Below are 111045 nucleotides of genomic sequence, written 5' to 3'. Positions count from 1 at the left end.
CCCCCGAAGTCGCAGCTCCTGCGGCGCAAAGTCCTCTAGAGATCCTTAATGCTGTTCCCGCGGTAGCAGTGGGCCCCGCTCCCCGGGTGTCGGTGGCGGCACATACGGTCTGTGCATGACTGATCAGTGGTGGGTGGGCGTACGCCAGCGGGGTGAGGCGGCTGGTGCAGGCCCTGCGGCCGGCAAGGTCTTCGGTGCGTTGGGGCACAAGTGGGTCGTGGAGGATCCGCTCACCCAGGGCGAACTTGCCGAACTCGAGGCTCAGATGGGCGTCCGGCTGCCGGAGGAGTACCGGGCCTTCCTGCTCCACGTCGGCGCGGGCGGCGCCGGCCCCGCGTACGGCCTGTTCCCGGTTCGGCGCGTGCAGGGTCGTTGGCGTTGGGAGGGCGACGGCGCGGACCTGGCTGACCTGTCGAGGCTTGCCGAGCCGTTTCCTGACCAGGGTCCGGACCCGGAGCTGCTCGAAGATGTTCTTGCCCGACGTCCCGAGGAAGAGGACTTCGACGACATCGAGGACTTCGACGACGCCATCGAAGCGTGGGATGAGCGGTGGGAGGCCGTCATGTTCGCCCCGGAGCGCACTGCCGGCGCGATCGTGATCTCCCACCTGGGCTGCGCCCAAAGAGAGTGGCTGATCATCAGCGGCTGCCACCGAGGCACGATCTGGTCCGATTGCCGGGTCGACGACGTCGACCTCGCCCCACTGCTTGACGACGACGGCAGGCCGGTGACGTTCGCCCGCTGGTACACCGACTGGTTGGAGAAAGCCGAGCTCACGGCCCTGTCGTAAGAGCTGGTCGAGGCTGTGTTCCGCGAGGTTGGCCAGCGACCTCTTCAGGAGCGACCACACACCAGGACGATCGGGCCGCCGAGTTGCTGGTACGCGGCGCCCTACAGGCGGATGAAGTCGGTCTCTCAACCGCGCGGGCCGGCGGCTCGGTCTCAGCATGGAGTTCACGCTCAGCGCTGAGGCGGAGCGGCTGGTGGAACCCGTCCGGGAAATCCTCAGCCTGGTCGAGCGGACCATCGAGCAGCGCCCCGAATTCGACCCGGGAACGAACACGTGCGCTCTCTCGATCAGCGCGTCCGACTACGCGACGCTGGTACTGCTGAGCCCGTTCGTCCGGGCGGTGGCGGCCGAGGCTCCGGGCGTGACGATCTACACCCTGCACATGGTGTCGCGCGCCCCGACGACCTCGCCGCCCACCTGGTACGAACCCTCGCCGACCGCGCCCCCGCTCGAACCGGGACGTGGCGCGAATGGCCATCGAGGCCTGCCGTGCCGTCGCGCTCGGTGACGCCGGTTCGCGTCCTTTTAATAGAAATTCCGGGTGGTCGATCGGTGTGAATCTCCACCGCGCGCTGTAGCCGTAACGCAAGGTATTGACCCTGAACCGCTCATGAAAAGGTAGGGTCACCGAGGGCGTGGTTCACTAATGTTATGAAGATCGGTGTCACGACGTTCATGACGGACGAGGGCATTCGGCCTGCCCCGCTGGCCAAGGCGTTGGAGGAGCGCGCTTTCGATTCGCTTTTCCTGCACGAACACAGCCATGTTGCAGTGAAGCAAGAGACGCCGTTTCCCGGGGGCGGGGCGCTGCCCAGGGTGTATTACCGCACGCTCGACCCATTCGTCGCGTTGACGGCGGCCGCGGCGGTGACCGACAACTTGATGCTGGGAACCGGAGTAGCTCTGCTGGTCCAGCGCGATGTGATTCATACCGCCAAGCAGGTAGCCAGCCTGGACGTGGTGTCCGGCGGCCGGGTGATCTTCGGCGTGGGCACGGGCTGGAGCCGTGAGGAGATGCGCAATCACGGCACGGATCCACGCACGCGGGGAAAGCTGCTGAACGAACAGTTGGCCGCGATCAAGGAGATCTGGAGCAAGGACAAGGCCGAGTTCCACGGCGAGCACATTGGCTTCGACCCGATTTTCTCTTGGCCCAAGCCGGTGCAACGCCCGCATCCGCCCATTTACATTGGTGGCGATGGCGAGGCGGCGTTGGCCAGGGTGGCGGCGCACGGCGATGGCTGGATGCCGCACTCGGTGGGCCACCCGGCCCGGGTCCCGTCCCAGTTGAACCGGTTGGCCGAGGTCGCCGGGGACAAGCCGGTGATAGTGGCGTCCGTGTCGGCCAGGTCCGAACTCATCGCCGCTTACGCGGAGGCGGGAGCTGACCACGTAGCACTTTCGCTGCCGACCCAGCCCGAGCCCGAGACTCTGCGCATGCTCGACATGTTCGCCGCACTTGTCAGCGACTACCGGTAGCCGGCGGGGCTTTCAGCTTCAGGTGGCATGTGGCACACACTCCGGTCCGAACGCCCGACCCGATCAGCACGCACTTGAAGCCATCGACGAGGTCCTGGACGACGTCGACGGACGGAACGGTCGCTGTCTCTTGCTGCACCGGCTCTCGCTGCCGCACCGGCCCGAGGCGGCTGCCGACCCCACCGCCCCCGCACGCTTCGGACACCGGCCGCTGCGGGTCCACGCCGGTCGCGCGAAAGCCCTCAGTAGCGACTCAGGTGAACCCAACCCCGTGCACCGCGCGACAACCGCCGTGGCCGTCCCCCGTCTCCAACCCGGTCGTCCCCCGGCGCACGGCGAGTGGCTCACCGACCCCGTCTTCTTGGCCGTCCGACAGCTAGTGCGTGCTCCCGGAGCGGCGGGCTTCCCGGGCCCACGCGCGGACGACGGGGACGCACTCCTCGGCGAAGTACTCGTAGTCGGCCGGGGTGTTGTAGACGTGCGCGGACAGCCGTAGGTAGCCGATCCCGTCGAAGCTGGTGAAGGCGGCCTCCAGGCCCAGTTCGACGGTGGCCCGGTCCCGCAGGGCGTCGGCCTCGATCCGGGTGGTGCCCAGCCCATCGGGGAGCCGAACCAGCCGCATGCCGGGTACGGGCATGCCGACGTCGACGGGGTCCGCGGGACCGCCGGCGAACGCGGCCCCGACGATCCGGGCACCGTGCTCGGCCAGCTCGTCCATGTACTGACGTGCCGTCTGCCATCCCCAGGTGTGCTCGATGAAGTCGAGTGCCGTGGGCGCGGCCAGCGAGCCGGTGGCGTCCAGCGTGCCCTGCTGGTCGAAGCGCTCCGGGAAGGGTTCGGCCGCGTTCCAGGAGTCGATCAGCGGATGGAGGTCCTCGCGCAGCGGGCCCCGGACGACGAGCGCCGCCGTGCCGCGGGGCGTGCACCCCCACTTGTGCAGGTTGCCGACCCAGGCGTCGCAGACCAGGCCCTCCAGCGGGACGGCGAGCAGCCCGGGGGCGTGCGCGCCGTCGACCAGCAGCGGGATACCGCGCCGCGCCGCTTCGGCGCCGACGCGTTCGACCGGCATCCGCCGGGCCGTCGCCGATGTGATCTGGTCGAGGACGATGAGCCCGGTCGAGTCGTCCACCTCGGCCATGACCGCCTCGTAGGCCCGCTCCGCGTCGGCCGCCAGCGGTACCCGGGCCGTGCGCACCCGCGTGCCCCAACCGCGTGCCAGTCGCTCCGCCCCCATGGTGACCGCCCCGTAGCCGTGGTCGGTGACCACGATATCGCCGCCCGGCCGCGCGGCCAGTGCCGCGTAGACGGTGCTGGCGCCTGCGCTCGCGTTGGGCACGAGGGCCAGGTCGCCGGCGTCGACCCGCAAGAACGTGGCGATCTCCGCACGCACCGCGGCCACCCGGTCCGGCAGTCCCGGGAACCATACGACCGGGGCCCGGTCCATCTCGGCCCGCAGCTCGTTCTGGCGCTGCTGGGCAATCAGCGGGACCGCGCCGAAGGAGCCGTGGTTGAGGTGGCGCATCTCAGGGTCGAGTGTCCAGGCGTGGATGGCGGGCCGGCCGTCGTCCAGCAGAAGGGGGCGGGGCACCGTGACGACCTCGGTCTTGCTCACTTGACTCCTTGTTCGTTGTGGCCTGTGCGGTGCGGCCCTTCGGGGTACCGCGGTGCGTCATGGCAGGGGCGTGGCGCGAAGACACTCTGGCAACGGCTGACCGGCCCATACGCCCGGACGACTGCGGACCCCGAACACCATACATATGACGAAAGCGCGCCCCTGATCCTCCCTGACATGCCGCTGAGTGGAGCACACCGCCCGACTCCCACGACGCACGATGCATGACGTCGACCATGCCTGTTGAGGAGGCGTTCGGTCAGCGGTCGGTCGGCCCGACGAGCCCCGCCACCAGCTGACGTGCGTACGCGGTGTCGAGCCCGTCCGGGCGGAAGAGGATGCGGTACATCATGGGGTGACAACGCGGTCGAGGACCGTCTCGACGTCGGGTGTGTTCTCCGAGCGGTCAGCCGCCCGGTCGAGGATGAGGTCGATCTGTTCGGCCGCGTAGGCAAGGCACTGGCCGGCGTTGCCGCCGTCCGGGTCGCCGAGCAGGGCGTCTCGGGCCGTAGGCGCTCGACCGCCACGTCGGACAGCAGTTCCCGCAGGTCGCCCCAGCGGCTCGCCCGCCCTGCCATCGGCGCGTGCGTCGACATCGACCCGGAGCAGTTCGAGGCCTCGCGACACAAACTGCTCGACTTCCTCGCCGACACGGACACCCTGGTCCACGGCACCCACTTCGCGCCGCTGCTCGCACTGACGCAGTGGCCGCTCCGGCCGAGGCCGGCCACCGGCGCGCAGGTGACCGTCCGTGTCGTATGAGGTGTCGGGCAGCCAAGGGTTCGGGGACCGTGATGCGGAGACCCGATCTGCCAGTCGGACCAATCACTAGATCATGCGATGCGTCTCAGCGTCTTGCCGATCTACTCTGCCAGACAGGAAATGCGCCGCATCCGGGACGGATGCCGGCCGTCGCCAGCGGGAAACAATTGAGTGGGTCTTCGCTTGCGAACTGCTCACGGAACGGTTGACAGGTACAGCAGTGTTGACCGTCCAACTGCCGGAAATCAAGTCATTCCCACAATGGAACGAGGCCGCGGTGTCACCGGGCAGCTTGGCCAGGCACAGTAGGAAAATCGAATTCGTCGGTTCGCGGGGCGTTCCTCTGGTGGCGCGCCTGGATCTACCGGAGGGGACGCCTTGGGCGTACGCCGTATTCGCTCCCTGCTTCACGTGTGGCAAGGACTGGCTGGCGGCCGCTCGGATCTCCCGGGAGCTGGCCAAACGCGGAATCGCGGTCTTCAGGGTGGCTTTCACCGGCCTCGGTGAGTCCGGGGGTGACTTCGCCGACAGTACGTTCAGCTCCGACGTGGACGATCTCGTGCGCGCCGCGGACCATCTGCGCAGACACTTCGCGGCACCGTCGATCCTCATCGGCCCACGATCGGTGCCCCGGTGGACCCGGGACATGTCGTGCACACCTTCGGCGGCAGGCGGGAGGAGATCGAGCGGCGCGGGGAGGCCGAGGTGGATCTGGGGGGCCGTGTGTTCCGCATCCGTCGGGAGTTCCTCGACGACATCGCCGCACAGCCTCAGGCGGAGCGTATTCACCGGCTGCGTCACGCGCTCCTGGTGCTGCACTCGCCGACCGACGAGACGGTGGGTGTGGAGAATGCTCAGCGGATCCTCGACGCGGCACGGCACCCCAAGTCCTTCATCGCGATCGACGGCGCCGACCATCTGCTCACCGATCGTGCCGACGCCCGCTATGTCGCGACCATGCTCGCCGCGTGGGCCGACCGATACGCCCGTGGTCCGATCGGATCAGGCCCCACGTGAGGGCGTCGACCGCGGCAGACGGCGAGGCGGTCCGGGAGCGGGCGGCCTCACGGCGCTCGGGCCACGGACCACCGGTCGGCCGACGCTTCCGCACCACACGATGGGGGTCGGCAGCCGGGCTTCCCGCGCGGGGTCGACCGGTGCGGACGTACGGTGCTGGTATGTGCGCCATATGGGAAGACGGCGCCGCACAGCCCGACGGGTCCCGCCCCCCTTCGTCCACCACCGATTCAGTACGCCGGGCCGAGCTGGACCGGCTGCTGGAACTCGCCGTGCGCGACACGGGCGTGCATGCGGGAGCGGTCTTCCTGCTGGCGCCCGACAGGCAGGCGCTGCGGCTGGAGGTGACCGCAGGCATACCGGCGGAGTATCTCGCGCCCTGGTTCGGGGTGGCGCTGTCCAGTCCCGTTCCGGTGGCCGAGGCGGTGCGCGAACGGCGGTTGGTCTGGCTCGGCGGCCCCCAGGAGCTCGCCCGTCGCTACCCGCGCACGGCGATCGCCCTGCCGTACCACCATGCGGTGGCCGCGGCGCCGATCCTCACCGGCACCACGGCCTGGGGCACGCTGTTGCTGTTCTGGTCCGGCTCCGACGCGGCCGGGACCGCCAGTCCGAGCCCCGAGCGGGTCCGTGTCGCCGGTCGACGTCTGGGGCGATTCCTACGTGACGCCGCCGACACCGGCCACGCCGTCAGTCCCGGACCGGCACCACGTAGCCTGCCGCAGTCGCCCGCCCGCAGGCCGGCGCCTGCCGAGGCGCTGGCCGCCGCGGACTTCGCCGAACGGCTGCCGGAGGGCAGCTGCTCGCTCGACCTCGAGGGCAGGTTCACATACATCAGCACCACCGCCGCCGCCCTCCTCGGCGGCAACATCCCCGATCTGATCGGCACACGACCCTGGCAGTCCTTGCCCTGGTGCACCGAACCGGCCGCCTTCGAGGACCGCTTCCGCGCCGCCGTGGTCAGTCGGCAGCCCAGCCGCTTCAGCACCATGCTCGCGCGGGAGCGGTGGCTCGCATTCGAGCTCTACCCCGACGGGTCCGGGGTGAGCGTGCGTATCTCGCCGACCGATCCGGGCGGGGCCTCGCAGGCCGCGCCCGCCAGAGCAGGGGCGCCCCAGGGTGAGCCGATCCGCCTGGGCGAGGCCTACCGGGTGCTGCACCTGGCCACCGCCCTCTCCGAAACCGTGAGCGTGGGCGACGTGGTCGATCTGATCACCGAAGAGATGCTGCCGGCCTTCGGAGCCCGGACCGTGGCCCTGCTCGCGGCCGAGGACGGAAGAATGCGCGTCATCGGCTATCGCGGGTACCACGCCCGGCTCTTGGAGCAATTCGACGGAGCGCCCCTGACCTACCCGGCACCCGCGGTCCAGGTCCTCGCCACCGGGGTGCCCAGCTTCTTCGCCACCATCGAGGAGCTGTCCCGGGCCTGTCCGTCCGCCCCCCGCCAGGACGGTCTGCATGCCTGGGCCTTTCTGCCATTGATCGCCTCCGGGCGCCCGGTGGGCTCGTGCGTGTTCGCCTTCGACCGCCCCCACCCTTTCCCCGACCAACAGCGGGTCGTCTTCACCGCACTCGCGGGACTGATCGCGCAGGCGCTGGAGCGGGCCCACCTGTACGACACCAGCAAGGAGCTCGCGCAGACCCTGCAAGCGGCCCTGCTCCCCGACTCGCTGCCCGACCTTCCTGGACTGAATGCGGCCGCCCGTTATCTGCCCAGCGTCCGCGGCATGGACATCGGCGGCGACTTCTACGACCTGGTCCGGGTGAGCGACACCATCGCGGCCGCAGTCATCGGTGACGTTCAAGGCCACAACCTCACCGCCGCCGCGCTCATGGGCCGGATCCGCCCCGCCATCCGCTCCCACGCCCTCGCCGGGGCCACACCGGCGCAGGCCCTCGCGCGGGCCAACCGCCAGCTGGTCGACATGGATCCGGGCCGCTTCGTCAGCTGCCTGTACGCCCATCTCGACCTCGCACGCCACCGGGCCGTCCTGGCCACTGCGGGGCATCCCCCGCCGGTACTGCGGTACCCGGACGGGCACGCCGAGGTCCTTGCCCTGCCGCCCGGGCTACTGCTCGGTATCGATCCCCACGCGGACTATCCCTCCACCGAGATCCCGCTGACGCCCGGCACCGTGCTCGCCCTGTACACCGACGGACTCATCGAGACTCCCGGAGTGGACCTGGGCGACGCCATGACCGGGCTGGCCGCCCAACTCGCCCAGGCCCGGCCCCAGCCCATGGACCGACTCGCCACTGTCCTGATCGACCATGCACGGCAAACCGCCACCCGGACGGACGACATCGCCTTGCTGCTCATCGGTCTCGCCACCGCCGGATAGGACACCCGTAGTTCCGACGGCCGACGGCCGACCTGGTCACCACTCATCGCGCATCCCTCCGTCAAGTGCCGGTAGGCACCGCGTACTTACAGGCCTGCCGGTAGGGCCTGCGTGCTCAAAAGAGGTGCCGACGAACAGGCAGCGGGGGTTACGGAAACCGCTCCACGCACACCTCGGTCCGGCGCGTCCGGCTGCACCGGGCCCGCGGCGTCCGGCAGCTGCGATGCCGCCGGTGCAAGGTGCCGGTTCGGCACCTGAATGAGTGCAGGCGAGGAGCCTTGACAGCACGGAGGCGGGCGACCACGATGGAAACTATGGAAACTAGATCAGTTCCTTAAGTTTCCGAGCGTGACGGGCAGCATGCTGACGCCATCGTGGAGGCGGCCGGCGGATCGGCTCAGCTCGCGACGGAGCAGGGCGATGCACTGCTCCGCCAGTACGTGGAACAGCGTGTGGACGCGGCGATCGGGACGGACACCAGCAGCGACTACTACCGGCGCCGCCCGAGCTGCTGAGTGAGATCACCCGCGGCGCGTTGGAGCGGCTGCTCACCTCGCAGTTGCCGCACGAACTCGACTCGACCGCGGCGGATCTGCTGCGGGCGACCGTCGACACCGTGCTCTACGGGGCGATCCGCTCGGCACACACCGGCATCGGCGATGAACAACCCCGGGCGGTCAATCCGACGGCCCGCAATGACGAGCAGGAGGTGGGCTCATGACCGGGACAACCGGCAGGGTGGCATTGGTGACAGGGGCCAGCAGTGGAATCGGTGCGGCCACCGCGCGCCTGCTGGCCGCGCGGGGAATGCGCGTGGTGGTGAACTACCTCAGCAGCAGCAAGGCGGCCGAGGAGGTCGTCGCCGACATCGAGGCCGCGGGCGGCCAGGCCATGGCCGTACAGGCCGATGTGCGCGAGGTGGCCGCGGTCGAGAACATGGTCGGGCAGGTACAGGCGGCCTGGGGTGGCGTTGGCGTGCTGGTGCACAACGCGTTGATCCCGTATGCGGTCAAGTCGTTCCAGGACATGACGTGGGAGGAACTGGGCGGCAAGCTCGACGCCGAGATGCATGCGGCGTTCGCCGTCACCAAGGCGGTCCTGCCCGCCATGACCCAACAGGGCTGGGGACGCATGATCTATATCAGTACCGGCCTCAGCCGTCGGCCGCGGGAGAACATGATCGCGCTGGGCACGTCCAAGGCGGCGCTGGAGCAGTTCGGCCGGTATCTCGCGCACGAACTGGGCCCGCAGGGCATCACCGTCAACATCGTCGCGGCCGGCCCGGTGGAGGACACCCGTATGGCCCGCATGACGGATGTGTTCGACGATGCACACAAGCAGCGGCAGGTGGCCGCCACCCCCGTGGGCCGCCTGGCATACCCTGCCGACGTCGCCCAAGCGGTCGCGTTCTACGCGGGCGAGGACAACGCCTTCATGACCGGCACCACGGCCGCGGTCAATGGCGGAATGTTCATGTACTGACACCCCACTGTTCACCGCGCAGGGGCCACACCATCCCGGCCCAGCACGCACCGGCACACCGCCCCCTCACCACCGTGGACCGCCGCGCCCGCGACACGCGCGGGCGCATGACGCTGACTGACACGATCAAGGGAAACGTTCATGCACACGATCGATCTCGCCTACGTCGGACGGGGCCTGCACGAGGAACTGGCCGCCTACATCGCCGACCAGGAGGACTACTACGCCGAGGAAGGCGTCCACGTCGCACTGCGCGACGGCTGCACCTGGGACGAGGAGCGGCTGCGCCGCGGCGCCACCATCGGACTCGGCCGGGCCCTGCTGTCCCGGCTGACCGACGCCACCCCCTGGGTCGCACTCAACGTCAACACCCACCGCCCGCTGTTCTGGTTCCTCGCCCGCCCCGGCCTGACCTCCCTGGCCGACCTGGCCGGCCGACGGCTGGCGGTACACGCCCCCCACACCGCACCCGGGTGCTTCACCCGGATCGTGCTGCGCAAGGCAGGCCTCGACCCGGACCGCGACATCGACACCATCGTCCGCATGCCCGGCGACTACGGCATGGACCTGCGCCGACTGCGCGACGGCAGCATCGACGCCGCCCTGGTCGGCAGCACCATGGCACCAGAGGCAGTAGCAGCCGAACACGGCTGGCACGTACTCGGCTGGGTCGGCGACCACTTCCAGATCCCCACCGTGGGCCTGGCCGTCGACCCCACCTACACCGACCCCAACGACCCCGCGGTCCAAGCCGTCCTACGCGCCCACCGGCGCGCCCTACAGGTGATCCACAACGACCCCGACACCACAGTGCGGCACATGCAGACATTCCTCGGCGGACACACCGCGGACGAAGCCCGAGCCCACTACAAGTCGTTCATCGCACCGTACTTCACCACTGACGGCCAAGCCGACCTCGCCGTCGGCGACACCGCCATCACCGCGGTCGCCGCCGAACTCGGCGTCCCCGCCACCTTCACCGCAGCCGACTTCTACCGCACCACAACCACCACACCGTAGGAGTATTGACCCGCAGCGTTGTTCACACGGCAGATCGGTGGGTGGCCGCCGAGTGCCGTGTGGCAGCGGTGGTTGCCGTAGGTGTGGAGGGCGTCTGCCAGTGCCACGGTGTGTTCGGTGTTGCAGGGCTTCGCCACCGAAGCCGGCCACGCGATGGCGCACACGCGTTCCAGAAGTTGATGAGTTGCAGCATGGCGTTCACTGACTCTCGTCGACGAACGCCGACGATGGTTTCCGAACAGAGGCCGTCGCCGACGCCGCCCGGCGCATTCGTCGAGAACGTCACTCCTTGTGATCTGTCGCCGACTTCCGGTCTCCGGACCCGAGGTCGTGCAGGTCAGGCTCCTCCGGTGCCGTGGATGCGTATGCGTCGGCGAGCTCGAGAAGCGCGCGAAGAGGTGCACTGGGGCGCCGCGTCGACGAGGTGGCGATCGACAGGGTCCAGCGCGGCGTTTCGTCGCCGACGGCCAGGACACTGAGGTCGGGGGTGTCCGGTACGGCGAACTCCGGCAGGAGCGTGATGCCCAGTCCGCATCGGACGTAGGCCGCGGCAGACGCTATGTCGGCCTCCACGGACACCCTGCGGCGCACCCCGGCTGTGGTGAATGCCTGATCCACCAGATCGCGGCTGCCGGATCCTGGAGGGAAGTCGACGAATTCCTCATCAGCGAGTTCATGCAGGGCCACGCGCCGCCGAGAGGCCAGCCGATGGCCGGTCGGCACCAGGAGAACCATGGGGTACGAGGTCAGCTGCCTGACGGTGAGACCGCCCGGCGTCCTGCCCGCCAGCGACAGGAACGCCGCATCCAGCTCCCCGGCAGCCAGTGCCTGGGCGAGGCCTGCGGACCCCGTCGGGGACACGCGGAGCCGTATCGCCACGCCGGGGTGGTTCGTGCGGAAGCGACGGAGCAGGGCGGGGAGGTCCATGACAGCCACAGCGGTCATGGCCCCGATGTCGATGGCGCCTCGAAGTGTGCCCTGGTTTCCGCGTACCGCGTCGCGGGCGGCCCGCACGGCGTCCAGCGCGGCATGGGCCTCGGGCAGCAGCGCCGCCCCGGCGTCGGTGAGGGACACCCGCTGCGAGGAGCGCTCGAACAAGGTCGCATCCAGCTCCTTCTCCAGTGCGCGGATCGTTGCGGAAACGCCTGACTGGACGACGTGGAGCCGCCTGGCGGCGCCCGTGAAGCTCAGTTCCTCGGCCACGGCGACGAAATACTCGAGATGACGCAACTCCATGAGACCATTATCGCCATCCGTGATGAAGCTCAGCAAGAAGAATCATTGGACGTGAATCTCCTCAAGGCCAATGCTGGAAGACACAACCACCTTGTAGGGAGCCGCTCCGATGGCCACGTCTTCATCCCTCCGCTCGCGGGACACGGACACCGTTCAACCGCCCGACTCACCGGCATCGGCGCGGCCACAGGTCTCGCGCCGGACCGGGTTCTGGTTCGCCGCGATCGCTTTCACGGTGCTCATGGCCTGCGGTATGGCTCCCACCCCACTGTGGCCGATGTACCGGGCACATGACGGATTCAGTGCGACCACCACCACGGTGGCCTTCGCGATGCTGGTGGTCGGGGCCGCCGCCGGATTCCTGGCGCTGGGACACCTGTCGGACCGGCTCGGCCGACGACGGATCGTGGTACCCGCCTGCTGGTCACGATCGTCGCGGCGCTCGTCCTCGCGCTGTGGCCCGAGCTGCCCGGCCTGCTGACAGGACGCCTGCTCAACGGCATCGGCGTGGGACTCATGAGCTCCACCGCGACCGCGTACCTGCACGACCTGCACCACCAGGAGTACCCCGACCGACCCTCCTCCCCGCTGCCTGGGCTCGTGTCGACTGCCGCGACTCTGGGCGGTCTGGCCCTCGGCTCGCTGGTTGCCGGCGTCTTTGCGCAGTGGGGACCCGACCCCTTGAGGACGACGCAGCTGGCCTTCGCCGCGGCATTGATCGTCTGCCTGGCCATGGCGCTCGCCACGCCGGAGACCGTGGACCGTCAGCCTGCCGCCGAGACGCGGCCAAGCCGCTTCGGCCTGCGGCCCGGTGGACGTGCGGGGTTCGCGTCGGGTGCTGCGCTGGGCGTCTTCTCCTTCGCCGTCCTGGGACTGGTCACCGCGATGGGCGCTGTCATCCTGCACACCGAGCTGGGAGTCTCCTCGCCGTTCGTGGCAGGTTGGCGCCTTTCCTGATGTTCGGCTGGTCGGCCGCGGGGCTGCTGATCCTCTGGCGACTCAGCCTGGCCAGGATGCTCGTCACCGGAGCCGTCGTCTTCCCCCTCGGCCTTGCGCTGGTGGCACTCTCGCTGGTCCACCCCTCTCTGGGGCTGTACCTCGTCGCCGTCTCGATCGCCGGAATAGGAGCGGGCGCGCTGTTCAAGGGCGGCGTCGGCACTGCCAGTTCGATCGCCCTGCCCGACTCCAGGGCCGGAGGCCTGGCGATGTTCTTCGTCTCCTGCTACGCCGGTATGGGAGTTCCGCCGGTCCTGTTCAGCATCGTGCTCGGCCATCTCACCATCGAAGCCGCGGTGATCGTCTTCGCGGCAGCGCTCTCCGTCGGGGCTGCCCTGGCGGTCGTCGCGGCGCTCCGCACGGGCGCCGTCGGCTCGACGCGGAGGTCACACCGGCACGCCCGGTGAACGGGTGGGGCCGATTCGCGATGGCACGCCGTCCGTATCCGGCTCCGGCGTGCGGGCCGACTGCCGACTGCCGACTGCCGACTGCCGACTGCCGACTGCCGACTGCCGACTGCAACGCCTCCGAATGGCGCAGGCGGCGCTTGCGGTGCGTGAGCTTCCGCTCGGGTTGGTACCCGTCACCCGCCACCTTGGTCGGCGGCTGATGAGTGGCCGGGACGGGCGGAAATGCCTACGTTTCGTCTCATGGATACCGAAGGCGCGACCGGGTCGCGGAACACGGCAGGAGTCGAGGACGTCGCGCACCTGTTGGTGCGGTGTCTGCGGGCCGAGGGCGTGGAGTACGTTTTCGGGATTCCCGGTGAGGAGAACATCCGCTTCGTCGACGCCCTGAACGATTCCGGGATCCGGTACGTCCTGGTCCGCCACGAACAGGCCGCCTCGTTCATGGCGGAGATCTACGGGCGGCTGACCGGCCGGGCCGGGGTGTGTTCGGCCACGCTGGGGCCCGGCGCGATCAATCTACTGCTCGGCACCGCGGACGCCACAACCAACAGCGCGCCGATGGTGGCCCTGGCCGCCCAGGGCTCCCTGCGCCGCGTCCACAAGGAGTCGCACCAGGTCATCGACCTGGTGTCGATGTTCGCTCCCGTCACCCAGTGGGCGGCCGGCATCACGTGTCCGGACGCGGTGCCGGAGATGACGCGCAAGGCGTTCAAGACCGCCCAGAGCGAGCGCCCCGGCGCCGTGTTCCTGGCCGTGCCGGAGGACATCGAGACGCAGCGTCCCGCCGAGTCGCTGGCACCCCTGCAGATCAACACGGTGTATGCCGGCGCGCCGTCCCCCTCCCAGATCGCGCGGGCGGTCGACGTGCTCACCACTGCACGGCGCCCCGTGGTGCTGGCGGGCCACGGCGCCGCCAGAGCCGGGGCCTCGGCCGCCCTCGTGCGGTTCGCCGAGCGACTGAACCTCCCGGTCGCGACCACGTTTCACGGCAAGGGCGTCTTCCCCGACGACCACCCCCACGCCCTGGGCGCGGTCGGCTTCATGCACCACGACTACGGCAACTTCGGCTTCGACACGGCCGACGTGCTGGTCTGCGTGGGGTACGAGATCCAGGAGTTCGACCCGGCCAGGATCAATCCGGGCGGCGACAAGCGGATCCTGCACGTGCATCGTTTCCCGGCCGAGGTGGACGCCCACTACCCGGTCGCAGTGGGCATCGTAGGTGACCTGTCGGAGGGGCTGGACGCACTCGGGGCCGCACTGCCCCAAGGGCTCACCTACGAGTCCGGAAGCAGCGCGAGGATCCGTGCACTGCTCGATGAAGAACTCCGGTACGGACGCGGCAACGACGCGTTCCCCCTGGTGCCACAGCGCGTGGTGTCCGATGTCCGCACCGCGCTGGACCGTCACGACATCGTGCTCGCCGACACCGGCGCCGGAAAAATGTGGATGTCCCGCCTCTACCCGACCTACGAACCGGACACCTGCCTGGTCTCCAACGGCCTGTCCACCATGGGGTTCGCGCTGCCGGGCGCCATCGCCGCCAAGCTGGCCCGGCCGGACCGACGAGTCCTGGCGATGATGGGCGACGGCTCGTTCCTGATGAACTCCCAGGAGTTGGAGACCGCCATCCGCGAGTCCGTCCCGCTGGTCGTCCTCGTTCTCGTGGACGAGGAATACGGCCTGATCACCTGGAAGATGGAAGTCGAACTCGGCCGCCACAGCCACACCCGGTTCACCAACCCGGACCTGGTCGCCTACGCCGAAAGCTTCGGCGCGCACGGCTACGCGATCGAGTCCGCCGACCAACTGCTGCCCGTGCTGCGCCGCGCCCTCGACGACGACGCGGTCTCCGTGATCGCCTGCCCCGTCGACTACTCCGAGAATCTGCGTCTGACCGACAGGCTCGGCAGCCTCCACGGCCCGTTTTGACCTGCCGCTGGGCTCGCGCGCCGGACAGTGCGGGCGAGTGACCGCCGTAGAGGGAAGATCCGGTCGTACGTGGGTTTCCGTGGTCGCCCGCGGGGTGGATACGGGAAGGGCTGTGGCGAGTGCCGTCTCAGGCGTGCCCGGGAGACATCTCCCATGGCGCCTGCGGGAGGACATCGCCGGTCTCGAGCAGCGACTTGAGGTTCGCCAGCACGGCCGGCCATCCGCGCGAGATGCCGTTGAGCATCTCCTGGTTGGGGAGATGCTCGTGGGTCACGGTGAGGCGGACGATGTCCTCGTGCGGCTCGACGAAAAAGGTGACAACCGACGGCTCTCTCGGCGATTCAGCGTCGGGGGCGTCCTCGAAGGTGATGACCAAGCGCGTCGGGGGCTCGGCCTTGATCACTTGACCGACGACATCGACGGCGCCTGAGCCGTCGACGCGTCGATGCTCCCAGGTCGAGCCCGGCTGCCAGTCGGAGACATTGGCGTGTCCCCAGTATCGCGCCGTCAGGTCCGCGTCTGTCAGGGCTTGCCACACCTGCTCCGCGCTTGCGCGGATGTAGGTGACATAGACGTAGGTCGGCACGGACGTGGGTCCGTTGGTCATGGCGTGCTCCTCTGCCTGGTTCTTGATGGCACTGATCGCTTGCAGGCGGGGTTTGTCGAACCCCGATATCCAGCGCTCCTCCATCTCGTGGATCGGTGTCGGGTTGAGGTAGTGGAGCCGCTCCCGTCCCCGTCGCACGACGGTCACGAGATTGGCCCGCTCCAGGATGTCGAGATGCTGCGTCGCCGACTGACGCGCCATGTCCAAGCGTTCACACAGCTCGCCGAGTGTCTGGCCGTTGTGCTCACGCAGACGGTCGAGCAGGAGTCGCCGGGTGGGGTCGGCCAGCGCTTTGAAAACCAAGTCCATCGCTCTAGCTTCGAGGCTCACACCTCATTATGCAGGTACTTGCCTGCATAATGTCAATGGCGGTCTTCGTTGGCCTGCCTTCACGGCTGGCCATGCGTTGGAAGGCCTTCGGTGGCGCCTCCAGCGCGTGGTCCAAGCGCTATGTGGTGGGCCAGTCCGCATCCGTCACACCGGGAACGATGAACTCGGCGCGCCGTCGGACGTCATCGCCAATATCATCAGTCGCACGACAACTATCGCGTCAGTCGGTCCTTGGGTGACCCTGAGTCGGTCCTCGGGTTCCCGCCGGTGCCGACTTGTGAGGGGTCACAGCCGAACCGGGCATCCGTCATGGGAGATCGCCATGAGCAGCCCGATCCAGAGGGCCGCAGCTACGTCTCGTTCAGCGATCCAGACGGCAATGGGTGGGTGCTGCAAGAGGTCCAGGCGCGACAACCGGGACGGTGACCAGTCCCGCACGACCGAGGAGGCTTCGCCATGGACATCTCCACGCTGACAGAACTCTTGCGTGAGACGGAGGAGCATCACGGCCCGTACGAGGCGACCGCCCCCAAGCACCACTGGTCGGATTGGTATGCCGCGTACATCGTCGCCCGTGAGAACGGCCGGACTCCCGACGAGGCTGCCGCCGACGCCGCGCTCCACATGGAGGCACTGCGGCGATGAAGGCCGACTACGACGTCATGGCGAAAGTCTGCGTGGCGGTCGGAAGTCGTGCAGGAAAGCCAGGAGTTCTACGGTCTGCTGGGCTTCGAGGAGGTCATGAACCACGGCTGGATCGTGACGCTTGCCTCCCCGTCCAACCTGGCAGCACAGATCAGCCTCATGAGCAGTGAGCAGGACTGCACCGGTCACTCCCGACATGAGTATGGAGATGGATGACGCGGACGTGGCCTATGAGGTCTTGCGTACGAGTGGGGCGGAGATCGTGTACCCCTTGCAGGACGAAGAGTGGGGAGTGCGCCGGTTCTTCGTCAGGGATCCCAACGGGCGGACGGTCAATGTGCTGAGCCATCGATGACCTGCCCTGACACCACACGTCCCGTGAAGTGCTGGTCTCAGCGCCCCATGACCGCACCGACGCCTTCACCGCAGCCGGCTGCCGGATCGCCGTCATCAGCAAACCATCCCCCGCATCGGGCGCCGGCAAATTGTTCTTCACCACGTAGTCAGGATCCTTACTGGCCTTCCAATTTTTCATCCGTTGACGCGATCGTGGGCACCTGAATGCCCTGTGCCGAGAGCAACACCATCTGGGCTCGACGCCAGGTCACCACCGACCCGAACCCGACCGGGCAAACGGGCCCGCGGCCCGGCAGCCCGCCCAGGGGCCGAACATACGTCCTGGTTAGGGTGCGGCCATGTACCGCAGCAACGTCGACGGCGTACCCGTCCTCCGGTTCTCCGAGCCCGGGCCGCTCCACGCCACCCTGCGCTTCGGCGTCGGAACCCGCGACGAGACGTACCGCACGCTCGGCATCAGCCGCCTGGTCGCCGCCCTCGCCGTGCACGCGACACGACAGCGGCTCCCGGACGGGGTCGAGCCCGTCGTGTCCACCGGCATCGAGGAGACGCGGTTCACGGTCTCGGGTACTCGCGAAGAAGTCTCCGACTGCCTGGGGGCACTCTGCCTGGCTCTGTCCGACTTGCCGGCCGACCGGCTCGACGAGATGGCGCACGCGCTCGACGGCGAGGTCGCACGGTCCGTCGACGACCCGCGGACCGTCGGTGCGCTGAACGCCCGGTACGGATCGCAGGCCGCCGGCCTGGAGGGTCACGAGCGCAGCCAGCACCACCTGCCGAGTGCGCACACGCTGCTCGGGCACGCCGCGGCCTGGTTCACCCGGACCAACGCCGTCCTGACCCTGACCGGATCGAACCCCGCCGGCCTGCGGCTCCCGCTGCCCCCGGGCGAGCGCCCGCGCCGTTTCGCACCTCAGGCTCGCTATCCGCGCGCCTCCTGGACCCACCGGAACATCGACGGCGTCGCGCTGTCCGTCGAGGCCCCCGTCGGGTCCGTGGCCATGGCGGTCGCCCACCGGATCCTCCGGGAACGGGTGACCGCCGCCCTCGTCGGCCGGCGGGTGTCCGCCGCCCCGGCTGAGGCGGCCACAGCGCTGCACGACTCCGTCACGGTCGTCGGACTGCTCCTCGCCTCAGCCCCTGCCGGCGATGCCGAGGACGTGGCTGCGACGATGTGGTCACAGGCGCTGAGCCTGGCCAGGGACGAACCAGCTCCGGCCGAGGTGGCCCGGCACCGTTCCCTGCCGGAGGACCCTCCGCCGCGACCGCGCACCCTCGATGACGCGGCCCGTAGCGAGCTGTTCGGGATCCCTTTCCTCGATGAGGGCAGCCGACGCCGCGCCCTGGAGGGCGTCACCCCTCAGGACGTGCGCGACTCCTGGCAACGAGCCATGGAGCGGGCCCAGTTGGTCGTCCCGGAGGGACTGCTCCTCCACCTCCCCGGCCCGGACGGCCGCCGGCTGTGGTGCACCTCCTGCTGGACCTGGGACGAAATCCCCCCGCGGGGGCAGGAGTTCCGCGAACACCTGGGGAAACGCGCGTTCAGGCGCGCCGCGGAACGGCACTGGGTGGTTCTTACGCCCAGGTCGGTGGTGTCGTGCACACCCGGCGTCTACCACGAACTCCGCTTCGACGACGTCATCGCGCTCGAACGGTGGGGTCCCGAGCGCAACCTGATCGGCCGGTGCGGCTGCAGCATCGGAGTCGACCCGGCCTGGTACCGCGGCGGGCACCGGCTGACCCGCGCCGTGGACGAGGCCGTCCCAGCGGATCTCGCCTTCGACGGCGTCGAACTCCCCCTGCCGGACCGGTCCTAGGTTCAGTACCTCTGGTCAGCGCCATGTCCGGATGAGGATGGCGGCGAGCTGGCGTAGCCGGACTCAGTCGGCCCGCGTGACGGATGGACATGCCTCGCTGGAGCCTTCGGTGTGCCAGCCTCCGGGGACCGTCACGGTTCAATCAGATCGTCCACCAGGCGGGTCGGCTTCAGGGTTTCCTCATGAGGACGCCGGGGCCGCTACCCGGCCGTTCAGCGGTCACGCTCGCGTACGTGCAGGTGACCGGTGAGGGGATATGCGGGCGGTGCCGCGGGCAGAAGCGTGATCAGCTCGTACCCGCTCTTCTGCGCGACGCCGCATGAGGCTGTGTTGTCCACTTGATGCAAGAGTTCAAGACGCATCAGTCCGTCACCGGGGAGGGCGGTGAAGGCCCAGTGCGTCAGCGCCCGCAGTGCTCGGGGCGCCACTCCCCGGCCGCGCGCATGCGCCGCGGTCCAGTAGCCGACCTCGGCGGACGAAGCGCCCGGGGTGACGTTCTTGAGGACCACGTGACCCGCCAACGGTCCCTCGACGCCCGCAGCTTGGGATTCCATGACGGCAAATCCGAAGCGGTCTTCCCTCTCCCAGGCTCGTTGCTGGTCCTCAATCCACTGTGCCGCGCTCGCCTCGTCGTTCACCGTTGAGCTCGTCCATCGGCGCAGGACGTCATCCTGATACAGCTCAACCAGGTCGGCAGCGTCCGTATGGCTCCAGGGACGCAGTATGAGAGCGGGAGCCGACGGTGTGGCGTCTGCCTCCAGCCGCGCGGTGATCTTGTCCATCGGGCGAGAGTACGTGGCCGCGGCGGCTTTCATGGCTACGTCCGGCTGTACGGCGGCGCTGTTGGGTCGTCGCGTCATCAAGCTGCCCGTATCCGCAGAGCTGTGACGGACCAGTCCATCGCCGGGGCGAGGCGTTCCGGTACTGGCCAGTCGTTGATCAGCGCGAGCAGCCGGAGGTACTCGTCCCTGTCCGGATCGCTCGCGGCTTCCAGACGACGCAGCAGCCACCGGTGCAGGTCGGCGTCATCAGGGCGGCCGTGGGCGAGCGCGCAGTGAGCGGTGAGCGCTGCGACGACAGGATCGGCCTGGGGCGAATCCGGGCTGATGCCGCACGTCATGGCCGGTCTCACGAGATCACGGGCGACGGCGACCATGTCCGGGCGCGGTGGGGTGGGGGTGCCGTCGGGCAGGTCGGCCGCATGGTCTGCGGCCAGGCGCCGCAGACTGGCGCGGAAATCCGGGTCCAGGGACAGTTCGGCCAGCTCCACCCATGCCCTGACCTGATCGTCTGTGGAGTTGTCGGGGAGCTCGGGTGTCATGGAGCGTCGAGCTGCGGCATGCTGGGGGCCACTGTGGAGGCCTTCGAAGACGGTGTCGAGGAGGTCGTCGATCAGTCTTCGGCGTTCGGCTTCGGACAGCGTGGCCAACTGGTACATGATTTCCATCTCCTTGGGGGTGGGTTCGCGTTCGGCGGCGGCCGTCAGCACCGCCCGTCGCAGACGCAGAATGCTGATCTGCACGTCCAGTGCGGCGGCGTGCTCCGCGGCGACTTCGCTGAGGGAGAGTTCCTGATCCACGACCCGCCGAATCGTGTCGAGGCCGACTCCCAGTTCGCGCAGTGCCCGCACGAGGGCAAGGCGAGCGACGGCATCCGGGGCGTAGCGCCGATAGCCGGCGTGGGTGCGGTCAGCAGGCGCCACGATGCCGCGGTCGGAGTAGAACCGGATCGTCTTGACTGTCAGCCCGGTGCGCTGGGCCAGTTCACCGATTGAGTAGAGGATGCCGCCGTCCATGAGCTCACCTTCCTGTCTCCCCCTGCAGGAGACTCAAGTCCGCGCCGGACGTCTCCACACCCCGTCCTGCTCGCTCCCTGCTTCTGCTTCTCACCCCTCCAGGTCCGCTGCCAACTCCGTCCTCCAGTGCGCGGACATCCGCAGAGACAGGATCGTCGCGGCGGCCGCCGGCACCCCCGCATCGACGAACTCCCGCAGTGCGCGTGCCGCCTGCACCCGCAGCGCCCACGCACTGAAATCGGACTGCGTCACGGGGTCGTTGTCGTCGTGCCAGGCGCGCTGCCCGCTCACCATCTGCCGGGCCGCCGACGCCTCCGCGGTGAGTGTGCGGATGCGCAGGTCCAGGGGGCTGTCCGGGGTGAGGTCGACCGTCTCGCCACGGGTGGTGCGGGCCAGCGCGTCGCTCACCTCGTCGTACACGTCGAACCGGGTCTCCGCCGCCAGTCGCCTCAGTTGTGCGCCCATCGCCGTGCGCAGACGGGCTGGCTGTGTCCGCTCGATCAGTGCGGCCAGGTCGAAATCCCGGACATTGGCGACGTACCGGTTCGCGGCCCGGTCGACGTCCTCCAGCACCGGCAGGAGCAGGGCGCTCGTCAGCTCCGTGTCGGCGTCGTCGTCCGGCAGGTACGTGATGCCGAAATCCCCCTGCAGTTCGGCCAGGAAGCGGGCGTACGTCGCCGTCGACCCGGGCCAGGAGTCGCCGCCGCCCTCGCGCGGCGACAGGACATGACGCACGCCCTCCGGCCCCGGTACGCCGTCCTCGGTGACCGCGACCTGGACCTCCGGGCCCCGCCTGGTCAGGGCGACCGCGCGCGTGTCCGCGGAGACCCTGCGCAGCACCTCCGGGCGGGTGAACTGGGCGGCGCCACCCTCCTGGGTCGCGTAGGCCCATCCGCCGACGCTGCCCGCGCGGACCATCGGACGGTACGCCGCCCACGGCGAGTTCGCCGCCGTCTGGGCCCGGGCGCGCGTGCGGGGGCGGACGGTGTCGGGTATCGCGCCCAGCCTGCGCAGCAGTTCGGCCGGGGTGAGGTGCTCCGCGAAGACGACGTCGGGCTGGGTCGGCGGGGGCGGGGTCGGGGTCCTGTGCCGGATCATGACGAGGTACGCGCCGCTCGACCGGCGCTCCGGAGCGAAGAGCGGCTCGGCGGGAGCCGGCGGCTCCGGCTCCGGTTCTGCGGACTCGGCGGCCAGCGCGAGCGGGGAGACCGGGTCGGGGATGGCGGTCGTCTCGTGGTCCCACAGCAGGACGCCCTCGTACGCCAGCGGGGTCTGGCCGTTGAACGGGCGGCCTCTTTCCAGGGCGTCCGCGAGGTCGGCCAGTGCGTGGCGCAGAGACGCCCACCCCGTGAACGAGGGAGTGTCCTCGTCGAAGTAGCGGCCGAGCCTGCCCCAGTTGTGGCCGGGGTGGCAGGAGAGGAACAGGCCGTCGGAGGACTGCCAGCCGACGCCGAGGGTGATGAGCAGCCAGTCGTGGTGCCAGTACGTGGCGAGTTCGTCGTAGTCCTCGTCGTCCTCGTCGAGGGCGTCGTCGTCCGGGACGCCCGCGCCGACGCCGCGCAGGAACTTGGTGCTCTTGACGATGTCCGCGACGCGGGACGGCGGACCGTAGTGCGCCAACACGAGTGCCCCTGGCTGGAGTTCCACGCCGTCGTGACAGCTCAGCGAGGCCACCAGGTCGGGGTGGAAGCGGACCCCGAGCGTGCGCTCGGCCGCCCTGATCTCCGACGGCGACGCCGGCGGACGCAGCAGAGCGTGGCTGACGGGCGCATGCCGCAGCAGCCAGGTATCGATACGGACCCACGAGTCCTCAACGGCGGGAACACTCATGATCGGACCATACGGGCCGCCACTGACAACGGGGTCGGGATGGCCCTCGCGCGGTGGGTCGAGCGGGAGTCGGCGCGGGCCTCGCGGCTACCTCCCCACCCCGCCGCGAGCGGTTCGACCGGGCTGAAGTCCAGGACCGTCACACCCCGCAGGAGCATCGGCTCGGCGCCGAGCTCGAGCAGCACACGGGTCATGAACGTGGAGTCGAGCCGCGCGTCTCCCTCTTTGCGGGGGCCGACGGCGCGCCGGTCCATCGGTGCAGGGCGTCTTCTAGGCCGGTGACGGCGGCGATGCCGGTGGTGTCGGAGGCCCAGGCGACCACCCCGTCCGGGCGTACCAACACCCCGGTGGGCGTCGCGTGGTCGTCGGTCACGCTGCTCACTCGCCCGGCCCAGGCCGCTGCGAGGCGGGCAAACGCACCGTCCGCAGTACGGTCGAGCAGCAGGAACCCGCCACCGTGACCGTGGTCGACCAGACGAGAGCCGTCCTTCAGCCACAGGTCGGGGGCGAACCGCCCGACCAGCGGATGGTCGCCGGGCAGGGCGATGCGCTGCGTGACACCGGAGATCTTCTTGACCGCGTAGGTCGCGCCCTCCCGAGTGCTCAGCAAGTCGCCGACGACCTCCCGGAGCGCGGCCGACTTGGCGTCCCCGCGCATCACCCCGATCTGGGCCCGCGTCCAGTCCAGCACCCAGGCACCAAGGGGACGACGCTCGGCGTCGTAGGTGTCGAGCAGCCCTTCGGGTGCCCACCCGGCGACCACGGCACCGAGCTTCCAACCGAGGTTCATCGCGTCGCCGACCCCGAGATTGAGCCCCTGACCGCCGAACGGTGAGTGCACGTGCGCGGCGTCGCCGGCCAGCAGCACCCGCCCCGACCGGTAGGTCGCGGCCTGGCGGGCGTTGTCGCTCCAGCGGGTCGCGACGCCGCGCAGCGCGGTCAGCGTGATGTCGGTGCCGGAGACCCGGCGCAGACTGGTCTGCAACTCCTCAAGGGTGACCGGCGCCACGGGGGTCCCCCCGCGCGAGCGGAGCCGAGCCTGGGGGAGGTCGGCGGGAGCGCCGTCGAACTCCACGGTGACCACCCGCCCGGGCTGTGGCCCGTAGCGGTACGCCCCCCGGGTCGACCACGCCCATCCGTTCGCGAGCTTCTCCGGGTCGGCGATGTCGGCGACCGCCAGATGTCCGGTGAGTTCGGGGTCGGTGCCGGGGAAGTCGATGCCCGCGAGGCGGCGCACGGTGCTGCGCCCGCCGTCGCACCCGATCAGCCACCCGGTGCGCACCGTGCCGTCGGTGGTGCCGACGAGCACGCCGTCGCCGGTGTCTTCGAGCGCGGTGACCTCCACCCCACGACGCACCGGTACGCCGAGTCGCGCGACATGGCCGGCCAACAGTTCCTCCAGCTCGCGCTGCGGCACCATCCTCGCTCCGGCGACGGCGGTGTGTGCGGCGAGGTCGGGGTCGGACCAGTCCGTGAGGTCGGCGTCGAGGACCATTCCGGCGAAATGCCCGGTGAACCGCGTGTCCGGTGCTCGTCGGCCGCCACCGGACGGTTGGTCGTCGTCGGCCGTGCGGGCGAACGACCCCACCCGCTCGAGCATCTCGCGCTGCACCTGTTCGGCGGCAGGAAGCAGGCCGCGGCGGTCGAGTGCCTCGGCCGTCGGCACGTTGATCGACCCCGCCTTCATCGCCTCGTTCGGCTCGGCCCGTCGCTCGAATATCTGCACCGTCGCCCCGGAGAGCGCCAGCTCGGCGGCGAGCACGAGGCCCACCGGCCCGGCGCCGACCACGGTCACGTCCACGTCCTGATTCGCATTCATCTTCATCGACACGAACAGTGTTCTATATACGAACGATGTTCGTGTCAAGCTATGATGACCGGGTGAACCCGAGAGAACGACGCGCGGCACGCCACCAGCCGCCGAACCCCGAGGCCAAAGCCGACACCAGGCCGCGGCGTCGCAAGGACCCGATCACCGTGGAACAGGTCATCGACACCGCGCTGGGCGTCATCGCCACAGAGGGCTATGAGGCACTGACCATGCGCCGGCTGGCCGGCGCACTCGACACCGGACCCGCCTCGCTCTACGCCCACGTGGTCAACAAGGCCGACCTCGACGAGCTGCTCATCGGGCGACTGCGCGCCGAGCTCGTACTCCCCGAGCCCGACCCCGCGGCATGGCGGGAGCAGATCCGCCGCGTGTGCATCCAGATTCGCGACCAGTACCTGAAATTCCCCGGAATCTCCCGCGCCGCGCTCGCCATGGCCCCCACCGACCTCGAGACCGTGCGCGTCAGCGAAGGAATGCTGGCGATCCTGCTCGCCGGCGGCGTCGCCCCGCAGGCCGCCGCCTGGGCCATCGACGCCCTCTTGTTGTACGTGGCCGCCTACTGCCTGGAAATCTCCATCGTGAACCAGCGCAAGGTCCACAACGAGGCGGAATGGGTCGTCGACACCGACGAGCTCCAGCGCCGTCTGACCACGCTGCCTGCCGAGACCTTCCCTCACACCACCCGCTACGCGGTCGAGCTCACCGCCGGCGAGGGCCACGACCGGTTCGACTTCACCCTCGCCCTGATGATCGACGGCGTCGCCCACCGCTAGGTCCTGTCCGGCGGATCAAGCCGGAGGGAAGCGACGGTGCCTCATCAGCACGGGTGAGCCACGACTGGAAGGCTTCGGAAGCGGCCGCCGCCGCGGGGACCGGGTCCACTCGTATCCGGCGTCCAGCATCTTCCGTAATCTCGGCAGCACGGCCACGGCGGGCGGGCAAATCCGGCCGAGGACATCGGCCGCCTCGTGGTGGCGGTAGCTGTCGAGCAGGTCCGCTCGGCACAGTACGCGAGTGACCAGGCAGGCGCCGAGGGACGCTGAGCGCGGGCTTGATCGCCGTTCGGCGGGTTGGCTCGCAGCCGTTCTTGAGCGGGATGTCGGCCCTTACTGCTCGACAGCTGCGGTGCGGAAGTGCTCCGCTGGTACGGTCCGATCATGCCGCGTCTGGTCGATGTTCCTGGGTACATACGCTTTTGGACCGCCTCCGCGGTCTCGGCCTTCGGTTCACAGGTAACAGGGCTCGCCCTACAGATCCTTACCGCCGTCACGTTGAGTGCATCTGCCACGCAGGTGGGCCTGGTGAACGCGGCTCGCTGGGCTCCCTACCTGCTCTTCGGCCTCGTGGCCGGGGTGCTGGTGGATCGTTGCCGGCGCAAGCCGATGATGGTGGCCATGGATCTGGGCAGGGCCGCCCTGCTCGGCGTGATTCCCCTGTTGTATGCGCTGGACCGGTTGAGCATCGCCGCACTGTGCGTATGCGTCTTCGCCTTCGGGGTGCTCTGTCTGTTCTTCGACGCGGCCAATCAGTCCTATGTGCCGCGGCTGGTACCCAAAGAACTTCTCAACGCGGGGTATGCCCGGATGGGTCAGGCCGACGCGGTGGCCGGATCGACCGGGCCGCTGATCGCCGGAGTGCTGATCAAGTTCGTCGGCGCGCCGCTCGCCGTGCTCGTGGACGCCGTCACCTATCTGCTGTCAGGCCTGCTGCTCACCTCGGTACAAGCCCACGATCCCGTTCCCGATCGAGGCGCGCGGCGCAGCCTGGGCAGGGAGCTGCGTGAAGGGGTGGCCTGGGTCTACCGTCATCGCACGCTTTCGTCCATCGCTCTGACCTCGCACGCGATGCTCCTCTTCAACACCATCGTGAGTACGGTCTTCGTGGTCTACGCGCTGCGTGAGCTGAAGATCGGGGACTTCGGTCTGGGAGTGACCTACGCCTGCGCGGGGCTCGGTGCGGTGCTCGGTGGTGCACTCTCTGAGCGGGTGTCGCGGAAGCTGGACGTCGGTGCCACCTTGATCGCGTTCCGCGTCCTCGCCGCCGTCGGCTGGCTGCCGCTGGTCCTGGCTGAGCGTGGGACGTGGGGGCTGTTCTCGGTATCGCTGGCCTTCTTCCTGGTGTCCTTGGCGATCTCGATCGAAAGCCCGGTCGAGTTGAGCTATCGCCAGTCAGTGACGCCCGACCGACTGCGCGGACGGATGAACGCCACCATCCGCTCCTTCAATTGGGGGATGGTGGCGGTCGGGGCGCCGGTGGGCGGATTGCTCGCCGACCAGGTCAGCTATCGGTTCGCTTTGTGGGTGGGCCTGTCTGGAGCGGTCATTCAGGCACTCGTACTCACGGTGTCCCGCACGCGGGAGGCCCGCGCCGCCGATGAACTCGAGCCTTTCGCGGCTGCTCAGGACTCCTGACGGATTGAGTTCCATGGGGAGTTGCCGAGGCGCCCTGGAGCTTGCCACGATCATTCGATGCTCCAAGATCCAGGTGGGGCCCTGGCCCGAGATGACGTTTTCGTACGGACGGCCGTGGCGGGCGACGACAGGGCGCTGGCAGCCGTCGTCCACAGCGCGTGGACCTGGGACGTGGGCCCGGTGCCACTCGCACCGCGGGAGCGACCATTCTCCTGTGGACATGTTCAGCAGGTCCACGACTTCGATCTCCCACGGCTTGCGTCTGACCGTCCCAGCAGTCGCCTCGCACCCCCAACTCGCGCCGTCGCAAGGGAACAAGAGATTGGTCCGGCCGGACGGCAGCCGATGGCGGTTCGGCGTCCGCCCGCGCCGGTTGATCGGGCAGGAAGACCCGCTCAGATTCGCCGCAGCGGCGGAGGCAGCCGTGGCATGCGGCCGGCGCCGCGCGGTGGTGGCAGGGTTGCGCCCGCATGTGTCGTGGGGCTGGATGCCCTGCCGACCCAGCACCGGCCGCACTGGGGGATCTACTCGAAGTGCAGGAGCCGCTGCCGCCGACCGCTGCCGAACAGCCCTTGCCCTTCAGTGAGTTGGTCGCAGCAATGGACTGGCCCGTCGTCGTCCGCGCGCATGTCTTGCATCTGCTCCGGCACCGACGTCCGGCCGTGCGTCTGGGCGAGCCTCCGGACGACCGCTCGTCGGTCTGAGTCGGCGGTGGCGGCCGGACGGGGGTGAGACGCAGAGGGAGTCGCTGGACGTGGCGGTAGGCAGCACGGTGTCCCCACGGCGTCGACTGAACGCTCGGCCACCCATCACGGGCCATGCCAGGTGAGCCCCTGCGGCAGCCGGCGGCTGATGGACTGTCGGCCCATCAGCTCGTACGGGATACCGTGAAGACGTCGGTGGTGTCATTGGTGTCGCCGCGGACGAGGTTGGTGGCCGCTGAGGAGAAGGCGATCCGGTGGTCGCTCAGCGACGTGGAGCCCACCGCGGGCCGGTCCGCCTCGGTGCCGTCGGCCGCCACGCTCACCCGCTCGACCGCGCCGGTCCTCAGGTCCTTGACGAAAACGTCGGCGAGGCCATTGGTGTCGCCAGGGACGAGGTTGGTGGCCGCCGAGACGAAAGCGACGCGGCGGCCGTCCCCGCTCAGGCTCGCGGCGGAGCTCACCCCGTTGGCCTGGGTGCCGTCGGCCGCGGTGCTGACTCGCACGGTCGTCTGGTTCTTCCGGTCGAAGGCGAACACATCGGTGGCCTTGTTGTTGTCGCCGGGCACCAAGGAGGCGACGTTGGACGAAAAGGCGAACATCCGGCCGTTCGCGCTGATCGACGAGCCGAACGAGCTCTCCTTGTAGACGAAGCGCGTGGGCCGGCTGATCTGCTCCGTCGTGCCCTTCAGCCGGTCGCGGACATAGACGTTCCTGGCGTGCGTCCAGTCGTGGTTCGGGTCCAGCTGGTCCGCCGTCTCGAAGGCGACCTGGCGGCCGTCGGCGCTGAGCGACGCCGAGAGGGAGTCGCCGTCGCCGAGAGCCCCGTCGGTACGGTACTGGACCAGTTGGTTCTTCCCCGTGCGCCGATCATGGACGATCACGTCGTCCCTGCCGTTGGTGTCGCCGGGCGCGGCGTCCGGGGTCGCGGTGGTGTACGCGACGACCCTGCCGTTCGCGCTGATGGCGGGCGAATAGTTCAGCCGGCTGCGGGGCGGGGCGTCCGGGTGACCGTGGCTGATGCGCTCGGTCCGGTGAGTGCGGCGGTCGTAGAGGTAGATGTCGTCGAGGCCGTTGTCGTCGTCCTTTGTGAGCGCGGCCGTGGTGGCCAGGACGACGTCACGGCCGTCGCCACTGAGCGCCACGCCCGTCGCCGGGCCCTCGGCGACACGCTGGGTGCGGCCGGTGCGCAGGTCGTGCACGAAGACGTCGGCGACTCCGTTCGTGTCCCCCCGGACCAGGTTGGCGGCGGACGAGACGAAGGCGATGTAGCGGCCGTTCGCACTGAGCGCGGGTGCGACGGAGGCGCCGTCGGCCTGCCGCCCGTCGGTGGCGACGGAGGCCCGGGTGGGGCCAGGTGAGGAGTGCTGTGCGGCGGCCGGTAACGCGGTGCCGGCGAGAGCGGCTGCCACGGCGGCGCTCAGTGTGGTGCGGCGTGCGAAATGCATGGAAGGTCCTCCTGTTGTTCCGTCCAAGTGCCATGTCGGTCCGTGCGAATACCTCTTTTGATCCGTGCGAGTCAGTTCCTTTCCTTGCTGGTCCCTCCAAGCCCCATACATGACGGGGCAGTTCAGTGGAGGCGACGCACGAAGCCGTCGTAGTGACCGTTGGTGTCGTCGGGGACGAGCTGCGCCGATTCGCTGCCGAGGCCGATGCGCCGGGCTCCTGCGCTCATCGAGGTGACTGCCACGGGGACGTCCAAGACGGGCCCACCGGAGACGGACTTGCTGACCAGACGGGTGGTGCCGGTGCGCAGGTCGCGGACGTAGACGGTGGAGGCGGTACTGGGGGTTTCACCTGACACCGGTTCCTCATCTCCCCAGTAGTCGAATGCGATGGTCCGGCCGTCCGCGCAGAACGAGGCGGGCATCGCGTACCGCTGTACCGGGGTGCCGTCCGGCTTGACGTTGACCTGTTCCTCCGTGCCGGTGCGGCGGTCGTGCACCCACGTGCGACCGTATGAGCTGCGCGGCACGAGCTGCGTGTACGCCACGTAGCGGCCGTCGGCGCTCAGACCCTGCAGGAGCGCGGGGTTGTCCGGGCGGTCCCGGTTGGTGATCCGCTCCACGACGCCGGTGTGGCGGTCGAGGACGTACACGGCTCCGAAGAGGTCGCCGGGGTCGGTCTCCATCCGGTCGGCCTTGGCGTTGAAGGCGATGTAGCGGGCGTCCGCCGACAAGGTGGCGCCGGCCGCGAAGGCGGAACCTCCGTCGAGGGCGACGCTGATCCGCTCCGTGGTGCCGGTTCGCCGGTCGTGCAGGTAGATGTCGTCGGCCGCGGTGTTCGTGGGCGGGTTGTCCCAGCGGACCAGGTTCCTGGCGTTGGAGCGGAACAGGATGCACCGCCCGTCGGCACTGATGGCCTGCGCGGACGACTCGCTGTCGGCCTGCGCGCCGTCCGAACTGACGCTGACCCGCTCGACGGTCCCCTTGCGCAGATCGCGCACGAACACGTCAAGGAAGCCGTTGGTGTCGCCGGGCACCAGGTTGGACGCGTACGCCGCGAAGACCGCGAAGCGGCCGGCGGCACTGAATCGCGGTCCGTACGAGTCCTCGTTGCCCTGCTCCCCCGTCGCCGACAGTGTGACCCGCTCGGTCTCCGGCTTCGGCGCCGAGGTGGCAGACGTGGCCGACAACGCGACCATCGCCCCCGTGAGCACCGCGACGGCCACCCCACGCATGGTTCTGAACACGATTCCCCCTGCGTTTCCCCGTTGACGCATCTCCCCCGGCCCCGCGCCGAGGGCTCTCTTCGAGGCAAGCGCACCATCATGCACAGGGTCAATCCGCAGAATTGAGTACAACTCGGGCGCAACATCAGACGTCCGCGAGGAGACCCTCATCCCGGGCGTCCCGTAGATGGCCGAAAACCCACGCCCGGTCCGCCCCCCGGATGCCAGAGCCGTCCCGCGTAGCCTGTCGGCCGCCTCCATCGAGATCCAGGGCACCCAGCACCCGCTCCCGAGCGTGACCCTCGCCAACGAACTCCTCGCCGTCGGCTTCTCCGCGGCCAACAGCCGCCGGGAGTGGGTGAGCGAGTGGAGGGTGCCGTGGCTCTCCGGTTACCGCGGACTGGTCCGTTGGCCGTTGAGAAAACCTCACTGCCGACTTGAACCCGACGGCCGCGAGATGTAGTCAATTCTTGAAGCAGAGGCGAGATTGGCGCCTTTGCGAAAGTCGGCCGACAGAAGGCCTCGCGTATCGCCCGGCCGACGGGGCGCGGCCCAGTAGCGGATGGGCTGATCCAATCCTAGTATTTATTTTGTTTCCTCACCTATCCTGCTGAGCGTAGCGCCATAGCCACGACAAGTAGGAGGCAGGCTCCGTGGTTGAGTCGCAGTTCGTGATCGCCCCGCCCGCCAAAGCCGCCCTGTTCCTCGTGTGCACCATGGCACCTGGCGGCGAGCCCGCTGTTCGCGACCTTCTGCAGGATGTGGCCGGGTTGCGGCGATCGGTCGGTTTCCGAGCTCCGGATGCGAAGCTGAGTTGCGTCGTCGGCATCGGCTCCGCCGCATGGGACCGGCTCTTCGAGGGACCCCGCCCGCGCGATCTGCATCCCTTCGTGGCGTTGGCGGGCTCCCGGCACCGAGCCCCGTCCACCCCCGGTGACCTGCTCTTCCATGTGCGAGCGCACCACATGGATCTCTGTTTCGAACTGGCCCAGTTGATCGGCGAACGCCTCTACGGAGCGGTCGCCGTGGTGGACGAGGTGCACGGTTTCAAGTACTTCGACGAGCGTGACCTCCTCGGCTTCGTCGACGGCACAGAGAACCCCGAGGGTGACGTCGCGGCCGACGCGGTGTTCATCGGTGACGAGGACCGCGATTTCGCGGGCGGCAGCTATGTGATCGTCCAGAAGTACCTGCACGCCCTCGCCGCCTGGAACACGCTGCCCACGCAGGAACAGGAGAAAGTCATCGGCCGCACGAAACTGGCGAACATCGAAATGCCGGACGACATCAAGCCACCGGACTCTCATGTCGCGCTGAACACCATCACCGACGCGGAGGGAAACGAACGGAAGATCGTCCGCGACAACATGCCGTTCGGCAGCATCGGGCAAAGGGAGTTCGGCACCTATTTCATCGGCTATGCGCGCACTCCGGAGGTCACCGAACAGATGCTGAGGAACATGTTCCTCGGTGACCACCCCCATACCCACGATCGCATCCTCGACTTTTCCACCGCGGTCACCGGCTGTCTGTTCTACGTACCCAGCGCCGATTTCCTCGACGACCCACCCGCCGCGCCCACCGGCGCGCCGACGACCGAGGGCTCCCTGGGGATCGGCAGTCTCAAAGGAGCCTGATCACGTGTCCACGCCCAACGGTATGAGCAACCTGCACCGCGAACTCGCGCCGATCACGCCCCAGGCATGGGCACAGATCGAGGAGGAAGCCCGCCGCACGTTCCAGCGCAACGTGGGGGGCCGCCGTGTCGTGGACGTCACCGGACCCGATGGTCCCGCGCTGGCCTCAGTCGGCACCGGCCATCTCGCCCGCATCGAAGCGCCCGGACCGGGCGTCACCGCGCTCCTGCGCCAAGCCCAGCCCTTGGTCGAACTGCGCGTCCCCTTCAAGGTCGGTCGCGACGCGGTGGACGACGTCGAGCGCGGCTCGAACGACTCCGACTGGCAACCGGTCAAGGACGCGGCACGCACCATGGCCTTCACCGAGGACCGGGCCGTCTTCGAGGGGTACGAGGCAGCGGGCATCGACGGGCTGCGCAGCCGTACCTCCCATCCGGTGCACGGCCTGCCGGCGGAAACACGTGACTACCCGGATGCTGTCAGCCGCGCGCTGACGACCCTGCGTCTGGCCGGAGTCGCCGGCCCGTATTCGCTGCTGCTGGGCGCCGACGCGTACACCTTGGTGAGCGAGACGTCCGATCACGGCTATCCGATCACGGAACACCTCAGTCGGATGCTGGACGCCCCGCCGATCTGGACGCCCGCGATCAACGGCGGTTTTCTGCTGTCCACACGCGGTGGGGACTTCGAACTGCGGCTCGGTGAGGACCTCGCGATCGGCTACACCGCGCATGACGCGAACGAGATCAAGTTGTACTTCCGCCAGAGCCTGACCTTCCTCGTGTACACCGACGAGGCCGTGGTGGCGCTCCGCTCATGACAGAACGGCAGCCGAGCAGCGCGCGGCCGGCACTCACCCGTGCGGCGGCACCGCGTGAACCGATGCGGCCAGGGTAGGAAACGGGGGCTCGGACGAGGCCGGTCGGCCGGTCGCGCGAAAGGGAGAGGGGCGGTTGGGCCATGACACTGGAGCAGGCTGACCGGGGCGTGGTGGACGCGGTCGTCGTGTACGACGGACGTCTCCTGATGGTGGCCGCGCTGGACGGTTGGGGGCTGCCGTCAGGCGCTCCGCAGCCCGCCGAATCGGCGGAGGCCGGCGCGGCGCGCCTCGTCTACGAGCTCACCGGGTATCTGGTTGACGGCTCATCGGTTCTACGGCCGCGGGGAGCGACTCGAGATGACGCCGTACGGCCTGCTGTGGTGTGCCAACTGTTGAGCCAGTCCCCCTCGGCGGAGGCGCGACTCACCCCGGAGCGGATCCGCTGGGCTCCGTTCGCCGAAGCCATCGACGCGGGGCTACCCGAAGCCGTGCGCGACTACCTCAAGGGCCATACACCCGTGTAGTGGGTGCGGGCGTCATGGCGTCTCTGTCCGGCGTGGGCACGCCTCGACGGACAGCGATCCGTATCGATCACCGCTCCGTATCGAGGGCCGATCAGCGGTGCGTATCGCGGCCGAGTGCCCGCGCGAGGAATCGCCGCCGATCGACGATCACCCGGTCGATCTCTCCCGCCGCCACAAGCTCTCCGGAGCTGTCGAGTACTCGCAGGAGGAAAGTGAGCCGTCCGCCTGCCGCGGCGGCAGGCGGTTCGGCGATGACCTCCACCCGACCGCCCACCGGCGTGGCACGGAAGTGCTCGATGCGCACCGCGGTCCCGACAGAGGTCTGACCCCTTCTGGTGAACGGCGCGGCGGCCTGCACGGTTGCCGCCTCCATCCACGCGATGAGCCTCGGAGTGGACAGCACAGGCACGTCACCGCTGCCCACCGTCACGGCGGTATCGGCATCGGTCACTTCATGACGCATATCGCTACGCTAACCCCCCAGTGCGACTACTCGCGCTTACGGGAACCGCCACCCGGTGGCTTTATCAAGATCGGTTGCTGTTTACAAGTCACGCTGTTGCGTGACATGCCGCGAAGCCCTCCGGTGAACTTTTCTGGATACAGAATTTCTCAGGTCAGTCCCCCTGTTCCCTTCGGGTGCGCCTTGCCGGCGTGAAAACATGGCTGCGGCGCCTGCCCGCCGACGCCGGTAGCTCGTTGGGACGTTGAGCCCGTAGGTCAGTCTGGTGCCGGGGCCGCAGAGGGGCCACGCACTGTTGCCATCGAGCACGCCGGTCAGATTTTCGCTCCCCCCGCGGCCCCCTGGGCAGGCGTCGGCCCGTACGGATCGATACCAGGGAGTTGTGCATGGCGGACACCGACGACGGTGGCGTCGAGGAGATCGAGCAGGCCGAGGAGCTCGTGGCCCGTGTCGCGGCGATCGATATCGCCAAGGCGTCGGGCATGGTCTGTGTGCGGGTGCCGCACGAGGACAAGCCCGGCAAGCGCGTGCAGCGGGTCTTCAACACCGTCGCGACCAGCGGCGCGATCCTGGACCTGGCCGACCACCTGGTCTGCCAGGGCGTCACCCGGGTGGTGATGGAGGCGACGTCGACCTACTGGAAGCCGTACTTCTTTCTGCTGGAATCGCGTGGTCTGGAGTGCTGGCTGGTCAACGCCCGTGACGTCAAGAACGTCCCGGGCCGGCCCAAAACCGACCGCCTGGACGCGGTCTGGCTGGCCAAGCTCACCGAACGCGGCATGCTCCGGCCCTCGTTCGTACCCCCGAAGCCGGTCCGTGAACTGCGCGATCTGACCCGGGCCCGGGCCGTCATGACCCACGAGCGCACCCGCCACAAGCAGCGCACCGAGAAACTCCTCGAGGACGCCCAGATCAAGCTGTCCACCGTGATCGCCGACATCTTCGGCGTCTCCGGCCGGGCCATGCTGGAGGCACTGATCGCGGGCGAACGCAGCCCCAAGGCGTTGGCGGACCTGGCCCACGGCACCATCAAGGCCAGCCACAGCACCCTGGCCGAGGCCCTGACCGGCCGGTTCGAAGAACACCACGCCTTCATGTGCCGGATGCTGCTGGACACCGTCGACTACCTCACCGTGCAGATCGACAAGCTCACCGCCCGGATCACCCTGCGTCTGGCCGAGCTGTCCACCACCGAGGACGACGAAGGCCCCGGACAGGGCACCCTCATACCGATCACCGACACCGAACGCCTCGACGAGATCCCCGGCGTCGGCCCCAGCACCGCGCAGGTCATCCTCGCCGAGACCGGCCTGGACATGACGGTCTTCCCCACCGCCGGCCATCTCGTGTCCTGGGCGAAACTCTCCCCACGCACCCTCCAGTCCGGAAACAAGAACACCTCCGGCCCCACCGGCAAAGGCAACCCCTGGCTCCGCGGCGCCCTCGGCGAAGCAGCAATCTCCGCCGCCCGCACCGACACCTTCCTCGGCGCCCGCTACCGCCGCATCGTCAAACGCCGCGGCCACATGAAAGCCCTGGTCGCCGTCGCCCGCTCCATCCTGGTCGCCGTCTGGCACCTCATGAACGACCCGACCGCCCGCTACCGAGACCTCGGCCCCGACTTCCACACCCGCAACCTCGACCCGGCCCGCAAGAGCCGCGACCTCGTCCGCCAGCTCAAGGCCCTCGGCCACGACGTCACCCTCACCCCGGCAGCCGCCTGACATCCCACGACCCCACCGCCCCACACCAGCCCCCGACCGTCACCATCGAGGGGCTATCTCGCCATCCCCATCTGACCGTTGAGTTTTCCGGTCAGGAGATTCTCATGCGGATCATCACCATCGCGGCCGCCGTCATCGTCGGTGCTTTCTCCAGCATCACCTATGTGCGCTACGTCTCGTCGCGCAGCCCAGGACGACCGCTCCCGCTGCTCTCCACCCGGCTCGCGAATTTCCCTCTATGGGCCGACGTGGCGTTCACCACGGGCTGGATCGTCAGCTCATTCGTGCTCGTTTTCACGCTGCCTATCTGGGTGGGACTGGCCACTTGTTGCGGGGCCACGCTACTCCCCTTCGAGGTGCTGCGCCGCCGTCACAACCGCCAGGTCAGAGACCGCATACTCACTCCGTGAACGTGCCGGAGCCGGCCCCCTTACGAACAGCTCGCTCTCACACGGCAGCTGTAGTTCGTGAGGCGTGAGGCATCGCCGCTGGCCAGCGTGGTGGGTGGGGTGCCTGCGGCAGGGGTACGGCCACCGGCATCGTGATCTTGTGTGACGAAGAATCAAGAAGCGGTGGCCGCGCAGGCCACGGTAGTACACGCCGGGTGGGACGGGTTGTTCGAGGGGTTGATGGGCCGGTTCGCGAGCTGCTTCCCGCGCCGGGAGACCCGGCTGACCTGCCGGAACATGGTCTCTGGGCTGCTGATGGTCAAGGAATCGGCGAACTGCTGGTCGTTGGCCGAGGCGATCGGCCACAGCGGTCCGCATGTCCTGCAGCACTTCTTGTCGAGGGCCCGCTTCGACACCGAGGCAGTCCGCCGGTCGGTCGCGGCCTGGACGGTGGAGCAACTCGGCGAGAGGAGGTGATGTTGGTGGTGGACGAGACGGGCGATGAGAAGTCGTCCCTCGACGCGGTCGGCGCGGCCCGGCAGTACTCCGGGGCGCTGGGCGGGATCGGGCTGTGCCAGGTCGCGGTACACCTCTCCTACGTGAGTGCCGAGGGGCACGCGCTGGTCGACCGTCGGCTGTACCTGGGCGAGGCATGGGCGGCGGACGACGAGCGCCGTGAGCTGGTCGGGGTGCCCGACGAGAGGGTGTTCGCCACCAAGCCGCAACTGGCCGGCGACATGCTGGAGGACGCCCACGCCTCGGGGGTGCACACCGCGTGGGTGGCCGCCGACGAGGTCTACGGTGGACGGGAGTTGCGTGCGCGGATCCGTGCGCTGGGCTACGGCTACGCGATCGCGGTACCCACCAGCCACCGGGTCACCACCCCGGGCGCCGGGAAGAAGAAGGTCACCGCGCTGCTGGAGCGGGTGCCGAAGCGGGCCTGGATGCGGCTGAGGACCGGCCATGGCACCAAGGCCGAGCGGCTCTACGACTGGGCGATGATCGACGTGAACCCCGACGATGCGCCGCCCGGACAGGCCGCCGGGCACAGCCAGGTCCTGGTCCGACGCCACCGCCGCACCGGCACCCTTTCCTTCTACCGGACCTGGCACCCCGACCCGCAGCCGATATCGGTGCTGGTCAGCGCGGTCTGCCGCAGGTGGCGGGTCGAGGAGGACTTCCAGGGAGCCAAGGGCCTGGCCCACCTCGACACCGGCCAGGTCACCTGCTGGACGTCCTGGCACCGCTGGAGCCTCATGTCAATGATCGCCTACGCACTTCTGGCCGTCGGCGCCCTCCACGAGCGGCAACGCGCCCACCCCGCCAACTCCGACGACGAGTTGGCCATGGTGCCCGTCAGCCCGCGCGAACTCCTCGCGCTATTGCGGGTCTTCGCCCTGCCAAGGCCCCGCCAGGACACCGATCCGGCACACGCCCTGCGCTGGTCGAACTGGCGTCGCCGACACCAGCATCGCGCGACGGCCTGCCACCGCCGCTGGAACAACGTCACAGCAGTGGCCATCGCATGACAGGAACCTCACGAGTCACGAACTACAGCTGCCGTGTCTCAGCGCGCTTCGACGATTCGATTCGGCAAGTAGGAAATCCCGAGGTTCTCGCGAAGGCATGGAACGAATACCAGGAGCAGCTCGGTTTTAGGCGCTACCAGGCACACCGAGATCCCCGTCCGCTCACGCGCGGGACCAGTCCATCGTGGGAGATCTGGGGCTTGCGGCAAGGCCCGGGTCGTGCCGCAGAATCGTCGGCCGAGGCCACAACTTACGGAAACGGAAGTCCGGATGCGTGTGTTGTTGACGACGTATGGGTCGCGCGGGGACGTCGAACCGCTGGCGGGACTCGCAGTGCGGTTGCGCGCACGCGGCGCGGAGGTGCGGGTGTGTGCCCCGCCGGACAAGGAGTTCGCGGAGCTGCTGGCCGGGGTCGGCGTGCCGCTGGTGCCGATCGGCGAGCCGGTGCGCCCGTTCATACACGGGGCGACGCCGCCGCCGGCGGCGGATCTGTCCTGGCGTCGCGTCGAGTTGGTCGCCGCGCAGTTCGACACGGTCGCCGCGGCGGCGGAGGGATGTGACGCGCTGGTGGCGGCTGGCTTGATGCAGGTCGCCGCGCGGTCGGTGGCCGAGAAGCTGGGTATCCGCTACGTGTACGCGAGCTACCAGCCGGTCGCCCTGCCGTCGCCGCACCACCCGCCTTCGCAGCGTCCGGGCTGGCCGTTACCGCCGGAGTTGGCCGACAACAGGGCGCTGTGGGACCTGGATGCCCAGGGCATTCAGGAACTGTTCGGCACGGCACTCAACGAGAACCGGGCGTCGATCGGCCTGCCACCGGTGGCCGACGTCCGCGACCACGTCTTCACCGACCGCCCGTGGCTGGCGGCGGACCCGGTCCTGGGGCCGTGGCAGGAATCGGCGGACCTCTACGTCGTGCAGACCGGCGCGTGGATCCTGCCCGACGAACGCCCGCTCCCCGCCGAGCTGATGGCGTTCCTGGACGCCGGCGCACCGCCGGTCTATGTGGGCTTCGGCAGCATGCGCGCTCCGAAGGACGTCGCCCGGGCGGCCATCGAGGCCATCCGCGCGCAGGGCCGCCGCTCGGTCGTCTCCCACGGCTGGGCCGACCTGGCCCTGATCGACGACCGGGACGACTGCTTCGCTGTCGGCGAGGTCAATCAGCAGGCACTGTTCGGCTGGGTGGCCGCCGTAGTGCACCACGGCGGCGCGGGCACCACGACGACGGCCGCCCGGGCCGGCGCGCCCCAGGTGGTCGTACCCCAGATGGTGGACCAGCCGTACTGGGCCGGCCGGGTGGCCGACCTGGGCATCGGCGCGGCACACGACGGCCCCGCTCCAACCACCGAGTCCCTGTCGGCCGCGCTCAGGACGGCCCTGACCCCCGAGACCCTCGCACGAGCGACCGCCGTGGCCGCCACGGTGCGCGCCGACGGTGCGACCGTGGCCGCGAAGCTGCTGCTCGACGCGGTCAGCGGGGAAGGGCCGCCCGCGTCCGCGTGAACCACGCGGACATGTCGAGCCAGGTACCGGCTTCCCGAACTCGGCGACAGTCTTCCGGAGGGTGACCGCGTCCGGCGCACCATCGAAAGCACCGAACGGGCGGAGAACCACGGTCCCCCGCCGCCTTCGTCATCCACAAGCCGTCATTCACAAGTCACGTCATCCACGATCCCAGGCCGAGCACTCGCACCCGGCCTGATGCCATAAGCCCCTGACCCCGCTCTTGCCGTGCCGAACAGCTACGACCCACTACCGTTGTGGCTTGTGAGCGTGAGCATCCGTTTGTCGCTTTCCGCAGTCCCACGGCTCGCCGCCGCAGTCGCCGTCGGAGCGGCGGTCGGCGTGGCCGTCGGCTTATCGAGCGACACACCGCTGGCCATTCTCTCGGGTATCGCCGCGACCCAGACATTCTTCGTCGTGGTCGGCTGGATGGTGCTGTGGCCAATGGACGCCGTCGCGACCCGCCGTAACGCCCGACGCGAGGATCTGCGCCCCATCGCCGAGGAAATCGTCGTCGTCACGGTCGCTCTGTGCGGCCTGGTCGGCATCGTGGTATTCCTGCTCGGCAACTCCGACAGCGGCCACGCCGCGATGGCGCTGCTCGGCGTGTTCATGGCCTGGGCGGCACTGCATCTGATGTACGCCACCCGCTACGCGTACCTCTACTACCTGCCTTCCGCGGGCGGAATCGATTTCAACTCCGACCAGCCGCCGGCGTACAGGGACTTCTTCTACTTCAGCTATAACCTCGGTATGACCTACCAGGTCTCCGACACCGACGTCTCAAGTGCGACGATCCGCTCGATCGTGCTACGGCACACACTGCTGTCGTACGTCTTCGGCACCAGTATTCTGGCCACCGCCATCAACCTTTTCGCAGGAATCCTCGTGCACTGATCTCAAGAAGTCCGCTGGGATACCGCACTTCCACCTGACGGACAACGATGCCCCACCGTCACCGCACCAATTCTCCCGCCTCAGCCGCCGCCGGCCGGGGATCTTCCGCCGCACGGTTGACGCGCGTGCTCTCGCCTCCTGGCGCGCTCACCCTGCACCAGGTGGACGGAGCGCTCCTCTTCGCGCGGCGCTGGCCATGGCACTGCCCGCATCGGCGTTGGTGTTCTCCGGACGTACCGCGCTCGCCGTCTATCCCATGCTGGGCGCCTTCACCACCACATTCGGGCGCAACCTGCCCTACCGCCGTAGCGCCCGCGTCCTCGCCGCGGCCGCGGTGGCCATGACGATGTGCGTCGTCTGCGGTGCGGCGCTCGCCGCGCTGACCGATCCACGAGCGGGAGGTTTCGGCACTGTCGTGGTGATCGCCGCGATGGCAGTGACGGCCGGCCTGGCGAAGTTCCTCTGCGATGCGACGCGGCTCAGTGGCCTCGGTGCCGTGCTGATGCTCTTCTCGTTCGCCGTGGCGGCCAACGGCCCAGCCGTCAGTCTCGGCGACGTGCTCGCCCAGACAGGGCTCGCCGCAACGGGGGCTGTCACGGCCTGGGGACTGGCTCTGGTGGGTTGGGCCGTACACCCGGACCGTCCGCAGCGCCTCGCGGTGGCGGTGGCCCTGAGAGAACTCGCCGGCCTGCTTGAACCGGGCGGAGGAGCCGATGGAACGCGGCACACACGGCACCGGGCAACCGCCGCTGTCCTCCAGGCGTACCAATCGCTCGGCCTGAGTCCCCTGACAACCGGCCGGCAACGCGGCGAGCGGAGCACGACCTGTGTCCTTCTCGCCGATCTGGCCTGGTCACTCCTGATCACCTCGGCACGCCGGCAGACGCCCGATGCCACGACAGCCCGGTATCTGCATGCGCAGGCCCGGCTCCTGACCCTCAGATACCGCCGCCTTCCTTCCCTTCTGCCACAGCTGACGTCCCTGTATCCCCTTTGCGGCGACGCGGCAACCGCCCGTCCGGCGGAGGCCCGCATCCGGGACACCATGGCCCAAGCCCTGGACGGCTTCGAGGACTTCAACCGCCGCGTCCGACTGCCATTGGGGTTCCGGATCAAGCAACCGGCCCGCGAACTCGTCTTCCTCACCCCGTCCGGCCGGGCCGAGTTCTCCGCCGCCGCGCTGCCGGACGTCGTGCCCCAGGACGACATGCTGGTTCTGCAGACGATGCGCTCCCACGACCAGTGGAACACGACCATCTACTCCGACGACGACCGCTATCGGGGCATCAAGAACCTGCGCACCCTCGTCCTCATGAACCGCGCCGACATGCGCTCCCGCGGCATCACTCCCGGCAGCCTGGTCGACATCACGGCCACCTCCAAGGACGGCAGCAAGCGCTCCCTCACCGGGTACCGGGCGTTGAGCTACGACATGCCCCGCGGCTGCGCGGCGGGGTACATGCCCGAAATGAACGCCCTCATCGGCGCGGCCGACTACAGCACACAAAGCGCTCAGCCACTGATGAAGAACGTCAAAGTCCGTGTCGCCCCGAGTGACTCAGGTACGAGCAGCGCCTGAGGACCCGTCTGAGCCCGGCGCGTCGCCGTCGAGGGCCGCGGCACGGAGGGCGGCTGCCACGCGGGTGACCGCATCGGTCGGCGGGTGGGGAAGACGGGCCAGGAACAGGCGCCGCTGCTCCTGGGGCCCACCACGCACGGGCAGGATGCGTACACCTGGCGGCGCGGCGGAGGCGAGTGCGGGCGGCACGGTGGTCAGCCCGCACCCGGCGGCGACGAGGTGAAGCTTGGCCAGCCAGTCACGGGCGGTGTGCGCGATCTCGGGCCGTTCGTCCAGACCTGGCCACACCCCCATCAGCCGGTCCTCGCCGGAGGAGGAGCCCGCGATCCAGCGCTGACCACGCAAGTCGGCCACGTCGACGAAGGCGCCGCGGGCGAGCGGGTGGGCGGCGGGCACCGCCAGACACAGCGCGCGTTCGGTGAGCGTGTTCAGCACCAGTGGGGGCGACTCGGCGTCCGGCGGGCGAAACGGTGGCGCCGACGCCAGGAGGGCGAGATCCAGGCTGCCGGCCCGCACGGCGCGCACGAGCGCCGGGGTGCTGCCTTCTCGGCTGACGATGTGAAGGCCGGGGTCCGTACGGCGCAGCGCGACCAGGGCCTGGGGCAGCAGTACGGCCCCGGCACTGGGGAACCACCCCAGCCGGACCGTACCGGTTTGCCTCGGCAGGCCGGACAGTTCGCGCGCGGTCGCGTCGATCTCGTCGAGCACGGTCGTCGCGCGGCGCATGACGACGAGGCCGGCCGCGGTCAGCCGTACTCCGTCGCGCCGCCGCTCCAGCAGCTCTGCCCCTGCCACGCGTTCGATCGCGGCGATCTGCCGGGACACCGCGGACTGGGTATAGCCCAGCGACGACGCGGCCGCGGTGAAAGTCCCCTGTTCGGCCACGGCGCGGAAGACGCGCAGCGCGGTCAGCGACACATCCGTGAAGTCCATGGCGATTCCAAATCCATGATGATTACGCATACTAGCTGTGCCTAAATCTCGTTGGACTCATGGCATCGGCGTTTCTAGCGTGGCATGCATGGACAGTTCACGAATCGCCCTCGTCACGGGCGCGAACCAGGGACTCGGACGCGCACTCGCCGAAGGGCTGGCGGCCCGCATGGGCCCGGACGACCTTGTGCTGCTCACCGGCCGCCACCACCGGCGCGTCTCGGACGCCGCCCGCGAAGTGGCGCAACTGCCCGGCACACGCAGCCACGTCCAGGGCCGGGTCCTGGACGTCACCGACACCGACGCCATCGCCAAGCTCGCCGACGAGCTCCGGACACGGCACAGCGGGGTCGACGTCGTGATCTCCAACGCCGTCGCCCGGATACTGCCCGACGAGTCCCAGGCCGAACGCGCCGACGAAGTCATCGATGTCTCGAACACCGCCACCCACGCTGTCCTGCGCTCGTACGGCCCCGTCCTGCGCCCGGGCGGTCGGCTGATCGTCGTGGCCAGCAGCCTGGGCACTCTCGGCCACCTCGATCCACGGCTGCACCACCTGTTCGACGGCGCGAGCCTCGACCAGGTCGAGTACGCCGTCGAATCCTGGCGCAGCGTCATCCACAACAAGACCGCCGAGGAGTCGGGCTGGCCACGCTGGCTGAACGTGCCCTCGAAGGTGGCCCAGGTCGCCGCTGTCCGCGCGGTCGCGGCCGAGCGCCGCGAGCACGACCTCGCCGACAACATCCTGATCGCCTCCGTGTGCCCCGGCATGGTCGACACGGCCACCTCCCGGCCCTGGTTCAGCGACTTCAGCCAGGCCCAGTCCCCTTCCGAGGCCGCCCGTGCGGTGCTCGACCTGGTCTTCGCCGAGCAAGTCGATCCCGCCCTCTACGGCGAGCTGATCCGCTTCGGCAAGGCCCTGCCCTGGCGCGGCGGGACTCCGCCGACGGAGCAGGACCAACTGGTCAGGCCTTGACCACAGAAGGCCGCGCGCACCGGCACAGCGACTCGTGCGCACGGCGACTTCAGCGCATGGCAACTTCAGCACACGGCAAGGAGTTCACCCTTGAGCATCATCACGACCCCGTTCGGTTTCTCCAGCACGGCCACCGAGCTCGCGCAGGGAATCGACCTCACCGGCCGCCGCGTGGTGGTGACCGGAGCCTCGTCCGGCCTCGGGGCGGCAACGGCCCGCGCCCTGGCCGGTACCGGTGCGGAAGTCACCCTCGCCGTCCAGGACATGGCGGCGGGTGAACGTGTCGCCAAGGACATCACCGGTTCGACCGGCAACCAGGAGGTGCGTGTCGCACATCTGAACCTGGCGGATCCCGCGTCCGTCGCCGCTTTCACCGCCGCCTGGGAGGGCCCCTGCACGTGCTGGTGAACAACGCGGGTGTCATGGCCTGTCCCGAGGAGTACACCGAACAGGGCTGGGAGCGGCAGTTCGCCACCAACCACCTCGGCCACTTCGCTCTCGCCACTGGCCTGCACGACGCGTTGGCCGCCGACGGCGCCGCCTGCATCGTCGTGGTCAGCTCCACGGGTCATCAGCAGTCCCCGGTGGTGTTCGACGACGTCAACTTCGCTTTCCGTCCCTACGATCCATGGCTCGCCTACGGTCAGTCCAAGACCGCGGGTGTCCTCTTCGCGCTGGAGGCGACCCGGCGCTGGGGCGGCGACGGCATCACCGCCAACGCGCTGACGCCGGGCGCCATTTACACCAACCTCCAGCGCCACACCGGCGGCCGCGGCAGCGGGAGGGTTCCGGCCCACTTCATCAAGACCGTCGAGCAGGGCGCCGCCACCTCGGTGCTTCTCGCCACGTCCCCGCTCCTCGAAGGCGTCGGCGGCCGCTACTTCGTCGACTGCGACGAAACCGAGGTCATCGAACGTCGCTCCGGCACGCTGCAGGGTGTCGCACGCTACGCCGTCGACCCGGACAACGCACGACGGCTCTGGACGCTGGCGGAGCAGTTGCTGGCCAACTCCCATTGAACCCTCCCGGCGGGCGGCACCGCACGCGGCCCGCCGCGCTGGGGCGACGCTCGCCTCCTTCGTGGCACCTCGAGGTCGGACACACCGGCGTCCTCACCCGAATGCTCAGCGAGCACATCGCTCTGGGGCAGGTGGCGTCGGATCATTCCGTCAGGCCGGCTTCACGGTCTTCATCGTGAAGTGCGAGGTGACGTTCTTGATCCGAGGAATGGTCATGACGTGCCGGCTGAGGAAGGTCTCGTAGGCGGGCAGGTCCGCGACTGCCACGCGTACGAAGTAGTCCGGGCTGCCGAACAGCCTGCGCAGTTCGATGACCTCCTCGGCCTGCGTCAGGGTCCGCTCGAAGCGCTCGACCGTCTCCGCGTCCTGGGCTTCGAGGCTGAGGTCGATGAGCACCTCGAAGGAGCGGCCCACGGCGGTGGGCTCGATGACAGCCCGGTACCCGCGGATGACCCCGTCGGCCTCCAGTCGCTGGACGCGCCGCAGGCACGGCCCGGTCGTGAGCCCGACCCGCTGCGCCAGCGCGACGTTGGTCAGCCGCCCGTCCCGCTCCAGCTCGGCAATGATTGCCAGATCGATCGCATCCATGGCAGAAGATTGCACTCCGGACCACCCGACGAGCAATCTTTGCAACCACATGTCATGCGATTTCCGGGACGATAAACACATGCACCACCACGTTCCGTCCCGCACAGCCACACCGGACGCCGCCCCGGTCGCGGCTCGGGCTCCAGCCGACCGGCGCCACCAGATCACCCTGGGAGTCCGCGACTCCTTCTCCGCGGGTCTCGGGATCTTCCCCCTGGGCATCGCCCTCGGCCTGCTGATCATCCAGGCCGGCCTCCCCTGGTGGCTCGCTCCCGCCCTGTCCCTGGCCGCGTTCGCCGGCTCGCTGGAACTGCTGCTGGTCGGCATGATGGCCACCGTCACTCCGCTGGCCGCCATGATCGACGAGGCGTACGCCGTGAACGCCTCCCTGCCCGAGGCGGAACGCTCGGCGGCCCGGCTGCTGGCGATGCAGATCGCCTGCGAGACCTACTGGGTCGGCGGCGGTCTGGTCGGGGTCGCGCTCGGCGCCGCGCTGCCCGCGCCGATCAAGGGTCTGGAGTTCGCTCTGTGCGCCCTGTTCACCGTGCTCACCCTGGACGCGCTCCGCTCCCGCGGCGAGATTCCCTCCGTCCTGTTCGCCGGTGCGAGTGCCACCGTCGCGCTCGTACTGACGCCCGGCCTCGCCATGTTCACCGCGTTGCTGATGTTCGTCGGCCTGCTGCTGGTGCGCCACACGCTCACTGCTCGCCGGCCCACCCAGGAGACCGCCGATGCCTAGCACCCCGTACCTCGTCGCCGTCCTGGCGATCGTCTTCAGCATCACCCTGGCCCTGCGTGCCCTGCCCTTCGCGGTGCTGCGCACCCTGCGCGGCTCGGCGATGGTGCGGCAGCTGTCGGTGTGGATGCCGGTCGGCATCCTCGCGATCCTCGCCGTGACGGCCCTGCACGGCGCGATCACGCACGACCCGCACGGAACGCGGTATGCGCTGCTCGCGGTCGCCGTCACCATCGGCGTCCATCTGGGCTTCGGCCGCCGCACGATCCTGAGCGTGGGCATAGGCACCGCCGTCTACGTCGTCCTGCTCAACACCCTTTGACTCTTTGCCCCTTTGACTCTTTGCCCCTTAGCCCCCTTGACGAGCCCTGCGAACAGCCCGAGGAGAAACGTCCGTTGAACACCGGCACCCCGGTCCCCGACAGCTACTACGAGCGCATCGACGAGCACCGCTACAAGCCGACGGCCCACGCGGGCGGCGCCTGGGACCCCGACGAACAGCACTTCAGCCCGCTCGGCGGCCTCGTCGTCCACGCCATCGATCGCCACCTGGCCGCGCGACCGGACACCGGCCTGGTACCGGCCCGGATCAGTTACGACATCCTGGGCCGTCTCGCCCTCGACGAGTGCGAGATCCGGGTGGACACCGTCCGTCCAGGCCGCACCATCGAGTTGATCGAAGCCGTCGTGCTCATCGCCGGCCGGCCCGTTGTCCGGGCTCGTGCCTGGCTCCTCGCCACCGTCGACACCTCGGCCGTCGCCGCCGGCCCCGACGACCGGCTCGTCCCTCCCGAGGCGCTCGCCCCGTGGCCGATGACCTCGGTGTGGCCCGGCGGGTACATCGCCTCCCTGGACGTCCGCCCGCTCGCACCACCCGCGCCGGGCCGCACGACCGCCTGGATCTCCACCCGCGTCGACCTCGTCGCCGGCGAGCCCAGCAGCACGCTCGCGTCCTACCTCGCCCTCGTCGACACCGCGAACGGCATCGCCGTACGACAGCCGCCCACCGCCTGGATGTACCCCAACGTCGACCTGACGGTCCACCTCCACCGCCAACCCGAGGGCCACTGGACCGGCTTGGACACCACGGTCACCTTCGGCCCCACCGGCCAGGGCCTCACGAGCACCGTCCTGCACGACCTCAACGGCCCCGTCGGACACGCCCAGCAGATCCTCACCGTCCGCCCCATGCCTCACCGGTGACGGGCCGCGGTACCAAGCGATGTCATCCAGGAGTGGCACACGCGCCGGGCGCGGTGTCGTGCCGGAAATTCGGTTGACCGTGGTGGTGCGGTGCGGGCTAGGTTCCACGCATGGCCGAGATTCAGGGTTCGTACGACGATCTGTTCTCCGCGGTACCCGACGCGCTGGCCGAGTTGCTGGACGCCGGGGACGTGGGTGCCTCGGTGGCGGTCTTCGTGGACGGCGAGCCGGTGGTGGACGTCTGGGGTGGATTCGCCGACGCGGACCGCACGAACCCGTGGCAACGCGACACGATCGCAGGCGTCTGGTCGGTCACCAAGACGATGACGGCACTGTGTGCCCTCGTCCTGGCCGACCGCGGCGAGCTCGACCTGACCGCGCCGGTCGCCCGGTACTGGCCGGAGTTCGCCGCGGCGGGCAAGGGCGGGGTGCTGGTGCGGCATCTGCTCGCGCACACCGCGGGCCTGCCCGACTGGGACGGGTCGACAACGGCCGACGATCTCTACGACTGGCCGTCCGCCACGGCGCGGCTCGCCGCGCAGGCTCCGCAGTGGGAGCCGGGCACCACGGCGGGATACCACTCCCTCACCCAGGGGTTCCTGGTCGGCGAGGTCGTGCGCCGGATCACCGGCCGCACCCTGGGTGAGTTCTTCGCCGACGAGGTGGCCGGGCCGCTGGTCGCGGACTTCCACATCGGGCTGTCCGCCGAACACGACCACCGGGTCGCGCTCTCGATCCCGCCGCTGTCGCGCGACGAGGACTACGTCGCGAGCGCGCCCGGCAAAACCTCAACTCCTGCCGTTGAAGGCGGGATACGGGTCCGTGACGGGAACAGCGTCGCCTGGCGCCGCGCGCAGATCCCCGCGGCGAGCGGGTTCGGCAATGCCCGCTCGGTCGCGCTCGTGCAGTCGGTGATGGCGTGCGGCGGAACGACGCGTGGCGTGCGGCTGCTGTCGCGGGCGGGCTGCGACCGTGCGTGGGAGGAACAGTTCCGCGGCGAGGACCACATCCTGGGCATGCCGATGCGGTACGGCATGGGGTACGGCCTGTTCGGCAACACCTACGGCTGGAGTGGCTGGGGCGGCTCGACGGTCATGATCGAGCCCGACGCGCGCATGGCGGTGTCGTACGTGACGAACCAGATGCGCGAGACCGGGGACGACTACCGGGGACTCGAGGTGGTGATGGCGGCCTACGACGGGCTCAAGGGCCTGGGCGCCGGGCGATGACTGGGTCCCGCTACCACGACTGAGCCTCAGTACGCCGCTCTCGCAACCAGTCATCGATGACCGCAAAGTCCGCAACCGTCAGGCCGATCGCGGAATCGACACGGTGGAGGAGGGCGTGCCCGCGATGGTGCGTTGACACCCATGCGTGATCGAGATCGGTGATCCCGTCGTCGACCCAGATGAACGGGCGTCCTGCGGCAGCTTGGACGAGGGCTTTGGTCTTCCAGTTCAGCACGCCGGCCTCGAACTCCTCCGGCACGTCCGGCAAGTCGTCCACCGGAAGCCGAGGCAGCCCGAGCAGCGGAGCTATCACCTCGTTGGCACTTTCCCTCCATGCGGTGGCCCACATCAGAACGCAGGGCAGCGCCAGCAGACGGGCACCGTGCCCAAGGTCGATCTCTGCCAGCTGAGGATTCGACATGTCCTGCCAGTCGTCCCATCCTTCAGGGGTCGATGGAAGCCTCGCTCCGCCATAGGGCAGGAGCGTTCCATCGACGTCCAGGAAGAGGAGCGGGCGCTCTCCGTCACCGGTCATGGCTGCACGGTATCGGCTCTTCGCGCCGACGAGCAGCCGCGTCTGCACCCAGCCCGTTCCGGTCCCGAGACCGTGAGCCCGTCTTCCTCGAGACGGTCACGATCTCCTCGCCCACGGAGCCGAGGCGGTCGACGAAGGAACTCATACGCCCGGCGGTCATCGCCTGGCCGATGGACTCACCGTCTCGCCCGACGGCTGCCGCGCTCGTTTCGGTCCTCGTCACGGACTGCGCGAGCACGCGGATCAGTGCGATCGGGGTTCAATAGCGGAGTGGTGGACTGGGCAGAAGCGCGTGATTGCTGGTTCGAGGTTGATCGTGTTCCGGAGCTCTTGGAACTGGTCCAGCGCCAGGACGACGCGGAGGCGTGGAAAGAGCTGGGATGGCGGCTTGTCCTTGAGCATGAGACTCGGATCTGCTCAAGTACGGCGATCATCTGAGGGGCGTCGCCCCGCTGAAGGGCGCGTGCAAGTGCACCACACACCACGAGGTGACCGTTAATGAGTGGCTGCCGTCGGCGATGGTCCCGATAATCGCCATGGCCGTGGACAGGTATCCGCCGGGCCAGGGGCTTGATGAATGGGGTGGACGCGCTGCTGGCAGCGTATGACGAGCAGGTGCGAGGGCATATCCCGGAGCGGGCGCCGGTAGGAGCCGTGGTCGAGCGGGACGGACCGGCGATTCGGACTCACTACGGCACGCACGGCGCCGTTCGACACTCTCCCTTGACCGACGAAACCGACCCAACGGAAGTCACCGGGCTGATCCGTCGGCAGCAAGAGGCGTTCGCCACCCGGTGCGAGCCCGCCGAGTGGCGGGCGTACAGTCACGACCCGATCCAGATGGACGAGCCGCTGCGCGCCGCCGGTTTCACGGCCGTCGGACCGACGCGGACGCTGCTCATCGCTGAACTCGACGAACTGGTCGGTGAGGTGACACCGGCGAGGGGCATGCGTGTGCGCAAACTGGGATACGGCTACCGCCGACTTCGCGAGCTGGACCGTCTGGTCGAGGCCTGCGGTCCCTACACGCGCGGCCTCGCGGACATCCGCGAGGACCACGGGAACTCGCTGAACTGGGGCCTGAACGTCCAGCTCCTGGAGGCAGAGACCAGCGTCGTCGGCGCAGGCTGGGCGGAGGCCGTGGGATCGACAGAGTTCGCGGCCGTTCGGGGTTTGACCGGCCCCCACGCAGATTTCCTCCCCCACTGGGTCCGCTGGGCCCGCAACAGCCGGAACCTCCACATGGGCACAGGGCCGGCGCCGGACCGCCGCTATCTCACAGCCGAGGCGCCGACCGGTCCGGTCCTGGATGCCCTTCTCGCAGCCGGCTTACGCGCTGTCTCGACCGTACGCGTCTACGCGTGGACGCCGAACGGCACGCCACCCGCCAGCTCCCGCCCGGTGTCCATGCTGCTCGACGATCGGGATCACGACGCGCTGTGCGACGAGTTCAAGTCCCTCTTCGCTTTCAATCCCAGCTACACCTACTACCCGGCCATTGACGAGCCGTCCGACTCCGTCACCTGGCATGTCGGGGACGTCACCGACACTCGTCACACCTACCGCCTGAGGCGAGACCTCCCCGACGACCATCAGGTGGCGCGTCTCCAGGACGTCATCGAACGCGGCCTGCGCGCCCACGTCCGCCCCGGCGAGCAGCTCTACTCGGTCAGTTGGTGGCACCAGGGTTACCGTTTCGACCCCGCGCGCGTTGGCGGGCCAGGGCAGCCGACCTGGCCGGGCGCCGCGTGCTGGGAAGGCGAGTACTACAAGCTCCTCACCCGCGACCTGCGTATGGGCACCTTCTGGCACCCATGGGAAGAGTCCTTGTGCGTCTTCGGCGCCGAGCTCCTGACCGAGGTCGAGGAGGATCTCACAGCCATCCTCGGCACCGTGATGCGCCGGGGCGGCCGCAACGTCGGCAACGTTTGGACTTACGAATCAGAAGGCAGGTCATGAGGATTCCCGACGGCCCCAAGCGAGACGCCACCACTACCGAATCATCGAAGCCGGGCCCGGCCTCACTCCCCCTGTCCCCTCGTTGAAGAGTCATCCCGTCGCGCGACCGAAGGCACGCTCTCACAGCTTCCATGAGAATCGGTCGGCCATGTCTCATGCCCGCTTGGGCGTTCTCGACCCCTATGCGGCCAAGCCGGAGAAGCGCCCCGGCACTCGTCCTTCCCGAACTGCCCTTCGTCGACTACGCCAACGGGCGCCCCTTGGCCTGGGGGCGATCAAGATGCCGGCCGCGAGCAGGACGTCGACCTCGCCGGCCGTCATCACCGACATCGAGGCCAGCAGGACCTTGCGCCGCCCTAGCCGGTCACCTACATGGCCGAACACCAGCGCGCCGGGCCGAAGAAGGCACGGGACAGCACGGTGGTCATGAACAGGTACAGCGTGAAGTCGTACCACTCGACCACCGTCGAGAACGCCGCCACCCACATGGACGCACGCGGCAGGCCGGCCGCGCTGCCTGGCCGTAGCATCGTTTCGATACGAATATCGATTCGATGTGATTGTGAGACAATCGGCCCCATGCTGGAACTCGCCATACTGGGCTTCCTCGCCGAAGGCGCCTTGCCGGGTCATGAGCTGCGCCGCCGTGTCTCCCACCTGACCGGCTACACCCGACCGGTCAGTGACGGCAGCCTCTACCCGGCCATCAACCGTCTCGCCAAGGCGGGTCTTCTCGAGCGGCGGGCGGACCCGCAGGCGGGCGGCGCCCGCTACGTGCTCAGCCTGACCGAGGCCGGCCGCACCGAGATGCTCGATCGCCTGCGCAAGCCGGCCGACCACGAGATCACCGACCACACCCGGTTCTACACGGTGCTGTCCTTCCTTTCCCTGCTCCCCGACGCAGCCGAACGACATGCGGTGCTGCGCAGGCGTCTGCAGTTCCTGGAGGAGCCGGCGAGCTTCTTCTACGACGGAGAGCGGCCCGTACGCGCCGAGGAGGTCGCCGATCCCTACCGGCGCGGCATGATGCTCACCGCCCGTGCCACCAGCCGCGCCGAACGCGCCTGGATCCGCGAGGAGTTGGGCGAGACACCACCCGAGAACCCCTGACAGACACCGGAGGTACTTCCATGCTCGCGTCCTGGTACGACCAACACGGCCCCGCCACCGACGTCCTGAACGTCGGCGAACTGCCCGACCCCCAGCCCGGTCCCGGTGAGGTGCGGGTCCGTGTGAGCGTGTCGGGCGTCAATCCCGGCGACACCAAGAAGCGGCGCGGCTGGCTCGGCTCCTCGATGCCGTACCCGAGAGTTGTCCCGCACAGCGACGCCGCCGGCGTCATCGATGAGATCGGCGAGGGAGTTGACCCTGTCCGCGCGGGAGAGCGGGTCTGGGTCTACGGCGCCCAGTCCTACCGGCCCTTCGGCACCGCCGCCCAGTACACCGTCGTACCCGATCATCAGGCCGTACGGCTCCCCGACCACCTCAGCGACGAACTCGGCGCAAGCCTGGGTATCCCCGGCATCACCGCCCACCGCGCTGTGTTCGCCGACGGCCCGGTCGACGGCCGGATCATCCTCGTGCACGGTGTTCTCGGCGGCGTCGGCTCCCTGGCCTCCCAGCTCGCCCGCTGGGGCGGCGCCACCGTCATCGGCACCGTCCGGCACGGCGGCGACCTGGACCGCGTCGACCCGGCCGTCGTCTCCCACGCCGTCGCCCTCGACTCCGCCCATCCGGCAACGGCGATCCGCTCGTACGCGCCCGAGGGCGTCCACCGTGTTGTCGAGGTGTCCCTGTCCGCCAACGCCGACCTCGACAACGCCGTCGTCGCACCCGACGCCGTCGTCGCCGCGTACGGCACCCACGCCGACCGCACCGAACTCCCCTTCTGGCCGCTGCTGTTCAACAACGTCACCCTTCGCCTGCTCGGCAGCGACGACTTCCCCACCGCGGCCAAACGCCAGGCCGCCCGGGACCTCACCGCCGCGGCCGCCGTCGGCGCCCTCACCGTCGACGTCGGCGACCGCTGCCCGCTCGAGGACATCGCCAAGGCCCATGACCGTGTCGACACCGGCGGACGCGGCCGGGTGCTGGTCGCAGTCCCTCACTGACCAGCGCCGGTCGCCGGCCACGTCGGACCCGAGCCCTGCCGGAAGGTCGAGGGGCATCACCTGGCTCATATAGCCATGCAGGATCTTCCAGTCGATCGGGTTGACACCCGCGGCCCGCACCGCGAGCCGCACCTGGCCGGGGCCGGGGTGGGCGGCGGCACATCCACAACACTCAGCACGTCGGTGCTGCCGTACTCGGAGAACTGCGCTGCGAGAGACATCTGCTTCGACTCCAAGCCGTCAGGGGCAACTACTGTTGGGGGCTGGGCACAAGGGCATCACTCACCGCAGGGCCCCGAGTGATCGCAGTACGGCTGACGGCCGCTCCGCCCGCAGGCGCACAGAATCGCCCTGGTCTCGGCGCGCGTACCTTCCGCGGTGTCCACGCTCATCTCACCGCGCACGGTCAGTTGCCCGATGACGTTACGGGTTATATGCGTGGGCCGGTTGGGGGACTCCGTCCCGCCGTCCGCGAGTTGATAACGCAGCGCGCCCGAGGGGCGGCGTCGTACCACTTCGGCCACGCGGTCGGCGGTCCGGCTGGATCCACGGGCGCCTGGCCGTGTCGAACACTTCCGGCAGGCCATGGACGCATTCGGCGGCGTGCAGGCAGCGCCCGGCCTCGAAGGTGACCGTGATCGACGGCCCCTCGTACGCCTTGATATCGACTTCCCCGCTCATACCGGCCTCCGTCACCGCCGTGTTCGGCTGTTCAGTCGTTCGTTCAGTCGCTGACCTTGCTGCGGGACTGGTACAGCAGGTCCTGGTACTCGGGATGGCGCGCGATCCAGCCCGCGAAGAAGTGACACGTGGCCAGCACGCGCAGCCCCGAGGCGCGTGCCTCGTCGAGGGCGGTGCGGACCAGTGCGGATCCGACGCCCCTGCCCTCATACTCCGGCGCGACCTCGGTGTGCACGAACGCGACGAGTTCCGTCGTACGGATGTACTCCGCGACGCCGGCGACCCTGGACTCTCCGTCGACACGGGCCTCGTAGCGCTTCGCTCCGGGCACGTCGCTCACTTCGACCGCCATGTGTCCTCCTCTTGGCCCTGATCCCGCTCGACCCCACGGCAGTCCCGTCGGTCCGCCCACCACACCAACCCCACTCAGTTGATGCATCAACTTATTCTCCCCATCGGGCCTGGGTGCAGACAGATAGGTGAGCTGTCAACAATCTCGTTACACTGCACTCATGAACGAGACACCGCGCTGGCTCGACCCCGAGCAGAAGACTGCCTGGGACAGTCTCATCCGCATGCAGGAGAAGCTCATCGGCCGACTGTCTCGCCGGGTGCAGGCCGACTCCAAGATGTCCGCCGCCGACTACATCGTGCTCGCCAAGCTCACCGAAGAAGGCGGCGGACGGCTGCGCTTCCTGGAATTGACCAAGCTGGTCGAGTGGGAGAAGAGCCGGATGTCCCACCAGGTCACGCGCATGGCCAAGCGCGGCCTGGTGACCAGGGAGGAGTGCCCCGACGACGGCCGCGGAGCGTTCGTCGTCGCCACCCCGGCCGGCTACGCGGCGATCGAAGCCGCCGCCCCCCTCCATGTCGAACACGTCCGCCGACTCTTCATCGAGGCCTTGACCCAGGAAGAGCTCAGCACGCTCGCCCAGATCTCGAACCGTGTCCTGGAGCACATGGAGAAGCAGCCGGACTGACCGAGCGACCGAGCGACCGGTGCGAAGTCGCCGATTCACGGGGCCGGAATCGACTCATCGACCACTCCCCTCGCGAGGCGAGACCGACACTCCTCCAGGGGCGGGAACTTCCGAGCGAACCGCTGGAATACCAGCGCTCGGCGTCACGTTCACAGATCGAGTTGATACATCAACCATACGGAGATGGGTGCGATGCAGTTCGGGATCTTCACCGTCGGTGACGTGACCACCGATCCGACCACCGGCCGGACACCGACCGAGCACGAGCGGATCAAGGCGATGGTGACCATCGCGCAGAAGGCCGAGGAGGTGGGCATGGACGTCTTCGCGACCGGTGAACACCACAACCGGCCGTTCGTACCCTCCTCGCCCACCACCATGCTGGGCTGGATCGCCGCGCGCACCGACCGCATCATCCTCTCCACGGCCACCACGCTGATCACCACCAACGACCCGGTGAAGATCGCCGAGGACTACGCGATGCTCCAGCACCTCGCCGACGGGCGCGTGGACCTCATGATGGGCCGCGGCAACACCGGCCCGGTCTACCCCTGGTTCGGCAAGGACATCCGCCAGGGCATCCCGCTCGCCATCGAGAACTACGCGCTGTTGCACCAACTGTGGCGCCAGGAAGTCGTCGACTGGGAGGGCAGGTTCCGCACGCCCCTGCAGTCCTTCACCTCCACCCCTCGCCCACTGGACGACGTACCCCCGTTCGTCTGGCACGGCTCCATCCGCTCCCCCGAGATCGCCGAACAGGCCGCCTACTACGGCGACGGCTTCTTCGCCAACAACATCTTCTGGCCCAAGGAGCACTTCCAGAAGCTGATCAACCTCTACCGCGAGCGCTACGCCCACTACGGCCACGGCACCCCCGAACAGGCCATCGTCGGCGTCGGCGGCCACATCTACATGCGCCACAACTCCCAGTCCGCCGTACGCGAGTTCCGCCCCTACTTCGACAACTCACCCCAGATGGGTGGCGGCCCCTCCCTGGAGCAGTACATGGACGAGACACCACTGACCGTCGGCAGCCCCCAGCAGGTCATCGAGAAGACGCTCACCTTCCGCGAGCACTTCGGCGACTACCAGCGCCAGTTGTTCAACGTCGACGGCGTCGGCATACCCCTGAAGACCGTGCTGGAACAGCTCGACATCCTCGGCGAAGAAGTCGTACCCGTCCTGCGCAAGGAATTCGCCAAGAACCGACCGGCCACCGTGCCCAACGCTCCCACACACTCATCGCTGATCGCCGCTCGCGACGCCGAACGCATGTCCGCGGGGTCGACCGGCTGAGTCTTCGCACTGCGCGAGAGCCCGCTCGTAAGGAACGCCAGACCGAAGTCCCGCAGGCCGTCGAGGACTTCGACAGCGGCCGTCCCGGCTCCGAGGACGCCGGACGGCTGCCGCACACAACTCCAGGAAGGGATACGTCATGATCGACAACCTCAACGACTACCAGCCGAACGGCGATGTCGCGGCCGACCGCTGGGCAACCGCCCGGCACCTCTTCGACAACGGCGTCGGTGTCCCCCACGAGGAGACCACCGTCGAGCGCTGGGAGCGGGCCCAAGCGCGCTTCGCAGCCAAGGACTACACCGGCGCCGCCAAGCTACTCGCCGCCGTCGTCGAGGAAGTCCCCGAGCAGACCGGCCCCCGGCTGCTGCTGGCCCGCGCGTACTACCACTCCGCGCAACTGGGGCGGGCCGAGGAGCAGTTGCGCCAGATCATCGACCGCGACCCGGTCGAGCACTACGCCCACCTGATGCTCGGACGCACCCTGGAACGCCAGGCGCGCCACGACGAGGCCGCGACTTGGCTCCGCATGGCCGCCGCGTTCACCGGCGAACTCCCGGCCGACAGCCTCTGAGCAACGTACTTCTCGCCTCCCGCGCGCAGAGACGCGACCGGGCGCACTGCGGGGGGGGATCCCGCCGGTCCTCCGCACTCTGCGCCGGCCCACGGCGACTGCGTCAAGGCCCTGAAACTCCTGAGGTGACGTGCCGACTCAGCAGGGCCAGGCCGCCTTGGGGGGAGCAGGGCAACAGCCGCCACCAGGAACCCGGCGACGGCGTGGGGATGGACCACGATGCCTCCGGATCGTGTCAGCGGGGGATCAGAGTACGACGCGGTAGTGGGTGGTCAGGCGCCGGTCGTCGTCAAGGATGTGGAACGCAAGGCCGGGCGGTTGATCGCGGTCTGCGACGTGATCGCTCTCCCAGGGCAGGCGCAAGGTCCAAGTGATGGCCGGTCCGACGATCAGCGGACGCGCGGCGAAGGTCGAGGCGGCGGCGGTGTGGGCGTGGCCGGTGAGGACGGCGGCGACCTGCGGGTGCGCGCCGAGCAGGTCGGCCAGTTGTCCGGGCTCTTCGAGCATGCCGGAGTCGGGCAGTGGGTGATGAAGTTCGACCGGCGGCTGATGGAAGGCGATCAGCGCCGTGGCGTCCTGCGGCAGTGCGGCGAGGGTGGTGTCGATCCAGGCGAGTGTTTGGGCGTCGAGACGTCCTTCGTCGCGGCCCGGGATGGTGGAGTCGCACATCAGGATGGTGGTGCCGGCGATGTGGTGGGCCTGGTTGATGGGGCCCTGGTCGGGTGCGTCTCCGAGCAGGGCCTTGCGGTAGGCCGGTCGCGCGTCGTGGTTTCCGGGGCAGGTGAGCACGGGGAAGGGCGCGGTCAGGATCTGAGCCGCTTCCTCGTACTCGGCCTCCGCGCCGTGATCGGCGATGTCCCCGGTGACGAGGAGCGCGTCGACCGGGTGGGACAGGGCTCGCAGGTGGTCCATGACACGGGTGGCGCGTCGGGTCGCCCTCTCGCTGCCGTCCAGGTGCAGGTCGCTGATTTGTGCAAGCAGCGTCATTCCGCCATCTCCTCCAGTGGCGGACCCTGCCGCCGGCCTGTGCCGGGGCAGGTGTCGCCGCCCACCCCAGTTCCTAACGGAAGTTTTTGATTTTCCGTTAGGAACCTTAGGGTGTGCGCAGGGATGTGATCAAGTGGTTGACGACCGGGCACCGAGAGGGAAGGGGATGCCTTGTGGAGCGCTGGCTGGCATTGGAACTGGCGAGCACGATTCGTCACGACGGAGACGGCGGCGTCGCCGATGACCTCGCCACGGTCCAGGGAACAACGCGCTGGATCCAAGAGCAGGGGGATCTGCTGGCCGGCCGCATTCCGGCTGGAGAACTCTCAGCGGATGAAACCCTCAGGCTCGGGATCATCGAGCTTCGGCAGGCAGTCCGGGCCCTGTTCGCCCGAGCGGTCAGTCCCGCTCCCCCCAGCCCGGCGGACGTCCATCGCCTGATGCCTGCCGACCAGGCGCTGGCCCACCTCAATACGGTTGCCGCGCGGGAACCGGTCGCTCCCCAGATGGACTGGCCCGCCGAGGGAGTCCCTACCGCCCGGCTGCTGTCGGCGGAGAACGATCCGTACGTTCGGCTTGTCGCGGCCCTGGCCCGAGCCGCCATCGACTTTCTCAGCGGCCCGCAGCGCATGCAGTTGCGATCCTGCACCGCGCCCCGTTGTGTGCGCTACTTCGTCAAGAGTCACGGGCGGCAGGAGTGGTGCAAGCCGTCGTGCGGAAACCGTGCCCGAGCGGCTCGCCACTACAGGCGTCAGCGCACGACAGTTGATGGCGGTTCCGCCCCGTCCTGATCGACGGGGGGACCCCCAGGCCGCGGAGTGCCGTGGGTTCATGCGAACGGAAGGGTTCTCGGTGGTATCTCAAGGGGCCGTCGTCGTGCTCCGCGGAGCTGGTTCAGTGAGTTCGACTCCACCTCGCGACCACGCCGCTTCCTGGTTCCCTGAACGGGCGGGACGGTGAGCGGGTCAGCCAAGAGGGCGGCGGTAGCGCAACTTGTTGAGAGAGGCCCCACCGGTGGTGTCTTCCACAGCTGCGCCGTCTGCGCGCCAGCCGGCGGCTTCGTAGAAGCGCCGGGCGCGTTCGTTGTCTTCCAGGACCCACAAGGTGGCTTGCGTGTAGTCGGCCTGTCCGAGAGTCGTCAATGTGGCCAGCATCAACTGTTTTCCGGTCCCGGTACTCCAGACCTCGGGCATCGCGTAAAGCGTGCCGATTTCCGCGATGTCGGGGGTCTCCTGAGATGGGCCGAAACTCGCGAATCCAACGATCCCCGCCTCGGTTTCGGCTACCAGCACTCCCGACGATGGCCACCGTGTCTCGGCGATGCGTGTCTTCCACTCGGACTCTTCGCGGCTTGGGTCCATGGCGTCGAGGTAGTGCTGACAGTGCCCGTGGGTCGCACGCCCTGTCGGTACGGTCGATCTCCCCGGCGGTCAGGGGCGGCGGACGGGTGTTTCGATTCCTGCCGTTCCTCCGTGCTGGGCGGGGAAGCCCAGCCGACGAAGCCTGTTTGCGCAGATCTGTCGTGCGCCTTTCCCGCGATGGGCGGGACAGGCGATTAAATACCGGAGCATGACTACAGAGCCGCAGCGCTTCAAGATCTTGTTGGTCCCTGAACACGTCGAGGACAGAGGCGACGCCTCCGTAGAGGACTCGGCCGTACGATCGGCAGTCGTCGAGGCGACAGGCGAGACTGGCGCCTCGGGCTACCCCCGCTACGCCGGGGACGGGATCGTGGCCGACATCGACCCCAGTACGCGCACGGTCGAGGCGGTGCTGGTCGATGGCGCAGAACTGGACTACGGCCTGAACGCTACGGTCGCTTCCTGATCCGCACTGTTCTCCCGATGGCGCCGCGCCATGAAGGCCAATGCCTGTTCGATGGCACCGACCGGCTTCCCAGCCCGCACGGGGTCTGACCGCAAGCCCGCTCCAGGCGCGACGTCACGACCGAGAACGGTCGGGTGCACGACCGTCAGACGTGCGGCCGGTCTCCCGTCTCCTGGTGCGGGAAGGACTGGTCGGCGCCCGGAAGGGTGGGTGCGGGCAGGGTCGCCACTTGCTCCTTCGCCTTCTCCAGTTGCCGCGCCGTGTCGTCGGGCAGGAGCGGCGGCAGCGATTGTGGCCGCGTGAAGCGGAAGGCCGAGGTGAAGTCGCCGAAGGCAGCGCGGCGCCAGGTGCTGATGTTCGGCTCCTGGACTCCGGTGAACTGTTCCAGGAACCGCAGGGCCGAGGTGTGGTCGAAGGCCTCCGAGGCCACCCAGCCGCCGACCGTCCACGGGGAGACAATGATCGCGGGGACGCGGAAGCCGCCTCCGATGGGCAGTCCCTGGACGAACTCGTCGGCGGTTCCGGCAGGAGGCGTTGGCGGCGGCACGTGGTCGAACAGGCCGTCGTTCTCGTCGTAGTTCAGGATGAACGCGGTCTTGCCCCAGACCTTCGGGTCGGAGGCGATCGCCTCGATCTTCGACGCGACGAAATCGGCGCCCGCGGCGGGTAGGTAGTCAGGGTGTTCGGACTGATGACTCGTCGGCATGATCCAGGACACGGCGGGCAGCCGGTCGTTGCGCGCGTCGTCCTCGAACGTGCCTTCGGGCTGGGGGCGTAGGCCGCGCTCGTACAGGTCGGACCCCGGCGCCGCCGCGCGGAAGTTCGCGAACTGCTCCAGCATGTTGCAGTCGTAGTCGTCGTCCTGCTGGTACACCTTCCAGCTGACCCCGGCCGCCTGGAGCCGCTCCGCGTACGTCGTCCACCGGTAGGGCGTCGGCGCCTTGTTGACGAGGACCGGCCCGCCCTGTGTGCCGCCCGGGTCGATCGTGCCGGTCATCCAGTACAGCCGGTTGGGCCAGGTCGGCCCGAACACGGAGCAGAAGTAGTTGTCGCAGATGGTGAAGGTCTCGGCGAGGGCGAACTGGAAGGGGATGTCCTCGCGGGTGTAGTAGCCCATCACGTACGGGCCGTTGATCCCGTCCGCCTTGCGGTGGGTCGGCAGCCAGCGGTCCATCTTCCCGCCGTTCCACGCTTCGTGCTGCACCGCCCACGCATGGCTGGTGGACGGGATCGCCTGGGCGCTGGACGTGTGGGTGTCGAGGTGGAAGGGGAGCAGATACCCCTTCGGATTCACCGCGTCGGGCTGGTAGAAGACCGACCGGCCGGTGTCGAGCTTCAGCGCGTGCGGGTCAGCGAAGCCGCGGACGCCGGACAGTGTGCCGAAGTAGTGGTCGAACGACCGGTTCTCCTGGCTCAGCATGACGACGTGTTCGATGTCGCGCAGCGAGCCGCGCTTCGGCGGCCCGGCCGCGACGGCCTTCTGGACGCTCGGCGGGAGGAGGGAGAGCGCCGCGGCACCACCCAGCACACCGGCAGCCGACCCCAGGAGTCTACGACGAGTCAACCCTGCCATGAACACCCCTTCTTGAGGCTGCGTCGGCTCTCCGGCATGCAGGTCGGTACACACACGCGCCGACCTGCTGGATCACTCTGCTCGGAGGAATCGGCGTGTGGGCGAAGGCGCACGGTGATCATGTGGACAAAGGTGCATGAGCTGACGGATCAGGTGATTTCCCGGCCGAGCGCACACCCATGGAGTGACCTGCCTCACAACCTGTCACAGCGATCGATGACTCGGTGTCTTGAGGCCGACCCCTTGGAAACGGAGGAGACACCATGAGTGAGAACACTGATGTGGTCGTGATCGGCGGCGGATACGCCGGCGTCATGGCGGCCAATCGCCTGACGCAGCGCGACGACGTGACCGTTACGTTGATCAACCCGCGCCGGACCTTCGTCGAGCGGATCCGTCTGCACCAACTGGTGGGTGGATCCCACGACGCGGTCGTCGACTACCGAAAGGTCCTGGGCGAGCGCGTCCGGCTGGTCGTCGACACCGTGACCCGGATCGACGCGGCCGAGCGGAGCGTGACGTTGGTGACCGGCGGCACGGTCGGCTACGACTATCTGGTCTACGCGGTGGGCAGTGGCAGCGCCGATCCGCAGGTGCCTGGTGCGGCCGAGTTCGCCTACCCGATCGCCGGCCTGGAGGAGGCGCAGCGGTTGCGGCCGGTCGTCGACGCCGCGCCCGCGACGGCCTCGGTGACCGTTGTCGGAGGCGGCGCGACCGGCATCGAGACCGCCGCCGAGCTGGCGGAGGCGGGCCGCACCGTGACCCTGGTCTGCGGCGGGGTGCTCGGCCCTTCCCTGCACCCTCGCGGTCGACGCTCGGTCGCCAAGCGGCTGGCCGGACTCGGTGTGACCGTACTCGAAGGCCCCGACGCGAAAGTGACGGCGGTGACTCGCGCTGCCGTACGGCTCAGTGGCGGCCGCGAACTGCCGAGCGAGGTGACCATCTGGACCGCCGGATTCGGCGTGCCGGACCTGGCCGCGCGCAGCGGGCTGAGCACAGACGCCTTGGGCCGCCTGCTCACGGACGAGACCTTGACGAGCGTGGACGACGTGCGCATCGTCGCGGCCGGGGACTCGGCGGCCCCCTCGGACCTGCCCTTCCGGATGAGCTGCCAGGCCGCGGTTCAACTGGGCCCGCAGGCCGCCGAAACAGTGCTCAGTCGGCTCGCGGGTGAGCAGCCCGCCCCCATCGACGTGGGGTTCGTCAGCCAGTGCATCAGCCTGGGGCGCCGCGCCGGTGTCTTTCAGCTCACCGGCAGGGATGACACCGCCAAGAGGTACTACCTCGGCGGCCGCCCGGGCGCGAAGCTCAAGGAGCTCATCTGCAAGGGCATTCCCTGGCAGCTGGCGTACGAGGCGCGCAAGCCCGGTTCGCGCACCTGGTGGACCAAGGATGCCAAGCGCCGACGGCTGCTGCAGGCCAAGCGTGGCGAAACGCCGACCACCGCCGAACGGGCAGCCTAGGACCTGTCCGGCCGATCACGACCGAGACGCGGGGGGTGGGATCTAACGGCCACCAGCGAAAGAGGACCTTGTTGTGGATGCACGCTTGAATGTCCGCGTCGACCAGCCCTGGCCGCGCAGGAGAGGGATCGAGATATGAGCGACCACGCCACCGACCGGGCGACCGAGACGTTCGTCGCCCACCGCAACCTGCTCTTCACCGTCGCCTACGAGATGCTCGGATCGGCGGCCGACGCCGAAGACGTCCTCCAGGAAACCTGGCTGCGGTGGGTCGAGGTCGACCTGGGGCAGGTGCATGACCAGCGCGCTTACCTCGTCCGGATCGCGACCCGGCAGTCGCTCAACCGGCTGCGCACCATGAAGCGCCGCAAGGAGGCGTACGTCGGCCCCTGGCTTCCCGAGCCGCTGCTCACCGCGCCCGACGTGGCCCAGGACGTCGAGCTCGCCGAGAGCGTGTCGATGGCGATGATGCTCGTCCTCGAAACGCTGTCGCCGACCGAACGCGCCGTCTTCGTACTGCGCGAGGTGTTCGATGTCAGCTACGAGGAGATCGCGGCCGCCGTCGACAAGAGCCCCGCGGCCGTCCGTCAGATCGCGCACCGCGCCCGTCGGCACGTCGATGCCCGCCGCCCCCGCGAAGTGGTCTCCCCGAGCAAGACCCGGGCCGCCCTGGAGTCGTTCCAGCACGCGCTCGAAACCGGGGACCTGCAAGACCTCATCGGTGTGCTCGCCCCGGAGGTGGTCTTTGTGGGCGACGGCGGCGGCGTCAAGCAGGCCGCGCTGCGGCCGGTCATCGGTGCCGCGAAAGTGGGCCGTTACATTCTCGGCGGCACAGGCAAGGCCAAGGGCACGCTCACCAGTGAGCCCACCATGGTCAACGGCAACCCGGCACTCGTCCTACGCCTGGATGGCGAGATCGACGGCGTCATGGCGACCCGCGTCGAGGACGCACGCATCACCGGTATCTACTACGTCCGCAACCCGGCCAAGCTGTCCCGCGTCGAATCCGAGACCCCACTCACCCTGCGATGAATACCGGTGGTGAAACAGCCGCGGCTGACAAGGTCCGACAAACCGGCCCCGGCACGTCCTCTCCCTGAGGGTCTCGGCCCTGCTGATCCCTCTGGTGTGACATCAGCGGCGGGCAGGCGGCCGGGATCGGGGCAGGGGCCGGGGCTGGGGCTGGGAACGTACGGCCGGCGCTCCTTGAGGAGGGTGAACTCGGTGTGCGTGCGGGCGAGCTCGCTGGTGAGCCGCTGGTTGAGTTGAGGCCCCGCGCCGCGCGATGCGGGCCTCGCGGGAATCGGCTGGTGCCCCGCGCCGCGCGACGCGGATCTCGCGGGGATCGGGCTGGTGCCCGGCACTGCCGCCCGGGCGGCGGCTCGACGTCACTCGAACTCGTCCTTGAGATGGCCCCAGGTCCGGTCGAGAGACGCGCGGGAGAAGCCCGCCTCGCGGGCGACGTCTTGACGCCGCATGCCCCGCCCGGAGGGATCTGCCCGGCCCCCAGCCGGTCCACGGCCGCGCGGATCCGGCGCTCGATCTGGTCGCGCCGGTCCTGACCGGGCGCCGTGCCATTCGGCCTTCCGGCTGCCTTGTCGATCTTTTCGAAGACGCTCATCGAGGACTCGTGCTCGGCCCGCAACCGGCCTTTCTCCCCGGCCGGGACGCGGGGGTTGGCCGGCAGGCCGACCCCGTTGTCTGCGGCGTGGTGACCGGGCGCCGAAGCTCCAGGATGACTGCGGTTCCGGCCACGGATCGGTCCTCGTACATCGTGACTACTTGGCCGGGCCGAAGGCGTCGCCACCGCGAAGCATCGAACGGAGCGAGTCGTATCGGGGCTCGCCCACCGGGCTCCAGGACGGGCGTGAACTCCACCCAGAGGCGCGCGATGTCGAGCACCGGTTCGCCGGTCGGGGTTCGGTTTCCGATGTCCCACATCGGTCGAAGGACGCCGACACCGGCGATGGGCGTCTGCCGCCGGGCTTCGGCAGCCGGACGGAGGGTGAGATCGGCCCGGATGAAGCCGTCTCCCTCGGGACCAGCAGGGAGGCCGCTTCGAGCAGTTGGGGACGTCCATGCCCCGATTCTGGACCGCCTCCCCCGCCCACACGGTTACTGGGGGGCTGCCAGGTGACGAGCATCAGCAGGTTGCGAGGGGCGCGGTGTTCGGGGCCGTATGACCGCTTCAGTCGGAAGTCGGGCGCAGGATCAGGCAGACGAAGCCGAAGACGTCCCGGTAGACACGCAGCCATTCGCCGCGGTGGGTGGTGGCTGCCGCCAGCGCCTGGGAACTGTCGGGTTCGTCGGGGTGGTCCAAAGCCCACGAGGCCAGCGACCCCGTCCAGGCCCATTCGTAGTCGTCGAGCTCCCGGCGCGTGCTGATGTGCCCGTCGACGGGTGTCCATCCGTCGGAGAGGACGCGGTCCATCGTGGTCGGCAGGTCGGCGAGGTCACCGAGCATCTCAACGGCCTCGGGAGAAGGCTCATGTGTCCAGATTCCGTCACCGATCAGAACACGTCCGCCGGGGGCCAAGTGCTTGCGTGCCGCCGCGAGGGTGGCGAGCAGGCCTCCGAAGGCATGCGTGGCCCCGACACTGACGACCAGGTCGAACGCGTGTGGGGCAGCGAAGTCCGTGGCATCCTCGTGGTGGAGGACGAGGCGCTCTTGAAGGCCCAGGACGCGCGCGGTCCTCCGAGCATGTGCCAGCGCGCTCTCGGAGGTGTCGACACCCTCCGCCCGCAGTTGCGGGTGCGCGGCCAGGGCACGCAGGAGCCACTCCCCACCACCGCAGCCGAGGTCGAGTACACGCGCGTCGCCTCGCGGGATGCCGCGTTCCAGCAGCTGGCGCACCGCGTCGTCGTCGAGCGGGGCCGCAATCGGATGATCCGCATGGGCAAGCCTGGAGATCTGTTCACGGTTCACCGGCGCAGCCTGGCATGAGCGGAGGCCGCACGCACCTGCTTTTCCTCCCGGGTCACGCCGAACAGATCGGACCGATGGGGCGGGTCCAACAGAGAGGACGGGTCCAAGACAGAGGGCGGATCGAACGGATGAGGCTGCGTCGGCTCGGGAAGAGGGCGCCCGCGACAACTGAGGTCGACCCGACTACCACCCCTTTAAAGGCTTTACAGGCTGGCTGCCGCCGCCAAGACCGGTGACCAGGTCCATCATTGATGTCACTCTGGAAAGGGCGCCGCTCGCCTCGGCGCCCGTCCCTCGCGACACCGATTCGCCAGCCTCACCACCCTGCTCCCGTAGAGGAACCTGATGCCGACCAACAGTAGACTTGTCAAGTACCTGACATCAGTGAGCGCGGTTCTCGCGCTGCTGACCACAGCGCCGACGGCAGTCGCCGCCGCCCCGAAACCCGTCGCCCCCAAACCCGTCGGCCCCAAGGCCCTCCCCCAGGCCACTGCCCAGGCGGCCGACACCTGGCAGCCGCCGCTGTCGACCCAGGGCCGGTACATCGTCGACGCCCAGGGAAATCGCTTCCGGCTGAAGTCGGCCAACTGGGATGGCGCACAGGGCTCGTGGACCGGAAGCGGCAGCAGCACCGACCCCGCCAACCACCACGCCGGACAGGACTCCTACGGCATCCCCCTCGGCCTAGACCGAGCCTCGCTGCCCGAACTGCTCGCCGACTTCCACGAACTCGGCATCAACAGCGTCCGGCTGCCGTTCTCCAACGAGATGATCCATGCGACAGCACCCGTGCCGGACGTGGCCGTCGCCGCCAATCCACAACTGCGCGGCAGGACGCCTCTGCAGATCTACGACGCCGTCGTGGCCGCCCTCACCCAGAGCGGGTTCGCGGTCATCCTCAACAACCATACGAACACCTCCCGTTGGTGCTGCGGCATCGACGGCAACGAACGGTGGAACAGCAGCCAGTCCACCCAACAGTGGGCGGACGACTGGGTCTTCATGGCCCGTCGCTACGCCGCCGACTCCCGTGTAGTGGGCGCCGACCTGTACAACGAGGTACGCCGCGACGTACTGGACGACCCCAACTGGGGCCTGGGCGACGGCCACGACTGGTACGCGGCCGCCCAGCAAGCCGCGGACCGCATCCTCACTGAGGCCAACCCCAACCTCCTCATCGTCATCGAGGGCATCAACTGGACCGGCGTGCCCGTCGACGGGCTGCCGCACGACCGGCCCACCCTCACCCCCGTGCGCACGCTCTCGCACACCCTCGTGGACACCCACAAGCTGGTCTACTCCGCCCACTTCTACGGCTACACCGGCCCCCGGCACAGCGGCGCCACCGGAATCGGCGAGACCCACGACGCCCGCTACCAGGACCTGACCCGCGACCAGCTGTACCAGGTCCTCGCCGACCAGGCCTTCTTCGTCACCACGGAAGGACAGCACTACACCGCGCCCGTGTGGATCAGCGAATTCGGCATAGGCGCCAATGAGACGGGCACGGCGGCCCGTACCTGGTTCGGCAACATCACCGACTACTTCGCCGACCATGACGCCGACTTCACCTACTGGCCCCTGGTCGGCTGGGAGGGCCACGACGACTGGGCCCTGCTGCGCTACGACACCGCGGGGCGACGGTACGGCATCCTCGACCAGGGCGACTGGCGCGGCACCGCCTGGAGTCACCTCATGACCTCTCCCACCCGCACCGGGTCCATCACGCCGGTCCCTGTCTGGCGCATGCTCGCCACCGACCACGGCGACCATGTGCAGTCTCTGCGGGTACGGGCCGGCGGCGACTGGGATTCGGGGGCCTACAAGGCCGCCTGCCCCGACGGCCTGCGGCTCATCGGCCTCAGCCACACCGCCGGCCGTGGTCTGTGCACCGACACCACCACCCGCGACCTGCGAGCCACGGGCAACGCCCAGACGGTCGTCACCGACGAACGCCACGTGCCCGCGGGCGGTGACTGGGCCGACGGTTACACCAAACTCCAGTGCCCCGCCGGGCAGTTCCTCATCGGCTACAGCCGCCGCGGTGACCGCTTGTCGGCGGCCCTGTGCGCACCCGCCCGCATCCCGCTGGAGGTCACCGGACGGACTGTCTGGTTCGACCGCTCCGACAACCGACCCGCCGACATGGCGGGCGGCGACTTCGCCTACGGCGCGTACAAGGGCCAGTGTTCCGCCAACGAGTACGCCGCCGGTATCGCCTTCACCACCCGTGTGGGCAGCACCGCGGGCCCCGCCGCCCTGTTGTGCACTCCGCTGGAGCCCTGAGCCCCTCACCGCCCCTCACCTCCGAATCGCCGCAGGTGGATGTTTCAGGCGCGCCGCGGCCGTGTGCGGGGTTACCGTCGGCGGCATGGACGGTGATCGCCGAGGGTGGCTCCAGTGTTCGCTCAGCGGGGCGGTCTTCGTCGTGTGCATGGCAGGCACCACGCTGCCGACCCCCCTATACGGCCTCTACCAGGAGAAGTTCGGATTCTCCGAGCTGACGGTCACCGTCGTGTACGCCCTGTACGCCTTCGGGGTCATCGGCGTGCTGCTGCTGGCGGGGAACGCCTCGGACGCCATGGGCAGGCGTCCGGTGCTGCTGTGGGGCCTGGGGTTCTCGGCGGCCAGCGCCGTCTGTTTCCTGGTCGCCACCGGGCTGGGCTGGCTGTATGCGGGGCGGCTGCTGTCGGGACTGTCCGCCGGCCTGTTCACGGGGGCTGCCACGGCGTACGTGATGGAGCTGGCACCGTACGGCGGCGCCTCCCGGGCCACGTTCGTGGCGACGGCCGCCAACATGGGCGGGCTGGGCTGCGGTCCGCTGCTCTCCGGAGTGCTCGCGCAGTACGCGGACTGGCCGCTGTACCTCCCGTTCGCCGTGCACCTCGCCCTGGTGGCCTGCTCGGCCGCCGTCCTGCTGTGGCTTCCGGAGACCGTGCGGGAGCGGCGGCCGCTGAGCGCCGTACGGCCGCAACGGCCCGGCCTGCCCCCGCAGGTGCGGACGGTGTTCGGGCCGGCGGCGATCGCCTCGTTCGTGGGCTTCGCGTTGTTCGGGGTGTTCACGTCGGTCAGCCCGGCGTTCCTCGCACAGTCCCTGAACGTGCGCAACCACGCCGTCAGCGGGCTGGTCGTCGCACTGGCCTTCTTCGCCTCGACGGCCGGACAACTCGCCGTCGGCCGGGTCGGGGTGGGGCGATCGCTGCCCCTGGGCTGCGCCGGGCTCCTCGCCGGGCTGGCGCTGCTCGCGGGCGCGCTGCGGTGGGACCTGCTGGCGCTGGTGGTGCTGAGCGCGATCGTCGGCGGGGGCGGGCAGGGGCTGGCGTTTCGCGGGGCGCTGTCGGCGGTGGCGGGGGCGTCTCCCGCGGATCAGCGCGCGGCGGTGATCTCGACGCTGTTCGTGGTGGCTTACGCGGGTATCTCGGTGCCGGTGATCGGTGTGGGGGTACTGGCGCGTCCGATCGGCCTGGAGGGCGCGGGGCTGGTGTTCATCGCCTGCATGGCCGTACTGGTCTCGACCGCGGGCGCGTACCTGCTGCGGCGACCGGTACCGGCCGGGACCGGGGACAGCACATAGCTGACCCAGTACTGCGAGAGGGGTACCGGGCGGAAGGCGAGAGCCGCGTGCTCGTGGCTCACTCAAGAGTTGTTGTTGGATTGAGCTCGTTCGGGCTGTGATGAGGTCGACTCAATCGGCCCGGCAACGAAGCTCGGCCATCAGCGTTCGGAGAGGCTCATCAATGCACTTCACAGCCGACTACATAGCACGGCCGCCGCCCGGTCGAGGTCCGTCACCGGTCAGGTCGACGTCTGCCCGTCGAGCGTCTCGCGCAGGATGTCTGCGTGCCCGGCGTGCTGGGCGGTCTCGGCGATGACGTGCATCAGCACCCGGCGCACGCTGCGTACCGCCCCCGGCTCGTTCCAGGGCGCCTCCGGCAGCGGATGCGTCGTCGACAGGTCGGGCACGGAGGCGATGACCTTCTCGCTCCGGGCGGCGACCTGCTCGTAGCGCTCGACGATCCCGGCCAGCGTCTCGCCGGGCAGCATCCGGAAGTCGTTCTGGTGGTCGATCGCCCACTGCGGGAACTCGCGTGCGGTACCGGCCGTGAGATCGGCCCAGGTGACACCGTCGGGCAGGTCGTAGCGCAACGCCGACGGGCCGTCGACCGCGAAGCGCATCCATCCTTCCTCGATGGACGCGACGTGCTTGATGAGGCCGCCCAGGCACAGCGCGCTGACGGTCGGGTGCTCGCCGGCCTGCTCGTCGCTGAGCCCGCGCGTCGTGTTGGTCAGGGCGGCTCGCGCGGTGGCGAGTTGGGCGAGCAGGTCGGCCCGCTCGTCGTCGAGTGGGGAGGGCGTGGTCGTGGCGGTCACGGTGATCGGGTCCTTCTGTTCGTCGTTGTCCGGTCGGCCGTCGCTGTTGTCCGGCACGGAGAACAGTCGCAGGAGAAGCGGACAGGTTGTGACCGCTTCTCGGGGCACCATGCGAGTCATGCAGAAGACCTCAGCGCGGCTGCTGTCGCTGCTCTCGCTGCTCCAAGCGCGCCGGGACTGGCCGGGGGCGCTGCTGGCCGACCGGTTGGACGTCAGCCCGCGCACCGTACGCCGCGATGTCGACCGCCTTCGTGAGCTCGGCTACCCCATCGTGGCCACCAAAGGACCCGACGGGGGGTACCGGCTCGACGCCGGCACCCAACTGCCGCCGTTGCTGTTCGACGACGACCAGGCCGTCGCCCTCGCCGTCGCGCTCCAGATCGCCACCACCACCGGTGCCGGCATCGAGGAAGCGGCGGCGCGCGCGTTGAACACCGTCCGACAGGTCATGCCCGCACGACTGCGTCGCCGTATCGAAACCCTCCGGGTCACCGCCGTCGAGCAGCCCGTGACCCGGCCGAACCGACAGGTCGACAGCGGCGTGCTCATGACGCTCGGCGCCGCCGTCCACGCCCGCGAAGTGCTGCGTTTCGACTACGCCCCCGCGTCCCCGGCGGGAACCGGCGACGGCGACCCCTCCGAGGTTCCGCCGCGCCGGGTGCAGCCCCACCACCTCGTCACCTGGAGCGGGCGCTGGTATCTCGTCGCCTGGGACCTCGATCGCGACGACTGGCGCACCTTCCGTGTCGACCGGATCACCCCGCGCACCCCCACGGGCCCCCGCTTCACCCCGCGTGAACTGCCCGGAGGGACCGTGGCCGCCTTCGTGACCAGCAGGTTCCAGGGCTCGGACGGCTCCGGCGGCTGGCCCTGCCGAGGCGAGGTGATCCTCGATCTCCCCGCTGCCGTCGTCCTGCGCCACACCCGAGAGGGAATCGTCGAGGAACTCGGCCCGGACCGGTGTCGCCTCGTCCTGGGCTCGTGGTCATGGCCCGGCCTGGCCGCCGCTCTCGGAAGGTTCGACGCTGATATGAAGGTCGTCGGGCCGACCGAACTCAAGGACGCCTTCGCGCACTTGGCCCGCCGCTACGCCAACGCCGCGAGCGACGGCTCGACAGACGGATCGACGGACGGATCGACGGACTGACGAACTGACGTGGCGCGGGAAATGCGGTGGAACAAAACCATCTATTTACTTCAATAAGGCATCCAAACGACACTCGGGGCCGTATCCGATACAAGGCACATCCCAGCGGGAGGAATGCCATGGCCATCTTCAGTGATCTCTTCCCTGCCAGACACGGTGACCACGACCACGACCACGGGAGGGACGACACCTCGGGTCATGACGAGCACTCGATGAACAGGCATCACCGCCGTCATTCCGACAACGAGGACCACCGGTCCGGTCACGACAAGTGAAAGCCGGAGCGGACCGGCGACCGGAGGACCGACCGGCGCCGGTCCGCCTCCTCGTCCGAGCGAGGGTCCACGGACGGACGAGGAACGGACGGATGACGGACGCATGCGATGAAGCGTGTCCCGAGCCATGTTCTGGGGCGGCTGCTGTCGGTGGGCGAGGAGTCCGCGCCCCTGGTGACGGCCGCGCCGCAGGTGCCGCCGCGCGAGGTGTTCCGGCGCTTTTGGCCCTACACCCGTGGCCGAAGGCGCTGGCTCGTGCCGCTCGTGCTGTTCAGTCTCGCCGGTCCCCTGGTCGACGCGGCCGAACTGTGGCTCTTCAAAATCGTGGTGGACGACGTGCTGGTCCCGCGGGACCTGCGACCGTTCCTCTGGATCGCACCGGTCTACCTGGGACTCGTCCTCGCCTCCGGCGTTCTGGGGTTCGCCGACGACATGACGGCCACGTGGGTCGGCGAAAGCTTCCTGCTGGCCCTGCGCGCCGACGTGTTCCGGCACGTCCAGCAGCTCTCGCTCGGGTTCTTCGAGCGGCGGCGGCTCGGCGACGTGCTGTCGCGCGTCACGGGTGACGTCGACGCCGTCGAGACGTTCCTGCTCTCCGGTGTGGCGGACGCCCTCTACGACATGATCCGGCTGGGCATCTTCCTCGGGCTGCTGTTCTACTTCCGCTGGGACCTGACCCTCCTCTCACTTGTCATCGTGCCGCTGTTCTGGCGCGCCGCCCGGCACTTCTCCCGGCTGGTCAGGGAGGCGTCCCGAGAGCGCAGGCGCCGCAGCGGCTCGCTCAGCGCCGTCACCGAGGAGTCACTGGGGAACGTAGCCCTGGTCCAGGCGTACAACCGGCAGAGCTGGGAGGAGCGCCGCTTCGAGCGTGAGAACGTCGGCAAGTTCCAGGCCTCGATGACCACGGCGCGCGTCCGTGCCGTCTACCGGCCCGTGGTCGAGCTCATCGAGGTGTCCGGTGGCCTCGCCGTCATGGGCCTCGGCACCTGGAAACTGGCTCAGGGCCAGCTCACACTGGGTGGACTGCTGGTCTTCCTGGCCCTGATCGGCAGGCTCTACAGCCCGATCCACGACCTGTCCCGCCTCGGCAACACCTTCTACGCCGCCTCGGCCTCCGCGGAACGGATCATCGAGTTGCTGGACCAGCGCCCCCAGGTCGTCGAGGCCGCTGACGCCCACCGGATCGGCCGGGCCCGGGGCGAGGTCGAGTTCGACGGCGTGTCCTTCCGCTACCCCGGCACGTCGGCCTTGGCGCTGTCGGAGGTGTCGTTCCACGTCTCCCCGGGCGAGACCCTGGCGCTGGTCGGGGCCAGCGGCGCGGGCAAGTCCACAGTCGCCAAGCTGCAGTTGCGGTTCTACGACCCCGACCGGGGCGCGGTCCGGCTCGACGGGACCGACCTGCGGGAGCTGGCCCTGTCCGACGTGCGGGAGAGCCTCGCGGTGGTCCTGCAGGAGACGCTGGTCTTCCACGGCACGGTGCGGGAGAACATCGCCTACGGCCGGCCCGGCGCGACGGATGCGGAGATCGTCGCGGCGGCCCGCGCCGCCGACGCCGACGACTTCATCCGGCTGCTTCCCGACGGCTACGACACGATGGTCGGCCAGCGCGGCCGGACGCTGTCCGGCGGACAGCGCCAACGCCTCGCGATCGCGCGCGCGATGATCAGGGACGCACCCGTGCTGCTGCTGGACGAACCGACCACCGGCCTCGACGCCCGGTCGGGCCTGCGCGTCATGGACCCGCTGCGCCGTCTGATGGCCGGGCGGACGACCGTGGTCATCTCGCACAACCTGCTCACCGTCCGCGACGCCACGCGGATCGTGGTGCTCGACCACGGGCGGGTCCTGGAGACCGGGACGCACGACGACCTGCTCGGGCGCGGCGGTACGTACGCCGGTCTGCACCGTCTGCACGCCGTACCCGGCCCCGCCCGGGCGGCCGGCCCGCTGCCGGGGACGGTGCCGTCGTGACCGGGGTGCGCACTCAGGTGCGGGCACCCGCGGCTGGGGAACCGGCTGCCCCGCCCCTTACCCCTGGCACCCGTCCGGCGCCGGGCTACGAGATCCTGCGGCACCTCATGCGCACGGGATGGCTGGACCTGTACGACGCCTGGAGCGACGAGCGGGCCTGCCGGTGTGTCGTCAAGGTCGTCCGTCCTGACCGCCGCGACGAGGCTCGACCGCGTGCCCGGCTGCTGCGGGAGGGCAGGTGGCTGTGCGCCTTCAGCCATCCGCACCTGGTGCGCGCGTACGAGACCCTGGAGTGGCCGGAGCCGCTCGTCGTCCTGGAGACGCTGACCGGGGAGACGCTCTCCCATCTCGTCCACCGGCTGCGACGGCGACCGGCGGCCGACGACGTGGCCCTCCTCGGCGTGCAACTGTGCTCCGCGGTCCACTACCTGCATGGCCGAGGCCTGCTGCACCTGGACCTCAAACCGTCCAACGTGGTGGTGGACTGCGGCCATGCGAAGGTACTCGACCTCAGCGTGGCGCGGCCGCCCGGGCGCGCACCGGCCGGATTGGGTACGTTCCGCTACCTCGCGCCGGAGCAGGCGCGCGGCGGCCCGCTGACAGCCGCTGCCGACGTGTGGGGCGTCGGCATCACGTTGTACGAGGTGGCGAGCGGCGACGTGCCCTTCGACCCCCGCGGGATCGCGGAGAGCACGGACGACGGAGATCACCACTGGTGTCCACAGCTGGAGGTGACCGCACCGCCGGTCGGCTCGCGGCGGCGGCTGCCCCGCGCACTCGCGTCGGCCGTCGACAGTTGCCTGGAGATGGACCCGTCGACCCGGCCGACGGTCACCGAACTGGCCGCGTCGCTCGGCGCGATCCTCCCGGGGTACGGCCCCCGCACGCCCTCGACAAGGGAACCGGGAACCGGAGACGTCGCTACGTTTCCCCGCCCGTCATGAGGTCGGCGGTGGCGAGCACGGTGCCGTCGGGCGACGTCAACCGGGCGCCGGACAGGGCCGCGGGGTCGACGGGTGTCGGGCCGCCCCAGAACCCGCTGCCCTCGTGCAGGGTGAAGGTGCCCACCCGGACCGTGCCGCCGTCGCGCCGCTCCAGCAGACAGGAGACCATGCCGCTGTACCGGGTGTGCGCACCGGTGAAGTCGACGGTCATGTACATCCAGCCCGGGGAGCCCACATGGGCGTACACCTCGCCGGCCGACTGCCTGGGGACCGCGGCCGAGGTCAGATCGCCATGCAGCATCTCGGCCTCCTCGCCGGTGGACCGGGAGGCGCCGGCGACCACGTTCTCGATCGCCGTTCCGACCGCCCAGCCGCCGAATCCGACGGCGAGGACGAGCGCGGCCACCGCGGAGGCGAGCCGGAGCCGAAGCCGCTTACCGAAACCCCTGCGCCGGGCGCCCGACCCGTGGACGCGCGCCCGGCCGTCCTGGGGCGGCGTCGCCTGGGTCAGCGCCTGCGCCACCCGGGTCTCGAAGCCGACCGGCGGCTCACAGCCCGGCAGCAGTCCGATCAGCCCGTCGCCGACGAGTGTCAGCTGCTCGACGTATTCACGGCAGTCCGCGCATCGGTCGAGGTGGGCGACCGCTGCGGCCCGCTCGCGTCCCGGCAGTATGCCGAGGGCGAGTTCGGCGCCGATCTCCCGCAGCTTCTCGCAGGTCGTGTCAGTGGACATGGTCGCCTCGCTTCGGGGACGCGAGCGTGGTGCGCAGCTTCCCCATCGCGGTCCTGATGCGCGTCTTCGCGGTGCCCAGGGGGATGTTCTCCCAGTCGGCAACCTGCTGGGCCGTCATGCCGTAGATGCTCGCCATCACCAGCGCGCGGCCCTGTTCGCGGGGCAGTTCCGCCACCGCCGCCCGCAGCTGGGAGGACGCCTCGTCGGCCAGGACGTGCTGTTCGGGGGTGTCACTGATGACTCCCAGGATCGCGTCGAGGTCCTCCGGCGCCACCGGTTCCGGCCGCCGCGCGCGCACGGCGTCGATGGCGAGGTTGTGCGCGATCGTCGTCAGCCAGGTCTTCACCGAACCGCGCCGCGCGTCGTAGATCTGCGCGTGCCGCCAGGCACGTTCGAAGGTCTGCTGGGCGATGTCCTCGGCGAGCTGTGTGTCCCCGGTGACGGCGACCGCGACGCCGAAGACCGTGTGCTGGAACCTCCGTACGAAGGTGACGGCCAGCTCCGGGTCGCCGGTGGCCAGCCCGGACAGCAGAGCCTCGTCCGGGAGACGGCCCACGGGGAACCGCAATCTCGACATACCCATATATACGGCCCGCCCTCGCCAGGAGATTGCCCGGCTGTCACGGAACCTCACCCTCCGATTCTCCCGCGCTTGCGCCTACGCGGCGCGGGCGACGGCGGGTGCGACGGGCGGAGGACATGGGCCGGCACTCAGGGTGACCGGGACGGTCACCGAAGAGTGCGGTCGGACCGTGACCGTGGTGGCGCTCTCGGTCAGCCAAGACCTGTCGGCCGTGCTCCCGCCGGGATGCTCAGTGGCCGTAGGGCGGCTCGAAGCATCCGGTCTCCAAGTACGGGCCGTTGGTCGTCACCCCGTAGTTGGACTTCTGCACAAACGCCGTGACACAGGCGTCGTCATGGACGCGAAGGCCGACCAACGCTCCCTCGGGCGTGACTTCGTGACCGTCCGTGTAGCGCGAGAACATCGCCCGGACGGTCAGGGTCCCGTCGAGCGGTTCCCCCTTCGCCCCGGTCCGCTCCTCCTCGTAGCCGAGCGGGAGCAGTGCCGCACGCACCGTCACGGGGTCCCACTTCTTCTGCTCCCACAGCCGCTTCAGAACCGGCCTGATGCGATCGGCTTCCTTCGCCGCGTCCAGTGCACTGGCGGGAGACATGTCTCCCGGGCGGCGGTAGCCGTTGTTCTCGTTGTAGTGAGGAGCACCGTCGCCGGCCCCCGGTTCCACGTACGGCGAGGCTCCCGACGCGCCCGAAGCGGCGCTCCGAGGTGAGCTCGTGGCGGCTCCGGCCGACGAGTCCGTGGCGTGCTGCTCGCCGCAGCCGTTGAGACACAGGACGGCGGCAAGGACCAGCCCCGTCATCGTTGCGCTACCGCGCCGACCAGACATCGAAAGAGGCATGACATGACTCTGCCATGCCGGGTGGGGCCGTGTGTCGACGGGCACCGAACCGGCACCCGACGCACTCGCCGATCACGGCGACCCCCTGAGCGCACCGAGCGTGACCGCGTCGCTCGTACCAGTAACTGCGGTCATACGCAGGGCAGTTGATATGGGAAGCTGTCGTCAGCCGCTCGTGGGCAAGGTCGTCGGGGCGGTCGTCGAAAGGAGCGCAGCGTGAGGCAGGACGACTTCCGCACCGCGGAGATAGACACCAGCAGGCCGCACCCTGCGCGGATCTACGACTACCTGCTGGGCGGCAAGGACAACTACGAGGTCGACCAACGGGCCGGCGACCAACTCGCTTCCGCGGCGCCCGAGGTGCGGATCGGTGTGCAGGCCAACCGCGCCTTCCTGCAACGCGCCATCCGTTACGTCGTCAGCAGCGGCGTCCGTCAGATCCTCGACGTCGGTACCGGGCTGCCCACCGCCCCGAACGTGCACGAGACCGCCCAGCAGGTGGCCCCGGACGTGCGCGTCGCGTATGTCGACAACGACCCGATCGTGAAGGCGCACGGCGACGCACTGCTCAGCCGCTCCGGCGCGACCAGCATCGTACTGGCCGACCTGCGCGACCCTCGGGCCATCATCGACCACCCGGACGTCCGCCGGGTCATCGACTTCGACGAACCGGTCGCCCTGCTCCTCGTCGCCATCCTCCACTTCATCACCGACGCGGAGAAGCCCGAGCAGGCCGTCGCCACCCTTCGCGACGCGCTGCCGGCCGGCAGCTTCCTTGTGCTCTCGCACGCCACGGGCGACTTCGCCGACCGCAGCGAAGCCCAAGCCGTCTACAACAACGCCACCGCGACGCTGAACCTGCGGACCCGCATCGAGGTCGAGCGGTTCTTCGACGGCTTCGAACTGGTCGAGCCCGGCCTGGCCCAGGTCCCGTTCTGGCGCCCGGACGCCACGCCCCCGGCAAGGTCCGACGAGATCGGCTTCTACGGGGGCGTGGCTCGCAAGACCGGCTGATGTCGACCGTGTCGCTTCGGGGCGGCCACCCGGTTCCTGTCCGGTATGGGGATGGGTCTCGGTTCTTCTCCTGACCCGGGTGGTCCCGGCCGGCGCCGGGACAACTCCTCCCCCGCCAGGCGACGCGGTGGATGCGCTCGGCCAAAGCGCTGGGATCACCCCTCGGCGTGCGCCTGTTCCAGCTCGTAGGTCCCCGGCAGGTCGCGTTCGCGGCGCATCGGGCTCATCACGAGGATGAGCCAGCAGGGCGCGACGAGACCCGTCATGATCCACATGGCCGGCCGGTACCCGACCGTGTCGCCGAGCACGCCGCCGAGCAGGGACCCGACAGGAATGGTGCTGTGGTTGATCATCATGGCCGTCGCCACGACCCGGCCGAGCATGTGCGGCGGGCAGTAGGTCTGCCGGAAGCTGCCGACCACGATATTGGCCACCGAGATCCCGATTCCGACGAGGAAGCCGCCCATCGCGAACAGCAGTAGTCCCGGCCCCGTCGTAGTCATCGGCATCAGCAGCGCGAAGGGCGCGGTGACGGCCTGGAGGAGAAGCAGCCCGCGCGCGCTGCCGAACCGCCGGCTGAACCTGCTGGCCATCAGGGCGCCCACGATGCCACCGACACTGCCGCTGGTCAGCAGCATCCCGACCAAGGCCGGGTTCAGCCCGACGGTGCGAACCAGGAACACGACCTGGACCGCCTGGTAACCCATCAGCGCCATGTTGATCGCGGCGCCCCAGGTGACCATGGGACGCAAGTACGGGTCCCGGCCCACGAACCGGAGCCCTTCGATGATCTGCCGTCGGAGTGGGGCGCGTTCCTCGTCGGGAGCACGGTCCGGCTCGACCACCTCGATCCGCTTCAGGCAGACCGCGGAGATCAGGAACGTCACCGCGTCGGCCAGGAGCCCGGTGACCGCGCCGAACGCCTGGGCGAGCAGCCCCGCCACCCCCGGCCCCGCGACCCGGACGGCGGACTCGCTGCCCTGCAGTTTGGCGTTGCCTTCCAAGAGGTCACGGCCGTCGAGCACGATCCGGATGTACGAGTGGTAGGCGGTGTCGAAGCACACCGCCGCGGCACCGCAGATCAGCGCGACGACGACCATGTGCTGAAGGGTGAGCGCGTCGAGCCACACCGCCGACGGAATGCTCAACAGCGCCGCGCCGGCCACCAGATCACAGGCCATCATCAGTGGCCGTTTGCGTATCCGGTCCACCCATGCGCCCACGGGCAGACCCACCAGCAGCCAGGGCAGCCACACCGCCGCCGCAAGAAGACCGACGGCGGTGGAGTCGGCGTCCAACACCTCGACCGCGATCAGCGGCAAGGCCACGGCGGTGACGCTGTTGCCCAACCCGCTCACGGATTCGCCTACCCAGAGCAGGCGGAAATCCCTTTGGGTGAGTACTCCCCACCCCGTTCGGGGCCGGTCCGGTGTTTCATTCATCGGGTCCACCCGAGGCATCATGCCGTGAGCTCCCACAACCCGCCCTGCCGGTTTTCCTCGTGTGTACGGCAGGCGTGCTGGAGATCCGGGTGAGACACCGTCACACCCCGGTCGATGACGGGCCGTTCACCTGCCGAAGCTCGGGCGGGGCGGCTGCGAGTCGGTTCTGACGTCCCACGCGTGCTCGGTGCACGCGTGGGCCGTGACACGAACCTCAGCCGACCTCGATGAGCAGGTCGCCGCCTTCCACCTGCTGAATCCGGTTGATGGCCAGCCTGGTCACCCGGCCGGCCTTCGGGGCGGTGATCGAGGCTTCCATCTTCATCGCCTCGATGGTGGCCACGGTCGCACCGGCCTCCACCTCGTCTCCCTCGGCGACCCCAAGCGTCACCACACCGGCGAACGGCGCCGCCACGTGCCCGGGGTTGGCGCGGTCGGCCTTCTCTGTCACCGGTACGTCGGAAGCGGCCGCGTTGTCACGGACCTGGATCGGCCGCAGTTGACCGTTCAGGGAGGACATCACGGTGCGCATACCGCGTTCGTCCGCCTCGCCGATGGCCTGGAGCTCGATGAGAAGCCGCACGCCGGGCTCGAGGTCGACGGCGTACTCCTTGGCGGGGCGCAGCCCGTAGAAGAAGTCCTTGCTGTCCAGCACGCTGGTGTCGCCGTAGGCCTGGCGGCGGGTCTCGAAGTCGCGCGTCGGCCCGGGGAACAGCAGCCGGTTGAGGGTCGAGCGCCGGGACTTCTCCAGGCCCGTACGGTCCTCGGCGGTCAGCTCCTGCACGGGCTTGGCCGCCGCGCGGCCCTGGAGCGCCTTGGTGCGGAACGGCTCCGGCCAGCCGCCGGGCGGGGTCCCCAGTTCGCCGCGCAGGAAGCCGATGACGGAGTCGGGGATGTCGAACCTGTCAGGTGTCTCCTCGAAGTCCTCGGGCCGCACCCCGGCACCGACCAGATGCAGGGCGAGGTCGCCGACCACCTTGGACGACGGGGTGACCTTGACCAGGCGGCCCAGGATTCGGTCGGCCGCCTCGTACATCGCCTCGATGTCCTCGAAGCGGTCGCCGAGGCCGAGGGCGACCGCCTGGGTGCGCAGGTTGGACAGCTGGCCGCCGGGGATCTCGTGGTGGTAGACGCGTCCGGTCGGCGAGGCCAGCCCCGCCTCGAAGGGCGCGTAGATCCTTCGGACGCTCTCCCAGTACGGCTCCAGGTCACCGACGGCTCCCAGGTCCAGGCCGGTGGGGCGGTCGGAGTGGTCGGTGGCGGCGACGATCGCCGACAGCGACGGCTGTGAGGTGGTGCCCGCCATGGAGGCGACCGCGCCATCCACCGCGTCGGCACCGGCCTGGATCGCGGCGAGGTAGGTGGCGAGCTGACCGCCCGCGGTGTCGTGGGTGTGCAGGTGCACCGGCAGGTCGAACTCGCGGCGCAGCGCCGACACGAGCGTGGCCGCCGCGGGTGCCCGCAGCAGACCGGCCATGTCCTTGACGGCCAGGACGTGCGCGCCCGCGTCCACGATCTGCTCGGCGAGACGGAGGTAGTAGTCCAGGGTGTAGAGCCGCTCCGACGGGTCGGACAGGTCGGAGGTGTAACACAGGGCGACCTCGGCGATCGCCGTCCCGGTCTCCCGTACGGCGTCGATGGCCGGCCGCATCTGGCCGACGTCGTTGAGCGCGTCGAAGATGCGGAAGATGTCGATGCCGGTGGCCGCGGCCTCCTGGACGAAGGCGTCGGTCACCTCGGTCGGGTACGGCGTGTAGCCCACGGTGTTGCGGCCGCGCAGCAGCATCTGGAGGCAGATGTTGGGCACGGCCTCCCGCAGGGCCGCCAGGCGTTCCCAAGGGTCCTCGGCGAGGAAGCGCAGGGCGACGTCGTAGGTGGCGCCGCCCCAGCATTCCAGGGACAGCAGCTCGGGCAGGGTCCGGGCCACGGTCGGGGCGACGGCGAGGAGGTCCTTGGTGCGCACCCGGGTGGCGAGCAGGGACTGGTGGGCGTCGCGGAAGGTGGTGTCGGTGACGCCGATGGTCGGGGACTCGCGCAGCCGGCGGGCGAAGCCTTCCGGGCCGAGTTCGACGAGGCGCTGCCGGGAACCCGCGGGTGGCTCGCCCGCGGGCAGCGGCGGCAGCTTGGTGACCGGGTCGATCAGCTCGGGGCGTTCGCCGTGGGGCTTGTTCACCGTGACGTCGGCGAGGTAGGTGAGCAGCTTGGTGCCACGGTCGGCGGAGTGGCGGGCGGTGAGCAGGTGCGGCCGCTGTTCGATGAACGACGTCGTGACCCGTCCGGCCTGGAAGTCGGGGTCATCCAGTACGGCTTGGAGGAACGGAATGTTCGTGGCGACGCCGCGGATGCGGAACTCGGCCACCGCACGCCGGGCCCGGCCGATCGCGGCTTTGAAGTCCCGGCCCCGGCAGGTGAGCTTGACAAGCATCGAGTCGAAGTGCGCGCTGATCTCCGTACCGGCGTGGGTGGTGCCGCCGTCCAGACGGATGCCGGAGCCGCCCGGCGAACGGTAGGCGCTGATCCGGCCGGTGTCCGGGCGGAAGCCGTTGGCGGGATCCTCGGTGGTGATACGGCACTGGAGAGCGGCACCGCGCAGGGTGACCGTCTCCTGGGAGAGCCCGAGATCCGCCAGCGACTCGCCGGCGGCGATGCGCAGCTGGGACTGCACCAGGTCGACGTCGGTGACCTCCTCCGTCACCGTGTGTTCCACCTGGATGCGCGGGTTCATCTCGATGAAGACGTGGTTGCCGTCCCGGTCGAGCAGGAACTCCACGGTACCCGCGTTGCGGTAGCCGATCTCGCGGGCGAAGCGCACCGCGTCGGCGCACATCCGGTCCCGCAGCGCCGGATCGAGGTTGGGCGCGGGCGCCAGCTCGATCACCTTCTGGTGGCGCCGCTGCACCGAGCAGTCCCGCTCGAACAGGTGCATGACGTTGCCCTGCCCGTCGGCGAGGATCTGCACCTCGATGTGGCGCGGATCGACGACGGCCTTCTCGAGGAAGACGGTGGGGTCGCCGAACGCCGACGCCGCCTCACGGGAGGCCGCCTCGATGGACTCACGCAGCGCGGCCGGGTCCTCGACCCGCCGCATGCCGCGCCCTCCGCCGCCCGCGACCGCCTTGACGAACACGGGAAAACCGACGTCGTCGGCGGCACGGACCAGTTCGTCGATGTCGTTGGAGGGCGCCGAGGAGCCGAGGACCGGCACTCCGGCCGCCCGGGCGGCCGCCACCGCGCGGGCCTTGTTCCCCGTCAGCTCCAAAGTCGCGGCGTCCGGGCCGACGAACGTGATGCCCGCCTCTTCGCAGGCGCGCGCCAGTTCCGGGTTCTCGGACAGGAACCCGTAGCCCGGGTAGACGGCGTCCGCGCCCGCCTTGCGTGCGGCACGGACGACCTCCTCCACGGAGAGATAGGCCCGCACCGGGTGCCCCGGCTCGCCGATCTCGTAGGCCTCGTCGGCCTTCAGCCGGTGCAACGAGTTGCGGTCCTCGTGGGGGAAGACGGCCACGGTTCGCGCGCCCAGTTCATATCCTGCGCGGAACGCGCGAATCGCAATCTCGCCGCGGTTGGCGACCAGCACCTTGCGGAACATCCTGGATCCCTTCGGCCTGCCGGTGACGAGGACCATGCTGTCGGTGACGCCCCCGTTATGCCATGTGAACCCGGCCACTCCCGCCCGGAGGGTTGGCCCGCTCACTCTCTGGTCACGATCTCCATGCGGAAGTCGAAGACCACGTGGTCGGGTCGACGGGCCGAAGCCACCGCGTGAAACGGGTGCGTCAAGGCGCACGTGACCACTGCCCGGGGACCCGGGCAGGTCTCCCGCACATACACGCGGATGGCATCGTCCTCCTCGTACAGGCGCGTGATCTCCACTTGATAGCCGCCCGTGTTGCGGGTGCCGACCCCCACGAACACCACCATCCGCGACGCCCAGTCCCCGGCGGGCGGCTCCGACGGAGAGGACCTGTCAGATGTGACGATCCGCCACAGGCCGTTCCAGGTTTCCTGGTCCCTGACGACCGTCGCGGTCTCGACCCGCACGCCGCAGGATAGACCCTTCACCAGATGGTGGAACGCGATCTCGCCAGTGCGTCGAGGTGTCATACGTACATCCTCACGCAAGCGCTGACGCCGTCCCATACGTGCTCAGTACTGGATTCTGTGGGCCATCGGTGGCAAAGCGCCCCACGCCCGCTTGTGCCTGCCGTCCGGTCCCGCCCTCGCACCACACAATCGCCCCTGGTCAAGACGTACTGAGACGTCACGGCGGACTGAAGGGTCAGGGCCGATGGACAGAGCGGGACAGCCGGATCGCAGAGTTCTTCTCATCGGCGGCCTCGCGTCCGCCACGGTCACACTTGCGGGATGCTCACCGACGAGCGCCGCCCCGGCGGTGACCAGCGCTTCGCCCGAAGAGCGGCCGACCACGCCCGCCGCGGCGTTCACCAGACTGATGGAGGGCAACGAACGCTGGGTGAGCGGCGACCTTCGACATCCCGACCGGGATCCGAACCGTCGCCAGTTCGTGGCCCAGAAGCAGGAACCTTTCGGGTCGATCCTGTCGTGCATCGACTCCCGGGTACCGCCCGAACTCCTCTTCGACACCGGGCTGGGTGACCTGTACGTGATGCGCACGGGCGGAGCGGCCGTCGGCCCGGTGGTCACGGGTTCCGTCGAGTACGGGCCCATGACGAGCGGCACTCCGCTCATCGTGGTCCTCGGGCATCAACGTTGCGGCGCCGTCGAGGCGGCGTACAAGTCCATCCGTGACGGCAAACCGCTGCCCGGCAATCTGGAGGCGATCGCCAAGGCCTTGCGTCCGGCGTACGAGCAGGCGGTCCACGCGGGTGGTGCCGACCCGGTGCAGTCCATGGCCCGCGCACAGGTCACGCTGACCGCTGCCGACCTGCGCTCCAATCAGGACCTGGCCCCCCTCGTGGGGAAGGGCGCCCTCGCCGTGGTCGGCGCCTACTACTCGCTCGACACCGGCAAGGTGGAAGTCCTGGCCGGCGCGCCTGCCTGACCGGTCCGGGCCGCTGGCGGAGGCACGGTCGGCATGGCAGGGTCAGCCTGATCGGAAACGGGCCGGCAGTGAGGGCGAGTTCATGGAAACGCAGACGTGGGACGCGCTGGTGGAGTCGATGAAGAGCGCGTACGCCGCGGAGCTCGGCGGGGGCACCGTGCCTCGGCCGGTCATCATGCCTCTGGTACGTGGCGAGTTGGTCGGCCTGATCTGGGTTCGGCCGACCGAGCCCGGCGAGGACGCGCTCACCGGCATCGCCGAACTCGCCAACATCGCCGCGGCGGCAGGCGCCGACGAAGTCGTTCTCGCCTGGGAGACCCGCGACGTCGCCACCGCCTGCCAGTTGCCGATCACCGGCCCGGTGCCGTGTCTGAACATGGTGCACGCCACCAAGGACGGCCATGTGCTCCATCAGTTCCCCTACACCGAGCGGCTCCCGGCCCACTCCCCCGACGGCAGGGACTCGGTCGAGCCGGAATGGCAGCCCGCCATCGAGCCGCGGCCGGGCGGCGAACTGCTCCTTCCCGTCCAGGCCGCGGTCAACTACTCCTTCATCCCGCTCGAGCTGGACCACCCCTCCCCCTTCGGCGTCACCGTCGTCCTGATGGAAGAAGACGGCTACAGCGTCCGCCTGAACGAGGCGTTCGCTCGCTGACCGCTCACTCCGGTCAAGCACGGAACCCGGCGCCTTGAGCGCCTCCTCGGTGCCGGTGGTCTCCGCGAGAGAAGGAGGAGCGCCGGTGGATTGCATGGGCACCGTGCGACGGCTTGCAGCGACGGCGGAGCAGGACGCCGCCGCGGGACCAGGGCCGCGAGCCCGGTGACGGTCAGCGCCGCCGCGCACACGGTGCGAATGCGGGCCGCGTTCAGATCACTGCGCAATTCCAAGGGAGCCACAGGGAAATAGCCTCGGGTTCCAAACCCAGGGGCCGACTGAAACGCATGAACATGGACTTCAATGTGCGCCTGGAGCGCGGCAAGGAGACCCGGCCCAGCCCGTCCGTGGTCGACTCGCTGGCCTACGCCCTCCTGCTGGAGGAGGCCGAGCACGAGCATCTGCGCAGCCTGCCCGCCCTCGCCCAAGCTCTCGGCACCGACGGAGGTCGCGTTCGGGTGACGTCACTTGGGGAGAGGCGTCAGACTCGGTGGGGCGGAGGCCCTGTCGAAGGAGGTGGGCGGGCACGTGCGGACATCCAGCCCAATCCGTCTCCGGTCGGCGGTCTCGTGGCTGCGCGACCACGATCCCGAGCTGGCGGCGACACGGCGTGCCGGGCGGACCGCGATCGTCATGCCCGCTCTGTTCGCCCTGTGTGGCCAGGTCATCGGCTCAGCGACGATGGCGACCTTTGCCGCGTTCGGTGCGTTCTCGATGCTGCTGCTCGTGGATTTCACCGGTCCGATGGTGCAGCGGCTCCGCGCCCACCTCGGCCTCGCGGTGGCGTGGGCCGTCCTGATCTGTCTCGGTACGCTCGTGGCCGACGAGACCTGGCTCGCGGTCGCCGCCATGGTGGTCATCGGTTTCCTGGTGCTGTTCTCCGGCGTGGTCAGCTCCGTCCTCGCGGGCGCCTCGACCGCGCTGCTGCTGGCCTTCATCCTCCCGGTGACCTCACCCGTCCCGTTCGCTGAGCTTCCCGAGCGGCTAGCGGGAGCGGGCCTCGCGGCAGCCGCCGCCATGCTCGCGATCACCCTGCTGTGGCCCCGTCCCACCACGGACCCCCTCAGCGCACCCGCCGCCCGGGTCTGTCGTGCGGCCGCCGAGCAGCTGCGCACCGACGCGTCAATCCTGGGGGGCGGGCCCGGCGCGCCGAGCACCGTCCAGTGCCGTACCAGAGCCGACGAGGCCGCCGCCGCGGCGGCCGAGCTGCGCACCGCCTTCGACGCCACCCCCTACCGCCCCACCGGCCTGTCCACCGGCTCGCGCGCCCTCGTCCGCCTGGTCGACGAACTGACCTGGCTCAGCAGCATCCTGGCCGACAGCGCGCCCCCTCTCGACGGTCACCCGGCCTGCGACATCGACGCCCAGTTCGTACGGCGGGCCGCCGCGGCCGTACTCGATGAGGTGGCCACGCTGCTCGACGCCCCGCGCGGCTCGCCGGACAACCTGCACGCCGCCTCGGAGCACCTGCGCAGGGCCATGGCGGACATGGAGCACAACGCCACCACCAGACTGCCCGTGGGCCGGGGCGGAGCCGGCACCCCCTCACAGGTGCACCCGGTCATCGGCGCACTGGACCTTTCGTTCCGCGCGCAGGAGCTCGGCTTCGCGACGCTGCAGATCGCGGACAACGTGGACCTGTCCGCGGCCGCCGAACGCCGCGGCTGGTCCGAACGCCTGCTGGGCCGGGAGCCCGGTGCCGTGACCCAACCGCTGGCGGCGGCGTGCGAGCGGGCCGCCGCCCACCTTCAGCCGCAGTCGGTCTGGCTGCACAACAGTCTGCGGGGAGCACTCGGCCTGGGTATCGCTGTCGGCCTCGCCAACGTGACCAGCGTCCAGCACTCGTTCTGGGTGCTCCTGGGAACCCTGTCGGTGCTGCGCTCGAACGCCCTCAACACCGGGCAGAACGCGGTCCGCGCGGTGGGCGGCACCCTCGCCGGTTCGGTCATCGGCACCGGGCTGCTGCAACTCATCGGACACCACGGCACGGCGCTCTGGTTCCTGCTGCCCCTAGCCGTGTTTCCTCGCCGGCATCGCCCCCGCCGCCATCTCCTTCGCCGCAGGTCAGGCGTCATTCACCGTCACCCTCGTCATCCTGTTCAACATCGGCCATGATCCCGACTGGCACATCGTGCTGCTGCGGATCCAGGACATCGCCATCGGCTGCGCGGTGAGCGTGCTGGTGGGCCTGTTCTTCTGGCCGCGCGGCGCCACGGCGGCCGTCGACCGGGCGCTCGCCGAGGCGTACACGGACAGCGCCCGGTACCTGGCGGGCGCGGTGCAGTACGCCATCGGTCAGTGCGGCACCGCGCCCGCGTCGGACGAAGTCGCGCTGCGGGAGGGCGTCGAGGCGGCCGCCGCCGCGCGCAGGCTCGACGACGCGTTCCGCAGCTATCTGGCCGAACGCGGCGCCAAACCGGTGCCCCTGGCCGATATGACCACCCTGGTCACCGGTATCGTGGGGCTGCGCCTCGCGGCGGACGCGGTCCTTGGCCTGTGGCGGCGTGCCGGCGAGCTGGACAGTGAGCCGAACCGGGCCGAGGCCGGACTCGTCCTGCTGAGCGCCGCGGGCCAGATCTCCGGCTGGTACCGGGATCTGGCCGCCGGCCTCGGCCGCGACACCACCGTCCGGGATCCGCTGCCGCGCAACCCCGCGGCCGAAGCGCAGCTGGTCGAATCCCTCCGCCGCGACCTCAGCGACGAGCGCGGGCAGGCCACGGACACGGCCGTCCGCATGATCTGGACCGCCGACCACCTGGACGCCGCCCGCCGGCTCCAGCCGGCCCTGGCCGCCGCGGCGACGCCCGAAGGGCAGTCCTGATCCGGGGTAGCGCACCGACCCCCCGAGGTGCGTGCGTGAGCGGAGGGGTGGTGGGTGGTCCGGGCCGCGCCGACGCGACGGAGCGCTGCCCCGTGTCAGACCGCGGCCTTCGAGGGGGCCGGCAGGCGGCCCGGGTCGAAGGCGGTGGCGCTGAGGGTGCCGTCCACGGTGATCAGGCCGAAGACCGGGTACCCGGTGATGTCGAAGGCCTCGCCGAGCGGCCCGTCACCGGGCTCGACCACGACGTGGGCGACCTCGGACAGCGCCGTCACCTGCTCGCGTGCCTCCTCCTCGGTGCCGTGCACGACGGCGAGGACGCTGCGACCGGTCTCGCGGGCGGTGGTGCGGGCCTGCTCCACGAAGAGCGGCAGCCGCTCCTTGCAGGCACGGCAGTCGGGCGAGAAGAAGCCGAGCATGGTCTCGCCGAGGCCTTCGCGGGTGATCCGCTCACCGGCGGTGGTGACGGCGGAGAAGCCGGGGACGGCGGAGCCGGCCGGGATGATCAGGCCGTCCACGACCCTGTCGGACTTCTCGTCGGCCTGGGCGCGGAGTTTGCGTATGACGCCGAAGGTGAGCAGCAGGTTCAGCAGACAGAGCAAGGCGATGAGGACGACGGCGGTGACCAGAAAGGGCATGGGTGACTCCGGGGTCTCGTGTCATCGTGGGGCGGGGTGTCCGCCCTTCGGAATCGCGGGGTGCGAAGGCGCGGCGGCTCGAACGTGTGCCGCGCGCCGTGGTGCGGCGGCTGCGGCTTGTGCGTCGCGCTGGCCGCCACGGTGGTGCGGGAACTTCGACCACGTGGGACATCAGGATGGTTGTCGCCTACGGGGCGGATCGGCGGACGCGTCCCGAGGGGCGTGGGGCGCCGTCGTCGAACAACGTGCCCAACTCGTCCGTGAAGATCACGAGCAGAGCGCCCACCAGCGCACCGAATGCCGCGATGAGCACGCCCGCCGCCTGGGTCGGCGCCGGTGTTCCCGCGAGCGCGGCGGCCAGGCCGAACGCGGCGAGGACGAGCAGCACGCCGTTGCGGATCACATGGCGGCGGCCGATCGGCGCGGTGGAAGCGCCGAAGCAGGCGCAGGACGCCTTGGTTCCGGTGCGGAGCGTACGGAGGATTCCGGCGGTGAACGCGGCGAGCAGCAGCAGTGTCAGGACGAACCCGGGCCCGCCGCCGGGCCCCAGGGTGAGCAGCACCACCGCGGCGCACTCCCCCGCTACCACGGCCACTGCCACGGGGCGGCTCAGGCGGGCCGGAACGCCCATGGAACGGGCGGAGTCCTCGAAGCCGCGGAAGGCCGCGGCGCCTCGTAGTTTTCCGGTCGCGGATGCCGCGAACACGATGCCGACGAGGAGTCTGACGGCAAGTAGGGCGTAGGCCACGAGCAGCTCTCACCTCCCGGGACGAGTGGATCAGAGGCAATGTAGCCCCAAGTCGACATGAGCAACAGTGGCCCCTTTCCACCCACATCTCCACAGGTGAAACTGGAAGCAATCCGTCAACTTCCGCACCCTTGCGCTCAATTGGCCTCGCAACATACCTTCTGCACCGGCCGGACCTTACCCCTGGTCCGGTCTTCACCCTACGAGGGAGGTCCGTGATGACCCGTGTGATCGGCACGATGGGCGACAAACTGCTGGGCATGCTGCTGAAGGAGGACCGGGCCGGCGCCTGTGTCCCGGAGCACGGCACTTTCTGCAAGTGCACGAACCATGTCCGGTACGTCTTCAGCTGCAACGGCCCCTGTGTGAAGGACGGCACCTGCTGACCCAGCCGCCATCCCATCCCGACACATCACGTCGCACGACCAGGAGGTAGTCATGGGGCGATTGATCGGCACGATGGGCGACCGGCTGCTGCGGCTCGTACTCGACGAGCAGCCTGCGGGGGCCTGCATCCCCGAGGTGGGTCAGCTCTGCTATTGCAAGGGCGGACACCAGTACCGATTCGCCTGTAACGGTGTGTGCACCAAGCGCAGCAACACGTGCTGATGACGCACTCCGACCCACCTGCCGGTTCCCCGGAGGCGGCTTCGCCTCCGGGGAACCGGCTGCGGGCCCGCGCCGCGTGGGCGGCGGTCACCCTCCAGTTCCGCGGCACACCCGTCGGCGCCTCGCTGCTGTTCGGGGTGACCGTGGGAGTCGGGGTGACTCCGGCCGCCGCCGCCTGGCTCGCCAAGCTGCTCTTCGACGAGCTCGGCCGCGGCGCCCACGCCGACGCGGGGCACGCCGTCAAACTCGGCATCGCCACGGCCGCACTCGGGGCGCTCTCCGCCGTCCTTCTGCAACTGGCCGCCTATTTAGATGAGTTGGTGCGCAGACGGCTCGTCGTCGAAGTCGAAAGGACCCTGTTCGCCAAGGTCGACGAGTTCCGCGGACTGCGGCGGTTCGAGGACCCCGCGTTCCACGACCGGCTGCGGCTCGCCCAGCAGGCCTCGGAGGACGCACCGCACAACATCACCATGTTCACGCAGGAGGCCGTGCGTTCGGTGGCCGCGCTGAGCGGCTTCACGGGCGCCCTGCTCGCCGTCTGGCCCCCGATGGTGGGCCTTTTGTTCCTCGTCGGCGCCGCCGCACTGCTGGCCCGGTTGTCGCTGGCCCGCCGCCAGGTGGCGGTCTGGGAGTTGACCTCGGCCCGGCTGCGCCGACACCTCTTCTACCGCTCGCTGCTGACCGACCCCCGCGCCGCCAAGGAGATCAGGCTGTTCGGCCTCGGTCGCTTCCTGCACGGCCGACTGGTCCGCGCGCTGAGCGACGCCACCGAAGCCGAGCTCGCGGTGGCCCGGCGTGGCGCCCTGGTGCAGTCGGGCTTCGCCGCGCTCAACGCCCTGGTCGCCGGGCTCGGTACGGTCATCGTGGTCGCGGGCGCGGCCCGCGGCAGATTCACGGTCGGCGATGTGACGTTGTTCATAGCCGCCGCCGCGGGAGTGCAGGGGGCGTTCACCGGGATCGTGCTGCAGGCCGGGTCGGCCGCGGAGGGCGTCCGGCTCTTCGGCCACTATCTCGACCTGCTCGACACCCCCGACGACCTGACCAGGGGCGAGGCCCCTGTACCGGCGCTCACCGGGCGAATCGAACTGCGCGACGTCTGGTTCCGCTACGACACGTCCGGCCCCTGGGTGCTGCGCGGGGTGAACCTGACCGTCCCGGCGGGCACCGCGATGGGCCTGGTGGGCCGCAACGGTGCCGGCAAGAGCACCCTCATCAAGCTGCTCTGCCGGTTCTACGACCCCGAACGCGGCACGATCTTCTGGGACGGCACCGACATCCGGACCATGGACGTGGCCGAGCTGCGCCGCCGGATCGGCGTCACGTTCCAGGACTACATGACGTATGACCTCTCCGCGGCCGAGAACGTCGGCATCGGCGATCTGCCGTACCGCGAGGACCTGGAGCGCATCCGCGACAGCGCGAGACTCGCCGGCATCGACACGACCCTGCGCAACCTCCCCGACGGGTACGAGACCCAGCTCAGCCGCGTCCACCTCGACGAGGAGGACGGCACCGCCGGGGTCACCCTCTCTGGCGGGCAGTGGCAACGGGTCGCGCTGGCCCGCTCGTTGATGCGCGGCGACGCCGATCTGCTGATCCTGGACGAGCCCAGCTCGGGTCTGGATCCGGAGGCCGAGCACGAGGTGCACCGCACGCTCAGTCGTCACCGCCGCGGCCGGACCGCGCTGCTGGTCTCGCACCGGCTCGGCGCCCTGCGCGAGGCGGACGCCATCGCCGTACTGGTCGACGGCCGGATCGCCGAACTCGGCTCCCACGACGAGCTGATGGCCCTGGGCGGCGGGCACTACGCCCGGCTGTTCGGCCTCCAGGCGGCGGGCTACGCCGAGCGCGGCGACCGGCGCAGGACCACGGAGGCGGCCACATGAGCCGCCCGGAACGGAAGGCGGTCATATGACGGGGGCCGGACGGACCACGCTGGCGATGGCGGCGGGCGCGGGCCTGCTGCTCCTCTCCGTACGCGTACTGCGTTCACGCGTCGCCCTGATCAGGGTCACCGGATCGAGCATGGCCCCAACCTTCGCCGACGGCGACCGGCTGCTGGTGCGGCGCACCACACGCGTACGGCGCGGCGACGCGGTGGTCTTCCGCAACCCCCTCCCGTTCGGCGACGGCGACGACGCCCTGGCCTGGCTGGTCAAGCGGGTCTCCGCGCTGCCCGGCGATCCCGTGCCACCCGACGTACGCGACATCGTCGGCGCCCCGGACGGCGGACTGGTGCCGTCCGGTTCCCTGATCGTCCGAGGTGACGCCGCCCGCACACAGGACTCCCGCCACTTCGGTTACGTCCCCGAGTCGTCCCTGCTGGGCGTGGTTCTCACCCGCGCCCCCGCACCGGAATCGTCACCAAGGTGAAGCTGCCGAAGCCTCCCGGGCCGCCCACCGCGACAACCGTTGCCGGTCGGTGTCCGGGAGCGGCGCGACGGACAGCTCGATCTGCTCGGTGAACCGTGCGGTCGTGCGCGCTCAGCCGGAACGGGAAGTGCCGGACGCCTCGTTCGCGGCGCGGCGGTACTCGGCGTTGATGCGCTGCGCTTCCTCGAGTTGGTCCTCGAGGATGACAATGCGGCAAGCAGCCTCGACCGGGGTCCCCCTGTCGACGAGTTCGCGGGCTCGAGCGGCGATCCGGAGCTGGTAGCGGGAGTACCTCCGGTGCCCGCCCTCCGAGCGGAGCGGAGTGATCAGACGGGCTTCGCCGATGGCTCGGAGGAAGCCGGGAGTGGTGCCGAGCATCTCGGCGGCCCGGCCCATCGTGTACGCGGGGTAGTCGTCGTCGTCCAGGCGACCACTCAGTGGAGTATCTGCTGTCATTTCACCTCGTTGTGCAACGCGTCGAGGGGCCCCGATGCCGTACGGCACCAGGGCCCCGAAGGAAATTGAACACCATCTGCCGGCTCTACTGCTCTGCCGACCTCTTGTTTCCGCTACCTGGCCCCGGTGAGGGGGCGGGAATGCGGGGTCGCGGATGCGTGACCGGGGACCACCTTCCATTCCGGGGTCTTGCGGCACCCGGCCTCGTGCTCGTCGGCCGGGTGATCCTGATGGCGCCTGCTCCTTCCGTTCTTCCTCTGAATCAACTCACTTGCCAGGCCGGTGCGGCCGTCGGTCTCGTCACCGTCCCGCTGACAACTTGGCTTCGAGACTCCACAGTCACCCGACCTGCGGACTTCTGCACTACTAGAGAAACACTAATCACGCAACCGCCCAATGTCTACTGTGTCAAACATAGACTTTTGGTGTCCCGAGGCATAGATACGCTCTGTCCTGTGGAGCTTCTGGGTAGGTGACGGCGTGGGCGCGGCGATCGGCCGGCTCCGGCGCCCGGATCGCGCACCGAATAGAATCGGCTTTCATGTCGAACCCTGACGAGCTGCTCGTGGATCTCTGCGCCCTGGTGGAGTCCGAGCAGAGCAATCAGATGTCATTGACCGTGGTGGCCGGCGGTGCCGTCATCACAGGGCGGCTGGCTCCCGAAGCCGTGTGGAGGGAGCGCGTCTCGGACGTCCTGAAGGACTCGGACCGACTCGGCCCCTTCTCCGACGTCTTCTCCGCCGACCGGACAGTGGGCCGACCCGAGCATGGCGGGGCCCCCACGCATCTGCACTTCCACCTCGCCCGGATCCTGCAGGGCAGCGTCGGGATTCCCGAGACGGGCGGGATGTATCGCGTCGCGATCAAGGACGTCAGTGCCTGGACCGTGGGCGACTTCAGTTACTCCGACCAGTGAGGAGGGCCCTGCCGGCGTATGTCGGCAGGGCCCTCCTCACTGTCCTGGCGTCAGCTTCCGCCAGTCCTCCATCGGCTTCCGCCGGTTCTCACGGTTCCACCGGCATGCAGCTGCCGAGCAGCGCCGACGCGGTCTGCAACGGCGTCAGGACGCGCGTGGCGGGCGCGGGCTCGAGGGCGCCTCGGCAGGTGAAACCGAGGCGTGTCATGGCCCGGGTGACTTCCCCGCTGGTGAAGTCACGGCGGTCCTGCCTGGTGATGACTTCGCCCACTTGCTTGACCGGGTAGTGGCGACGGCCGATCAGCACGGACTCACCCGTGACGGGCTCGGGCTTGACGCCCTTCATGGAGGCAAGCACCCCGCTCTTGGAGAGGTCGAAGGGAAACCGGGCGATGACGCAGCGCATGATGCCTCGCAGGGAAGGAAGAGGGAGGAACGGGGCCGATGCCGATCGGGCGAGGCGGATCAGCGGGAGAGGGCGGGGGCGCACGGGCCGCGGCCCTGTTCCCCGGCGACGACAGACAGGGCACTGAGCTGCGGACGCCGCGTCGCGTGCTCGGCTTCGAGCGCGGTCGTGACGGGCGAGGCGAACGGTCCGCCGGCGTCGAGGACGTCCCGTACCCGGACCCGGTCCGTGTACGCGGGGTTGTCGCGGACCAAGGCGAGTTGGGCCCGCGTGACCGAACCTGTGCAATGTTCGTCCTGGTCGCACAGGAGCAGGTACCCGACACGGGCACTGGCCATCAGGAACAAGGCCACCTCGACGGTCATGTCGTCACCGACCCGCGGTCCGGACGCGTCCAGGACGTCGGCCACGTTCGTGGGCGCGGGATCGATGGGGCGTTGCCGCGTCTGAACCAGTGTCAAAGAGTGCCTCCTGAATGGACGGGTGGGGTTTCCGATCACGACGCCCTAGGCAGCCGCTTTGTAGCCGGACGACCTCCGCGGTGCGCGGCGTGCCGCCTCGCCGGAGGATCGGCCCTGGACGGTGCTGCCGCGACGGCCCCGGGACGGGGAACCGGACCCGCGCCGAGGACGTTCCACGACCGGCGCGGTGATGGTGACCGCGATGCCCGAGGGAGCCTGGGCACCGGTGATGCGGCTCAACTCCGCTTCACCCGAGCGCACTTGCGTGGTCTGGGGAGTGATCCTGGCGGCAGCCATCAGTCGGCTCATATCGCGTCGCTGACTGGGCGTCACCAGGGTGACGACGCTGCCGGACTCACCGGCGCGGGCCGTGCGGCCGCCACGGTGCAGATAGTCCTTGGGGTCGGTGGGCGGATCCACGTTCACGACCAGGTCGAGGTTGTCGACGTGGATCCCGCGCGCCGCGACATTGGTCGCCACGAGCACCGTCACATGCCCCGTCTTGAACTGGGCCAGCGTCCGTGTGCGCTGCGGCTGGGACTTCCCGCCGTGCAGGGCCGCGGCGCGGACGCCGCTGTTCAGCAGATGCTCGGTGAGCCGGTCCACCGCGTGCTTGGTGTCCAGGAACATGATCACCCGGCCCTCACGTGCGGCGATCTCGGTGGTCGTCCGCTGCTTGTCCGCGCCGTGCACGTGGAGTACATGGTGCTCCATGGTCGTGACCGCACCCGCGGAGGGGTCGACGGAGTGGACGACCGGGTCGGTCAGGTAGCGGCGGACGAGCAGGTCGACATTGCGGTCCAGGGTGGCCGAGAACAGCATCCGCTGCCCCTCGGGACGCACCTGGTCGAGCAGCGCGGTGACCTGGGGCATGAAACCCATGTCGGCCATCTGGTCGGCCTCATCGAGGACGGTGATGTCGACCTGGCCCAGGCGGCATTCGCCACGGTCGATGAGGTCCTTGAGCCGCCCCGGCGTCGCTACGACGACCTCGGCGCCGCCGCGCAGCGCACTGGCCTGCCGGCCGATCGACATCCCGCCGACCACCGTGGCCAGCCGCAGTCTCACGGATCGGGCGTACGGGGTGAGCGCGTCGGTGACCTGCTGGGCCAGCTCCCGGGTGGGTACGAGGACCAGGGCCAGCGGCTGTCGCGGCTCGGCGCGCCGACCCGCCGTACGGGCCAGCATGGCGAGACCGAAGGCAAGGGTCTTGCCGGAACCGGTGCGACCACGACCGAGTACGTCGCGGCCCGCGACGGAGTTGGGCAGGGTCGCCGCCTGGATCGGGAACGGTACGGTCACGCCTGCGCGGCCGAGCTCGGCCAGCAACGGTGCCGGCAGGCCGAGATCGGCGAACGCCTCGACGGCGGGCAGCGCGGGAGTGATCGTCGTCGGCGGCGCGAACTCGCCTTGCACGGCGGTCTGTTGACGTCCATAACCCTTCGGCCGGCGGGGCGCACCGGAGCGACTGGAGGGTGCGCCGCCGAAGTGACCGCCGCCCCTTTGGGAACCAGAACTTCCGGTGCGGGTGCGGGCGAAGCGATCGTTTGTACGCGTGCGGTTCATGTGGAACCTTCCTTGATGTGGCGCGTATCAAGGAATTCCCGCAGCGAATGAGCAGCGCAGAGAATCGCAAGAACGAGCCAAAAATAATGCGGAGCCGGATCGGACCGGACTGGATCACGTCGGATCAGGTCGGATCAGCAGGGAATATTCTCGGAATGCGCCGCCGAAAACAGCAGCGCGATCCCGAAAGCAAGGCGGGGTATTCCGCGAGGGAGGCCCTGACGGATCTGAGGCCGGAGTCTTGGGTGGAGTCCCGAGGGATTCGGTGGAGCATTCCCGAGGGGGGCCGTGCCCCCTCTGAATCATGCCGCGGGTGACATCACCACGGCCCTGACGGAGAGACCGCTCCCTGAAAAGCGGCGAGCTGGGGCCCGCACCCCAAGGTGCGGGCCCCAGCTGCGAAGTACGTGTCAGCGTCAGGCGGGAACGATGTTCTCAGCCGTCGGGCCTTTCTGACCCTGCGCGATGTCGAAGGTCACCTTCTGGCCCTCCGACAGCTCACGGAAGCCCTGGGCCGCGATGTTCGAGTAGTGGGCGAAGACGTCCGCGCCGCCACCGTCCTGCTCGATGAAGCCGAAGCCCTTTTCCGCGTTGAACCACTTCACGGTGCCAGCAGCCATGTCAGATCTCCTTCGGGACGGTGTTCGGAGTTTCGCGATGTGCGGACTCCGCGTCGCCGTGATGATTACCCCGCCGGAAAAATCACCGGAACCGAAAAAGAGCTCCACCGACAGATGAAGCCGGTGAGGACACTTGCAAGATTTCGGGAACCACAACTGCAACTGCGATCAACAGTAGCACGTTGCGATCGATCATGTGCCGTGAATAACTCCGCTTGTCTGTCCGGACAGGAAGCCTCGTTACGCCTTCCGCCATTTTCTCACTTCACGAGCATAGATATTGGCTCGCCGCGGTTGCGGAGAGGCGGGGCGGGCCTCGTCCTTCTTCGGCCGTGCCGCGTGGACCACGAGGAGGAGGAAGAGTCCGCAGGTGGCGACCAGGATCCAGCCCGGGCGGGACGCGTGCGCGAGTCCCACCGGCGCGGTACCCGCGACCAGGCCCCCGGCGATGGCTGTCCCGAGCGCGGAGCCGAGCTGGCGTGCGGTGGACGTGATCGCTCCGGCCACGCCGGCACGGTCGGCAGGCAGTCCGCTCACCGCGGTGTTGGTGATCGGAGCGTTGGCGAAACCGAACCCGACGCCGATCAGCAAGTAGGCCACCAAGAGCAGGAGCACGCTCGTGTGCTGGTCGAGCCCGACCATACAGAGTCCGCCCACCGTGATGAAGCCGCCCGCCAGGACAAGCGGCAACCGCGGTCCGACACGACCGACCAAGCGGCCGGACAGGGGTGCGCAGACGGTCGCCCCGAAGGCCATGGGCAAGGTCGCCACCCCGGCGGCCAGTGGTGTCCACCCCCGGGCGTGCTGCAGGTAGAAGGTGTTGAGCAGGAACGTCACGTTGAGGGCGACGAAGACCGCCACCGCGCCGAGGACGGCGCTGCTGAAGACCGGATGCCGGTAGAGCCGTAGATCCATCAGCGGCTCGCTCCGGTGGGACTCGACCCACCCGAATCCGACCGTGGCCGCGGCGGCGCTCGCGTAGGCGGCCAGCGCCGAAAGCGACGTCCAGCCGATGCGCGGCCCCTCGATGAGGACGCCCACCGAGACGCCGATGACCACGGCCAGAAGGGCCTGGCCGGGGAGGTCGAGCCGCTGCGCCCGCGGTGCCCGGGACTCCGGCACGAACACCGCGGTGAGCACGAGAGCGGCCACGATGACCGGTGCGTTGATCCAGAACACCGACCGCCAACCGAAGCCCGCGATGAGAGCGCCGCCCGTGATGGGACCGGCGGCCATGCTGAGCCCGAAGACGGACGCCCAGACACCGATCGCTTGTGCGCGCTCCCTCGGGTCGGGCATCGCGTTCACCACGATCGCCAGAGCCACTGGACTGAGCATCGAGGCGCCGACTCCCTGGACGGCACGGGCCGCGATCAGCACACCCGCCGAAGGGGCGATCGCGCAGAGCAGCGAGGCCGCACCGAACACGACCAGTCCGAACTGGAACACCCGTCGGCGTCCGAAACGGTCCGCCAGCGCGCCGGAGGAGATCAGGAGACTGGCCAGGACCAGGGTGTACGCGTCGACGGTCCATTCGAGGCTGCGGGTCCCGACACCCAGACCGTGCCCGATCGCCGGCAGTCCGACATTGACGATGGTGGTGTCCAGGCCCACCAGGAACATGCTCAGACAGCAGACGGCCAGCACCGTCCAGCGTCTGCGTGCACTCAGAACGGGCTGAACGGGGTCAAGTGGCTTGATGGGGTGGGTGGTCGCGGTCACTGTGTACCTCTCACGTCCGGAAGCGGCTGCCCGGCAAGGCTCGGGCCGGAGGACACCCGCCGCCCACCAGATTTGCGAAGACCGCAAACTGGACTCCATGGACGCGGAACTAGAACAGATAATCGACGGCATCGGCCCCCGGCTGCGCACGCTGCGCCGGGACCGCGGGCTCACGCTGGAGGCGCTCGCGGCGACGACCGGAATCTCGGTGAGCACCCTGTCGCGTCTCGAGTCGGGCAAACGACGCCCGACCCTGGAACTGCTCATCCCGCTCGCACGTACGCACCGGGTCGCACTCGACCAACTGGTGGCCGCGCCGGCCACCGGTGACCCTCGGGTGCATCTCAAGCCCCTGCGCAAAGGCCACGGCAGCGTTCTTGTGCCCCTGACGCAGTACCCGGGTCGGGTGCAGGTGTTCAAGCAGGTACTGGCTCCCCGCGAGCCGGTGTTGGTGACCCACGACGGCTACGAGTGGCTCTACGTCCTCGCGGGCGAGCTGCGCCTCGTCCTCGGGGAACAGGAATGCACACTCCACCCGGGCGAGGTCGCCGAGTTCGACACCAGACAACCGCACTGGTTCGGTCCGGCGAACACGAGCGCCGTGGAGATGCTGCACCTGTTCGGACCACGGGGCGATCAAGCCGTGGTCCGCGCGAAACCGTCCGCATACGATCCCGGTCCGGCGGCCGACGCAACGGCCGACAGCACCTCGTCATGAGCGTCCTCACCGAGCGGGAGCGGTCCCGCTCCCACCTCGTCATGAGCGTCCTCACCGAGCGGGAGCGGTCCCGCTCACCCCTGGTGGATGACGCCGCGTGGGAGACGCGTGGTGGGAAGCCCAACTCGCGCGCCGTCTGCGCCACTCAACCGACGCGGACCCGACCCGCTGGGTCACCTCTTGACCACCCGTGGAACTACCCACCCGTGGAACGGATCGCATGACTGCCGGGAAGGTTCACCCCGTCGTCCCGCAAGGCGCTCGGGAGCGCAGTCGGCGCAGCATCCGAACGTCCTGGAAGCCCACCTCACGAGCCGCGGTTTCCACCGTCGTACCGTGACCGATCAGGTGCTCCGCGCGCTCCAGTCTCAGGGTCTGCTGGTAGCGCAGCGGCGTCAGGCCGCCTGTGGCACGGTGGAACATCCGGGTCAGGGTGCGTTCACTGACGCCGACGCTGGCGGCCACGTGGGCCAGCGGCAGTGGTTCGGCGAAGCGCGCGTCGATGAGGTCCTGAGCGCGGTGGACGGTGTCGTCCAGGTGGGACCGGTGCCGCAACATGGCGCTGGCCTGTGGCTCGTGGCCGTTTCGGCGGGCGTAGACAACCATGTCCCGCGCCACTTGGGCAGCGAGTGCCGGGCCGTGGCGGACGGCCAGCAGGTGCAGCGCCAGGTCGATGCCGCTGGCGATACCGGCCGACGTCACCACCCGGTCGTCGGTGGTGAACAGCACATCCCGCACCACGATCGCCCGGGGGTGCCGGGCCGCCAGCTCGTCCTGAAGGTGATGGTGCGTGGTGCACCTGCGCCCGTCCAGCAGCCCCGCCAGGCCGAGCGCCTCGGCCCCGGCGCACACGCTGGCGACGGTGCCCCCGACGGTGTGGTGGGCTCGTAGCCGCTCGAGCGCGGACTGGCTCAGCTCCGGCCCGCCGCGCAGGGTGGGCGCCCGCCAGCCCGGCACCACGACAAGGTCGTCGTCGCTCAGCTCCGGCCACTGGGTGTGGGCGGCCAGCGGCAGGCCCTGGGCGCTGAGCACCTGCTCCTGATCGGCGACATAGCTCAGCCGGTAGGGCTGTCCGAAGTCCCCCGCCGTGCCGAAGACCTGGGCCGGTCCGGCCAGGTCGAGCAGGTGGACGCCGGGCACGAGGACGAAGACGACATGACTCACGCCTCGGATGCTCCCAGCTCCGCCTCGCGTTCGGCCACCGTGGAGATCCGGGCGAACCGGTCACGCAGGACAGCCTCCGTACGCTCGATGATCGCGTCGGCGCCGAGGTCGCCGATCGGATTGGTGGTGGTGGCGTCGGTGACGAAGACCATGCGGTATCCGAGGTCGCTTCCTACCCGGGTCGTGGTTTCCACGCACTGCTCGGTGCGGATGCCACAGACGGTCAGTTCGCGCACGCCCGCCTCGGTGAGCAGTTGTTGCAGATTAGTGGTGGTGAAGGCGTTGTGGGAGGTCTTGTACAGGACCGGCTCACCCGACTGCGGCTGCTCCAGTTCGTCCAGCAGTCGGACGTGTCCCTGGGCCGGGTCGAAGACCCCGCCACTGCCGGGCTCGGTGTGGAGGACCCAGACGACCAGGTCGTCGTTGGCGCGGGCGAGTCGCACCAGACGGTTGACCGGTTCCGCGATCTTCGGATTGGCGATCTGCTCCCACAGCGGGCGGGCTCGGAAGGATTCCTGGACATCGATCACGATCAGCGCTCGGTTCATGTCCCCCATTCTGGCCTGGTCCGATACCGGATCCGCAGGCCTGATCCAGGCCGACACCGGAACGATCCGGTCAGCGGTGTGCGAGGCCTCGGAGCTACGGCAGACGGAGCGGGACCACGCCGACGCAGTGGCCGTCCTCGCCCAGCAGTCGGCCCATGTGCTTGACCGTGCGCAGCACCACCGACCGGTCTCCGATCGTCAGGCGGGGCAACTGCCGTGACAGATGGGCCTCAAAGGAATGCACGTCGGCCAGTTCGCGTGCCGCCCTTGGCGGCCCTGGTCTTCAAGAGCGCCGGACGCCATCCCTGCTGGCGGGACTGACCTACGGGTTCACGGTCAAGTCGCTCACCGACACCGAGGACGTGGTCACGGCCGTGACCGACTCGGTGAAGAACATGTCCGGCTACATCGTGATGATGTTCGTCGCCGCCCAGGTCATCGCGCTCTTCAACTGGTCGAACCTCGGAGTGCTGCTGGCCGTGAAGGCCGCCGCGCTCTTCGACTCCGTCGGCGTGACCGGCTTCTGGGCGATCCTCGCCTTCGTCCTGCTGGCGTCCTGCCTCAACCTCTTCGTCGTCTCCGGCTCGGCCCTGTGGTCCCTGGTCGGGCCCGTGTTCATCCCGGCCTTCATGCTCATGGGCATGAGTCCCGCCCTCAGCCAGGCCGCCTTCCGGATCGGCGACTCCGCGACTGGTGCCATCACACCGATGAACCCCTATCTCTTCCTCTTCCTGGCGATGCTGCGCCAGTACGAGCCGGAGGCCAGGCTCGGCACGCTCATCTCCCGGCTCGCCATCTTCGTCGTGCCGTTCCTGGTGGTGTGGTTGGCGATCCTGGGGATCTTCTACGGATTCGATCTGCCCCTCGGGCCCGGTGCCCACATCGGCCTCAAGTGATGTCCTTAAGCAGTCGGCCGGCTCCACCGGGTGCGTCCGGGCGGAGCCGGCCGACAGTGCTCTCGAGCCGCGGATCCTCGGCCCACACGGGAGTCCTGGGGAATCGGCGGAAGAGCCCCCGGATCAGCAGCCATCCTGGTCCCCCGGTTCAGTACGCGGCAAGCCCGCACTCCCTGAACTGCTCTCGCACTCGCTCGGTCGAACCCGGTTCGGGAACCGGGGTGTCGCGCAGCGGGAAAAGGATCCCCAGGGCTTCGTACTTCGAGGCGCCCAGCTTGTGGAAGGGCAGGACGTCCACCCGGTCGACGTTGCCCAGGCCCGCGACGAAGCGGGCGAGCCCGGCGACGGCCTCCGGGGCGTCGGTCCAGCCGGGGACGAGGACGTAGCGGATCCGCACGGGGATACCGAGGCGGTCCAGGTGGGTGGCGAAGTTGAGCGTGGGCGCCAGTTCTCCGCCGGTCAGATTCCGGTACGTACGGATGTCGAAGGACTTGATGTCCAGGAGTACCAGGTCGGTGTCGGCGAGTAGTTCGTCGGTGGCGCGCTCGCCGAGGAAGCCGGAGGTGTCGAATGCGGTGTGCAGCCCCGCCTCCTTGCAGCGGCGCAGGAGGTCAGCGGTGAAGATGGGCTGGAGCAGCGCTTCACCGCCCGTGACCGTCACCCCTCAACCGGCCGTGGTGACGAAGGTCCGGTACTTCTCGATCTCGGCCATCACCGCGTCGACCGTGGCGTCCCTACCGTCCCTCATGTGCCAGGTGTCGGGGTTGGCGCAGTAGAGGCAGCGGAGCGGGCAACCGCTGACGAAAAGGACGAACCGGGTCCCGGGGCCGTCCACGCCGGTGGACAGGTCCCAGGAGTGGATCCGGCCGGGTCGCCATGGTCCTCACAGCGATCCGTGGACTGTGCGGCTGATCACGTCGAGCTGCTGCTCACGGGTCAGACGGACGAAGTTGACGGCGTAGCCGGAGACGCGGATGGTCAACTCCGGGTAGTTTTCCGGGTGTTCCATCGCGTCCTCCAGCGTGGCCCGGTCCAGGACGTTGACGTTCATGTGGAAGCCGCCGGAGGCCGTGTACGCGTCGAGGATGCCGACCAGGTTCCCGGCCCGCTCGCCTGGCGCGTGTCCCAGGCCCTCCGGGGTGATCGTCGTCGTCAGCGAGATGCCGTCACGGGCCTGCTCGTAGGGCAGCTTGGCGACCGACAGCGCGGAGGCGACCACACCGTGCCGGTCGCGCCCGTTCATGGGGTTGGCCCCGGGTGCGAAGGGCTGTCCGGCGCGCCGGCCGTCGGGGGTGTTGCCGGTGTGTCGGCCGTAGACGACGTTCGAGGTGATCGTCAGTACGGACTGGGTGTGCTCGGCGTCCCGGTAGGTCGGATGCTTGCGCACCTTGGCCATGAAGGACTCGACCAGGCCGACCGCGAGGGCGTCGGCGCGGTCGTCGTTGTTCCCGTACGCCGGCCAGTCGCCCTCGGTCTCGAAGTCGACGGCCAGCCCGGTGTCGTCCCGGATCACCTTCACCCGCGCGTGCTTGACGGCGGACATGCTGTCGGCGGCGACCGACAGACCCGCGATGCCACAGGCCATGAAGCGGTGGACCGGGTGGTCGTGCAGCGCCATCTCGACGCGCTCGTAGGCGTACTTGTCGTGCATGTAGTGGATGACGTTGAGCGTGTTGACGTACGTCCCCGCCAGCCAGTCCAGCATGCGGTCGTACGCGGTCGACAACTCCTCGTAGTCCAGGTACTCCCCGGTCAGCGCGGGCGTCTCGGGTGCGATCTGCTCGCCGGTCAGCTCGTCCCGGCCGCCGTTGAGCGCGTACAGCAGGGCCTTGGCGAGGTTGACCCGTGCCCCGAAGAACTGCATTTGCCGGCCGACCGCCATCGCCGACACACAGCACGCGATCGCGGTGTCGTCCCCGGTGCGCGGGCGCGTCAGCTCGTCGGACTCGTACTGGACGGCGCTGGTGTCGATGGAGACCTGGGCGCAGAACTCCTTGAAGCCCGCGGGAAGTCGGGGCGACCAGAGCACGGTCAGGTTGGGTTCAGGGGCCGGGCCGAGGTTGTAGAGAGTCTGCAGGAAGCGGAAGGAAGTCCGGGTGACCAGCGGACGCCCGTCCGTACCGATGCCGCCGAGAGACTCCGCCACCCAGGTCGGGTCGCCGGAGAACAGCGCGTCGTACTCGGGGGTGCGCAGGAACCGTACGATCCGCAGCTTGATGACGAAGTCGTCGATCAGCTCCTGGGCGTGCGCCTCGTCGAGGCCCTGTCGCTGTCGCTGTCATCGCCGGTTCTCTCCCTTGCTCCGCACTGGAATGTCTCCCTTTCGATGCTCGTGCGACGCCATGGCCGCCACGAGGGCCGGGCAGGGCCCGTGCCTCGGCCGTCCGGCCTTCGGCAAGGGCCGTTCGACCCCCTGGTCACCGGCGCTCAGGCGACGGTCAGGTCCGGCCGAATGAGGGTGCCCGACCTGCCGTGGACGATCTCGTACGCCGCGTCCAGGGATCCGATCGCGGCCAGTCCCCCGGTGCGTTCGACGAATCGGGCGGCGGCCTCGGTCTTGGGACCCATCGAGCCGTCGGGGAAGCCGCCGCGGCGCAGTTCGGCGGGGGTGGCGCCGAGGACGGGCCGCTGGTCGGGGGTTCCGTAGCCGGCGTAGACGCAGGGCACGTCGGTGAGGATGAGCAGGAAGTCGGCCTTGAGGTCCTCGGCGAGCAACGCCGCGGTGAGGTCCTTGTCGATCACGGCCTCGGCCCCGGTGAGCGCGCCGGTGTCGGGATCGGCGGTGACCGGGACCCCTCCGCCGCCGGCGCAGATGACGAGCGTGCCGCTGTTCAGGAGTTCGTGGACGGTGTCGGTCTCCAGGACACGTTCGGGTGCCGGGGAGGGGACGACCCGGCGCCAGCCCGTGGTGTCGGCGGCGATGTGCCAGCCGCGTTTGCGGGCGAGCGTGGCCGCGATCCCGTAGGGGTACACCTGGCCGACGAACTTGGTGGGGTGGTCGAAGGCCGGGTCGTCGGCGCGGACAAGGGTGTGCGTGACCAGCGCGGCGATCCGCCGTGCGGGCAGGGCGTCGTGCAGGGTGCGGGCCAGCAGGGAGCCGATCATGCCCTGGGTCTGGGCGCCGAGCAGGTCCAGCGGGTAGGGGGTGCTCAGGGCGGGGTCGGTGGCGCTCTCGACGGCGAGCAGCCCGATCTGGGGGCCGTTGCCGTGGGTGATGACGATCTCGTGCTCGTGGGCGAGGGCGGCTATCGCGGTGGTCACCCGGTCGATGTTCGCCTCCTGGACGGCCGCGTCGGGGCGTTCACCGCGGTGCAGCAGGGCGTTGCCGCCGAGGGCGATGACGATGCGCATGGCTCAGTCCTCCAGAGTGGCGAAGAGTACGGGCTTGATGGTGTGCAGGCGGTTCTCGGCCTGGTCGAAGGCGACGGAGGCGGGTGAGGAGAAGACCTCGTCGGTGACTTCGAGGCCGTCCAGACCGTAGGGTGTCGAGCAGTTCACGGCCGAGGCGGGTGTGGTGGTCGTGGAGGGCGGGCAGGCAGGCAGTGCATGAACTTCACGTCCGGGTTGCCGGTGAGCGCGAGGGTCTTGTCGTTGACCTGGTAGGGCCCCGGCAGGTCGATGCGCTCGCGCCAGGTGTCGGCGGGTTCGCCCATGGAGACCCAGACGTCGGTGTGCGGGAAGTCCGCGCCGTGTACGGCGGTCTCGACGTCCTCGGTGAGGGTGATCCGGACCCCGCTGCCCCCGCCGAGCGCGCGGCAGGCGGCGACCGGCTCGGGCTGCGGCCACAGCGCCTTGGGCGCGGCGGAAGCGAACATCGGGTGGAACCGGTGGATCGCCTCGGCGTGCAGGCTCTCGCGCCGCTTGGCGGCCTTGGCCGGTGCGTGCGGCCCTTGGCCGGTGCGTGCGGCGGAGCCGCTCAGGAGGAGAGGTCAAGGCCATAGACCGTGCGCCCTCCGACGAGTTGCCGGCCGGTCACCAACTCGGGCTCGACGCGGATGAATACCTCCTTGGGCGAGGCCACCCATGAGCGCGGCCCGGTCAGGATCAGCCGACCGTGCTCGACGGGATCGGTCACCACCGTCGCGCGGCCGGTGACCACGACACTCCAGCCGGAGTGCGCCGCCGCATCCACCTCGTCCGCTTCGAAGGCGATCACCACGCCGTCGATCGCGGCGGCCAGTTCCGAGTCGGCGGAAGTACGCATCAGTACCGCGTAGTCGATGTCCAGGCAGAAGTTGACTGGCAGGACGGCGGGCAGGGCATGGCGCGTGTGGACGACGCGGCCGATCGGTGTCCGCTCCAGCAGACGCAGGCACTCCTGGCGGTCGAGTTCACGGAAGCCGTCGTTGGGATTCATCACCGGGTTCGACTTTCACGGGGTACACGGGTTCACGTATGACGGGGTACGGATGGGTACAGCGTTACGCCTTTCATCCTGTGGGGGGACAGAGACGAGGGCGAGGGCCTTTCGGTCCAGGGCGGCCTGAGAGCGGCCGCCCTTCGGTGCCGCAACCGGCCCATGAGGTCACCGCACCGCGATCCGGCGCCCGGTGATCTCGGCGGGCTCGAGGCGCACCCATACGTCGCGCTCGCCACCCGCCCATGGACCGCTGTACGCGAGTTCCGTCAGCCGGCGTACGGCGTCGGGGTCCGTCACGGCCCGGGCGAAGCCACGGATGAGCACGCTCCACCCTTGGCTGAGCGCCTCGTCGATGTGGTCGACCTCGAAGGCGACGTGCGCCCCGACGGCTTTGGCGGGCACCGCGTCGGGTGCCGTCCTGAACAGGACCGCACCGTCGATCACGGTGTAGTTCAGGGGGACGATGGTCGGTCCGTCGGGGGTGTCCATCGCGATCCTGCCGACGCCGTGCGTGGAGAGCCGGGTGCGGCACTCCTCGGCGCCCAGTTCGACCAGCTCGGGGTGGTCGGCGGCCCGGCCGATGCCGGCCGGCAGATCGGCGTCGCCTCCGCGCAGGGCCGCCACGCTCGTGCCCAACACGTCCGCGAGCCGGATGAGGACAGCGGTCCCGGGCATCGCGGTGGACTGCTCCTCCAGGTAGCGGACGTAGCCGGGAGCAGTGCCCGCCCGGGAAGCCGTCTCCTCCCGGGTCAGTCCCATTTCCTCGCGTCGCTGAGCGATACGACGCCCGATGTCGCCCCGTGCGCTGTCCGCGGTGGTGGGCGCGGCGTTCGGCGGTGTCTGTTCGCACATGGCCGTTCACTTCCTCCCTTTCAAGGCGTCCTGACCGTCAGGGCGTCGTGCTGCGGCTCGCCCAGGACGACCTTGAGCGCGCCGGTGTCCGCGGCCCGCGCGAAGATCTCGTACGCCTCCTCCATCGCGTCCAGCGGGAAGATGTGGGTGACCAGGTACGACGTGGGGAGCTGCCCGGCGGCCATCATGCGCAGCAGGGTGGGCGTGGAGTACGTGTCGACCAGGCCGGTGGTGATCGTCACGTTCTTGGTCCACAGGTCTTCGAGCTGGAGCGTCGCGGACTTGCCGTGCACGCCGACGTTGGCCACGTGCCCGCCGGGCCGCACCATGCGCGTACACGCCTCGAAGCTCGCCGGCAACCCCACCGCCTCGATGGCCACGTCGGCCCCCAGCCCCTCGGTGAGGTCGGCGACCAGCTGCTCCGCCTCCTCCCCCGCCGAGGCCACCGCGTCGGCGCCGAAGCGCTTGGCGGCATCCAGCCTGGCCGGGGCCGGATCCACGGCGATGATCCTCTGAGGGGTGTAGAGCCGTGCCGTGGCGATCGCGGCGAGCCCGATGGGCCCCGCTCCGACCACGACGACGGTGTCCGCGGGCAGTACCCGCCCATTCAGCACGCCCACCTCATAGGCCGTGGGGTAGACGTCGGCCAACAGCACGGCATCCTTGCTGTCCACCGCCCCGGGCAGCGGATACGTCGACAGATCCGCATACGGGACGCGGACGTACTCGGCCTGTGTGCCGTTGATCAAGTGTCCGAGGATCCAGCCCCCGCCCCCGCGGCACTGCCCGTACGTGCCTTCCCGGCAGTAGCGGCAGCGGCCGCACGACGTGATGCACGAGAGCAGGACACGATCACCGGGGCGGACCGAGCGGACGTCACCGCCCGCTTCGACGACCTCCCCGACGGCCTCGTGTCCGAGCACCGTTCCGGGGCGCACCTCCGGTACGTCGCCCTTGAGGATGTGCAGGTCGGTTCCGCAGATCGTGACGGCGTCCACGCGGACGATCGCGTCGGTGGCATCCTGGATACCGGGGTCCGCGACGTCCTCCCACGCGGACTTCCCGGAACCGTGGAACACGAGTGCTTTCATGACGACTCCTTTCTGGGCTTGGCGGACGCCGGTGGCGGGGGACGACGGCCTGCGAGCGCCCCCATGCGCGCGACCACCCCTCCTCGTCGACCTCAACGGCGCCGAGGGCGGTGGGACGTCGCTGCGCGGCCTCCTCACGCGCGCGTTGACCCTGTATGTCCAGCCTGAGGTCGACGATTGCCGAGCGCTTGGGCCGATCGGTCCCGATTACGGGACCGGGCGGGGCCGTGCTGCCGCCTGGTCGGCCCCTGCCGCCGCGCATTCCCCAGTGGCACCGTCCATTCCATGACGACGATGAGGAGGAGGTGCGGTCGGATGCGCGGGACCAAGCGTGTGAGGCAGCCGCTCTGGCGGTGGCGGAGCAACCCCCTGCGACGGCACGACGACATCGTCGAGGCCTGGATCGTGCTGGCCGTCTGGCTGGTCATCGCGATCGGCGGCACCCTGACCGGACTGCTGACGGCCCATGCCGCCGACGCGTCCTTCGCGCGGCTTCGGCACGAGCGGCACCCGGTCCAGGCCGTCGTTGTCTCGGCCACCACCCCGACAGCGGGGATCGGGGCGGATACGCCCTACGACCGTGTCCAGGCGAGGGTCCGCTGGACGGCGACGGACGGCTCGACCCATACCGGCCGTGCCCTGGTGGACTACGGCCACCGGGCCGGCTCGAAGGTCGTCGTCTGGCTGAACAGCAAGGAGCAGCCCACCACGCAGCCGCCGACCGCCTCGGCGGCGGCCGCCGAAGCCGCCTGTCTCGGTGCCGCGGCCGCGCTCGCCTTCGGCGGCCTGGCGTTCGCCGCCGGCCGCTTCACACAGTGGCGGCTCGACCAGCGGCGCTACGACCAGTGGGGGCGTGAGTGGGACCAGGTCGGACCGCAGTGGCGGCGCAAGACCACGTAAGGGTCGCAAGCGGCCGGGCCGACCTTTGGACTCCGTCGTGATCGGCGCACCGGTGGGAGGATTCCCGATCACACGCAGGTCGTCGACGCGTCGCCGCGGCCCGTCTCCTGGTCCGGCTCCGTGTAGGGGCGCCGGAAGACCGGGGCCTGGCTGGTGCCGTAAGGGCGTACGGCCGCCAGCGCCCGGACGACCGCGGCTTCCAGGGGGCCGCTCGTGTCGACCACGACGGCTTCTGGCCAGGGCGGTTCCTTGGCCGCGAGGGTGGCGGCCACGTCGGGGTCGGCGTCGGACGCTCCCGGTGCGCGGGTGGTCAGACGGGCTGCCGCGACATCACCCGGAACCTGGCAGTGCAGGGCCACGAGGTCGGCGCCTGTGTGTTCGGCCACGCGCAGCGCGGCTTCCCGCTGCCTCGCACCGGTCCAGGTGGCGTCCAGGACTACGGACTCGCCGTCGGCCAGCAGGGCGGACGCGCGATCGAGCAGGGCCGCGTAGGTCTTGTCGGTCCACTCCGGTGTGTACAGGCCCTCGCCGTACCCGGCCGACGCGGGCTCCTCGGCCGGGATGCCCGCCAGCTCCTTTCGGACGCGGTCGCTGCTGAGCAGTGTGACCCCCAGCCGGTCCGCGAGGGCACCGGAGAGCGTGGACTTCCCGCTGCCCGGGAGTCCGCCGACGAGCGTCAGGCCGACCGCGGACGTACGAAGGTGCCGCAGGGTCGTCGCGATCAGTCGGCGTGCCGCTCCCTCCGCGCCCGGCGCGCCCTGGCGCGCCTGGATGAGCGCGACCTTGGCACGGACGAACGCGCGATAAGCGACGTAGTGATGACGGAGGGAAGGCGGTGCCGGGTCGCCGGAGTACTCGCTGTACGCGGCGAGGAAGAGTGCCGCGGCCTCCGGGGCACCCAGCTGTTCCAGGTCCATGGCGAGGAAGGCGGCGTCGTCGAGGCCGTCGACGTAGCGCAGCCGGTCGTCGAACTCCAGACAGTCCAGGACGCGGGGGCCGTCGTCGAGGCAGAAGATGTCGTCGGCGAGCAGGTCGCCGTGGCCGTCCACCACCCGCCCCCGTTCGATGCGCATGTCGAACAGTCGTTTTCGGCCGACGAGATAGCGGCGCACGAGTCGCTCGACCTCCTCCACGCCCTCGGGGACGGGTCCGTCGTCCGCCAGTCGCCGGACCTGGGCGAAGCTCGCTTCCCAGCGTGCCGCGAGGGCGTCCCGCGTCCCCTGCTCGTCCACGTCGCGGGTACGGGTGAAGTCGGCGTGCCGGACGGCGAGCAACCGGGCCACGGCCCGCAAGGCATCGTCAACGGCCGTGCCCTCTCTCACCAGCCGGGAGAGGCGGCGTTCCGCCGGCATACGGCGCATCACGACGAGGGGTTCGGGCGTGTCCGTCTCCGGGCTGTGGAATTCCCCGAGGCCGAGATAGACGTCGGGGGCGAAGCGACGGTTGAGTGCGACTTCCCGCTCGCAGGTGGCACGGCGCGCCACCACGGTGGTGTGGTCCAGGAACCCGAGGTCGACCGGTTTCTTGACCTTGTAGACACGGTCCCCGACGAAGAACACCACGGCGGTGTGGGTCTCGCGTACTTCCGCACGCGGGCCGCTCGCCTCAGTCATGGGGGACGACGGCGACCGGGCAGCGCGCGTGGTGGGCCGCAGCCTGAGCCACGGGGCCCAGGCGTGGTGCCGGTTCGGGGTGGTGCCTGCGTCGGCCCACGACCAGCAGCCCGGCACCCTCGGCGGCCTGCAGTACGGCCTTGGCGGGGCTTTCGAGTGCGACGTCGTCGACCACCTCCACACCTGGGAACTTCTCGCGCCAGGGGCGCAGGGCCAGGCTCAGGTGCTTGTGAGCGTCCCGTGTGATCGCTTCGGTGACGGCGTGGTCCGTACCCCAGGGCACGTGCGCGTGAAGCGGCAGGCTCCGGCCGCAAACGGCCCGAAGCGGCACGCCCCGCGCCGCGGCACTGACGAAGGCGAATTCGAGCAGGTCGTCGGACGGGCCGTGCAGTTTCAGTGCCACGACTACGCCACCCGCCGTACGTGGAGCGGGCCGTGGCCACGCTTCGCGGGTTTCGGCGCGCACGAGGACCACCGGGTGATCGGCCCGTGCCACGACGGGCATGCTGATGTCACCCAGGAAGTAGCTCCCGAAGGCCCCGAGCCCGTGCGAGCCGAGCACGGTCATCTCGGACTCCGATGCCGCTTGCAGCAGGGCGACCTGGGCGTCTTCGGCGACGAGATTACCGACGATCGGGAGGCCCGGGTGGCTTGCCTGGAGCTCCGCCCGCGCGTTGTGCACGATCCTCTTCGCCCAGTAGTTCTGATCCACCTCCGCCGGGGCACGGGGCGGTTCCGGCGCCAGGAGGGGCCATGCGTGCAGCAAACGCAGTGTGAGCCTGCGCCGCTCGGCTTCGTCGGCCGCCCAATGGGCGGCGGCAAGGCCCTCGGGTGAGCCGTCGAGGCCCACGGTGACCACTGGCTCCATGGCGACTACCTTCGTCTCGTAAAAAACCGGAATGACGGGTGAGCGGGTCCGCCTGCTCGCTGCCCGATCGTCTGCGCCGACGCGCCGAACACGGTTGCCTTTCATGCCTTTCATACCTTTTACCCGAGGAGTACCCGAAATCTGCTCGCGGCGCATGCGGACTCTCAGGTGCGGCAGGCCGTAGGGGCACGACACCGATACGGGAGTCGCCGCCGCTCGTGTCCTGCGGGATCTCGGCCGCGGACCCGGTTCCGCCGTACGGCTGGACAGCGGCGGCCGGGGCCTTGGCGGCGCGGGCACGCGCCGTCCTCGACGCCGCCGACCTCCCGGACGTGCGTATTGTCGCCAGCGGTGGTCTCGACGAGTACGCCGTGGACGAACTGGTCCGTACCGGAGCACCGATCGACGTCTACGCCGTCGGTACCCGCGTCGGAGTCTCTGCCGACGGCCCCGTTCCTGGACTCCGCCTGCAAGATGGCGAGTACGACGGCCGTCCGGTCATGAAGCTCTCCTCGGCGAAGGTGAGGGCACCGGGCCCGAAGCAGGTGTTCCGGGGGCAGCGCACCGTCGAGCACCCGAGGCTCGACGAGAGCCGGAAGAGGTTCGACGCCGACCTGGCCGAGTTGCCGTCGACGGCCCCCGCCGCATCCGGGCTCCGGTCGCGCCACGGGCCATGGCCTCTGAACGGCTGACCGCGCTCACCGACCGCGTCCGGCACCGCATCGAGGAAGAGACCCTGGCCCGGGCCGGCGACCGCCGGTACTTCGGGCGAGCTCCTTCCGGACCAGACCGTTCCGTACGAAGGTGAGGAGAAAATGATGCTGCATACAAAATGATGCTGCATACACGGTGGAGTGGAAGGTTCGCCTCTACCTCGCCGAGCGCGACATCAAGGGCCTGGGCACGCCTGCCACCGGGCGAAGCTCTCGCCCGACGGCTGGATGGCCCGTGTGACGGACGTCCGCGCAACGGCCTCCGTCC

103 protein-coding genes and 14 pseudogenes (1 of these 117 cut by a window edge) are annotated in these 111045 nt (G+C 69.5%); 66 read left to right on the top strand and 51 right to left on the bottom strand.

The window, feature by feature from the left end:
* Positions 1 to 115 precede the first annotated feature (115 nt).
* The 3 genes from OG819_RS33885 (at position 116) to OG819_RS33875 (ending at position 2269) form a co-directional block, all read left to right on the top strand.
* Positions 116 to 790, top strand: a complete 675-nt coding sequence (locus OG819_RS33885; protein ID WP_266638503.1) for an SMI1/KNR4 family protein — start codon at positions 116 to 118, stop codon at positions 788 to 790.
* A gap of 157 nt (positions 791 to 947) precedes the next feature.
* A complete protein-coding gene (locus OG819_RS33880) occupies positions 948 to 1298 on the top strand; it encodes a hypothetical protein (protein WP_266638504.1) in 351 nt (116 codons plus the stop codon).
* 143 nt (positions 1299 to 1441) lie between these two features.
* The gene (locus tag OG819_RS33875; RefSeq protein ID WP_266638505.1) at positions 1442 to 2269 is read left to right on the top strand and encodes an LLM class F420-dependent oxidoreductase; all 828 of its coding nucleotides are present in this window, start codon (positions 1442 to 1444) and stop codon (positions 2267 to 2269) included.
* A 376-nt stretch (positions 2270 to 2645) separates the two neighbouring features.
* Here OG819_RS33875 and OG819_RS33870 read toward each other — a convergent pair whose 3' ends face one another.
* Together OG819_RS33870 and OG819_RS33865 are read right to left on the bottom strand one after the other, a co-directional pair.
* Entirely contained in the window at positions 2646 to 3881 is a 1236-nt protein-coding gene (locus OG819_RS33870; RefSeq protein ID WP_266652427.1) for an aminotransferase class V-fold PLP-dependent enzyme, read from the bottom strand.
* A 259-nt stretch (positions 3882 to 4140) separates the two neighbouring features.
* Positions 4141 to 4441: pseudogene (locus tag OG819_RS33865) on the bottom strand (TetR-like C-terminal domain-containing protein); the annotation flags it as partial.
* On the opposite strand from OG819_RS33865, the pseudogene OG819_RS33860 reads away from it, so the two are divergent.
* From OG819_RS33860 to OG819_RS33830, 7 genes and pseudogenes are all read left to right on the top strand, one after another.
* Positions 4434 to 4568, top strand: a pseudogene (locus OG819_RS33860) (MBL fold metallo-hydrolase); the annotation flags it as partial. The pseudogenes OG819_RS33865 and OG819_RS33860 overlap by 8 nt on opposite strands.
* Before the next feature lie 708 nt (positions 4569 to 5276).
* Positions 5277 to 5660 carry a hypothetical protein gene (locus tag OG819_RS33855; RefSeq protein WP_266652425.1) on the top strand — a complete coding sequence of 128 codons (384 nt, stop codon included), beginning with the start codon at positions 5277 to 5279 and terminating at the stop codon, positions 5658 to 5660.
* A 161-nt stretch (positions 5661 to 5821) separates the two neighbouring features.
* Positions 5822 to 7999: a SpoIIE family protein phosphatase gene (locus tag OG819_RS33850; protein ID WP_266652423.1), complete on the top strand. Its 2178-nt coding sequence runs from the start codon at positions 5822 to 5824 to the stop codon at positions 7997 to 7999.
* A 374-nt stretch (positions 8000 to 8373) separates the two neighbouring features.
* On the top strand, positions 8374 to 8514 hold the full coding sequence (locus OG819_RS33845) for a hypothetical protein (protein WP_266652421.1): 141 nt from the start codon (positions 8374 to 8376) through the stop codon (positions 8512 to 8514).
* A gap of 20 nt (positions 8515 to 8534) precedes the next feature.
* Positions 8535 to 8720, top strand: a complete 186-nt coding sequence (locus tag OG819_RS33840) for a hypothetical protein (protein WP_266638510.1) — start codon at positions 8535 to 8537, stop codon at positions 8718 to 8720.
* A complete protein-coding gene (locus OG819_RS33835) occupies positions 8717 to 9481 on the top strand; it encodes an SDR family NAD(P)-dependent oxidoreductase (protein WP_266638511.1) in 765 nt (254 codons plus the stop codon). The genes OG819_RS33840 and OG819_RS33835 overlap by 4 nt, the downstream gene beginning before the upstream one ends.
* Positions 9482 to 9622: 141 nt before the next feature.
* Positions 9623 to 10501 (top strand): ABC transporter substrate-binding protein, encoded by an 879-nt coding sequence (locus OG819_RS33830; RefSeq protein WP_266638512.1) that lies wholly within the window; start codon positions 9623 to 9625, stop codon positions 10499 to 10501.
* Between the two features lie 282 nt (positions 10502 to 10783).
* On the opposite strand, the gene OG819_RS33825 is transcribed toward OG819_RS33830, so the two are convergent.
* Entirely contained in the window at positions 10784 to 11737 is a 954-nt protein-coding gene (locus tag OG819_RS33825) for a LysR family transcriptional regulator (protein WP_266638513.1), read from the bottom strand.
* Positions 11738 to 11846: 109 nt separating this feature from the next.
* On the opposite strand from OG819_RS33825, the gene OG819_RS58695 reads away from it, so the two are divergent.
* From OG819_RS58695 to OG819_RS33805, 4 genes are all read left to right on the top strand, one after another.
* Positions 11847 to 12218: an MFS transporter gene (locus tag OG819_RS58695; RefSeq protein WP_266638514.1), complete on the top strand. Its 372-nt coding sequence runs from the start codon at positions 11847 to 11849 to the stop codon at positions 12216 to 12218.
* Positions 12155 to 12694 carry an MFS transporter gene (locus tag OG819_RS33815; protein WP_353963257.1) on the top strand — a complete coding sequence of 180 codons (540 nt, stop codon included), beginning with the start codon at positions 12155 to 12157 and terminating at the stop codon, positions 12692 to 12694. The genes OG819_RS58695 and OG819_RS33815 overlap by 64 nt, the downstream gene beginning before the upstream one ends.
* Entirely contained in the window at positions 12679 to 13140 is a 462-nt protein-coding gene (locus OG819_RS33810; RefSeq protein WP_266638516.1) for a hypothetical protein, read from the top strand. The genes OG819_RS33815 and OG819_RS33810 overlap by 16 nt, the downstream gene beginning before the upstream one ends.
* A 243-nt stretch (positions 13141 to 13383) precedes the next feature.
* Entirely contained in the window at positions 13384 to 15075 is a 1692-nt protein-coding gene (locus OG819_RS33805; RefSeq protein WP_266652417.1) for an acetolactate synthase large subunit, read from the top strand.
* A 127-nt stretch (positions 15076 to 15202) separates the two neighbouring features.
* Here the strand turns inward: OG819_RS33805 and OG819_RS33800 are convergent, their stop codons facing one another.
* On the bottom strand, positions 15203 to 15991 hold the full coding sequence (locus OG819_RS33800) for a metalloregulator ArsR/SmtB family transcription factor (RefSeq protein WP_266652415.1): 789 nt from the start codon (positions 15989 to 15991) through the stop codon (positions 15203 to 15205).
* A gap of 477 nt (positions 15992 to 16468) precedes the next feature.
* Here OG819_RS33800 and OG819_RS33795 point away from each other — a divergent pair, with 477 nt between their 5' ends.
* The 3 genes and pseudogenes from OG819_RS33795 (at position 16469) to OG819_RS33785 (ending at position 18831) form a co-directional block, all read left to right on the top strand.
* Positions 16469 to 16657, top strand: coding sequence for a bleomycin resistance protein (locus OG819_RS33795; protein WP_266638518.1), 189 nt, complete (start codon positions 16469 to 16471; stop codon positions 16655 to 16657).
* Positions 16658 to 16705: 48 nt separating this feature from the next.
* Positions 16706 to 17012: pseudogene (locus OG819_RS33790) on the top strand (VOC family protein).
* 340 nt (positions 17013 to 17352) lie between these two features.
* Positions 17353 to 18831, top strand: a complete 1479-nt coding sequence (locus tag OG819_RS33785; protein WP_266652413.1) for a hypothetical protein — start codon at positions 17353 to 17355, stop codon at positions 18829 to 18831.
* A 212-nt stretch (positions 18832 to 19043) separates the two neighbouring features.
* On the opposite strand, the gene OG819_RS33780 is transcribed toward OG819_RS33785, so the two are convergent.
* The 5 genes from OG819_RS33780 to OG819_RS33760 all read right to left on the bottom strand — a co-directional run bounded on the left by OG819_RS33780 (position 19044) and on the right by OG819_RS33760 (position 24275).
* Positions 19044 to 19613: a GNAT family N-acetyltransferase gene (locus OG819_RS33780; protein ID WP_266652411.1), complete on the bottom strand. Its 570-nt coding sequence runs from the start codon at positions 19611 to 19613 to the stop codon at positions 19044 to 19046.
* 77 nt (positions 19614 to 19690) lie between these two features.
* A complete protein-coding gene (locus OG819_RS33775; protein ID WP_266652409.1) occupies positions 19691 to 20626 on the bottom strand; it encodes a MerR family transcriptional regulator in 936 nt (311 codons plus the stop codon).
* 90 nt (positions 20627 to 20716) lie between these two features.
* Positions 20717 to 22456 carry a hypothetical protein gene (locus OG819_RS33770; RefSeq protein ID WP_266652407.1) on the bottom strand — a complete coding sequence of 580 codons (1740 nt, stop codon included), beginning with the start codon at positions 22454 to 22456 and terminating at the stop codon, positions 20717 to 20719.
* Positions 22453 to 22650: a hypothetical protein gene (locus OG819_RS33765; protein ID WP_266652405.1), complete on the bottom strand. Its 198-nt coding sequence runs from the start codon at positions 22648 to 22650 to the stop codon at positions 22453 to 22455. The genes OG819_RS33770 and OG819_RS33765 overlap by 4 nt, the downstream gene beginning before the upstream one ends.
* On the bottom strand, positions 22647 to 24275 hold the full coding sequence (locus OG819_RS33760) for an FAD-dependent oxidoreductase (RefSeq protein WP_266652926.1): 1629 nt from the start codon (positions 24273 to 24275) through the stop codon (positions 22647 to 22649). The genes OG819_RS33765 and OG819_RS33760 overlap by 4 nt, the downstream gene beginning before the upstream one ends.
* A gap of 62 nt (positions 24276 to 24337) precedes the next feature.
* Between OG819_RS33760 and OG819_RS33755 the strand changes: the two genes are divergently transcribed.
* Positions 24338 to 25060 carry a TetR/AcrR family transcriptional regulator gene (locus tag OG819_RS33755; protein ID WP_266652403.1) on the top strand — a complete coding sequence of 241 codons (723 nt, stop codon included), beginning with the start codon at positions 24338 to 24340 and terminating at the stop codon, positions 25058 to 25060.
* A gap of 384 nt (positions 25061 to 25444) precedes the next feature.
* A complete protein-coding gene (locus OG819_RS33750; RefSeq protein ID WP_266652401.1) occupies positions 25445 to 26698 on the top strand; it encodes an MFS transporter in 1254 nt (417 codons plus the stop codon).
* Between the two features lie 868 nt (positions 26699 to 27566).
* Here the strand turns inward: OG819_RS33750 and OG819_RS33745 are convergent.
* Positions 27567 to 28847 carry a hypothetical protein gene (locus OG819_RS33745; RefSeq protein WP_266638526.1) on the bottom strand — a complete coding sequence of 427 codons (1281 nt, stop codon included), beginning with the start codon at positions 28845 to 28847 and terminating at the stop codon, positions 27567 to 27569.
* Between the two features lie 122 nt (positions 28848 to 28969).
* Complete coding sequence (locus OG819_RS33740; protein WP_266652399.1) at positions 28970 to 30091, bottom strand: hypothetical protein; 1122 nt, start codon at positions 30089 to 30091, stop codon at positions 28970 to 28972.
* A 166-nt stretch (positions 30092 to 30257) separates the two neighbouring features.
* Between OG819_RS33740 and OG819_RS33735 the strand changes: the two genes are divergently transcribed.
* The 4 genes from OG819_RS33735 to OG819_RS33720 all read left to right on the top strand — a co-directional run bounded on the left by OG819_RS33735 (position 30258) and on the right by OG819_RS33720 (position 33051).
* Positions 30258 to 30533: a hypothetical protein gene (locus tag OG819_RS33735; RefSeq protein ID WP_323138080.1), complete on the top strand. Its 276-nt coding sequence runs from the start codon at positions 30258 to 30260 to the stop codon at positions 30531 to 30533.
* A gap of 190 nt (positions 30534 to 30723) precedes the next feature.
* Positions 30724 to 31707 carry a Dyp-type peroxidase gene (locus OG819_RS33730; protein ID WP_266638528.1) on the top strand — a complete coding sequence of 328 codons (984 nt, stop codon included), beginning with the start codon at positions 30724 to 30726 and terminating at the stop codon, positions 31705 to 31707.
* A 22-nt stretch (positions 31708 to 31729) separates the two neighbouring features.
* Positions 31730 to 32527 carry a family 1 encapsulin nanocompartment shell protein gene (locus OG819_RS33725; RefSeq protein ID WP_266638772.1) on the top strand — a complete coding sequence of 266 codons (798 nt, stop codon included), beginning with the start codon at positions 31730 to 31732 and terminating at the stop codon, positions 32525 to 32527.
* A 140-nt stretch (positions 32528 to 32667) separates the two neighbouring features.
* On the top strand, positions 32668 to 33051 hold the full coding sequence (locus tag OG819_RS33720; RefSeq protein WP_266652397.1) for an NUDIX domain-containing protein: 384 nt from the start codon (positions 32668 to 32670) through the stop codon (positions 33049 to 33051).
* 91 nt (positions 33052 to 33142) lie between these two features.
* Here OG819_RS33720 and OG819_RS33715 read toward each other — a convergent pair whose 3' ends face one another.
* The gene (locus OG819_RS33715) at positions 33143 to 33514 is read right to left on the bottom strand and encodes a thioesterase family protein (RefSeq protein ID WP_266638530.1); all 372 of its coding nucleotides are present in this window, start codon (positions 33512 to 33514) and stop codon (positions 33143 to 33145) included.
* Positions 33515 to 33900: 386 nt separating this feature from the next.
* Between OG819_RS33715 and OG819_RS33710 the strand changes: the two genes are divergently transcribed.
* The 6 genes and pseudogenes from OG819_RS33710 (at position 33901) to OG819_RS33680 (ending at position 41132) form a co-directional block, all read left to right on the top strand.
* Positions 33901 to 35238, top strand: coding sequence for an IS110 family transposase (locus OG819_RS33710; RefSeq protein WP_266647905.1), 1338 nt, complete (start codon positions 33901 to 33903; stop codon positions 35236 to 35238).
* 104 nt (positions 35239 to 35342) lie between these two features.
* Positions 35343 to 35648 (top strand): hypothetical protein, encoded by a 306-nt coding sequence (locus OG819_RS33705; protein WP_266652395.1) that lies wholly within the window; start codon positions 35343 to 35345, stop codon positions 35646 to 35648.
* A 219-nt stretch (positions 35649 to 35867) separates the two neighbouring features.
* Positions 35868 to 37156: pseudogene (locus OG819_RS33695) on the top strand (IS701 family transposase).
* 270 nt (positions 37157 to 37426) lie between these two features.
* Positions 37427 to 38656, top strand: a complete 1230-nt coding sequence (locus OG819_RS33690; protein WP_266652389.1) for a glycosyltransferase — start codon at positions 37427 to 37429, stop codon at positions 38654 to 38656.
* A 270-nt stretch (positions 38657 to 38926) separates the two neighbouring features.
* A complete protein-coding gene (locus OG819_RS33685; RefSeq protein WP_266638773.1) occupies positions 38927 to 39553 on the top strand; it encodes a DUF1345 domain-containing protein in 627 nt (208 codons plus the stop codon).
* Positions 39554 to 39600: 47 nt separating this feature from the next.
* A pseudogene (locus tag OG819_RS33680) lies at positions 39601 to 41132 on the top strand (molybdopterin dinucleotide binding domain-containing protein).
* Here OG819_RS33680 and OG819_RS33675 read toward each other — a convergent pair.
* A complete protein-coding gene (locus OG819_RS33675) occupies positions 41112 to 42065 on the bottom strand; it encodes a LysR family transcriptional regulator (protein ID WP_266652387.1) in 954 nt (317 codons plus the stop codon). The pseudogene OG819_RS33680 and the gene OG819_RS33675 overlap by 21 nt on opposite strands.
* Before the next feature lie 88 nt (positions 42066 to 42153).
* On the opposite strand from OG819_RS33675, the gene OG819_RS33670 reads away from it, so the two are divergent.
* Together OG819_RS33670 and OG819_RS33665 are read left to right on the top strand one after the other, a co-directional pair.
* A complete protein-coding gene (locus OG819_RS33670) occupies positions 42154 to 43041 on the top strand; it encodes an SDR family NAD(P)-dependent oxidoreductase (RefSeq protein ID WP_266638534.1) in 888 nt (295 codons plus the stop codon).
* Positions 43042 to 43131: 90 nt separating this feature from the next.
* A pseudogene (locus OG819_RS33665) lies at positions 43132 to 44060 on the top strand (SDR family NAD(P)-dependent oxidoreductase).
* Between the two features lie 150 nt (positions 44061 to 44210).
* On the opposite strand, the gene OG819_RS33660 reads toward OG819_RS33665, so the two are convergent.
* Positions 44211 to 44648 carry an Lrp/AsnC family transcriptional regulator gene (locus OG819_RS33660; protein WP_266652385.1) on the bottom strand — a complete coding sequence of 146 codons (438 nt, stop codon included), beginning with the start codon at positions 44646 to 44648 and terminating at the stop codon, positions 44211 to 44213.
* A 79-nt stretch (positions 44649 to 44727) separates the two neighbouring features.
* Here OG819_RS33660 and OG819_RS33655 point away from each other — a divergent pair, with 79 nt between their 5' ends.
* From OG819_RS33655 to OG819_RS33640, 4 genes are all read left to right on the top strand, one after another.
* Positions 44728 to 45387 carry an AzlC family ABC transporter permease gene (locus OG819_RS33655; protein WP_266652383.1) on the top strand — a complete coding sequence of 220 codons (660 nt, stop codon included), beginning with the start codon at positions 44728 to 44730 and terminating at the stop codon, positions 45385 to 45387.
* Positions 45380 to 45706 carry an AzlD domain-containing protein gene (locus tag OG819_RS33650; RefSeq protein WP_266652381.1) on the top strand — a complete coding sequence of 109 codons (327 nt, stop codon included), beginning with the start codon at positions 45380 to 45382 and terminating at the stop codon, positions 45704 to 45706. Before OG819_RS33655 ends, OG819_RS33650 begins: the two co-directional genes overlap by 8 nt.
* Positions 45707 to 45780: 74 nt before the next feature.
* On the top strand, positions 45781 to 46587 hold the full coding sequence (locus OG819_RS33645; RefSeq protein WP_266638538.1) for a thioesterase family protein: 807 nt from the start codon (positions 45781 to 45783) through the stop codon (positions 46585 to 46587).
* Positions 46588 to 46697: 110 nt separating this feature from the next.
* Positions 46698 to 47816 carry a serine hydrolase domain-containing protein gene (locus OG819_RS33640; RefSeq protein WP_266652379.1) on the top strand — a complete coding sequence of 373 codons (1119 nt, stop codon included), beginning with the start codon at positions 46698 to 46700 and terminating at the stop codon, positions 47814 to 47816.
* A gap of 10 nt (positions 47817 to 47826) precedes the next feature.
* Here OG819_RS33640 and OG819_RS33635 read toward each other — a convergent pair whose 3' ends face one another.
* Entirely contained in the window at positions 47827 to 48351 is a 525-nt protein-coding gene (locus OG819_RS33635) for an HAD domain-containing protein (RefSeq protein ID WP_266652377.1), read from the bottom strand.
* Positions 48352 to 49074: 723 nt separating this feature from the next.
* Between OG819_RS33635 and OG819_RS33630 the strand changes: the two genes are divergently transcribed.
* Positions 49075 to 50310, top strand: coding sequence for a DUF2716 domain-containing protein (locus tag OG819_RS33630; protein WP_266638541.1), 1236 nt, complete (start codon positions 49075 to 49077; stop codon positions 50308 to 50310).
* A 368-nt stretch (positions 50311 to 50678) separates the two neighbouring features.
* Here the strand turns inward: OG819_RS33630 and OG819_RS33625 are convergent, their stop codons facing one another.
* Entirely contained in the window at positions 50679 to 50906 is a 228-nt protein-coding gene (locus tag OG819_RS33625) for a hypothetical protein (RefSeq protein ID WP_266638542.1), read from the bottom strand.
* On the opposite strand from OG819_RS33625, the gene OG819_RS33620 reads away from it, so the two are divergent.
* The gene (locus OG819_RS33620; RefSeq protein WP_266638543.1) at positions 50890 to 51420 is read left to right on the top strand and encodes a PadR family transcriptional regulator; all 531 of its coding nucleotides are present in this window, start codon (positions 50890 to 50892) and stop codon (positions 51418 to 51420) included. The two genes, OG819_RS33625 and OG819_RS33620, sit on opposite strands and share 17 nt — an antisense overlap.
* 20 nt (positions 51421 to 51440) lie before the next feature.
* Positions 51441 to 52421, top strand: a complete 981-nt coding sequence (locus OG819_RS33615) for an NADPH:quinone reductase (RefSeq protein ID WP_266638544.1) — start codon at positions 51441 to 51443, stop codon at positions 52419 to 52421.
* 278 nt (positions 52422 to 52699) lie between these two features.
* Here the strand turns inward: OG819_RS33615 and OG819_RS33610 are convergent.
* Together OG819_RS33610 and OG819_RS33605 are read right to left on the bottom strand one after the other, a co-directional pair.
* Positions 52700 to 53102, bottom strand: a pseudogene (locus tag OG819_RS33610) ((4Fe-4S)-binding protein).
* A gap of 43 nt (positions 53103 to 53145) precedes the next feature.
* Entirely contained in the window at positions 53146 to 53454 is a 309-nt protein-coding gene (locus OG819_RS33605) for a GNAT family N-acetyltransferase (RefSeq protein WP_266418821.1), read from the bottom strand.
* Positions 53455 to 53614: 160 nt separating this feature from the next.
* On the opposite strand from OG819_RS33605, the gene OG819_RS33600 reads away from it, so the two are divergent.
* The 3 genes from OG819_RS33600 (at position 53615) to OG819_RS33590 (ending at position 55952) form a co-directional block, all read left to right on the top strand.
* Positions 53615 to 54082 carry a MarR family winged helix-turn-helix transcriptional regulator gene (locus OG819_RS33600; RefSeq protein ID WP_266652375.1) on the top strand — a complete coding sequence of 156 codons (468 nt, stop codon included), beginning with the start codon at positions 53615 to 53617 and terminating at the stop codon, positions 54080 to 54082.
* Positions 54083 to 54274: 192 nt separating this feature from the next.
* The gene (locus OG819_RS33595) at positions 54275 to 55378 is read left to right on the top strand and encodes an LLM class flavin-dependent oxidoreductase (RefSeq protein WP_266638774.1); all 1104 of its coding nucleotides are present in this window, start codon (positions 54275 to 54277) and stop codon (positions 55376 to 55378) included.
* A 139-nt stretch (positions 55379 to 55517) separates the two neighbouring features.
* The gene (locus tag OG819_RS33590; protein ID WP_266638546.1) at positions 55518 to 55952 is read left to right on the top strand and encodes a M48 family metallopeptidase; all 435 of its coding nucleotides are present in this window, start codon (positions 55518 to 55520) and stop codon (positions 55950 to 55952) included.
* A 246-nt stretch (positions 55953 to 56198) separates the two neighbouring features.
* On the opposite strand, the gene OG819_RS33585 is transcribed toward OG819_RS33590, so the two are convergent.
* On the bottom strand, positions 56199 to 56939 hold the full coding sequence (locus OG819_RS33585; RefSeq protein ID WP_266652373.1) for a metallophosphoesterase: 741 nt from the start codon (positions 56937 to 56939) through the stop codon (positions 56199 to 56201).
* Between the two features lie 173 nt (positions 56940 to 57112).
* Between OG819_RS33585 and OG819_RS33580 the strand changes: the two genes are divergently transcribed.
* Positions 57113 to 57730, top strand: coding sequence for a CGNR zinc finger domain-containing protein (locus OG819_RS33580; RefSeq protein ID WP_266652371.1), 618 nt, complete (start codon positions 57113 to 57115; stop codon positions 57728 to 57730).
* A gap of 174 nt (positions 57731 to 57904) precedes the next feature.
* Here OG819_RS33580 and OG819_RS33575 read toward each other — a convergent pair whose 3' ends face one another.
* Positions 57905 to 58300 carry a GNAT family N-acetyltransferase gene (locus tag OG819_RS33575; RefSeq protein WP_266652369.1) on the bottom strand — a complete coding sequence of 132 codons (396 nt, stop codon included), beginning with the start codon at positions 58298 to 58300 and terminating at the stop codon, positions 57905 to 57907.
* A 208-nt stretch (positions 58301 to 58508) separates the two neighbouring features.
* On the opposite strand from OG819_RS33575, the gene OG819_RS33570 reads away from it, so the two are divergent.
* Positions 58509 to 58766: a hypothetical protein gene (locus tag OG819_RS33570; RefSeq protein ID WP_266418809.1), complete on the top strand. Its 258-nt coding sequence runs from the start codon at positions 58509 to 58511 to the stop codon at positions 58764 to 58766.
* 145 nt (positions 58767 to 58911) lie between these two features.
* Here OG819_RS33570 and OG819_RS33565 read toward each other — a convergent pair whose 3' ends face one another.
* Complete coding sequence (locus OG819_RS33565; RefSeq protein WP_266652367.1) at positions 58912 to 60339, bottom strand: alkaline phosphatase family protein; 1428 nt, start codon at positions 60337 to 60339, stop codon at positions 58912 to 58914.
* A gap of 263 nt (positions 60340 to 60602) precedes the next feature.
* Between OG819_RS33565 and OG819_RS33560 the strand changes: the two genes are divergently transcribed.
* Both OG819_RS33560 and OG819_RS33555 read left to right on the top strand, forming a co-directional pair.
* Positions 60603 to 61802, top strand: coding sequence for an FAD-dependent oxidoreductase (locus OG819_RS33560; RefSeq protein WP_266652365.1), 1200 nt, complete (start codon positions 60603 to 60605; stop codon positions 61800 to 61802).
* A gap of 135 nt (positions 61803 to 61937) precedes the next feature.
* Positions 61938 to 62834: an RNA polymerase sigma-70 factor gene (locus tag OG819_RS33555; RefSeq protein ID WP_266638550.1), complete on the top strand. Its 897-nt coding sequence runs from the start codon at positions 61938 to 61940 to the stop codon at positions 62832 to 62834.
* 684 nt (positions 62835 to 63518) lie between these two features.
* Here the strand turns inward: OG819_RS33555 and OG819_RS33550 are convergent.
* A pseudogene (locus tag OG819_RS33550) lies at positions 63519 to 63830 on the bottom strand (hypothetical protein); the annotation flags it as partial.
* Positions 63831 to 63990: 160 nt separating this feature from the next.
* Positions 63991 to 64728 (bottom strand): cyclopropane-fatty-acyl-phospholipid synthase family protein, encoded by a 738-nt coding sequence (locus tag OG819_RS33545; RefSeq protein ID WP_266638551.1) that lies wholly within the window; start codon positions 64726 to 64728, stop codon positions 63991 to 63993.
* Positions 64729 to 65073: 345 nt separating this feature from the next.
* Here OG819_RS33545 and OG819_RS33540 point away from each other — a divergent pair, with 345 nt between their 5' ends.
* Together OG819_RS33540 and OG819_RS33535 are read left to right on the top strand one after the other, a co-directional pair.
* The gene (locus OG819_RS33540; RefSeq protein ID WP_266652363.1) at positions 65074 to 67014 is read left to right on the top strand and encodes a cellulase family glycosylhydrolase; all 1941 of its coding nucleotides are present in this window, start codon (positions 65074 to 65076) and stop codon (positions 67012 to 67014) included.
* 85 nt (positions 67015 to 67099) lie between these two features.
* Positions 67100 to 68302, top strand: a complete 1203-nt coding sequence (locus OG819_RS33535; protein WP_266638553.1) for an MFS transporter — start codon at positions 67100 to 67102, stop codon at positions 68300 to 68302.
* Between the two features lie 221 nt (positions 68303 to 68523).
* Here the strand turns inward: OG819_RS33535 and OG819_RS33530 are convergent, their stop codons facing one another.
* Positions 68524 to 69099 (bottom strand): DinB family protein, encoded by a 576-nt coding sequence (locus OG819_RS33530; RefSeq protein WP_266638775.1) that lies wholly within the window; start codon positions 69097 to 69099, stop codon positions 68524 to 68526.
* A 118-nt stretch (positions 69100 to 69217) separates the two neighbouring features.
* Here OG819_RS33530 and OG819_RS33525 point away from each other — a divergent pair, with 118 nt between their 5' ends.
* The 4 genes from OG819_RS33525 to OG819_RS33510 all read left to right on the top strand — a co-directional run bounded on the left by OG819_RS33525 (position 69218) and on the right by OG819_RS33510 (position 73436).
* Entirely contained in the window at positions 69218 to 70246 is a 1029-nt protein-coding gene (locus OG819_RS33525; protein ID WP_266652361.1) for a YafY family protein, read from the top strand.
* A gap of 119 nt (positions 70247 to 70365) precedes the next feature.
* Positions 70366 to 70521: a hypothetical protein gene (locus tag OG819_RS33520; protein WP_266638556.1), complete on the top strand. Its 156-nt coding sequence runs from the start codon at positions 70366 to 70368 to the stop codon at positions 70519 to 70521.
* Positions 70522 to 70629: 108 nt separating this feature from the next.
* The gene (locus OG819_RS33515; RefSeq protein WP_266652359.1) at positions 70630 to 72492 is read left to right on the top strand and encodes an ABC transporter ATP-binding protein; all 1863 of its coding nucleotides are present in this window, start codon (positions 70630 to 70632) and stop codon (positions 72490 to 72492) included.
* Entirely contained in the window at positions 72489 to 73436 is a 948-nt protein-coding gene (locus OG819_RS33510) for a serine/threonine-protein kinase (RefSeq protein WP_266652357.1), read from the top strand. Before OG819_RS33515 ends, OG819_RS33510 begins: the two co-directional genes overlap by 4 nt.
* Here the strand turns inward: OG819_RS33510 and OG819_RS33505 are convergent.
* The 3 genes from OG819_RS33505 to OG819_RS33495 all read right to left on the bottom strand — a co-directional run bounded on the left by OG819_RS33505 (position 73414) and on the right by OG819_RS33495 (position 75548).
* Positions 73414 to 74169 carry a zf-HC2 domain-containing protein gene (locus tag OG819_RS33505; RefSeq protein WP_266652355.1) on the bottom strand — a complete coding sequence of 252 codons (756 nt, stop codon included), beginning with the start codon at positions 74167 to 74169 and terminating at the stop codon, positions 73414 to 73416. The two genes, OG819_RS33510 and OG819_RS33505, sit on opposite strands and share 23 nt — an antisense overlap.
* Positions 74159 to 74746 carry an RNA polymerase sigma factor gene (locus tag OG819_RS33500; protein WP_266418791.1) on the bottom strand — a complete coding sequence of 196 codons (588 nt, stop codon included), beginning with the start codon at positions 74744 to 74746 and terminating at the stop codon, positions 74159 to 74161. Before OG819_RS33500 ends, OG819_RS33505 begins: the two co-directional genes overlap by 11 nt.
* Positions 74747 to 74981: 235 nt before the next feature.
* Entirely contained in the window at positions 74982 to 75548 is a 567-nt protein-coding gene (locus tag OG819_RS33495) for a hypothetical protein (protein WP_266652353.1), read from the bottom strand.
* 255 nt (positions 75549 to 75803) lie between these two features.
* Here OG819_RS33495 and OG819_RS33490 point away from each other — a divergent pair, with 255 nt between their 5' ends.
* Entirely contained in the window at positions 75804 to 76601 is a 798-nt protein-coding gene (locus OG819_RS33490) for an SAM-dependent methyltransferase (RefSeq protein WP_266652351.1), read from the top strand.
* Between the two features lie 155 nt (positions 76602 to 76756).
* Here the strand turns inward: OG819_RS33490 and OG819_RS33485 are convergent, their stop codons facing one another.
* From OG819_RS33485 to OG819_RS33475, 3 genes are all read right to left on the bottom strand, one after another.
* On the bottom strand, positions 76757 to 78043 hold the full coding sequence (locus OG819_RS33485; protein WP_266652349.1) for an MFS transporter: 1287 nt from the start codon (positions 78041 to 78043) through the stop codon (positions 76757 to 76759).
* 214 nt (positions 78044 to 78257) lie between these two features.
* On the bottom strand, positions 78258 to 81632 hold the full coding sequence (locus OG819_RS33480; protein WP_266652347.1) for a pyruvate carboxylase: 3375 nt from the start codon (positions 81630 to 81632) through the stop codon (positions 78258 to 78260).
* A 101-nt stretch (positions 81633 to 81733) separates the two neighbouring features.
* On the bottom strand, positions 81734 to 82183 hold the full coding sequence (locus OG819_RS33475; protein ID WP_266652345.1) for a protease complex subunit PrcB family protein: 450 nt from the start codon (positions 82181 to 82183) through the stop codon (positions 81734 to 81736).
* 253 nt (positions 82184 to 82436) lie between these two features.
* Here OG819_RS33475 and OG819_RS33470 point away from each other — a divergent pair, with 253 nt between their 5' ends.
* From OG819_RS33470 to OG819_RS33450, 5 genes and pseudogenes are all read left to right on the top strand, one after another.
* Positions 82437 to 83066 (top strand): carbonic anhydrase, encoded by a 630-nt coding sequence (locus OG819_RS33470; protein ID WP_266652343.1) that lies wholly within the window; start codon positions 82437 to 82439, stop codon positions 83064 to 83066.
* 82 nt (positions 83067 to 83148) lie between these two features.
* The gene (locus OG819_RS33465) at positions 83149 to 83721 is read left to right on the top strand and encodes a hypothetical protein (protein WP_266652341.1); all 573 of its coding nucleotides are present in this window, start codon (positions 83149 to 83151) and stop codon (positions 83719 to 83721) included.
* A 287-nt stretch (positions 83722 to 84008) separates the two neighbouring features.
* Positions 84009 to 84140: pseudogene (locus tag OG819_RS33460) on the top strand (transcriptional regulator); the annotation flags it as partial.
* Between the two features lie 109 nt (positions 84141 to 84249).
* Positions 84250 to 85836 (top strand): FUSC family protein, encoded by a 1587-nt coding sequence (locus OG819_RS33455; RefSeq protein ID WP_266652339.1) that lies wholly within the window; start codon positions 84250 to 84252, stop codon positions 85834 to 85836.
* A 16-nt stretch (positions 85837 to 85852) separates the two neighbouring features.
* Complete coding sequence (locus OG819_RS33450) at positions 85853 to 86542, top strand: hypothetical protein (protein WP_266652337.1); 690 nt, start codon at positions 85853 to 85855, stop codon at positions 86540 to 86542.
* Between the two features lie 95 nt (positions 86543 to 86637).
* Here OG819_RS33450 and OG819_RS33445 read toward each other — a convergent pair whose 3' ends face one another.
* Positions 86638 to 87177 carry a hypothetical protein gene (locus OG819_RS33445; RefSeq protein WP_266638567.1) on the bottom strand — a complete coding sequence of 180 codons (540 nt, stop codon included), beginning with the start codon at positions 87175 to 87177 and terminating at the stop codon, positions 86638 to 86640.
* 187 nt (positions 87178 to 87364) lie between these two features.
* Positions 87365 to 87925, bottom strand: a complete 561-nt coding sequence (locus OG819_RS33440; RefSeq protein ID WP_266638568.1) for a MauE/DoxX family redox-associated membrane protein — start codon at positions 87923 to 87925, stop codon at positions 87365 to 87367.
* A 218-nt stretch (positions 87926 to 88143) separates the two neighbouring features.
* Between OG819_RS33440 and OG819_RS33435 the strand changes: the two genes are divergently transcribed.
* Genes OG819_RS33435 through OG819_RS33420 form a run of 4 tightly spaced genes read left to right on the top strand, consistent with a single transcriptional unit; the run spans position 88144 to position 90907 of the window.
* The gene (locus OG819_RS33435; protein WP_168514971.1) at positions 88144 to 88311 is read left to right on the top strand and encodes a hypothetical protein; all 168 of its coding nucleotides are present in this window, start codon (positions 88144 to 88146) and stop codon (positions 88309 to 88311) included.
* Positions 88312 to 88363: 52 nt separating this feature from the next.
* Positions 88364 to 88534, top strand: coding sequence for a hypothetical protein (locus OG819_RS33430; protein WP_266638569.1), 171 nt, complete (start codon positions 88364 to 88366; stop codon positions 88532 to 88534).
* Positions 88534 to 90420 (top strand): ABC transporter ATP-binding protein, encoded by a 1887-nt coding sequence (locus tag OG819_RS33425; RefSeq protein WP_266652335.1) that lies wholly within the window; start codon positions 88534 to 88536, stop codon positions 90418 to 90420. The genes OG819_RS33430 and OG819_RS33425 overlap by 1 nt, the downstream gene beginning before the upstream one ends.
* Positions 90421 to 90445: 25 nt before the next feature.
* Complete coding sequence (locus OG819_RS33420) at positions 90446 to 90907, top strand: S26 family signal peptidase (protein ID WP_266638571.1); 462 nt, start codon at positions 90446 to 90448, stop codon at positions 90905 to 90907.
* A 111-nt stretch (positions 90908 to 91018) separates the two neighbouring features.
* Here the strand turns inward: OG819_RS33420 and OG819_RS33415 are convergent, their stop codons facing one another.
* Entirely contained in the window at positions 91019 to 91363 is a 345-nt protein-coding gene (locus tag OG819_RS33415) for a MerR family transcriptional regulator (RefSeq protein WP_266418758.1), read from the bottom strand.
* Between the two features lie 541 nt (positions 91364 to 91904).
* Here OG819_RS33415 and OG819_RS33410 point away from each other — a divergent pair.
* Positions 91905 to 92279, top strand: a complete 375-nt coding sequence (locus tag OG819_RS33410; RefSeq protein ID WP_266579307.1) for a hypothetical protein — start codon at positions 91905 to 91907, stop codon at positions 92277 to 92279.
* A gap of 88 nt (positions 92280 to 92367) precedes the next feature.
* Here OG819_RS33410 and OG819_RS33405 read toward each other — a convergent pair whose 3' ends face one another.
* The 5 genes from OG819_RS33405 to OG819_RS33385 form a co-directional block, all read right to left on the bottom strand.
* Positions 92368 to 92685, bottom strand: coding sequence for an SCO5918 family protein (locus OG819_RS33405; RefSeq protein WP_266638572.1), 318 nt, complete (start codon positions 92683 to 92685; stop codon positions 92368 to 92370).
* A 59-nt stretch (positions 92686 to 92744) separates the two neighbouring features.
* Positions 92745 to 93050 carry a hypothetical protein gene (locus OG819_RS33400; protein WP_266652924.1) on the bottom strand — a complete coding sequence of 102 codons (306 nt, stop codon included), beginning with the start codon at positions 93048 to 93050 and terminating at the stop codon, positions 92745 to 92747.
* A gap of 141 nt (positions 93051 to 93191) precedes the next feature.
* Positions 93192 to 94712: a DEAD/DEAH box helicase gene (locus tag OG819_RS33395; RefSeq protein WP_266652333.1), complete on the bottom strand. Its 1521-nt coding sequence runs from the start codon at positions 94710 to 94712 to the stop codon at positions 93192 to 93194.
* A 416-nt stretch (positions 94713 to 95128) separates the two neighbouring features.
* A complete protein-coding gene (locus OG819_RS33390; protein ID WP_030872951.1) occupies positions 95129 to 95332 on the bottom strand; it encodes a cold-shock protein in 204 nt (67 codons plus the stop codon).
* Positions 95333 to 95572: 240 nt separating this feature from the next.
* Positions 95573 to 97054: an MFS transporter gene (locus tag OG819_RS33385; RefSeq protein ID WP_266652331.1), complete on the bottom strand. Its 1482-nt coding sequence runs from the start codon at positions 97052 to 97054 to the stop codon at positions 95573 to 95575.
* A 97-nt stretch (positions 97055 to 97151) separates the two neighbouring features.
* Here OG819_RS33385 and OG819_RS33380 point away from each other — a divergent pair, with 97 nt between their 5' ends.
* Positions 97152 to 97772 (top strand): XRE family transcriptional regulator, encoded by a 621-nt coding sequence (locus tag OG819_RS33380; protein WP_266652329.1) that lies wholly within the window; start codon positions 97152 to 97154, stop codon positions 97770 to 97772.
* A 237-nt stretch (positions 97773 to 98009) separates the two neighbouring features.
* On the opposite strand, the gene OG819_RS33375 is transcribed toward OG819_RS33380, so the two are convergent.
* The 3 genes from OG819_RS33375 to OG819_RS33365 form a co-directional block, all read right to left on the bottom strand.
* Positions 98010 to 98936 (bottom strand): DJ-1/PfpI family protein, encoded by a 927-nt coding sequence (locus OG819_RS33375; RefSeq protein ID WP_266652327.1) that lies wholly within the window; start codon positions 98934 to 98936, stop codon positions 98010 to 98012.
* Positions 98933 to 99484 (bottom strand): cysteine hydrolase family protein, encoded by a 552-nt coding sequence (locus OG819_RS33370; protein WP_266579321.1) that lies wholly within the window; start codon positions 99482 to 99484, stop codon positions 98933 to 98935. Before OG819_RS33370 ends, OG819_RS33375 begins: the two co-directional genes overlap by 4 nt.
* 94 nt (positions 99485 to 99578) lie before the next feature.
* Positions 99579 to 99728 carry a hypothetical protein gene (locus OG819_RS33365; RefSeq protein WP_266638576.1) on the bottom strand — a complete coding sequence of 50 codons (150 nt, stop codon included), beginning with the start codon at positions 99726 to 99728 and terminating at the stop codon, positions 99579 to 99581.
* On the opposite strand from OG819_RS33365, the gene OG819_RS33360 reads away from it, so the two are divergent.
* Positions 99679 to 100380: an AbgT family transporter gene (locus tag OG819_RS33360; RefSeq protein ID WP_266652922.1), complete on the top strand. Its 702-nt coding sequence runs from the start codon at positions 99679 to 99681 to the stop codon at positions 100378 to 100380. The two genes, OG819_RS33365 and OG819_RS33360, sit on opposite strands and share 50 nt — an antisense overlap.
* 148 nt (positions 100381 to 100528) lie before the next feature.
* Here the strand turns inward: OG819_RS33360 and pflA are convergent.
* The 7 genes and pseudogenes from pflA to OG819_RS33325 all read right to left on the bottom strand — a co-directional run bounded on the left by pflA (position 100529) and on the right by OG819_RS33325 (position 106683).
* Positions 100529 to 101242, bottom strand: a pseudogene (gene pflA, locus OG819_RS33355) (pyruvate formate-lyase-activating protein).
* Positions 101243 to 101263: 21 nt separating this feature from the next.
* Positions 101264 to 102640 (bottom strand): annotated as a pseudogene (locus OG819_RS33350) (pyruvate formate lyase family protein); the annotation flags it as partial.
* A gap of 167 nt (positions 102641 to 102807) precedes the next feature.
* Positions 102808 to 103731 (bottom strand): carbamate kinase, encoded by a 924-nt coding sequence (locus OG819_RS33345; RefSeq protein ID WP_266652325.1) that lies wholly within the window; start codon positions 103729 to 103731, stop codon positions 102808 to 102810.
* Positions 103732 to 103734: 3 nt separating this feature from the next.
* Positions 103735 to 104183: pseudogene (locus OG819_RS33340) on the bottom strand (ornithine carbamoyltransferase subunit F); the annotation flags it as partial.
* Between the two features lie 113 nt (positions 104184 to 104296).
* Positions 104297 to 104737: a pyridoxamine 5'-phosphate oxidase family protein gene (locus OG819_RS33335; protein WP_266418718.1), complete on the bottom strand. Its 441-nt coding sequence runs from the start codon at positions 104735 to 104737 to the stop codon at positions 104297 to 104299.
* Between the two features lie 168 nt (positions 104738 to 104905).
* A complete protein-coding gene (locus tag OG819_RS33330) occupies positions 104906 to 105592 on the bottom strand; it encodes a pyridoxamine 5'-phosphate oxidase family protein (RefSeq protein WP_266638578.1) in 687 nt (228 codons plus the stop codon).
* 20 nt (positions 105593 to 105612) lie between these two features.
* Positions 105613 to 106683, bottom strand: a complete 1071-nt coding sequence (locus tag OG819_RS33325; protein ID WP_266638579.1) for a zinc-dependent alcohol dehydrogenase family protein — start codon at positions 106681 to 106683, stop codon at positions 105613 to 105615.
* Between the two features lie 315 nt (positions 106684 to 106998).
* On the opposite strand from OG819_RS33325, the gene OG819_RS33320 reads away from it, so the two are divergent.
* A complete protein-coding gene (locus tag OG819_RS33320) occupies positions 106999 to 107583 on the top strand; it encodes a hypothetical protein (RefSeq protein WP_266638580.1) in 585 nt (194 codons plus the stop codon).
* A 68-nt stretch (positions 107584 to 107651) separates the two neighbouring features.
* Here OG819_RS33320 and OG819_RS33315 read toward each other — a convergent pair whose 3' ends face one another.
* On the bottom strand, positions 107652 to 109196 hold the full coding sequence (locus OG819_RS33315) for a bifunctional aminoglycoside phosphotransferase/ATP-binding protein (protein ID WP_266652323.1): 1545 nt from the start codon (positions 109194 to 109196) through the stop codon (positions 107652 to 107654).
* Positions 109189 to 110064: a universal stress protein gene (locus OG819_RS33310; protein ID WP_266652321.1), complete on the bottom strand. Its 876-nt coding sequence runs from the start codon at positions 110062 to 110064 to the stop codon at positions 109189 to 109191. The genes OG819_RS33315 and OG819_RS33310 overlap by 8 nt, the downstream gene beginning before the upstream one ends.
* A gap of 187 nt (positions 110065 to 110251) precedes the next feature.
* On the opposite strand from OG819_RS33310, the pseudogene OG819_RS33305 reads away from it, so the two are divergent.
* Positions 110252 to 110872 (top strand): annotated as a pseudogene (locus OG819_RS33305) (nicotinate phosphoribosyltransferase); the annotation flags it as partial.
* 165 nt (positions 110873 to 111037) lie between these two features.
* On the opposite strand, the pseudogene OG819_RS33300 reads toward OG819_RS33305, so the two are convergent.
* Positions 111038 to 111045, bottom strand: a pseudogene (locus OG819_RS33300) (CBS domain-containing protein) (its annotated part continues 373 nt past the right edge of the window); the annotation flags it as partial.

Origin of the sequence: Streptomyces sp. NBC_01549 (assembly GCF_026339955.1) — a bacterium.
Taxonomy (GTDB): domain Bacteria; phylum Actinomycetota; class Actinomycetes; order Streptomycetales; family Streptomycetaceae; genus Streptomyces.
The sequence above is the reverse complement of the archived record's forward strand: the minus strand, read 5'-3'. Positions and strand labels throughout refer to the sequence as shown.

Bases quoted from the DNA above. Each gene is read 5' to 3' on its own strand.
- OG819_RS33835 (WP_266638511.1), top strand. From the start codon at position 8,717: ATGACCGGGACAACCGGCAGGGTGGCATTGGTGACAGGGGCCAGCAGT.
- OG819_RS33330 (WP_266638578.1), bottom strand. From the start codon at position 105,592: ATGTGCGAACAGACACCGCCGAACGCCGCGCCCACCACCGCGGACAGC.
- OG819_RS33315 (WP_266652323.1), bottom strand. From the start codon at position 109,196: ATGACTGAGGCGAGCGGCCCGCGTGCGGAAGTACGCGAGACCCACACC.
- OG819_RS33640 (WP_266652379.1), top strand. From the start codon at position 46,698: ATGGCCGAGATTCAGGGTTCGTACGACGATCTGTTCTCCGCGGTACCC.
- OG819_RS33775 (WP_266652409.1), bottom strand. From the start codon at position 20,626: ATGGACGGCGGCATCCTCTACTCAATCGGTGAACTGGCCCAGCGCACC.
- OG819_RS33520 (WP_266638556.1), top strand. From the start codon at position 70,366: ATGGCCATCTTCAGTGATCTCTTCCCTGCCAGACACGGTGACCACGAC.
- OG819_RS33620 (WP_266638543.1), top strand. From the start codon at position 50,890: ATGCTGGAACTCGCCATACTGGGCTTCCTCGCCGAAGGCGCCTTGCCG.
- OG819_RS33765 (WP_266652405.1), bottom strand. From the start codon at position 22,650: ATGACCCGTGTGCTGCTCGAGCTCGGCGCCGAGCCGATGCTCCTGCGG.
- OG819_RS33435 (WP_168514971.1), top strand. From the start codon at position 88,144: ATGACCCGTGTGATCGGCACGATGGGCGACAAACTGCTGGGCATGCTG.
- OG819_RS33850 (WP_266652423.1), top strand. From the start codon at position 5,822: ATGTGCGCCATATGGGAAGACGGCGCCGCACAGCCCGACGGGTCCCGC.
- OG819_RS33485 (WP_266652349.1), bottom strand. From the start codon at position 78,043: ATGAATGAAACACCGGACCGGCCCCGAACGGGGTGGGGAGTACTCACC.
- OG819_RS33655 (WP_266652383.1), top strand. From the start codon at position 44,728: ATGCACCACCACGTTCCGTCCCGCACAGCCACACCGGACGCCGCCCCG.
- OG819_RS58695 (WP_266638514.1), top strand. From the start codon at position 11,847: ATGGCCACGTCTTCATCCCTCCGCTCGCGGGACACGGACACCGTTCAA.
- OG819_RS33420 (WP_266638571.1), top strand. From the start codon at position 90,446: ATGACGGGGGCCGGACGGACCACGCTGGCGATGGCGGCGGGCGCGGGC.
- OG819_RS33615 (WP_266638544.1), top strand. From the start codon at position 51,441: ATGCTCGCGTCCTGGTACGACCAACACGGCCCCGCCACCGACGTCCTG.
- OG819_RS33595 (WP_266638774.1), top strand. From the start codon at position 54,275: ATGCAGTTCGGGATCTTCACCGTCGGTGACGTGACCACCGATCCGACC.
- OG819_RS33795 (WP_266638518.1), top strand. From the start codon at position 16,469: ATGGACATCTCCACGCTGACAGAACTCTTGCGTGAGACGGAGGAGCAT.
- OG819_RS33320 (WP_266638580.1), top strand. From the start codon at position 106,999: ATGCGCGGGACCAAGCGTGTGAGGCAGCCGCTCTGGCGGTGGCGGAGC.
- OG819_RS33875 (WP_266638505.1), top strand. From the start codon at position 1,442: ATGAAGATCGGTGTCACGACGTTCATGACGGACGAGGGCATTCGGCCT.
- OG819_RS33505 (WP_266652355.1), bottom strand. From the start codon at position 74,169: ATGTCCACTGACACGACCTGCGAGAAGCTGCGGGAGATCGGCGCCGAA.
- OG819_RS33395 (WP_266652333.1), bottom strand. From the start codon at position 94,712: ATGAACCGCACGCGTACAAACGATCGCTTCGCCCGCACCCGCACCGGA.
- OG819_RS33445 (WP_266638567.1), bottom strand. From the start codon at position 87,177: ATGCCCTTTCTGGTCACCGCCGTCGTCCTCATCGCCTTGCTCTGTCTG.
- OG819_RS33370 (WP_266579321.1), bottom strand. From the start codon at position 99,484: ATGAACCGAGCGCTGATCGTGATCGATGTCCAGGAATCCTTCCGAGCC.
- OG819_RS33675 (WP_266652387.1), bottom strand. From the start codon at position 42,065: ATGGACTTCACGGATGTGTCGCTGACCGCGCTGCGCGTCTTCCGCGCC.
- OG819_RS33515 (WP_266652359.1), top strand. From the start codon at position 70,630: ATGAAGCGTGTCCCGAGCCATGTTCTGGGGCGGCTGCTGTCGGTGGGC.
- OG819_RS33560 (WP_266652365.1), top strand. From the start codon at position 60,603: ATGAGTGAGAACACTGATGTGGTCGTGATCGGCGGCGGATACGCCGGC.
- OG819_RS33715 (WP_266638530.1), bottom strand. From the start codon at position 33,514: ATGCGTCATGAAGTGACCGATGCCGATACCGCCGTGACGGTGGGCAGC.
- OG819_RS33310 (WP_266652321.1), bottom strand. From the start codon at position 110,064: ATGGAGCCAGTGGTCACCGTGGGCCTCGACGGCTCACCCGAGGGCCTT.
- OG819_RS33565 (WP_266652367.1), bottom strand. From the start codon at position 60,339: ATGGCAGGGTTGACTCGTCGTAGACTCCTGGGGTCGGCTGCCGGTGTG.
- OG819_RS33690 (WP_266652389.1), top strand. From the start codon at position 37,427: ATGCGTGTGTTGTTGACGACGTATGGGTCGCGCGGGGACGTCGAACCG.
- OG819_RS33525 (WP_266652361.1), top strand. From the start codon at position 69,218: ATGCAGAAGACCTCAGCGCGGCTGCTGTCGCTGCTCTCGCTGCTCCAA.
- OG819_RS33465 (WP_266652341.1), top strand. From the start codon at position 83,149: ATGGAAACGCAGACGTGGGACGCGCTGGTGGAGTCGATGAAGAGCGCG.
- OG819_RS33725 (WP_266638772.1), top strand. From the start codon at position 31,730: ATGAGCAACCTGCACCGCGAACTCGCGCCGATCACGCCCCAGGCATGG.
- OG819_RS33555 (WP_266638550.1), top strand. From the start codon at position 61,938: ATGAGCGACCACGCCACCGACCGGGCGACCGAGACGTTCGTCGCCCAC.
- OG819_RS33605 (WP_266418821.1), bottom strand. From the start codon at position 53,454: ATGGCGGTCGAAGTGAGCGACGTGCCCGGAGCGAAGCGCTACGAGGCC.
- OG819_RS33830 (WP_266638512.1), top strand. From the start codon at position 9,623: ATGCACACGATCGATCTCGCCTACGTCGGACGGGGCCTGCACGAGGAA.
- OG819_RS33625 (WP_266638542.1), bottom strand. From the start codon at position 50,906: ATGGCGAGTTCCAGCATGGGGCCGATTGTCTCACAATCACATCGAATC.
- OG819_RS33430 (WP_266638569.1), top strand. From the start codon at position 88,364: ATGGGGCGATTGATCGGCACGATGGGCGACCGGCTGCTGCGGCTCGTA.
- OG819_RS33495 (WP_266652353.1), bottom strand. From the start codon at position 75,548: ATGACGGGGCTGGTCCTTGCCGCCGTCCTGTGTCTCAACGGCTGCGGC.
- OG819_RS33400 (WP_266652924.1), bottom strand. From the start codon at position 93,050: ATGACCGTCGAGGTGGCCTTGTTCCTGATGGCCAGTGCCCGTGTCGGG.
- OG819_RS33345 (WP_266652325.1), bottom strand. From the start codon at position 103,731: ATGCGCATCGTCATCGCCCTCGGCGGCAACGCCCTGCTGCACCGCGGT.
- OG819_RS33770 (WP_266652407.1), bottom strand. From the start codon at position 22,456: ATGAGTGTTCCCGCCGTTGAGGACTCGTGGGTCCGTATCGATACCTGG.
- OG819_RS33425 (WP_266652335.1), top strand. From the start codon at position 88,534: ATGACGCACTCCGACCCACCTGCCGGTTCCCCGGAGGCGGCTTCGCCT.
- OG819_RS33585 (WP_266652373.1), bottom strand. From the start codon at position 56,939: ATGACGCTGCTTGCACAAATCAGCGACCTGCACCTGGACGGCAGCGAG.
- OG819_RS33380 (WP_266652329.1), top strand. From the start codon at position 97,152: ATGGACGCGGAACTAGAACAGATAATCGACGGCATCGGCCCCCGGCTG.
- OG819_RS33325 (WP_266638579.1), bottom strand. From the start codon at position 106,683: ATGAAAGCACTCGTGTTCCACGGTTCCGGGAAGTCCGCGTGGGAGGAC.
- OG819_RS33710 (WP_266647905.1), top strand. From the start codon at position 33,901: ATGGCGGACACCGACGACGGTGGCGTCGAGGAGATCGAGCAGGCCGAG.
- OG819_RS33410 (WP_266579307.1), top strand. From the start codon at position 91,905: ATGTCGAACCCTGACGAGCTGCTCGTGGATCTCTGCGCCCTGGTGGAG.
- OG819_RS33335 (WP_266418718.1), bottom strand. From the start codon at position 104,737: ATGAATCCCAACGACGGCTTCCGTGAACTCGACCGCCAGGAGTGCCTG.
- OG819_RS33800 (WP_266652415.1), bottom strand. From the start codon at position 15,991: ATGGACTTGGTTTTCAAAGCGCTGGCCGACCCCACCCGGCGACTCCTG.
- OG819_RS33590 (WP_266638546.1), top strand. From the start codon at position 55,518: ATGATCGACAACCTCAACGACTACCAGCCGAACGGCGATGTCGCGGCC.
- OG819_RS33575 (WP_266652369.1), bottom strand. From the start codon at position 58,300: ATGGACCCAAGCCGCGAAGAGTCCGAGTGGAAGACACGCATCGCCGAG.
- OG819_RS33805 (WP_266652417.1), top strand. From the start codon at position 13,384: ATGGATACCGAAGGCGCGACCGGGTCGCGGAACACGGCAGGAGTCGAG.
- OG819_RS33390 (WP_030872951.1), bottom strand. From the start codon at position 95,332: ATGGCTGCTGGCACCGTGAAGTGGTTCAACGCGGAAAAGGGCTTCGGC.
- OG819_RS33780 (WP_266652411.1), bottom strand. From the start codon at position 19,613: ATGGACAAGATCACCGCGCGGCTGGAGGCAGACGCCACACCGTCGGCT.
- OG819_RS33660 (WP_266652385.1), bottom strand. From the start codon at position 44,648: ATGGATGCGATCGATCTGGCAATCATTGCCGAGCTGGAGCGGGACGGG.
- OG819_RS33880 (WP_266638504.1), top strand. From the start codon at position 948: ATGGAGTTCACGCTCAGCGCTGAGGCGGAGCGGCTGGTGGAACCCGTC.
- OG819_RS33760 (WP_266652926.1), bottom strand. From the start codon at position 24,275: ATGAATGCGAATCAGGACGTGGACGTGACCGTGGTCGGCGCCGGGCCG.
- OG819_RS33750 (WP_266652401.1), top strand. From the start codon at position 25,445: ATGCCGCGTCTGGTCGATGTTCCTGGGTACATACGCTTTTGGACCGCC.
- OG819_RS33415 (WP_266418758.1), bottom strand. From the start codon at position 91,363: ATGACAGCAGATACTCCACTGAGTGGTCGCCTGGACGACGACGACTAC.
- OG819_RS33885 (WP_266638503.1), top strand. From the start codon at position 116: ATGACTGATCAGTGGTGGGTGGGCGTACGCCAGCGGGGTGAGGCGGCT.
- OG819_RS33735 (WP_323138080.1), top strand. From the start codon at position 30,258: ATGGCCGAAAACCCACGCCCGGTCCGCCCCCCGGATGCCAGAGCCGTC.
- OG819_RS33570 (WP_266418809.1), top strand. From the start codon at position 58,509: ATGACTACAGAGCCGCAGCGCTTCAAGATCTTGTTGGTCCCTGAACAC.
- OG819_RS33825 (WP_266638513.1), bottom strand. From the start codon at position 11,737: ATGGAGTTGCGTCATCTCGAGTATTTCGTCGCCGTGGCCGAGGAACTG.
- OG819_RS33785 (WP_266652413.1), top strand. From the start codon at position 17,353: ATGTACCGCAGCAACGTCGACGGCGTACCCGTCCTCCGGTTCTCCGAG.
- OG819_RS33705 (WP_266652395.1), top strand. From the start codon at position 35,343: ATGCGGATCATCACCATCGCGGCCGCCGTCATCGTCGGTGCTTTCTCC.
- OG819_RS33650 (WP_266652381.1), top strand. From the start codon at position 45,380: ATGCCTAGCACCCCGTACCTCGTCGCCGTCCTGGCGATCGTCTTCAGC.
- OG819_RS33600 (WP_266652375.1), top strand. From the start codon at position 53,615: ATGAACGAGACACCGCGCTGGCTCGACCCCGAGCAGAAGACTGCCTGG.
- OG819_RS33720 (WP_266652397.1), top strand. From the start codon at position 32,668: ATGACACTGGAGCAGGCTGACCGGGGCGTGGTGGACGCGGTCGTCGTG.
- OG819_RS33480 (WP_266652347.1), bottom strand. From the start codon at position 81,632: ATGTTCCGCAAGGTGCTGGTCGCCAACCGCGGCGAGATTGCGATTCGC.
- OG819_RS33670 (WP_266638534.1), top strand. From the start codon at position 42,154: ATGGACAGTTCACGAATCGCCCTCGTCACGGGCGCGAACCAGGGACTC.
- OG819_RS33635 (WP_266652377.1), bottom strand. From the start codon at position 48,351: ATGACCGGTGACGGAGAGCGCCCGCTCCTCTTCCTGGACGTCGATGGA.
- OG819_RS33535 (WP_266638553.1), top strand. From the start codon at position 67,100: ATGGACGGTGATCGCCGAGGGTGGCTCCAGTGTTCGCTCAGCGGGGCG.
- OG819_RS33405 (WP_266638572.1), bottom strand. From the start codon at position 92,685: ATGCGCTGCGTCATCGCCCGGTTTCCCTTCGACCTCTCCAAGAGCGGG.
- OG819_RS33540 (WP_266652363.1), top strand. From the start codon at position 65,074: ATGCCGACCAACAGTAGACTTGTCAAGTACCTGACATCAGTGAGCGCG.
- OG819_RS33475 (WP_266652345.1), bottom strand. From the start codon at position 82,183: ATGGGACGGCGTCAGCGCTTGCGTGAGGATGTACGTATGACACCTCGA.
- OG819_RS33500 (WP_266418791.1), bottom strand. From the start codon at position 74,746: ATGTCGAGATTGCGGTTCCCCGTGGGCCGTCTCCCGGACGAGGCTCTG.
- OG819_RS33745 (WP_266638526.1), bottom strand. From the start codon at position 28,847: ATGCATTTCGCACGCCGCACCACACTGAGCGCCGCCGTGGCAGCCGCT.